Genomic DNA, 111946 nt, shown 5'->3' on the forward strand with positions numbered 1-111946 from the left:
CAGGCCTCGCGCACCAGCCGCTCGGCATTGGCGCGGTCGCCGCGCGCCAGCATCGCCTTGGCGAGCACGAAGCGGCCCTTGGCCGAAACAGGGGATTCGTTCTCGAACCACGACCAGCCAACGGAGTCGTCGCGCCTGTCGTCCCACATCGCGGCCTCGAGGCGCCGGCGCAGGAAAGTCTGCGACGGCCAGCTCGGATTGGCGGAGAGGAAGGCGCGGTAACGCTCGACGCTTGCGCCATTGTCTTCGCTGCGCAGGATGATCCATTCGGCGAGCTTTCGCGCGACCGGATCGGAAATCGAATCTGCGTAGCTGGTGGCATCGCCCGGCTTGCGCTTGCGCACGAGCTCGATGACGTTCTCCAGCGTGTCCTTGTCGGCCTGCGACGTCGACGAGGTCGCGGCGACCGCGGCCGGCGTCACCGGCTTGCGCGGCGCGGCGTGCTGGCGGGTCGCGGGCGCCAGCATGGGGGTTGCGACAGGTCTGCCGGCGGCGGAGGGCGAGGCTGTAGGTCTCACGGTCGCCGTCACCGCGGGCGCCGTCTGAGGCGCCGACGCGTTGGAGGCAGGTCGTGACTTTGGCGCGGAGGTCGCTGCTGCCGGTTTCGGCTTGTCCTTCGCGGCGTCCTTGCCGGCAGGCTTCTTCGCCGCATCCTTGGCCGTCGCCGGAGCTGCTCCCTTGCTTGCACCCTTGGTGGCGTCCTTGCTTGCGCCCTTGGAGGCGTCCTTGCTTGCGCCCTTGGAGGTGTCCTTGCCTGCGCCCTTGGAGGTCTCCTTGGCCGCCCCCTTCGCCGTGTCCTTCGCAGGCGGCTTGGCTGCTGGCCTTGCGATTCCCTTTGCCGCAGGCTTGGCGGGTTCCTTCGCACCGTCCTCGGTCGTCTCGCTGGATTTGGCCAGGGCGACACAACCGATCGACAGGCCGGCCATCAGGCACAGCGCCAGTCCGGCTGATCGCCATGCAGTACGGGATAAGAAGGTCACGGCGGTTCGTCGCCCCGAATCAGTCAATTGGCTCAAGACCTATCTGTACAAGATCTGGCTGTATTTGATTGAATATGCGGACAAAATACCAACAGCCGCTTACCGCCGCCGGGTTTGCACCACCACCGCGGCAAAATCGCGGCTTAAACGGTGCGTCACGCGGATGCAGGCCTTTTACGGGCGGGTGAGACCCGATAAGAAAGGGGCTTGCTCTAAATCACGCCGCGTACGGAGGAAGTCCATGGCAGCCAAGACGAAATTCCGGGGGTCGTTCACCGCCTTGGTCACGCCGTTCAAAAACGGCTCGCTGGACGAGGCGGCGTTTCGCTCCCTGGTCAACTGGCAGATTTCGGAAGGCACCAACGGCCTGGTTCCGGTCGGCACGACCGGCGAGAGCCCGACGCTCAGCCATGACGAGCACAAGAAGGTCGTCGAATGGTGCATCGAGGAGGCCAAGGGCCGGGTGCCCGTGATTGCCGGCGCGGGCTCCAATTCGACCAAGGAAGCGGTCGAGCTGGCCCAGCACGCCGAGAAGGCGGGCGCCAATGCCGTGCTGGTGGTGACGCCTTATTACAACAAGCCGACCCAGGAAGGCATGTACCAGCACTTCAAGGCGATCAACGATGCGATCGGCATTCCGATCATCATCTACAACATCCCACCGCGTTCGGTGATCGACATGTCGGTCGACACGATGAAGCGGCTTTGGGAGCTGAAGAACATCGCCGGCGTCAAGGACGCGACCGCCAGCATGGTGCGCGTGTCGCAGCAGCGCGCAGCGATGGGCGAGGACTTCAACCAGCTCTCGGGCGAGGATGCCACCATCATCGGCTACATGGCGCATGGCGGTCACGGCTGCATCTCGGTGACGTCGAACGTCGCACCGCGCCTGTGCGCCGAGTTCCACGCCGCTTGGGCGAAGGGCGACACCAAGGCGGCGCTTGCGATCCACGACAAGCTGATGCCGCTGCACAACAACCTGTTCATCGAGAGCAATCCGGCCCCCATCAAGTATGCGATGTCGCTGCTCGGCAAGTTTGACGAGACGCTGCGCCTGCCGATGGTCCCGGTATCCGAGTCGACCCGTGCCGCGGTGCGCAGCGCGATGGTGCACGCTGGCCTGATCAACTGATTTAGCCAACCTGGGGAGTCGTTCATGAGCGTCGACGAGAAGGGCAGGAAGATGCTCACGGAGTTCCGTGAGTTCGCCATGAAAGGCAACGTCGTCGATCTTGCCGTCGGCGTCATCATCGGCGCGGCCTTCGGCGCCATCGTCACTTCGCTGGTCGGTGACATCATCATGCCGATCATCGGCGCCGCGACCGGCGGCCTCGACTTTTCGAACTACTACGCCCCCTTGTCGAAGGCGGTGACCGCCACCAACTTAGCGGATGCGAAAAAGCAAGGTGCCGTGCTCGCTTACGGCAACTTCCTGACGCTGACGATCAACTTCATCATCATCGCCTTTGTGCTGTTCCTGGTCATTCGCGCCATGAATACGTTGAAGCGCAAGGAAGAGACCAAGTCCGCGGAGCCGCCGAAGCCGTCGGCGGAGGTCGTTCTGCTCACCGAGATCCGCGATCTCCTCAAGAAGTGACGCGCGCGCTTCATCCAATCTGTTAGCGTCGCTGCCGATCTCGCTCAGGTTTGACTTCCATGGCCGATAAGAACGAACGTCCAATCAAGGTCATGGCGGAGAATCGCAAGGCCCGCTTCAACTACGCCATCGAGGATACGATCGAGGCGGGCATTGCGCTGACCGGCACCGAGGTGAAGTCGATCCGCAACGGCAAGAGCACGATCGCGGAATCCTACGCCGACTCTAAGGACGGCGAGATCTGGCTGATCAACGCCACCATTCCGGAATATCTGCAGGGCAATCGCTTCAACCACGAGCCCAAACGGCCGCGAAAGCTGCTGCTGCACCGCAAGCAGATCAACAAGCTGATGGGTGCCGTGGACCGCGAGGGCATGACGCTGATCCCGCTCAAGCTCTATTTCAACGAGCGTGGACGGGCCAAGCTTCAGCTCGCGGTTGCCAAGGGCAAGAAGCTGCATGACAAGCGCGAGAGCGAGAAGAAGCGCGACTGGAGCCGTGAAAAGGGCCGGCTGATGCGGGCAAGGGGATAGGGCGGATGACTCAGAAGAACCTGCTCGAGGTGGATTGGAGCCAGATTCCAGCCCCCACTGACGATGGCGGTGCCGCGCATCTGAAGGGGCTGATGGTGCCCGCGATCAGTCTGCTCGCAACCGATGACACTTCCGTCAATCTGTCGGCGCTCCCGGGTCGCACCGTGGTGTTCGCTTATCCCCGCACCGGCGAGCCCGGCAAGATCTCGTTGGTCGACGACTGGGACATGATCCCGGGTGCGCGCGGTTGCACGCCGCAGACATGCGCGTTTCGCGACCTGTTCGCGGAGTTGAAGGCCACCGGTGCTTCCCACGTTTTCGGCCTCTCGACCCAGAGCAACGCCTACCAGACCGAGATGGCCTCGCGGCTGCATCTGCCGTTCCCGGTGCTCTCCGATGAGAAGCTGGCGTTCACGCGCGCGCTCAATCTGCCGACCATGGAGGTCGCGGGCCTGACGCTCATCAAGCGTCTCGCGCTGATCATCGATGACGCCAGGATCACCCACGTGTTCTACCCGGTGTTCCCGCCGGACCGGAACGCTGGCGACGTGCTGGACTGGCTGAAGGCCAACCCCGTCAAAGCCTAAGCCGCGATGAGATTTGGTTGAATCGTCATCGCGCTTTAGCTCTTTGTTTGAGCATGACCTTTTCGGAAAACCGCGTCACACTTTTCCGGATCATGCTCTAGTCGAGATCGGCCTTCACCTTCGCAAACACGCTACGAAACATATCCGGCGTCAGCACGCCGGTGTTCGTGTTGTAGCGGGAGCAGTGATAGCTGTCGTAGAGCTTGAACGGCCCGGCCTGGTGCACGGCGCCGTGGCCGAAGGGGGCTTGGGACGCCTTCAGCTTCAGGGGCTTGAGCACGCTGTCGTGCGCAATCCGCCCAAGGGCGATGATCGCGCGCAGCTTCGGCATCGTTTCGAGATTCGCGATGAGAAATTGGCGGCAGGTGTTGATCTCGGCCGGCAGCGGCTTGTTCTGCGGCGGAACGCAATGCACGGCATTGGCGATTCGGCAGTCGACCAGTTTCAGGCCGTCATCCGGACGCGCCTGGTAGCTACCCCTGGCGAAGCCGTATTCCAGCAGCGTGGCGTAGAGCAGGTCGCCGGCATAGTCGCCGGTGAACGGGCGCCCGGTGCGGTTGGCGCCCTGCATTCCCGGCGCGAGACCGACGATCAGGAGGCGGGCCTCGATGTCGCCGAAAGGCGGGACCGGTGCATTGTGCCACAATGGCTCGCGCGCGCGGTTCGCCTCACGAAAGGCGACCAGGCGCGGACAAAGCGGACAGTCACGGTCAGGGACGAGGGTGGGGGCCTGGCGGCTCGACCGGGCCGCCTCACTCCTCGAAGTCGTCATCGCCCCTCGGCGCCATCGTGGTTGCGCGCTGGAGGAATTGCGGGGCGTGATGGCGTCCCTCACCACGCTCGCCGCGGTCGCGCGGGGCGGGGCGCTCTGACGGGTCGCGGCCAAGCTTGGACTGCAACTCGACGAGGTCGGTGAAGACGTCGGCTTGGCGGCGCAGCTCGTCGGCGATCATCGGCGGCTGGCTGGCGATGGTGGAGATCACGGTGACCCGCACGCCGCGGCGCTGCACGGCCTCAACCAGCGAGCGGAAGTCGCCGTCGCCGGAGAACAGCACCATCTGGTCGATGTGCTCGGCGAGCTCCATGGCATCAACCGCGAGCTCGATGTCCATGTTGCCCTTGACCTTGCGGCGGCCGGAGGCGTCGATGAACTCCTTGGTCGCCTTGGTGACGACGGTGTAGCCGTTGTAATCAAGCCAGTCGATCAGCGGGCGGATCGAGGAATACTCCTGATCTTCTATGATCGCTGTGTAGTAGAACGCCCGCAGCAGCGTCCCGCGGCTCTGAAATTCCTTCAGAAGGCGCTTGTAGTCGATGTCGAAGCCGAGAGTTTTCGCCGTCGCGTAAAGATTGGCCCCGTCGATGAAGAGCGCGATCTTGTTGGTAGGGGAAGGTGACATTCAGTTTGCTCGCGTAGTGTGTTCGTGATTGATCGTTTTATTGTTGGCGCAGCGGCAGCATGCCGCGCAGTTCAAAATGCTGCCGAAACCCGTCGAAACCGCAAATCCGGAGAAGTCGGGGCAATCAAGGTATAGTTATGGCGGCCCTGCTTACCCCCGGCGCCGCCCTCAAGGCAGCCCGGGAAACCACCCATCCCAGCCCCAATGTGGGGGTAGCAGAGCCGTTTGGCGAGGCCAAATCACAAATTGGCCTTGCGAAAACGGCCCGGTCCCTATAACTAGCCCGGATCATCCACATATTTCGTCCCACCCACAACGGAGCGACAGTCTATGGCTCGCGTCACCGTAGAAGATTGTATCGACAAGGTCGACAACCGGTTTGACCTGGTCCTGCTGGCCGCCCACCGTGCCCGCATGATTTCGTCCGGTTCACAACTAACGGTTGACCGCGATAACGACAAGAACCCTGTTGTATCTTTGCGCGAAATTGCCGACACGACCATCTCGCCGGAGGACCTCCGCGAGGAGCTGGTGCACTCCCTCCAGAAGTTTGTCGAGGTCGACGAGCCCGAGCCGGACACGGTTCCGCTGATCGGCTCCGCCGGCGCCAGCGTCGATGCGGACGATACCGAAGTCGCCGTGGAGCGCATGACCGAAGAGGAGCTCCTGAAGGGTCTCGAAGGTCTCGCGCCGCCGGAAGAGCAGCCCGAAGAGGACGAGTAATCGTCTTAACTCGCGATCGTCGAATTCTTGTGATCTTATCAAAGGCCCGAACCCGCGTTCGGGCCTTTGCTTTTGTTGGCGTTTTCGTGGTTACCATAGCATTGCCGGTTGACGCCGCGCCTGTCAGTGAATTGATCGGCCGCGGCCGCGATCGGAGCTTAGGATGTATACAACGGGCCGCTTCCTGGTCCGTTTGAAGGCAGGACGGCATGGTGTATCGACGCCGCAGACACACGCAGATGCAGGCCGCAACCGAATCGGTTGCCGTAGCCCCGACTGCGCCGGTGGCACGGCCGGTGAAGCCGCGGGCGCGGATGATGCGCCAATATGACCTCGTCGAGCGCGTGCGGTCCTACAATCCGAATACCAACGAAGACCTGCTGAACCGCGCCTATGTCTACGCCATGAAGGCGCATGGGTCGCAGACCCGCGCCTCCGGTGATCCCTATTTCTCGCACCCGCTCGAAGTGGCGGCGATTCTCACCGATTTGAAGCTCGACGACGCCACCATCGTCGCCGCGCTGCTGCACGACACGATCGAGGACACGGAGGCGACGCGCGCCGAGATCGACCAGATCTTCGGCCCCGAGATCGGCGCGCTGGTCGAGGGCCTGACCAAGCTGAAGCGGCTCGAATTGGTCTCGCGCGAGGCCAAACAGGCCGAGAACCTGCGCAAATTGCTGCTGGCGATCGCCGACGATGTCCGCGTGCTCCTGGTCAAGCTCGCCGACCGCCTGCACAACATGCGCACGCTCGATTTCGTGCCGACGGAATCACGCCGGCGCATTGCCGAGGAGACGCTCGACATCTATGCGCCGCTGGCCGGGCGCATGGGCATGCAGGAGATGCGCGAGGAGCTGGAGGACCTCTCCTTCCGCACCCTCGACCCCGAAGCCTATACGGTCGTGATGCAACGGCTCGATGCGCTCGCCGAGCGCAACCGCAATCTGATCGGCGAGATCGAGGACCAACTCTCCAACAATCTGCGTCACCGCGGCCTGGGGGCGAGGGTCTATGGCCGCCGCAAGAAGCCGTTTTCGATCTGGACCAAGATGGAGCGCAAATCGGTCGGCTTTGAGCAGCTGTCCGACATCTTCGGCTTCCGCGTCGTCGTCAACGACATCGAGGCCTGCTATCGCGCGCTCGGCATCGTCCACACCACCTGGCCGGTCGTGCCGGGGCGGTTCAAGGACTACATCTCGACGCCGAAGCAGAACGATTATCGTTCGATTCACACGACGGTCATCGGCCCCGGCAACCAGCGCGTGGAGCTGCAGATCCGCACCGAGGCGATGGACCAGATCGCCGAGCGCGGCATCGCCGCGCATGTCTTCTACAAGGAAGGCGTGGGCTCGCCGACCGAATTCCTGAAACGTGAGTCCAACGCGTTCGCCTGGCTGCGCCACACAATCGGCATCCTCTCGGAGAGTGCCAATCCGGAAGAGTTCCTCGAGCACACCAAGCTCGAGCTGTTCCACGACCAGGTGTTCTGCTTCACCCCCAAGGGCAAGCTGATCGCGCTGCCGCGCCACGCCAATGTGATCGACTTTGCCTATGCCGTGCACACCGACGTCGGCAACAGCGCGGTCGGGTGCAAGATCAACGGCAAGTTCGCGCCGCTGTCCTCGGAGCTGCAGAACGGCGACGAGGTCGAGGTGCTGACCTCGGAAGCGCAATCAGCCCCACCCTCGGCCTGGGAGACGCTCGCCGTCACCGGCAAGGCGCGCGCCGCGATTCGCCGCGCCACGCGGACCGCTGTGCGCGATCAATATGTCGGCCTCGGCCGGCGTATCGTCGAGCGCCTGTTCGAGCGCGCCAAGATCGAATACGCCGACGACAAGCTCAAGGGCGCGCTGCCGCGGCTGGCGCGCACCTCGATCGAGGACGTCATGGCGGCTGTGGGGCGCGGCGAGATCAAGGCCTCCCATGTCGCGCGCGCGATGTATCCTGACTACAAGGAAGAGCGTGTCGCTCGCTACGGCGTCAAGAAGGGTGCGCTCGCGGCCAAGGTTAAGGAGAAGTCGCCCGAGCCGTCGCGTAGTCCGGTCGCGATCCCGATCGGCGGAAACAATTCCGCCCTGCCGGTGAAGTTCGCGCCGAACGGCGGTGCCGTGCCGGGCGACCGCATCGTGGGCATCGTCACGCCGGGCGAGGGGATCACGATCTATCCGATCCAGTCGCCGGCGCTGAAGGATTTCGAGGAAGAGCCGGAGCGCTGGCTCGACGTCCGCTGGGACATCGAGGACTCCGCGCCGCAGCGCTTCCCGGCGCGGATCAAGGTCGAGAATGTCAACGAGCCCGGCGCGCTGGCGCAGATCGCGACCGTGATCGCCGAGCACGACGGCAATATCGACAATATCAGCATGCATCGCCGCTCACCCGACTTCACGGAGACGACGATCGATCTCGAAGTCTACGATCTCAAGCATTTGAGTGCGATCCTGGCCCAGCTGCGCGCCAAGGCGGTCGTCGCCAAAGTCGAACGTGTTAATGGATAGGCGCCTGTCGTCGTCGCCTGTTGCTCCGATCTCGTGAGTCCTGAAATGCCTGCATCTCCGCTCCGCCTCGGCGTTAATATCGATCACGTCGCGACCGTCCGTAACGCCCGCGGCGGACGTCATCCCGATCCGGTCCGCGCCGCGCTGCTGGCGATCGAGGCCGGCGCCGACGGCATCACGGCGCATTTGCGCGAGGACCGCCGGCACATCCGCGACGAGGACATGGCGCGGCTGAAGGCCGAGATCTCCAAGCCGCTGAACTTCGAGATGGCGGCGACCGACGACATGATGCGGATCTCGCTCGCCACCAAGCCGCATGCGGTGTGCCTGGTGCCGGAGCGGCGCCAGGAGGTGACGACCGAAGGCGGGCTAGATGTGGTTGGCCAGCACAATGCGCTCGCGCCCTACATCGCTCGGCTGAACGATGCCGGCATCCGGGTTTCGCTGTTCATCGCCGCCGATCCCGCGCAGATCGCGATGGCGGCACGGTTGCGCGCGCCTGTGATCGAGATCCACACCGGGGCCTGGTGCGATGCCGTCACCGACGGCCACACCGACAAGGCCGAGGCCGAATGGCAGCGGATCGTGGCGGGCGTGAAACTGGCGAAGGACGCGGGCCTCGAGGTCCATGCTGGGCATGGGCTCGACTACGCGACGGCGGAGAAGATCGCGGCGCTGCCCGAGATCATGGAGCTCAATATCGGCTACTACATGATCGGCGAGGCGCTGTTCGTCGGTCTTGCCGAGACGGTGCGCAAGATGCGCGCGGCGATGGATCGCGGCCGGAGCCGGGCATGATCATCGGCATCGGCTCCGACTTGATTGACATCACCCGCGTGGCCAAGGTGATCGAGCGTCATGGCGAGCGTTTCCTCGATCGCATCTTCACCGCGGCCGAGCGCGCCAAGGCGGAGCGGCGGGCCAAGAACGAGAAGATGGTGATGGCCACCTACGCCAAGCGCTTTGCCGCCAAGGAGGCCTGCTCCAAGGCGCTCGGCACCGGCATCCGGCAGGGTGTCTGGTGGCGTGACATGGGGGTGGTCAATCTGCCCGGAGGGCGGCCGTCCATGCGGCTGACCGGCGGCGCGCTGGCCCGGCTTCAGGCCATGACGCCTGATGGTTTCGAGGCCCAGATCGATCTATCGATCACCGATGACTGGCCGTTGGCGCAGGCGTTCGTGATCATTTCCGCCGTGCCGCTGGCCAAGTCCTGAATGCCCAGCGGTCAATTTATAATTCGTGTTAAAGATCAATGATTTACGAGTTTTTGATGCGATCCTTGATTGCGTGGCCTGCGACAACCGTCTAAAAGTTCGCGGACGCAAATCAGGCTGGGCGAATTCGGCTTTACGCCGGAATTGGCCCTCACTATCAGAATCAGGACAATCTCCTTGGGCCGCGAACCGGTGGGCCGTTCGCGGGGGGAGGGCGTTCTGTGATCGCCGGCCGGAATTGAGAGAGCAATGAGCGTGACTTCAGGAACCAAAACTGAGAGCGGCGTCGGCGAAACGATCCGTGTCGTGATCCATGCTCTCCTGATCGCGCTGGTAATCCGCACCTTCCTGTTTCAGCCGTTCAACATCCCCTCCGGCTCAATGAAGGCAACGCTGCTGGTCGGCGACTATCTGTTCGTCTCGAAATATTCCTACGGCTACAGCCACTATTCGATCCCGTTCTCGCCGCCGCTGTTCTCGGGGCGGATCTGGGGCTCGGATCCGCACCGCGGCGACATCGTCGTGTTCCGCTTGCCGAAGGACGACACCACCGACTACATCAAGCGGGTGATCGGCCTGCCCGGCGACCACATCCAGATGAAGGACGGTCTGCTCTACATCAACGACACCCCGGTCGAGCGCCAGCGTATGAGCGAATTTGTCGGCGAGGATCCCTGCGGCTCCGAGGGCGGCGGCATCTCGCGGGTGAAGCGCTGGAAGGAAACGCTGCCGAACGGCGTCTCCTACGAGACGCTCGATTGCGCCGACAACGGCTATATGGACAACACCAATGTCTATACCGTGCCGCCCGGCCATTTCTTCATGATGGGTGACAACCGTGACAACTCCACCGACAGCCGCTTCCTCGGCCAGGTCGGCTATGTGCCGGCTGAAAATCTGATCGGCCGCGCCCAGATGATCTTCTTCTCCATCGGCGAAGGCGAGCATGCCTGGATGTTCTGGCGCTGGCCGTGGTCGGTGCGCTGGAATCGCTTCTTCAAAATCGTCCGATGAAAGACGAAGCCAAGGACATCGCGACCCAATCGATCGAGGCGCAAGCCGCTCCTGAGAGCGAAGCTGCAACCAAGGCGCTTGCGAGCAAGACTCTCGAGAGTAAGGCGTCCGAAAGCAAGACGCCTGCGAAGAAGAAGCGGACGCGGAGCAGCAAGACCAAGGATAAGGCCAAAGCGGCGGCCGATGCGAACGCGGCGCTCGAGGCCCGCATCGGCCACCATTTCTCGGACCCGAACCTGCTGATGCAGGCGATCACGCATGTCTCGGCGCTGAAGTCCGGGCGCAAGCGCGGTGACAGCTATCAGCGGCTGGAGTTCCTCGGCGACCACGTGCTTGGGCTCGTCGTCTCCGACATGCTCTATCATGCCTTCCCGAATGCCGATGAGGGCGAGTTGTCCAAGCGGCTTGCCGAGCTCGTGCGCAAGGAAAGCTGCGCCGACGTCGCCAAGTCGCTCGGTCTGCTCGACGACATCAAGCTCGGCTCGGTCGGCTCCAGCGCCGATGCCCGCCTGCGCAAGTCGATCCTCGGCGACATCTGCGAGGCCGTGATCGGCGCGATCTTCCTCGACGGCGGCCATGCGGCGGCGGACGAGTTCGTCAAGCGCAACTGGACCGAGCGCATGCACAAGCCGCGGCGTCCCTTGCGCGATCCCAAGACCGTGCTCCAGGAGTGGGCGCAAGGGAAGGGGCTGCCGACGCCTGTCTATCGCGAGGTCGAGCGCACCGGTCCGCATCACGATCCGCAGTTCCGCGTCGCCGTCGATCTGCCGGGGCTGGCGCCGGCCGAAGGGATCGGCGGCAGCAAGCGCGCGGCGGAAAAGGTGGCAGCTTCAGTCATGATCGAACGTGAAGGCGTTGGCGGCGGCAATGACGGTTGAAACAAGCGGCGAGGTGCCCCCTGCGACGCGCTGCGGTTTCGTCGCCCTGATCGGCGCGCCCAATGTCGGCAAGTCCACCCTGGTCAATGCGCTGGTCGGAGCCAAGGTCACGATCGTCTCGCGCAAGGTGCAGACCACGCGTGCGCTGATCCGCGGCATCGTGATCGAGAACAACGCGCAGATCATCCTGGTCGACACGCCCGGTATCTTCCTGCCCAAGCGAAGGCTCGACCGCGCCATGGTCTCGACCGCCTGGAGCGGAGCGCATGACGCCGACCTCGTCTGCGTGCTGCTCGATGCGAAGACCGGTATTGACGAGGAGGCCGAGGCGATCCTCGCCAAGGCTGCCAGCGTCAATCACGACAAGATTCTGGTCATCAACAAGATCGATCTGGTCCAGCGCGAGAAACTCTTGGCGCTGGCGCAGGCCGCCAACGAGCGCATGAAGTTCGTCAAGACCTTCATGATCGCGGCGATCTCGGGCGACGGTGTCGACGACATCCGCACTACGCTTGCCGAGATGGTGCCGCCGGGGCCATACCTCTATCCCGAAGACCAGATGTCGGACGCGCCGATGCGGCAATTGGCGGCCGAGATCACGCGCGAAAAGATCTATCAGAAGCTGCATCAGGAATTGCCCTACCAGTCGACGGTCGAGACCGACAAATGGGAGGAGCGCAAGGACAAGTCGGTGCGCATCGAGCAGACGATCTTCGTGGAGCGCGAAAGCCAGCGCAAGATCGTGCTAGGCAAGGGCGGCGCCACCATCAAGTCGATCGGTGCGGACTCGCGCAAGGAACTGATGCAGATCCTGGACGTGCCAGTGCATCTGTTCCTGTTCGTCAAGGTGCGCGAGAACTGGGGTGACGACCCCGATCGCTACCGCGAGATGGGCCTGGAATTCCCCAAAGAATAAGCAAGAACAGATCGGCTACCGATGAGCGTGCCTCGTAACGTCCAGCGCTTCGAAGCGCTGCTCTATGCCTCGCTGATGCTGGACGCCTTGTCGGTGGCGGTGCAGGACCGCACGCCCTCCATCGAGATGACCGAGCAGATGATCATGACGGCGACGCTGCTCGCTGGCGGGATGATCCTGCTATTGGTCTATTTCGTCTGGCTGGCTGCGCATTGGCGCAAGAACTGGCCGCGCTGGGTGCTGGCGGCGGCGCTGGTGCTGTCGGTGATCTCGCTCGGCCAGATCCTCGGCGAGCGCGGCCTCGAACTCGACAGCGCCATCGAGATCGTGTCCTGCGTGCTGACGGCGTTCGGGCTGTACTTCTCCTTCACCGGCGATGCCCGGGGCTGGTTCAACGCCTAGATCCATCGCGAAAATGCGTGGGCACGCTTCGCTTTGCCCACCCTACGACAGCTCGAAATGCGGTAAGCTTTCCTCCATGGAGTGGACCGACGAAGGCATCGTGCTGGGCGTGCGGCGGCATGGCGAGAGCAGCGCCATCGTCGAACTGTTGACGCGCCAGCACGGCCGGCATCTTGGCCTGGTGCGTGGCGGGGCCAGCTCGCGGCTGCGGCCGCTCTTGCAGCCCGGCAACAGCGTCAGCGCGGTGTGGCGGGCGCGGCTCGACGAGCATCTCGGCACCTATGCGATCGAGGGATTGAAGCTGCGCGCGGCCACGCTGCTGGGATCGTCCCACGGGGTCTACGGCGTCACCCATCTGGCCTCGATTGCGCGGCTGCTGCCCGAGCGCGATCCGCACGAGGACATCTTTGGGCTGCTCGAACATTCGCTCGACGATTTCGACGACATCGGCAGCGCGGCCGTGCATCTCATCCATTTCGAGCTGGCCATGCTCTCCGAGCTCGGCTTTGGGCTGGCACTCGAAAACTGCGCGGTGACCGGGGAGACCACGGATCTGATCTATGTTTCGCCGAAATCGGGCGGCGCGGTCTCGCGCGGCGCGGGCGAGCCGTGGCGCGACCGGCTGCTTCGGCTGCCGCCGTTCCTGCGCCATGGCGAAGCTGCGCACGACCTTACCGACGAGGATCTCCAGGACGGCTTTCGGCTGACCGGTCTGTTCCTGCTGCGCCATGTGCTGGAGCCGCGCGGGCAGGGTCATTCCGACGCGCGGGCCGGCTTCATTAACGCCCTGACCCGGCAGCAGGCCAAGGCGGCGCTTCCCGCGCCATAAATGGGTGCGCTCCCAGCGCCATGAACCGACCGCTTGTCTGCCTTGCCGCAGAACATGGTGTTGCTCCGGAACGAAACCGGGGTGTTTGAGTTGGCCCCGCAGGTTCCACAACGGGGACAAGCCAAATGTTGATCAGGGGATTCGCGCTGACCGCAGCGCTGCTCGCGATTGCGCCCGATGCCATGGCCGGCGAGCCGCAACCGGGAGTATTTCGGCGGGCCTCCTGCACCGTTGTCCGGTACTATGTGGCGAAATATTCCGCTGCGGCGGCAGAGACATGGGCGCGGTCCCATGGTGCAACCGATGCCGAGATCGAGACGGCTCGCCGCTGTGTCGCCAACATGCCGGCGACGCCTCCGGCCAAGGTCCAGCCGACCGTGACGGCAGGCTGGGCGGGGCAGTAGAAGCCCACAGGGAACCACTCCATCCTTGCCCGATTCGTTTCCACGGTTTAACCGGGCGGCATGGGAAAACGAATCGTTCCGCCGGAAGAACCGGCCGAAATTCATGAGGTCCGGCTGCAGGAAGCGTTGGAAGAGCGCTATCTTGCGTATGCGCTCTCCACCATCATGCATCGCGCGCTGCCCGACGCGCGCGACGGCCTGAAGCCTGTCCACCGGCGCATCCTTTACGGCATGCGCCTGCTCAGGTTGGACCCGGGCACACCGTTCAAAAAATCCGCCAAGATCGTCGGCGACGTGATGGGCTCGTTCCATCCGCATGGCGACCAGGCCATCTACGACGCCATGGTGCGTCTGGCGCAGGACTTCTCCTCGCGCTACCCGCTGGTCGACGGCCAGGGCAATTTCGGCAATATCGACGGCGATAATCCCGCCGCCTACCGCTACACCGAAGCGCGCATGACCGACGTCGCGCGGCTTCTGCTCGAGGGCATCGACGAGGACGGCGTCGAGTTCCGTCCCAACTATGATGGCCAGTCCAAGGAGCCGGTGGTGCTGCCCGGCGGCTTCCCGAACCTGCTCGCCAACGGCGCGCAGGGTATCGCGGTCGGCATGGCGACCTCGATCCCGCCGCACAATGCTGCCGAACTCTGCGACGCCGCGCTGCATCTGATCGAGAAGCCCGACGCGAAGTCCAAGGCGCTGATGAAATGGGTCAAGGGGCCCGATTTTCCGACCGGCGGCATCTGCGTCGATTCCAAGCAGGCCATCGCTGAAGCCTACACCACGGGTCGAGGCTCCTTCCGCGTTCGCGCCCGTTGGGAACAGGAGGAGGGCAATCGCGGCACCTGGGCCGTCGTCGTCACCGAAATCCCCTTCCTGGTGCAGAAGTCGCGCCTGATCGAGAAGGTCGCCGAACTGCTGGACCAGAAGAAGCTGCCGCTGGTCGGCGACATCAGGGACGAGTCGGCCGAAGACGTCCGCATCGTGATCGAGCCGAAATCGAAGAACGTCGATCCGGCGCTGATGATGGAATCGTTGTTCCGGCTGACAGAGCTTGAAAACAAGATTCCGCTGAACCTCAACGTGCTGATCAAGGGCCGCGTCCCTAAAGTGGTGGGGCTCGCGGAGTGCCTGCGCGAATGGCTCGACCATCTGCGCGATGTGCTGATCCGCCGCAGCAATTACCGCAAGGCGCAGATCGAGCACCGCCTGGAAGTCCTCGGCGGCTTCCTGATCGCCTATCTGAATATCGACAAGGTGATCAAGATCATCCGCACCGAGGATGAGCCGAAGCCCGCCTTGATGAAGGAGTTCAAGCTCACCGAGGTGCAGGCCGAAGCCATCCTCAACATGCGCCTGCGCTCCTTGCGCAAGCTCGAGGAAATGGAGATCCGCACCGAGGACAAGAACCTTCGCGCCGAGCTCAAGGGCATCAACGCGGTGCTCGCGTCCGAGCCCGAGCAGTGGAAGAAGGTCAGTGAGCAGGTCGGCAAGGTCCGCGACATGTTCGGGCCGAAGACGCCGCTCGGCAAGCGCCGCACCACTTTTGCCGACGCGCCCGAGCACGATCTCGCCGCGATGGAGGAAGCCCTCGTCGAGCGCGAGCCGGTGACGGTCGTCGTCTCCGACAAGGGCTGGATCCGCACCATGAAGGGTCATGTCGAGGATCTCTCGGGCCTGGCCTTCAAGCAGGACGACAAGCTCGGCTTCGCCTTCTTTGCCGAGACCACGTCGAAGCTCTTGCTGTTCGCCACCAACGGCAAGTTCTATTCGCTCGATGTTGCGAAGCTGCCGGGCGGCCGCGGTCACGGCGAGCCGATCCGCCTGTTCATCGACCTCGAGCAGGAGGCGGCGCCTGTTGCGCTGTTCGTCAACAAGGGCGGTCGCAAATTCCTGGTCGCGAGCCACGAAGGCCAGGGCTTTGTCGTCAACGAGGACGATTGCGTCGGCACCACCAAGAAGGGCAAGCAGGTCCTTAATGTCGATATGCCGAACGAGGCGCGCACGGTCACAGAGGTGATCGGCGACACCGTTGCGGTCATCGGCGAGAACCGCAAGATGCTGATCTTCCCGCTTGACCAGGTGCCGGAGATGGCACGCGGCCGTGGCGTGCGCTTGCAGAAGTACAAGGACGGCGGCCTCTCCGACGTCGCTGTCTTCGAGGCTAAGGCTGGCCTCACCTGGAGGGACTCCGCGGGTCGCGAATTCTCCGCGACCATGAAGGAGCTTGCGGAGTGGCAGGGCACCCGCGCCGACGCCGGCCGCCTGCCGCCCAAGGGCTTCCCCAAGTCGAACAAGTTCGGCAGGGTGATCGGGTAGGCGGGCTCTCATGTTCCTGACGTGCAGCAATGCTCCTGCAATGCTGCAGCGGTCTGCACGGTCTGATACCGTCCGCCTTGCAGGTCTTTGGGAATGTCGAGAAGTAGCGCGATGTACGATGTCATTGTTGTCGGCGGCGGCTCGGCCGGTGCCGCGGTTGCGGCACGGCTCTCCGAGGATCCGTCGCGGCGAGTCCTACTGCTCGAAGCAGGGCTGGACTGGCGCGCTGACGAGGCGCCCTGGGAAGTCAGGACGCCAAACCCGATCCCGATCATTCACAAGCGCGAGTATCAGGAGAAATGGCAGTGGCCCGATCTCTTGACGCGCCGCGTCGCCGGGCAGGAGCCGCGCTTCTACTGGCGCGGCAAGGGGCTCGGCGGCTCCTCGATGATGAATGGCCAGATCGCCATCCGCGGCGTTGCCGATGCCTTCGACGAATGGGCGGCCAATGGCTGCACCGGCTGGTCGGCCAGGGAGGTGATGCCGCTCTTCTCCGTGATCGAGGATGATTTTGAATTTGGCGACGCCGACGGACACGGTCGCGGCGGGCCGCTGCCGGTCTATCGTGCACCGCCCGAGAGATGGGGCCCGATCGATCGCGGCTTGCGCGATGCAGCGCTGGCAAGCGGCTATCCCTGGTGCGCCGATCTCAACGGCACTGACGGTGAGGGCGTCGCCTGCTATCCCATCAACAGCCGCGACAGCCGCCGCATCACCACCAATGAGGGCTATCTGGAGCCCGCGCGCGGCCGCACCAATCTGGAAATCCGCGGCCGGACGCTGGTCGATCGCGTGCTGATCAGCGAGGGAAGGGCGACCGGAGTCCGCGTTCACACCGAGGGGCAGGGCACCAGCGAGATCAGCGCACGCCAAATCGTGCTCTGCGCCGGCGCGATCCACAGCCCGGCGATCCTGCTGCGCTCGGGCATTGGTCCAGCGGACGAGCTGAAGGCGATGGGGATCGCGGTCGAGCGCGATCTGCCGGTCGGCCGCCACTTCTTCGATCACCCGCTGTTTCGCGCCACCATCCAGCTCCACGAAGATCTGCGGCCGACCGATCCGGACACTCGCCACACCAATTGCTGCGTGACCTATTCCTCTGGTCTCGCCCATGGCGGCAAGCGCGACATGATCCTGATCGCGTTCAATCATCGTGGCATCGGCATGCCCGGAGCGATCGGCGCCGGCCTGTTCAATGCGTATTCACGCGGCACCCTCAAGCTTGCCTCGACCGATCCTGATATCGATCCGGTCGTCGAGGAAAACATGCTCGCCGATCCGCGCGACATGCTGCGCATGATGGATGCGGTGAAGCGCCTTGCCGTGATCACCTCCCAGCCGGCACTATCGGGCATCGCCGACTGGATCAGGCTCGCCGACACGGATCTGACATTGCCGCAGGCTGCTCGCCTGCCGGATCACGAGCTTGATGCGCTGCTGCGCCGTGAAACCGGCGATATCCAGCACGCCGCCGGCAGTTGCCGCATGAGCAGCGTCAATGATGCCGACGGTGTCGTCAATCCTGATGGCACGGTAAAGGGCATCTCGGGCCTGCGCATCGCCGATGCCTCGATCATGCCGTCCGACTGCCGCGCCAACACGCACTTCACGACGGTGGTGATTGGGGAGGCAATCGCGCGGATGATGATGCGGTAGTTCGACTGCGGTTGCCTCCGCGTCATTGCGAGCAGGCGGCGAGGCCGTCGTTCTCCAGTTTCATATTCCGAGAACATTGACTTGGATCAAGGCTGCCTGTGGCCAAAGTGCATCAGCATTATGAGGCTTCGAGGAAGCCCCAATGCGCACGTTGGTTTTGACGATTCTGACATTGAGTGTCGCTTTTGCAGCAGGGCATGCTCGGGCCCAGACCTATGATCCGGCGTTTCCCGTTTGCTTGCGGGTCGTTTCTTGGGGAGGCGGCTCTTACTATAAATGCGCCTACCAAACGATGGGCCAATGCCGGGCAGCAGCTAACGGTCAGTCGTGCAGCCTCAACCCATATTATGCTGGCGCGAAGGCCGGGGTGAGACGGAATGATCCGCGATCAAGCGCTCGCGCGCCTGCTGAGATCAGGCCGCACGCGCTACCTGAGCCACGGCCCCGCGCCCGGACCGGACCGTGCAATCATGGCGTCGAGGCATATTACGGGGCTTGCCAAGGTTACGCGCCCGGCGAGAAAGAACGCTTTATCGAGAGTACAAGGCGTTTCATGTAACGCTACGGGTGACGGCCGGATCGCGTTCCGCTTTAGCGGCCGAACCGGACGCGACGAACACGCTTAGATCACCCCCGCCATCCGCAACGCCACGCCGGCGGCGCAACTGCCGGCGAGCACCGTCAGCATCCCCAGCTTGAAGCGGAAGATCGCGGTCGCGGCCGCGATCGACAGCACGAGCGCGGGAAGGTCGACGCTCTTCAGGACAGGCATATCGAAATCCAGCGGGAAGGCGTGCACCGGCACGGTCTCGCGGAATAGCGTGTGCAGCGCGAACCAGATCGAGAGGTTGAGGATCACGCCGACCACGGCGGCGGTGATCGCACTCAGCGCGCCTGCAAGGCCCGTATTGCCCCGCAGTCGCTCGATGTAGGGAGCACCGACGAAGATCCAGAGGAAGCAGGGCGTGAACGTGACCCAGGTGGCGAGCAGCCCGCCGAGTGTTGCCGCCAGCATCGGCGACATCGAGCCCGGATCGCGATACGCCGCCATGAAGCCCACGAACTGGAGCACCATGATGAGCGGGCCCGGTGTGGTCTCGGCCATGCCGAGGCCGTCGAGCATCTCGTGCGGCTTCAGCCAGTGATAATGCTCAACGGCCTGCTGGGCGACGTAGGCCAGCACGGCATAGGCGCCGCCGAAGGTGACCAGCGCCATCTTGGAGAAGAACAAGGCGATCTGGCTGAATACGCTTGCCTGGCCGAGCGCCAGGAGCAGTCCGATCACCGGGACAAGCCACAGGGACAGCCAGAGCGCAGCGGTGCGGATCGCACGCGCGGTGTCGGGACGCACATGTGCGGGCACGGCTTCGCCAAGCATGCTGTCGATGACCGCGCCGTTGCCGCCATGGCCGTGAGCAGACGGCGCGAACTCGGTGCGGCCGGCGCGGGCGCCGGCATAGCCGATGAGGCCGGCGGCGATGATGATGACCGGGAAGGGGACCGCGAAGAAGAAGATCGCGACGAAGGCGATCGCGGCCAGCGCGATCATGACGCGATTCTTCAGCGCGCGCTTGCCGACGCGGAACACGGCTTCGACGACGATGGCGAGCACGGCAGCCTTCAGGCCGAAGAACAGCGCCTCGACGAAGCTGACATTGCCGTAAGCCGCGTAGATATAGCTCAGGCCCATGATGGCGATGATGCCGGGCAGGATGAACAGCCCGCCCGCCATCAGCCCGCCCGCGGTGCGATGCATCAGCCAGCCGATATAGGTGGCGAGCTGTTGCGCCTCGGGTCCCGGCAGCAGCATGCAGTAGTTCAGCGCGTGCAGGAAGCGGCCTTCGGATATCCACTTCTTCTCCTCGACCAGGATGCGGTGCATCACCGCGATCTGGCCCGCAGGGCCGCCGAAGCTCAGGGACGCGACGCGGAGCCAGACGCGAAAGGCTTCGCCGAAGCTGATGCCGTGACCGGCATCAGCTCCTGCTTGAACATTGCGCGTATCCATTTACGCCTTCACCTTATTGGTCGGCCAGTTGTGGGTCTCGGCCGTGGCGTCGCGGCACCAGCGATAGAAGGCGTCGTAGAGCAGCATGCCGGCCTCGAGCTGCTCGAGGTCGTCATCGTACATGCGTGACAGCCCGAGCGAGGCCGCGAGCAGGCCTGGTGCTTCCGGCGCCAGGTCCGGCCGTGCCGTGTCGGCGCCGCGCACCAAAGTGGCGAGCCGCAGCAGCGCCGGCGTGGCAACGCCGAACTCCTCGATCATCACGTCGAAGGTGCAGAGCTCGCCACGGTGGCTCCAGAACACGTTCTCGATGTCGAAGGGCGCAGCTTTGAAGCGCTCGCCCACGGCGACCACCTCGGACGGCGCGACAAACAAGAACACCGCATTCGGATCGACGAAGCGGCGGATCAGCCAAGGGCAGGCGATGCGGTCGACCTTCGGCCGCGCACGCGTGACCCAGACGGTGCGCCCCTTGGCGTCGCGCGGCGGCAGCTTCCGCGTGTCGAGCAGCGGCAGATTTGCTGCTTTCCAGCCTTCGAAGCCGCCCTCGAGCGTTTCCGCCTCGGCGCCGAACTGGCGCAACCAGGCCGCCGTGCCTTGCGCGAGCTTTGCTCCGCGGAGGCAGGAGACGATGGCCCGGCGGCCGGCAAATTCGCCGCCCCATTCGGCAACCGTCTCGTGGCTGAGTCTCATCGAGCCGGGGATTAGCCGCCGGTCGGCGGCAAAATCGTCCTCGGTGCGGACGTCGATCAGGACAGGAGCATTGGCCGTGCCGATCAGGCGGGCCATTTTATCGGATGATATGGTCGTGAACGTAGGCATGGTGTTGCGTCCTCGCAAAAACCGAACGGGACGCGATACTTGGGCATGTCGCCTCGTGGGGAGATCGCTCAAATCCCCATGGCGCTGATTACAGCGAAACCGCGCCACGCTGTCAATCGCCTGATACCATGGCATTGTGCGCAAGAATGACACGTGGCTCGGGCCTAGAGTGCGTGGGAGCGGAATTCTGCGGCCGGATCGGGGTTGATCCTCGGTCGCGGCAAGAAGGCGCTGCCAGGAGGGACCAAGGATGACACACAAGTTCAAGCTCGCTCTCGCCATCGCGGCACTCGCGCTGTCCGCCCAGGCTGCGCTGGCGCAGAAACCGGGTGTCGAGAAACTTTACGTCATGAATTGCGGGGAGGGCGTCGCCGGCGACATCGGGCGCTGGTCGCCCGGGGTGAACGAAGGCAAGTCGATGGACTTCGTCGACACCTGCTATCTCATCAAGCACGCGAAGGACTGGTTCCTGTGGGACACCGGCATTCCCGACGCGGTCGCCGCGATGCCGAACGGGCTTGCGCCCGCCGATCCGAAGGCCGTCACTTGGCGGCGCCCGAAGACGCTCGCTTCCCAGCTCGAGCAGATCGGCGTCAAGCCCGCCGACATCAAGGCGATGGGCGTCTCGCACACACATCCCGATCATACCGGCAATGTCGAGATGTTCCCGCAGGCGACGCTCTACGTGCAGAAGGCCGAATATGATTGGCCTGGCGCCAACAACGAGCCACGCTTCAGGCCCTCGCATCCGGTCGAGCTGCTCTCCGGCGACAAGGACGTGTTCGGTGACGGCAGCATCACCATCCTCTCGACGCCCGGCCACACGCCGGGGCACCAGTCGCTGATGGTGAGACTGCCGAAGACCGGCGTGGTGGTGCTCTCAGGCGATGCTGTTCATTTCAAGGACAATTGGGACAACCGCCGCGTTCCCAGCATGAACGCCAACAAGGAGCTGACCACAGCCTCGATGCAGAAGATCGCCGACACGCTCGACAAGGAAAAGGCGCAGCTCTGGATCAACCACGACAAGGTCCAGCGCGACGGCCAAAAGATGTCGCCGGAGTTTTACGAGTAGGTTCCGCCGGCATCCCTGTTGCCATAAAGGTGGCAGCAGGGATGTGCTAGGCGCCTCCAAACGCCCCGGGACAGGAGGCCAAGCGTGGGAGAGTGGCTCGGGGTTGCTATCGCGCTTGTCTCGAGCAGCGTCGGCGGCACCGCTGCCGCGATCACACGCTATCTTGTGACCGGTGCCGATCCGGTCATGCTGGCAATCCTGCGCTGGGGGATTGGCTTCCTCTGCCTGCTGCCGTGTGCGCTTCTGCTCGGCGTGCGCTGGCCGCAGCGGTCGGATTGGCCGGCGGTGATGGCGCTCGGCATCTGCTTCTTCGGCCTGTTCTTCATCCTCTACAATATCGCGGTCTCCTACACGACTGCCGCGCGCGCCAGCCTCGCGCTGGCGACGCTGCCGCTTCACACCATGGTGGTCGGTGCGATCCTTGGCGTCGAGCGGCTGACGTTACGGAAGCTCATTGGCGTCGGCGTCGCGGTGCTGGGCGTTGCGGCGGCGCTGGCCGTGGGCCTCGCACAGAGCCCGCCCGGATCCTGGCGCGGCGAGCTGATCATGACCGGTGCCGTGTTCTGCATGGCGTTCTACAACGTGCTGTCGCGGCCGCTGATGCAGCGTTCCAGCGCGCTCGGCTTTCTCACGGTCGGGATGGGCGCGGGCGCTTTGGTGCTGGTGCTCGTGGGACTTGCGAAGGGCAGCTTTGCCGCGCTCGATCACTTCACGATGGCGCAGTGGATTGCCGGACTCTATCTCGGCGCCGGTGGCGGCGCGCTCGCCTTCATCCTCTGGGTCATGGCGCTAGCGCGCGCGACGCCAACGCGCGTTGCCAACACGATGACGGTCAATCCGATCGCGGCGACCTTGCTGGCGGCGCTGCTGATCGGCGAGCCGATCACGCCAAATCTCCTGATTGGCCTCGTTGCCGTGTTCGCCGGCATCTGGATCGCGACCAGCCAGCCGAAGCTGGCCTAGCTTTTCGGCGCCGTGACCGGTGGTGGGCTTGCCTCCGGCGTCTTCTTTGGCTTCAGGGAGCCAGCGTAGAACGAGACCAGCCACACCAACAGCACGGCGAGGAGATAGACGCCCCAGGCCTGTGGTGGCGTCATGGCCCAGCGTATGAGGCCTTTGAATGTGCGGGGCGGGGTTTTGTCGTCGGTCATGCCGCGCTTGTGCGCGAAAGCGGCGGCACGGTCAATCCGGTCGCTTCTCTGCACGGATCAGGAAGAGCGCAGCCAACGCCGACAGGCTGAGCGCGGACGAGACCATCAGCACCTTGGCGCCCATCACGTCGATCAGCAGGCCGAAGGCCAGCGGCGCGATGGCCTGTGCCATCCGCGCCGGCGCGCCGATGACGCCGAGGCGGTAGCCGAAATCCTTCGGGCCGAAGATCGCGAGCGGCAGCGTCCCGCGCGCGATGGTCAAAATGCCGTTGCCGGAGCCGTGCAGCAGCGCAAAGGCAGTCGCCGCCGGCGCGCCGAAGATGGCGACGACGGCAGCTCCGATCGGGTGGGTGACGCAGGCAAGCCGGGTCGACCACAGCGGATGGAAGCGGGAGAGGACGCTCGCTTCGAGAATGCGCGCGATCACCTGGGCCGGGCCGATCAGCGCACCGGCCGCGATCGCCTCGACATGGGTCGCGCCGGTCGCTTCAAGGATACGCGGGAAATGCACCGCCATCGCGCCGGTGACGGTCCAGACCGCGGCGAAGACGAAGGCGAGCAGGATCATGGTGCGATCCAGCGGCAGGTGCGGCTTCTCCGCTGTCGTCGCTGCCTGTTTGGCGCCCTTGATCGAAGGCAGCATGAAGAAATTGAGTGGCAGGCCGATCAGGATGTTGGCGGTGGCCCAGGCGAAGCACGTCTCGCGCCAGCCTATATGGGCGAGCCCCCAGGCGGTGAGCGGCCAGCCGACTGTCGAGGCGAATCCGGCCATCAAGGTGATGCCGGTGATCGAGCCGCGCGCCTCGGTGCCGTAGATGCGGCCGAGCGCAGCGAAGGCGGCGTCGTAAAGGCCCATCGCCATGCCGATGCCGAGCACGAACCAGGCAAACGTCATCACCGCGACGGACTGGGAGAGGCCAAGCAGCGCCAGGCCGGCGGCGATGGTCAGGTTCGAGGCGGATAGCACCTGTCGCCCGCCGACGAGATCGATCTGTCGCCCGATGCGTGGACCCAGCAAGGCTGAGATCACCAGCGAGGCCGAGAACGCGCCAAAAATCCAGTTAGTGGAGATGCCGAGGTCGTGCGCCATGGGATCGGCGAGCAGGGCCGGCAAATAATAGCTGGAGGCCCAGGCCAGGGTCTGCGTCGTGCCGAGCGCAAGGATGATCGGAAGCTGGCGCTGGCTCATGTCCCCGAATTTCTGGGCCTTGGTGTCATCATTTGCATTTGCAGCCTGAGGCGAGAGCGCGTCAACAGCGTTCGCGGCATATTCGACCTGCCGTCGGCGGGAGCCTTGGTTGCGGCCTTTCGTTCGTCACGAATGCAAGCCATAATAGCGTATGCAACTCACCTCCCGCCTTGCGTTGATGAACTGGCTGGCCGGCCAGGGGCTCACCGGTCTTCCCGAACCCGAACTCTTGCGCGGCTTCTGTGAGCGCTGCCGCGCCGAGGGGCTGGAACTCTCGCGCGGCCTCGTCGTCATCGACACATTGCATCCGATCTACGAGGGGCGTGCCTTCCGCTGGAGCGACACGCCGACCAACGAGAGCGATGTCATCGAATACGGCTCGACGGCCGAGGGCGATGCGGCCAAGAACTGGCGTCGCTCGGTATTCTATCATCTGCTCGAGCACGGCCACGACGAGATGGTGCTCGACCTCGCCGACGCGCCCTCGCTCGACTTCTCGCAGATCGGCGAGCTCGCCGAAAACGGTCACCGCCATTTCCTGGCCTTCGTGCACCGCTTCGGCGAGAGCGGAGCGCTCGGGCAGATGGACTGCCTCTACTCCTACTGGACGACGCGACGCGACGATGGCTTTACCGAAGCCGAGCTCGCCGCGCTGCGCGATCTCGTGCCGGTGCTGGGACTTGCGATCAAATCGGCGCAGCAGGTCGATATCGTGCGGACGCTGGGGCGGGTCTATCTCGGGCGCGATGCCTCGGAGCAGGTCCTGCGCGGGCGCATCTCGCGCGGCGTCACCGAGCGCATCAAGGCCGTGCTCTGGTATTCGGACCTGCGCGGCTCGACCGGGATCAGCGAGAGTATCGGGCCGGACGAGATCATCCCGTTCCTCAACGATTATGCCCAGGCCGTGATCGATGCGATCCACGAGGCCGGCGGCGATGTGCTGAAGCTGATCGGCGACGGCGTGCTTGCGATGTTCTGGGGCGAGGACATGGCCGATGCGCGGCGGGCCGCGCTGCGGGCCGAGCATCTGTTTCGCCAGAATGTCGTGGCACTGAATGCACGCCGGGCGGCGGAGGGCCGTCCGACCACGTCGGCCTATATCGGGCTGCATGTCGGCGAGGTTTTCTACGGCAATATCGGCAGTGAGGACCGGCTCGATTTCACCGTGGTGGGGCCGACCGTGAACGAGGTCAGCCGCATCGCCTCGATGAGCCGTTCGGTCGATCGCGAGTTGCTGGCATCAGCGGAATTCTACAAGGGTCTGGATGCTGCCGGCCGCCGCTATCTCGTCTCCACCGGCCGCTACGCGCTGCGCGGCATCGGCCGCGCGCAGGATCTCTACACGCTCGATCCTGAGGTTGACGCGAGTGAGCCGGTGACGGGCAGCTACGAGCGCTATCTGGCGAATTAGCAGCGCGCCGCCGCTTCGTCCCCCACCATCGCCGGCTGCCGGTCCAGCGCCACCGCCGGCGACAGCCAGATCACCAGCGCCTGTACGCCGAACACGGCGGCCGCAAGGTAGAGGCACGCTTCCGCGCTCCAGAGGCCACCGACGATGGCGCCCAGCGCCGAGCCGAGCGGGCGGGCACCGTAGCTCATGATGTTGATGGCGGAGACGCGCCCCAACAGGCGCGGCGGCGTCACCGACTGGCGCAAGGTGGTGGTCGAGATCACCCACAGGATCGGCCCAACGCCGAGCAGGAAGAAGCTCAAGGCCGCAAGCCACGGCGAGGGCACCAGCACCGTCATCGCCATCACCACAGCGGCAACGAAACCGGTGACCGGGCCGAGGCCGACCACGGTGCCGAAGGCGATGCGCTTCATGACGCGGGTGGCGAACAGCGCGCCGATCACCATTCCGACGCCGTACATCGTCAGCACCGTACCGACACCGGCGGCGGTCAGGCCGAGATGTCGCACGGCGTAGGGGACGAACACCGCAATCTGCAAGAACCAGCCGGTGTTGAAGATGAATTGGGTGATGAACACCGGCCGAAGCAGCGGATGGTGGAAGACGAAACCGGCGCCCTCGCGAATGTCCTGGAACGGATGGCGTCGCGGGGTCGGCGCCCGCGCGGGTTCGTAGAGGCCCGAGAGCAGCACCACAGCGATCGCCGAGAGTGCCGCGGCAAAGCCGAAGGCCGGGCTTGCGCCCCACCATCCCACCAGTGCGCCGCCAAGCGCGGGACCGCTGGCGAAGGCAACGGTGCGCGCAAGCTCGATGCGAGCGTTCGCAGCCGGCAGCAACTCCGCGCCCACCAGCGAGGGCACCAGCGCCGGCGCGGCGACACTGTAGACGACCGTGCCGCAGACGGCGGCAAAGCCGAGCAGCGCCAGCAGCGGCAGATTGAGCCCGCCGAGTGCGAGCAGGAGAACGATGGCCGCCAGCGCTGCCGCACGTAGCGCTTCCGCACCCGCCATCAGCGCGCGGCGGGAGATACGGTCCGCAAGCAGGCCGGCCGGAATGGCGAACAGGACGAACGGCAGTGTGAGCGCGGTCTGCAACACGCCGGTCTGGCCCTCGGCCACCCCCAGCGTCAGCACCGCGACGATCGGGGCCGCGGCCAACGCGATCTGTTCGGCGGATTGCGCCGCGAGGTTTGACCAGGCGAGGCGGTTGAAAGTGTCGGGGAGACGGGGCGGATTTGACATGGCTCATTTCCTGCAAAGTCTTGATGGCGCCAGTATCCGCTCCCGGCGCCGGTCAAACCCACCCGCTTCCCGACAGGATCGGGCAAAGCCGGGTGGCGGTGGGAACCAATGCGGCTAGATGCAGTTGCAAATTAGTTGCAATAAGCCTCGACTTCGGTATTCTGACCTCATGGATGCCCGATCGCCCGATCTGACCCAGGACCTGACCCACGATGCTGCCGGCTGGCGCACCGACGCGCCGGTCACCAAGAGCCTCGCCGAGGTGAATGCCACTGTCGCCATCCCCGCGGCGGGAGCGTGGTGGCGACGGCTGCTCGCCTTTGTCGGCCCGGGCTACATGGTCTCGGTCGGCTATATGGACCCCGGCAATTGGGCGACCGACCTCGCCGGCGGATCGAGGTTCGGCTACACGCTGCTCTCGGTCATCCTGCTCTCGAACCTGATGGCGATCCTGCTGCAGTCGCTGGCGGCGCGGCTCGGCATCGTCACCGACCGCGATCTGGCGCAGGCCTGCCGCGCCACCTATTCGCCCGCTGTGAATTTTTTGCTCTGGCTCGCTTGCGAAGCGGCCATCATCGCGTGCGATCTGGCTGAGGTGATCGGCACCGCGATCGCGCTAAAACTTCTGTTCGGCATTCCCTTGGTCGGCGGCGCGCTGATCGCCGCGCTTGATGCGTTCCTGCTGCTCGTCCTGATGAACCGCGGCTTCCGCTTCCTCGAAGCCTTCGTGATGGCGCTGCTGGCCGTGATCGCGGTCTGCTTCGCGGTCCAGATCGTGGCTGCGGCGCCGCCGGTCGCCGAGGTGCTGCGCGGCTTTACGCCGAAGAGCGAGATATTCACCAATTCCGAGATGCTCTACATCGCGATCGGCATCATCGGTGCGACCGTAATGCCGCACAATCTCTATCTGCATTCCTCGATCGTGCAGACGCGCGCCTATGCGCGCAACGAAGAGGGGCGCCGCGACGCGATCAAATGGGCGACCACGGATTCCACCATCGCGCTGATGCTGGCGCTGTTCATCAACGCTGCGATCCTCATCGTCGCGGCCGCGACCTTCCACACCAGCGGGCATTCCGACGTCGCCGAGATCGGCCAGGCATTTGAGCTGCTCTCGCCGCTGCTCGGCCTCGGCATCGCCTCGACATTGTTCGCGGTGGCGCTGCTGGCCTCGGGCCTCAATTCAACCGTCACCGCGACGCTCGCCGGCCAGATCGTGATGGAGGGCTTTCTCGATTTGCGCCTGCCGAGCTGGGCCCGCCGCCTCGTCACGCGCGGCATCGCCATTATTCCGGTGATCGTCGTCACCGCGATCTATGGCGAACGGGGGACTGCGGATTTGCTGGTGTTCAGCCAGGTCGTGCTGTCGATGCAGCTTCCGTTCGCGGTGATCCCGCTCGTCCGCTTCGTCTCCGACCGCCGCAAGATGGGGCAGTTCGCGATCGCACGCTATGTCGCTGCGACCGCGTGGATCGTCGCCGGCGTGATCGTGGTTTTGAACGTGAAGCTGCTGGTGGATACGCTGTTCGGGTGAGCGTGTTTAATCCTGCGGCTCGGACGCCCCATCGCCCTGCGCGTCGATGCGCAGCCAGCCTGAGGGGGCAAGGCGCTGCTGCGGCAGGAAGCGGGCCTTGTAGTCCATCTTCTTGGAGCCCTCGATCCAGTAGCCGAGATAGACGTAGGGCAGGCCTTGGCGGCGCGCGCGAGCGATGTGGTCGAGGATCATGAAGGTGCCCATCGAGCGGGAGACCTGGCCGGGCTCGAAGAACGAATAGACCATCGACAGGCCGTCGCTGAGCACGTCGGTGAGCGCCACCGCGATCAGCTCCTCGCCGCGACCGGTGAGGCCGCTGTCGGGGCCGCGCCTGCGGTACTCGATGATGCGGGTCTCGACATGGCTGTCCTCGACCATCATGGCGTAGTCAAGCACTGTCATGTCGGCCATGCCGCCATGGCGGTGGCGGGCGTCGAGATAGGCGCGGAACACCGAATATTGCTCAGAGGTCGGCACCGCGCTGCGCTGCTCGCCGATGATGTCGGCATTGCGCGCCATCACCTTGCGGAAATTGCGGGACGGGCGGAATTCGTTGGCGACGACCCGGACCGAGACGCAGGCCCGGCATTGGTCGCAGGCCGGCCGGTACGCGATCGACTGGCTGCGGCGGAACCCGCCATGGGTCAGGAGATCGTTGAGGTCACCGGCGCGTTCCCCCACGAGGTGCGTGAACACCTTGCGCTCATGCCGGCCCGGCAGATACGGGCAGGGGGACGGCGCCGTGAGGTAAAATTGTGGGGTGTCGCGCGAGTGCTGGGTCAAGGGACGTCGTGGGCCTCCGAAGTGGGTATCAGCATCGCGCTACGAAAGCTCCCGGTCAATCGGTCTGCTTGGCTGGTCAGATCAGTCAGTCTAGCGGATCCGGGTTAGTAGGTTCTTGACCTTCAGATTCTCACCAGGTCCTTGCGGTCTGGGACACGGGCGCGCGGACGGAATTGTTGATCACGACCGTTCCCAGCACGAAATCGTGCAGCAGGCGCCGGCGGCCGTTGAAGAGGCCGACAAGAACCACGAAAGGCGAGAGGAACGAGACCGAGACCCAGAACAGCACGGCATGGGTGGCGCCAAGGACAAAGTAGCCGGGCGCGCCGTACCAGGTGCGCAACTCCAGGTCCATGATCCGCATCCCGACTGTCGCCGAGGAGGGGCCACCGATGCAGGCGCCGTAATAGACGATCGCCCAGATCACGGAGGCCGGCCAGGCGAGCCAGAACAGCGCCCAGCCGATGCCGAGCGTCACCACGCCGAACACGGCGATGAAGATATAACCGAGGATGACGGGTACGGAGATCACGACCATGTCGATCAGGAACGCAAATGCCCGCCGCGTCGCGACGCCACGGAACAGTTCCGGATGCAGATAGGGATCGTAGGCGTGCGACTGCGCGCCGCCGTCATTGCGCCAGATGCCGCTGTCATTTGGCGAACCCGAGTAGGACATGAGCTTCCCTTCCGCTTTCGGACCTCTCACCCGGCAGCACATGGGAACCATCCGGCCACACGCCAAGGCTGTCAGCCGGTCGATCCAGCAAAATATTCCGGCGATTCGACGGCCGCCGATGCTTGCGCGGTCCTTGAATTGCATCATGCTGCAGGGGCGAGGGCACACTTCCGGCCCAGGACAGGACGATTTTCATGGGTGGTCAGGTCGAATTGCGCTGCCGCTGCGGCAGCGTCCGCGCCGCGATCTCGGGCGTGTCGCCACGGACGGTCAATCGTGTGGTCTGCTACTGCGATGACTGCCAGGCTTTTGCACATCAGCTCGGCCGCGCCGACCTTTTGAATGCGAACGGCGGCAGCGACATTGTCCAGGTCGCGCCGTCGACACTCGCCTTTGTGCAAGGACAGGACCGGATCGCGGGGGTGCGACTGAGCCCGAAAGGCCTCTACCGGTGGTATGCAAGCTGCTGCAACACGCCGGTCGGCAACACGGTCTCGCCGGCCATTCCCTTTGTGGGCATCATCGCGCAGGCGTTCGAGGGGGGCGCGCCGGCCGTTGACGATGTCGCCGGTCCGCCGGTTGGCGCCATTCTCGGCAAGTACGCGGTGGGCGAACCCCCGGCGGGCTCAACGGGACTCAATCTATCTCTCATCCTGCGCGCGATCGGCAAGGTGCTTGCGTGGAAGGTGGGTGGGAAGACATGGCCGCATCCGTTCTTCAAGCGGGAGCCGCGCGAGCCGATCTATCCGATCACCGTGCTGTCGCGCGAGCAACGCGACGCGCTACGTCCGCTGTGTGGGCCTCGGCCTGCGGCGCAAGCGACGGATTGATTGGTGGAAGGGCGCAGTGCCGCGCCTGGAAGCGCTCAGCGCTCGTTGGCTGGGATTGGTGGGCACGCTTGCGCTTAGCCACCCTACGGCGCCTCATCCTTGGCTGCGCAGCTTCTCTGCCGCCTTCGGCGCAAAATAGCTGAGCACGCCGTCGGCGCCGGCGCGCTTGAAGGCGAGCAGGCTCTCCATCATGGCGCGGTCGCCATCGAGCCAGCCGTTGTTCGCGGCGGCGGCGATCATCGCGTATTCGCCCGAGACCTGGTAGGCGAAGGTCGGCATCGCAAAGGTGTCCTTCACGCGGCGGACCACGTCGAGATAGGGCATGCCGGGCTTCACCATCACCATGTCCGCACCTTCCGCGATGTCGAGTTCGACCTCGCGCAGCGCCTCGTCGGTATTGGCGCTGTCCATCTGGTAGGTGCGCTTGTCGCCGGTCAACGTCTTGGCCGAGCCGATGGCGTCGCGGAAGGGGCCGTAGAAGGCGGAGGCGTACTTTGCCGCATAGGCCATGATCTGCACGTCGAGCAGGCCGGAGCGGTCGAGCCCTTCGCGGATCGCGGCGACGCGGCCGTCCATCATGTCGGACGGCGCGATGATGTCGCAGCCGGCTTCGGCCTGCACCAGCGCCTGACGCACCAGCACCGCGACGGTCTCGTCATTCAGGATCTTGCCGTCGGAGATCAGGCCATCATGGCCGTGGCTGGTGAAGGGGTCGAGCGCGACGTCGCAGAGGATTCCGATGTCAGGAAACTCCTTCTTGATCGCGCGCACCGTCTGGCAGACCAGATTGTTCGGATTGGTCGCTTCCGAGCCTTGCTCGTCGCGCAGGGACGGGTCGGTGTAGGGAAACAGCGCGATGCAGGGAATGGTGAGCTTCATCGCGCGCTCGGCTTCGCGCACGGCCTGATCGACGCTGAGGCGATCGACGCCGGGCATCGAGGCGATGGGCTCGCGCTTGTTGTTGCCGTCGATCAGGAACAGTGGCCAGATCAGATCGTCGGTCGTGAGCACATTCTCACGCACCATGCGCCGGGCCCATTCGGCCTTGCGGTTACGGCGCGGGCGGACGGTCAGATCGAGGGCATGGGGCACCGCGGCACCCGTCCCGCGCGCGACCTCGCGCAGTTCGATCGGACGTCCGTATTTGATCGCCATTACTCTTCCTCCGGCTGGAATTATTCTTATACCAGTTCGCATGGTTCCCGTCACCGCGGCTTGACCTCCCGCAAGGTGATGGCAGCCGATTGATTTTGCGGGGCGAAACAGCCAGAAGGGGGCCATGTCCGAACTCTCCACCCGCGATGCGGCCCGCGACAATGCCAGGGATGCCGTCAGGGACAGCGCCCGAGACAGCGCGATGTCGGTCGCTGCGATCTCGTCGGAGCGGCCTGAGTCCGACGACAATGTCTGGACGCGGCGGCTCGTGCTGTTCCTGCGGGTGATGGCGCTGCTGTCGATCCTCAAGGGACTCTATCACTGGGCGCAGGTGACCGGCTTCGTCGGCGGTGAGGACGAGGCGTTCGAGAACCAGTCGATGGCCTGGCAGGCTTCGACCATCTACTTCGCCGTGATCGAGCTCGTCGCCGCCGTCGGCCTCTGGCTCGCCACGCCCTGGGGCGCGGTGGTGTGGCTGACGACCGTGGTCTCGATGGCGGTGATCGAGTTGATGTTCCCTGGCATCTACGGCGGCAGCCTGATCGTCGTCGGCGTCGAGGCCTTCATGCTCGCCGCCTATCTCGCGCTCGCCTGGATGGCCGCGCGCGAACGGCCGCCGTAGGCGACGTCGTCACCGCCAAAATTACGCTCGTGCCCTGGACGCAGCGCAACACCATAAGCGCGTTCACGCGCGTCTTCGACGCGCTATGGTGGTGCGTTGCCGAGCTGGGGCCTATTACTCGACGATCTCGTTTGCGGCTTTCTGGGTCCCGGCTCTGCGCTCCGCTTCGCGGCGCTTGTCCGGGACACGAGAATGTTGCGCTTGGTTGACCGTTGGTTGCGTAAAATTCGCCGTAACTTTTCGCTAACCCAGCCCGATCCGCCACAGCTGTTACGCGTGCGTTTCGAAACAGGGCGGGGCTGTTCTGGAATGTGACAGAAGGCGCGGACGGAGAGTGAACAGGACCTTGCCACGGTCAACAGACGGTTGCGAAAAGTGCTTGTGGCACAGGCTTAATCAGCAATTCACTGTCTTAAATTCATGATCTCTTTATTCTCTTATTTAAGCCGATCTTCAAACGGCCCCCTTAAGTTGGACCTATCAGACGGAACACAAGTTGCGTCGAATAAGTGTCGATAAAAACGACAACAGGGGAAGTGTCATGATGAAAGCCGTCGCAACTGCGGCAGATACCGCAGAGCGCGTTTCGGGCCCGCAGGGTTCGGTGCAGTCGCTCTATCTGGAAGCTTTGACTCTGGTGGAGCGGCTGCATCGCCGGCTCCTCGACGTGATCAAGGACGAGTTCGATCGTCGTGGCCGCGCCGACATCAATTCCGTGCAGGCGCTTCTGCTCTATAACATCGGCGACAAGGAGCTGACCGCGGGCGAGCTGCGCACGCGCGGTTACTATCTCGGCTCCAACGTCTCCTACAATCTGAAGAAGCTCGTCGAGCTCGGCTTCCTCGATCATCAGCGCTCGCGCGTTGATCGCCGTTCGGTGCGCATCCGCCTGACGCCGCAGGGCCAGGAAGTTCGCCGCATCGTCGACTCGCTCTACCAGAAGCACGTCAAGACCGTTGAACAGGTCGGCGGCATCTCCGGCGAGGAGTTCTCGACCCTCAACAAGTCGCTGCACCGCCTCGAGCGGTTCTGGACCGACCAGATCCTGTATCGTCTCTGATATTCCAAGGGATCAAGGCCAAGCCGGCCCGCAACAAGACCGGCAAGCCTCCCAACGTGCCTGACTTCCCCAAGCGCGTCGGCCCGGCTTTGCCCGGACCGGCGCGTTTTGACGTCTTCTCGCAGTTGCGAAAAAATCGGCCAGCAGGGTGGAACCAGGTCCTCGCGTCGCAGTTGTCTCTCGGGATCGGAGGATACAATGCTGGTCGAGCGCGGGTTTCAGGCAATGAACGTCGAACTCGTGAGCGATGCCTACGCCATCGCCGCGAATTACCTCCGCCGCTCCGGTGCGATCCCCGACACGCTCGTCACCAACGAACGTCTGCTCGAGATCATCGTCAGGCTGCTCCAGCACGGCGAAATCAACAAGATCAGGCTCGCCAACAAGGCGATCGCTCGGTTCGAGGCGCAGGCCGAGGCCCGCGCGGTTGCCTGATCAAGACTCCCAGAACATCGATGAACCAGAGGGTGCCATGGAAGCTGCCATCGACCGCATCATGCAGACCTATGACCTGCTCGCCAACCGGACCGCGGCGGCGAGCGAGGAGGCGCGGATTAAGGTGACAAACTACCTGAATACCCTGATGGAAGCCGGCGAGAAGGACACCCACAGGTTGACGGTCTGCGGCCTGACCTATCTGCGCCAGCTCGACGGCAGCGTGGACCCGGTGAAGGCGGGGTATACCGGGCTGTAGACCAGGCGGCCTGAAGGGCGGCAAGCCCGGCCCAGTTCGCGCCCTGATGGGCACCGGCCGCTTTCGTTTGGGATTGGGCGGATCAACCGGCCAATCAGCCCCTTTGCGCCGGACAGTCCCGTAAGCTTGCGGGACTCGAAGTCCTGGCACTCCACCATATCTGGCATAATTCCCGAGCCCGACCCGCAAATGCTTGGCCGGGGGCGGGTGATGTGGTAGATCGCGCTCGCCGCTTCCGATCGCCACACCAAGACCCCCGCAGCCCGCAAAAAAGGCTGCGGCGGTGGAGATATTCGCACGATGACCCTTGCCAAGACCGCCAATGCGCCCGATTCGTTTTTCACCGCCTCGCTCGAGCAGGCCGACCCGGAAATCGCCGCCGCCATCAAGGGCGAGCTCGGCCGGCAGCGTCATGAAGTCGAGCTGATCGCCTCCGAGAACATCGTCAGCCGGGCCGTGCTGGAAGCGCAGGGCTCGGTGATGACCAACAAGTACGCAGAGGGTTATCCGGGCGCGCGCTATTACGGCGGTTGCGAGTGGGTCGACGTCGCCGAGAACCTCGCGATCGATCGCGCCAAGAAGCTGTTCGGTGCTGGCTTCGCCAACGTGCAGCCGAACTCCGGCAGCCAGATGAACCAGGCGGTGTTTTTGGCGCTGCTGCAGCCCGGCGACACCTTCATGGGTCTCGACCTCGCGGCCGGCGGCCATCTCACCCACGGCTCGCCCGTCAACATGAGCGGCAAGTGGTTCAAGGCCTCGCACTACACCGTGCGCCGCGAGGACCAGATCATCGACATGGACGCGGTCCAGAAGCAGGCCGAAGAGGTCAAGCCGAAATTGATCGTGGCCGGCGGCTCGGCCTATTCGCGCGCCTGGGACTTCAAGCGCTTCCGCGAGATCGCGGATTCGGTCGGCGCTTACCTGCTCGTGGACATGGCGCACTTCGCCGGTCTCGTCGCCGGCGGCGTGCATGCCTCGCCCGTGCCGCATGCTCACGTCACCACGACCACGACGCATAAGTCGCTGCGCGGTCCGCGTGGCGGCCTGATCCTCAGCAATGACGAGGTGCTTGCCAAGAAGCTCAACTCGGCGATCTTCCCGGGCCTGCAGGGCGGCCCCTTGATGCATGTGATCGCGGCGAAGGCGGTCGCCTTTGGCGAAGCGCTGCGTCCGGACTTCAAGGTCTATGCGAAGAACGTCGTCGAGAACGCCAAGGCGCTGGCCGAGGCGATGAAGAGCCACGGCTTCGACATTGTCTCCGGCGGCACCGATAACCATCTGATGCTTGTTGACCTCCGGCCGAAGGGTCTGAAGGGCAACGTCTCGGAGAAGGCGCTGGTTCGCGCCGCCATCACCTGCAACAAGAACGGCATTCCGTTCGACCCCGAAAAGCCGTTCGTCACTTCGGGCCTGCGTCTCGGCACGCCCGCGGCGACGACCCGCGGCTTCGGCGTCGCCGAATTCCAGCAGGTCGGCGGCATGATCGCCGAGGTCCTCAACGCGATCGCGCAGTCCGACGACGGCAAGGCGCCACTGGTCGAGGCCGCGATCAAGGAACGGGTCAAGGCGCTCACCGATCGGTTTCCGATCTATCAGTAAGGCTGGGTCCAACGGATGCGCTGCCCGAACTGCAACAGTCTCGATACGCAGGTAAAGGACTCGCGTCCGACCGAGGACTCTTCCGTCATCCGCAGGCGGCGCGTATGCATCGCCTGTAATTTCCGCTTCACCACGTTCGAGCGCGTGCAGCTGCGCGAGCTCACGGTGATCAAGCGCAACGGCCGTCGCGTGCCGTTCGACCGCGACAAGCTGATGCGTTCGGTATCGATCTCCTTGCGCAAGCGGCCTGTCGAGCCTGAAAGGGTGGAGAAGATGGTCTCCACCATCGTGCGCGAGCTCGAGACCGGGGGCGAAGCCGAGATCTCGTCCGAGGTGATCGGCGAGACCGTGATGGAGCATCTGCGCACGCTCGACGACGTCGCCTATGTGCGCTTCGCCTCCGTCTATCGCAATTTCCGCGAGGCCAAGGATTTCGCCGACGTGCTCGGCGAGCTCTCCGGTGAGGAGGAAGCGCGGCTCGCCGCGATCCGCAAATGATCTTCCGCATCCTGGAAGATCAGTTCGCCGCGAGGATCCGCGAGTCCAAGGACGCCGATCGCCGCTTCATGCAGCTGGCGCTGGCGCTCGGCCGGCGCGGGCAGGGCCGCGTTTGGCCCAATCCGGCCGTCGGTGCGGTCATCGTCAAGGACGGCGTCATCGTCGGCCGCGGCTGGACGCAGCCCGGTGGGCGGCCGCATGCGGAGCCAGAGGCACTCCGGCGTGCAGGCGAGGCGGCGCGCGGCGCCACGCTCTATGTCACGCTCGAACCTTGCTCGCATTTCGGCAAGTCGCCGCCGTGTGCCGATGCGGTGATCGCGGCGGGCATCACACGCGTGGTGGCGGCGATCGAGGATCCCAATCCTGAGGTGGCGGGGCAGGGCCACGCGCGCCTGCGCGCTGCCGGCATCGCCGTGGATGTCGGCCTGTGCGCGGCGGAGGCGGCGTTTGACCATGCTGGCCATTTCCGCCGCATCAGGGACAAGCGTCCGCATGTGATCCTGAAGCTCGCGGTCTCGCCTGACGGCAAAATCGGCGCTGAAGACGGCAAGCCGCTGGCGATCACGGGCGAAGCCGTCCGCGACCGCGTGCATCTGTTGCGCGCCTCGAGCGATGCCATCCTGGTCGGCATCGGCACGGTGCTGGCGGATGATCCGCAGCTCAACTGCCGCCTGCCGGGCATGGAAGCGCGTTCGCCGTTGCGCATTGTCCTCGACCAGAACTTGCGAATGCCGGCGTCCAGCCAGCTTGTTCGTTCTGCGCGCGAGACGCCGCTCTGGGTGATGGCTTCCGAGCTAGCGGAAGCCGCCGCGGCGACGCGCCTCGGCGCGGCCGGTGCGCAAATCATGCGCATGCCGCCGAATGGTGCAGTCGGGCTCGACCTTCCGGCCGTGCTCCATGGTCTCGCCGACAAGGGCATCACGCGGCTGATGGTCGAGGGCGGCAGCCGCGTTGCGGCCTCCTTCGTGTCGGCCGACCTCGTCGACGAAATCTGGCTGTTCCGCGGAGCGGAAGAGGTGGGTCCCGAAGGCGTCGATGCGCTCGATGCATTGCCCCTGTCGAAAATCACGCAGTCGCAGGCCTACAAGGTTCATGCTAGCGAGACATTCGGCCACGATACTCTCACCGTCTACGAGCGCGCCTAACATGTTCACCGGCATTGTCACAGATATCGGCGAAATCGTCAGCTTCAAGCCCGTGGCGCAGGGGCAATTGCACCGTTTGCGCATCGCTTGCGGCTACGACCAGACCACCATCGCCGATGGCGCCTCGATCGCCAGCAATGGCGTGTGCCTGACTGTGGTTGCTTCCGGCGTCGCGAACGGCAAAACCTGGTATGACGTCGATGCCGCCGCCGAGACGCTGGCGCTGACGACGGCCAAACGCTGGAAGCTCGGCACCAAGCTCAATCTCGAGCGTGCGCTCAAGATCGGTGACGAGCTCGGTGGCCACATCGTCGCCGGCCATGTCGACGGCATTGCGACCATCGTCAGCCGTGAGGACCTGCCCGACATGGCGCGGTTCGAGCTCTCCACGACGCGGGAGCTGGCTCGGTTCATCGCCACCAAGGGCTCGATCACGCTCGACGGCGTCTCGCTCACAGTCAATACAGTGAAGGACGTGACCTTTTCGGTGCTGATCATCCCGCATACGCTCGAAGTCACGACGATCGGCGGCTGGAAGGCGGGCACGGAAGTCAATATCGAGGTCGATCTGATGGCCCGCTACGCGGCGCGGCTGACGGAAATGAAGTGACCGGCGAAGGCGTCATTCCGGGTTCGGCTCTTCGAGCCGCCCCGGAATGACAGTTTCTAACTTGGCTTACACACCTGCGGCGACTACATAACGCGCCGACCCAGTAAAACGGATTTAGACGATGGCTGACGCGCGACGCGCACCCCTGAAGGACCAGACCGACATTTCCGGCGCGCGTGCGCTGGTGGTCGAGGCGCGGTTCTATGATGATCTCCAGGACGCGCTTCTGGATGGCGCGGTCACTGAACTGAAGGCAGCCGGCCTGACCCATGACGTCATCACGGTTCCGGGCGCGTTGGAGATCCCAGCCGCGGTTGCGATCGCCGTCGACGCAGCTGCGGCGAACGGCAAGCCTTATGATGCGGTGATCGCGCTCGGCTGCGTGATCCGCGGCGATACCATTCATTTCGAGATCGTCTCGCAGGAATCCTCGCGTGCGCTGATGGACCTTGCGGTTGCGCGAAAACTGCCCCTCGGCAACGGCATCCTCACCGTCAACAATGAGGAACAAGCCTGGGCGCGGGCGCGCGCCAGCGAGCTCAATAAGGGCGGCGATGCCGCGCGCGCGGCACTTGCGATGCTGCGCATCAAGCGCCGCCTGGCGCGGGCCTGAGCCATGGCTGACATCAGGAAACCGGCTGCGCCTGCGGAGAAGAAAGCGAACCGTCGCGGGGCGGCGCGGCTCGCAGCCGTGCAGGCGCTGTACCAGATGGACATCGCCGGTGCCGGCATCAACGACATCTTCGCCGAGTTCGAGAGCCATTGGCTCGGCAACGAGGTCGAGGGCGACACCTATCTGCCGGCGGAAGCCGCTTTCTTCCGCGACGTCGTCTCCGGCGTCGTGCGCGACCAGAAGACGCTCGATCCCCTCATCGACGAGGCGCTGTCGAAGGGCTGGCCCTTGAAGCGGATCGAGGCGATCCTGCGCGCGGTGTTGCGGGCTGGGGCCTATGAGCTGCAGCATCGCAAGGACGTGCCGGGCCGCGTCGTCGTGTCCGAATATGTCGATGTCGCCAATGCCTTCGTCGACCGCGAGGAGACCGGCATGGTCAACGCCGTGCTCGACCAGATCGGCCGCCAGTTTCGCGGTGACGAGTTCGGGCGGGGGTAGGACAGGCGTAGGGCGGTGAATTGATGCGATGCTGCTGCCCAATACTCCGGTGTCATGCCCCGCGAAGGCGGGGCATCCAGTACGCCGCGGCCTATCGATTTCACATGACCGTCTCTGGAATACTGGATCGCCCGGTCAAGCCGGGCGATGACAGTTGTGTGTGGGGCTGACATCGATGGCCACTCCGCACAGCCCTTCCGCCGAAGACTCCCTCATCGCGCGCTATTTCAAGCCGCTGGCGACCGATCCCGGTGCACTCGGGCTGGTCGACGACGCCGCGATCCTCTCCTCGTCCGGCGACGACATCGTCGTCACCACCGACGCCGTGGTCGAGGGCGTGCATTATCTTGCCACCGATCCCCCCGACACCGTCGCGCGCAAGGCGCTGCGGGTGAACCTCTCTGATCTCGCCGCCAAGGGCGCTTCACCTGCCGGCTTCGTGCTGACGCTGGCGCTGCGCAGCAAGGAGGATGCCTGGCTGAGACCGTTCGCCGATGCACTCGGCGAGGACGCCAAGACCTTTGCGTGTCCGCTGCTCGGCGGCGACACGGTGTCGACGCCGGGACCGCAAATGATCTCGATCACCGCCTTCGGCCGGGTACCGAAAGGGCGGATGGTTGGCCGCACCGGCGCAAGACCGGGCGACCTTGTCTTTGTGACGGGGACGATCGGCGATGCCGCGCTGGGCCTGGATGTGCTGACGGGTGGTGCGGCCGCGTCCGCGGTGACCGACCCGGCTGCTCGGGACTATCTGATCGGCCGCTATCGCGTTCCGCAGCCACGCAGCGCATTGGCGCACATCGTGCGAGAGCATGCGAGCGCGGCAATGGACGTGTCGGATGGCCTGGCAGGCGATCTCGCCAAGCTCTGCGCCGCCTCTGGCGTCAGCGCAATGATCGATGCGCACCAGGTCCCGGCGTCACCGGCCGCCGCCATCGCGGTCTCCGCCGTCGGGCTCGAGACACTGGTGTCGGGCGGCGACGATTATGAGATCCTGTGCGCGGTTCCGGAAGGACGCAGCGCAGGCTTCTCGCGAGACGCCGGGCAGGCCGGGGTTCAGGTCACGATGATCGGTACAATCATTTCCGGCCAGGGAGCGCCGCAATGGATCGACGCGCAGGGCTGCGAGGTCACGCTGCGGCGCTTGTCCTACAGCCATTTCTAGACCCGGATATATCAGTGGTTCGCCGGGAGGCGAGCGCAGGCTCTCCGCTTTTCGCGATATCAGGGTAATATCGGCAATCGCAACGGACGGGCTTGATTCGGATGACGGCAGCTTCAACTGCGGGCACACTGCAGATTGTTCCCGGCAGGGAATGCCGAAGCTGCTCGCTGTGCTGCAAGGTCTACGACATTGTCGAGCTCGGGAAGGCCGCCGGCAAATGGTGCGGGCAGTGCAAGCCCGGCCGTGGCTGCAAGATCCACGACAATCTGCCGACCCAATGCGCGGAGTTTAACTGCCTTTGGCGAACTGACGCGGCGATGCCGGCGCAGTGGAAGCCCGACCAGGCGAAGATGGTGGCCTCCATTCACCCGATCACCCGGAACATCCAGATCCAGGTCGACCCGGGCCTGCCGTCGGCTTGGAGCCGGCAGCCCTATCACGATCATCTGCGGCAGTGGGCCAAGCAGAACATGCCGAAAGGCATTTACGTCGTGGTCTTCGTCAATGACCAGGCGACCCTCGTGCTGCCGGACCAGGACGTGCCGCTGGGCCCTCTGACACCGGAACAGGCCATTGTGGTTCGCCTGGAGCCCGGTCCGAACGGGGGCGTCTATGAGGTCAAGGTCTCGACCACGCGGACCATGCCGGACGGTCAAACGGTCGAAGTCGGATCCACGTCCCGCTATCCCGTGAGGTCGGTGGCCTAAGACCAGCCTCTCACAATCCCCGCGAAAGCCTCTCGATGTATCAGCGCCAGGAGGTGGGCAGCTGATGGATATGTTCGGATGACGGCGGTCATTTCGGGGTCGGGCGAGGCACCGGTCGCTCAGGAGCGCGCGTGCGGAAGCTGCACGCTCTGCTGCAAGGTCTACAATGTGGTCGCTTTCGGCAAGCCCGCCGGCACGTGGTGCTCACATTGTGAGCCCACCTTGGGCTGCGCGATCCACGATGTCAGGCCAAGCGAATGCGCGGCGTTCGACTGCCTCTGGAAAACCACGCCGGCACCGCCCATGCATTGGAAGCCCGATCAGGCGAAGATGGTGCTGACGGTGCATCCAAAGACCAACAACATCCAGGTTGTGGTTGATCCCGACCTGCCATCGGCCTGGACGCGGCAGCCTTACCACAGCCAGTTGCGCGTGCTGGCGAAGAGCAACATGGCGAAAGGCCATCTTGTGATTGTGTTCGTTGGCGAGCAGGCGACGCTGATCCTGCCCGATCAGGATGTGCCGCTCGGCGTCCTCTCGCTCGACCAGGTGATCTCGGTGACGCTGGAGCCGGGCGTCGGTGGCGGCGTCTACGAGCTCAAAATCTTCAACCGACGCGCAACGGCTGACGGGCAGACGTTGGAATTGGCGTCTTCATCCCGGCATCCCGTGAGGGCGGCCGCTTAGGCCAAGCCCGCTGACGCCAAGCCCGCTTAAGCCAATCCTGCCAAGCGTGGCGGCCGGCTGCGGGAGCTGCCGGCCCGGCGCTCGGGATTAGGTCTAAATACTTGCCGAGATCGGCTTTTTCGCACCTCTACGGCGTTGCACCCTCAATTTGATTTTGGCAAGCTTGTGGCCGACTAAAGCCGCCTGCGGGCGGCTTTGTTCAAAATCAAGGCGCCGCACGCACGACGGACAACAAAAGGCGCCGGGGGTCGTACATCAAGGATCTGAGGCAAAAATCAAATGACAGCATTATGGTTGATAGTGCTCTGCGGAGTGCTTTCCGTCGTCTACGCGATTTGGGCGACGTCTTCGGTGTTGAGTGCAGATGCGGGGTCGCCGCGCATGCAGGAGATCGCGGGAGCGGTGCGTGAAGGCGCACAGGCCTATCTCCGGCGCCAGTACACCACGATCGGCATCGTCGGCATCGTCATCTTCGTGCTGCTCGTCTATTTCCTCGGCCTTTATGTCGCGATCGGTTTTGCCATCGGCGCCATCCTGTCGGGGGCGGCCGGCTTCATCGGCATGAACGTCTCGGTTCGCGCCAATGTGCGCACCGCCCAGGCCGCCACGACGTCGCTCGCCGGCGGCCTCGAGCTCGCCTTCAAGGCAGGCGCCATCACCGGCATGCTGGTGGCGGGTCTCGCGCTGCTCGGCGTGACCCTCTATTTTGGCTTCCTGGTTCACTCGCTGAAGCTTGCGCCCGATAGCCGCACGGTGGTCGACGCCATGGTGGCGCTCGGCTTCGGCGCATCGCTGATCTCGATCTTCGCCCGTCTCGGCGGCGGCATCTTCACCAAGGGTGCTGACGTCGGCGGCGACCTCGTCGGCAAGGTCGAGGCCGGCATCCCCGAGGATGATCCGCGCAACCCCGCCACCATCGCCGACAATGTCGGTGACAACGTCGGCGACTGCGCCGGCATGGCGGCCGACCTGTTCGAGACCTATGCGGTGACCGCCGTCGCCACCATGGTGCTCGCGGCGATCTTCTTCGCCAAGACGCCGATCCTCGCCAACATGATGACCCTGCCGCTCGCCATCGGCGGCATCTGCATCATCACGTCGATCATCGGCACGTTCTTCGTGAAGCTCGGGCCGAGCCAGTCGATCATGGGCGCGCTCTACAAGGGCCTGATCGCAACCGGCGTCCTCTCGCTGATCGGCATTGCCGTGGTGATCTACTACCTGATCGGCTTCGGCAAGCTCGAAGGCGTCGATTATACCGGCATGGCGCTGTTCGAGTGCGGCGTGGTCGGCCTGGTCGTCACCGCGTTGATCATCTGGATCACCGAATACTACACCGGCACCGACTATCGCCCGGTGAAGTCGATTGCGGCGGCGTCGGTGACCGGCCACGGCACCAACGTGATCCAGGGTCTGGCGATCTCGATGGAGGCGACGGCGCTGCCCGCGATTGTCATCATCGCCGGCATCCTCGTCACTTACAGCCTTGCCGGCCTGTTTGGCATCGCGATCGCGACCGCTACCATGCTGGCGCTGGCCGGCATGATCGTCGCGCTCGACGCGTTCGGTCCGGTGACCGACAACGCCGGCGGCATCGCCGAGATGGCGGGCCTGCCAAAAGAGGTGCGCAAGTCGACCGACGCGCTCGACGCGGTCGGCAACACCACCAAGGCGGTGACGAAGGGTTACGCGATCGGCTCCGCCGGTCTCGGCGCGCTGGTGCTGTTCGCGGCCTACAACCAGGACCTCAAGTTCTTCATCGCTGACTCCGCGAACCACCTCTACTTCAAGGGCGTCAATCCGGACTTCTCGCTGAACAATCCTTACGTGGTGGTGGGCCTGCTGTTCGGCGGCCTGCTGCCATATCTGTTCGGCGCGATGGGCATGACGGCCGTGGGCCGTGCGGCCAGCGCGATCGTGGAAGAGGTGCGTCGGCAGTTCCGGGAGAAGCCGGGCATCATGCAGGGCACCGACAAGCCTGATTACGGCAAGGCGGTCGACCTGCTGACCAAGGCGGCGATCAAGGAAATGATCATCCCGTCACTGCTTCCGGTGCTGTCGCCGATCTTCGTTTACTTCGTGATCTACGCGATCGCGGGCGGCGGCCCGGCCGGCAAGTCGGCGGCGTTCTCGGCGGTCGGCGCCATGCTGCTCGGCGTCATCGTCACCGGCCTGTTCGTCGCGATCTCGATGACCTCGGGCGGCGGCGCCTGGGACAACGCCAAGAAGTACATCGAAGATGGCCACTACGGCGGCAAGGGCAGTGATGCCCACAAGTCCGCGGTGACCGGCGACACCGTCGGCGATCCCTACAAGGACACGGCCGGCCCCGCGGTGAACCCGATGATCAAGATCACCAACATCGTGGCTTTGCTGCTCCTGGCGATCCTGGCGCACTGAGGCACGATATCGCGTCGAACCAGGACCCCCGTGGCGCAGGCTGCGGGGGTCCTTGCTTTTGGGACGGCCGGGCGCCGTGCTTTCAGCCTCGTTCTGGCCCGGAGCGCCCGTACCGGTTACCGGGAGCAGCAGGGCCGGGGTGGATCCCAGCACCGTATTTAAGGTTGCTTAACCGCCTGCATTCTAGAGTTTCGAGAGGTTTCTGACGGCATTACAGCAACGTTCCCGATTGCGCATGTGGGGCGGTCCCATGTCGTGGACGGCGCGATGCGCTCTCAACGTGCTCGGGCGCGCCTTGCCTGTCGACTGCAAGAGGAGGTCCCGTTGCGTGCGCTCCCAATGAACGAGATTGAGCGGGCACTGGCGGCGCACCCGGACGTGGCGGACGCCGTCATGAGCGTCGAGGAGAGCCACGATGGCCGCCAGTTCAAGGTCGCTTTCGCGGCCATTCATCCCGATCGTCTGAGCGCCGGCAAGGCGAAGCGCCTTCAGGCCGAGACGGATCGCAGAGTGACGCAATGGCGTCGGGCTTTCGACCAAGTGTATCGCCACAGCCCTGACAGTGTCGCGCCGTCATTCGTGGGCTGGACCAGCAACTTCACCAATAAGCCCATTCCCGAAGCCGAAATGATCGATTGGCTGGATTGCACGATCGAGCGCATTCGGGCTCTCGGTGCGAGACGGATATTGGAGGTCGGGTGCGGGGTTGGATTGCTCGTCGAAAGGCTCGCGCCCGGGTGTGAGGTCTATTGCGGGACCGATCTCTCGCCAGTGGCGGTTCACCGATTGCGCGCCTTTGCGCAGTCGAAGGCCGAGCTTCGGCATGTCGAATTTCTCGAGCGGGAGGCCACGGATCTCGGCGGCTTGTCGCCACAATCGTTCGACGCGGTGGTGATCAACTCGGTCGTGCAGTACTTCCCCGGCATCGAATATCTGCACACGGTGCTGGAAGAGGCCGTCAAGCTGGTGGCTCCCGACGGTCATATTTTCGTCGGCGACGTTCGCAACCTCGAGCTCTTGCCGGTCTTCCACCGTGAGGTTCAATCCACAAAAGCGTCGGCGGGCGCCACGCCTGCGTCGCTCGAGCGCAAGATCCTGCTGTCGATTGCCCAGGAGCGCGAGCTGGTTATCGACCCCCAGTATTTTAGAGCGATCTCCGAATCCATTCCGCAGATTTCGGCTGCCGAAATCCAGCTCAAGCGCGGATCGAGCTATGAGCTGACCCGGTATCGGTACGATGCGGTGCTGCGTGTCGATCCCGAGGCTGTTTCTGCGCGCGGCATGAGCCGGGGCCTCGCGCCGCAAACGGAACCCTGGATCAGCGAGGGGAGGCCGTTGGCGACCGACCCGATGGCTGCCGCGTTCCTCCAGCAACTCGGCATGGAGCTCAGCGAGGCGTTGCGGGGGCAATTCTCCGAGGAGCAATTGCCCGCGGCCGTGATTGCACTGAGCCAGCGCGATTTTGCCGACATGATGCCGGCGCCGTCGATCGTGCCTGATGATCCCGCCCACCAGGAGCAGGTCGAGGCCTAAGATGACGGCTCATAATCTGGCGCTGCATTTTGAACAGGTCGTCGCGTCCTCGCCGGACGCCGTCGCCCTGCTCTGCGAAGGCGAGAGCTTCACCTTTTCGGAGCTCAACAGTTCCGCAAACCGGCTGGCGCGATGGCTGACCTCGCAAGGCGTCGACAGGGGCGCGGTGGTCTGTCTCGAGTTGCCGAAGATGGCCGAAGCCTATGCTCTCGCCATGGCTTGCATCAAGATCGGAGCGCCGTATGCGTTCCTTGATCCGGCTGCCCCCGCGGAACGCGCCCGGCTGATGCTGGAGCGATGCCGCCCGGCGCTGATTGTCAGTGTGCGCGAGGGATTTGGCGCGCGGGCAGTGATTGGCGATGCCGACGCCCGCGCGGCCTTGCGTGATGCCGTGTCGCGCCTTGACGATTCGAACCTGCCGCAAACCGCTTTGATCACCGGGGTTGATCCGGCCTACGTGATGTTCACGTCGGGCTCGACGGGCGAGCCGAAGGGCGTGGTCATCCCGCATCAGGGCGTGCTTCACCTGATCGCGTGGGCGAAGCACGATCTTGGCATTGGATCCGGCGATCGGTTGACGAATGTCAATCCGATCTACTTCGATAATTCAGTCTTCGACATCTATGCCGGATTGCTGAACGGGGCCGCGATCGTTGCGCTCGACGCGCTGAAGGGGCGGCCTCCCGCCGAGCTGGTGTCGGAGATCACGAAGCATCAGTGCACGTTCTTCTTCGCCGTTCCGACACTCTTCATGTTCCTGGACTCCATGCACCTGTTGAGTCCCGATTGGCTGCCGAGCGTCAGCCGGTTCATGTTCGGCGGCGAGGGATTTCCGCTGGCGCGACTTCGCCGGTTCTATAACGCGTTCGCCGGCAAGGCGAAGTTGATCAATTGCTATGGCCCGACCGAAACAAGCTGCATCTGCAGCGGTTTCGAGATCGTCGAATCCACCTTCGACACCGTCGAGGGGTTGGCTCCCTTGGGGAAGCTCAATCCCAATTTCAGCTACCGGATTCTGGACGACGACATGAAACCCGTTCCCGCGGGCACGGCGGGCGAGCTGTGGCTGGGAGGTCCGGGCGTTGCGCTCGGCTATATCAACAATCCGCAAGAGACCGCTCGTCGCTTCCGTCAGGATCCATTGATTGAGGGCTACCGATCGATCCTTTATCGCAGCGGTGATCTGGTCGAGGCCGAAGCTGGCACTGGTGTGCTCCGCTTTCGTGGCCGTGCCGACAATCAGGTCAAGCTTCGGGGATACCGGGTCGAGCTCGAGGAGATCGATCACGCGCTGGTCGCATGCAAGGGGGTCACGCGTGCGCTGGCCGTCGTGCTTCACGATGCCGGAGGCGCAAGCCGGCTACTGGCCGCCTATGCGGGTGCGAAAATGACGGAGAGCGAGTTGCGCCAGCACTGCGCCGCGCATCTTCCCGCCTACATGGTGCCGAGCCGGTTCATCTGGCTCGAAGACATTCCCGTCAACGCCAATGGCAAGGCGGACAGGCGCTCGGTGGCATCGCTGCTCGGTGAAGCTGTCGCAAGGGCCTCGTAGATGCCAAAGCCCGCAGCGTCCACACGCGTTGTCCGATGAGCGTCGAGAGCCAGCCCTATGATGGTGCGGCGACGGGTTTGCTCGCGAAGCCGCCGTGGCGGCTGATCCCTCAAATCGATCGTGACCCGACGCTCGTGGCGGGTGTGCAGGAGGCTCGCGGCCGCGTGTTGCTTTTCTGCGCGGTCGGGCTGCTGGCGTTGCTGTTCTGGCAGATCAATATCGACTTCTCGGCCGCGGGTCTGGCGCTGGCCTGCGCCTACGTGGGGCGATATCGGCGCGTCCTGATCTTTCTGGCGACCTTGCTCCTGCTTTGCAGCAACGGCTTCCTGGTCGACCGCGCGTCTCTTGCCCGGATGGCAATCGACGAAGGCGTTGCGGACCGGATCGATCAGCCGCTGCTTGACGCGGCCATGGTGGCCGTGACGTTTGCGCTGTTCTCGGGATTGCTGGCCATGCAAAGGGCGGGAGCCATCACGCTCCGCCGCCCGACGCTCAGCCTGCTACTCGCATTCCTGGCGCTTGTTGGCGTCACGCAGGCCAGTTTCATGGCCGGCACACCGCGCGTTCTGCTGTGGTCGTTCCTGATGACGTTTCAGTCGTATCTGTGGTTCCTTGCCTACGGTCTGATGGATTCGGTCAAGGATCGATCTCCGGTGTGGCAGCACCTGAGCGTTTTTCATCCCTTCTGGGGAGCGACGCTGACGCCGTTCGGCAAGGGACTGTCCTATCTCCGCCGCTTCGAGGCCAAGACGTCGGAGGAGCTCGCGGTCACGCAGCTCAAGGGCGTCAAGCTTGCGGCCTGGGTCCTGATCCTGGCGATCGGCAAGATCTGTATCGGCGAATTTGTCCACGGTCAGTTGCGGCTTCCGATGTTCGACGACAATTTGCTGCAATATCTCGCAGGTCATCCCCAGCCGCGCCTGGTGGGGTGGGCGAGCGTTGTGGTCTTCTTTGTCGACGATCTGCTGAGCATGACCGTGTTCGGCGGCACCATCGTCGCGACGGCGCGTCTCGCCGGTTTTCGGCTGTTGCGCAACACCTATCGTCCCCTGGAGTCGGCGACGCTGGCCGAGTTCTGGAACCGTTATTACTTCTACTACAAGGAGCTGCTGGTCGATCACTTCTTCTACCCGACCTTTGTTCGCTATTTCCGCGGCCATCGCCGGCTTCGCATGTTCTTCGCCACCTTTGCCGCGGCCTGTGTCGGCAATTTGCTGTTCCATTTCATCCGCGACATTCACTTCGTCGGCGAAATGGGGCTTTGGCGGGCCGTGATCGGCGAGCAATCCCACGCATTCTACACGTTCATCCTGGCCGTCAGCGTGGGGCTCTCGCAGATGCGTCGCGTACCGCAGCCGGCGCCGAAAGGATGGCTGCGCGGCCGTTTGCTGCCTTGCCTGTGGGTCTCCAGCTTCTTCTGTCTCATTCACATCTTTGATGCGCCGTTGGACCGTGAGCACTCGCTCTGGCAACGCGCCGAATTCCTGTTCTATCTCCTGGGAGTAACGACATGACCACGACAGCGCGCCCTGAAGTCAGATCGCGGATGCGGCACTACATCACGCAGCGCCTCATCATGAAGGGCGACAGTTCGCCGCTGAGTGACGACGATCTTCTGTTCACCAGCGGGCGTCTCGATTCACTCGACGCGGTCGAGCTGATCATGAGCATCGAGACCGATTACGGGATCAATTTCTCCGACATCGGTTTCGACCTGACGCGCCTGGACTCGATTTCGGCGATTGCCGGTCTGGTGCAGCAGCCGTCGGCCGAACCTGTCTGAAACCAGCCCGGAAGCAGGTCGGGTGCGTGGCACAGCATTATCCGCCGCGCCGCATCCGACGACCTACTGCACGTCCATCTGCAATCCTTCCTTCTGGATGATGCCGGCGAACTTCTTGGTCTCGGCGTCCACGAAGTCCGCAAATTGCTGCGGTGTGCCGTAGTCGGCGCGCGCACCCATGGCGGTAATCTGCTTCCTGATGTCGTCGCGCTCCAGCATCGCCTTGACCTGGAGATTGAGCGCGTCGAGCACGGGCGCAGGGACGCCCTTTGGCAGAAACACCGAGAACCACGACGACACGTCGAAATTCGCAAGCTCTGGTGCGCACTCCCGCATGGTCGGCAGGTTCGGTGCGAGCTCGCTGCGCTCGGTGGTGGTGACGCAGAGGCCGTTGAGCGTGCCGTTCTGCACCTGCGGCAGGCTCGGATAGAGATTGTCGAACAGGACCTGGATGTCGCCGGCGAGCGCGGCCTGGAGTGCGGGGCCTGCGCCGCGGAACGGGATGTGTGTCATCTTCAGCCCGGTGAGCTGGAGGAACCAGGCGCCGGTGAGGTGAGGGCTCTGGCCGACGCCTGACGAGGCGTAGCTGAGCTTGTCCGGATTGGCCTTCAGATAGGCGATCAGCTCGGCGACCGACTTGATGCCGGTCTTCGGATGCGCCGACACGATGTTGGGGATCCGGATCATGTTGGAGACGGGCTGGAGCTGGTCCGGCTTGTAGGTGAGGTTCTTGAAGATGCTGTAGGCGATCGCATTCGGACCGGGGTTGCCGATCAGAATGGTGTGGCCGTCGGCCTTGGAACGAACGACCTCGGCCGTCCCGATCGTGCCGCCGCCGCCCGAGCGGTTTTCCACGACTGCGGTCTGGCCCCAGGCGGATTGGAGATGAGCGGCGAGCAATCGGCCCATCACGTCGGTCGAGCCGCCGGCCGCAGCCGGCACAATGATACGGACGTTCTCGGTCGGCTTCCAATCGGCAAGGCTCGGTCGCGGCAGGATTGCTGCGGCCGTCAGGCCCGCGGCGCCGGCGAGTACCCGACGGCGGGACAACAATCTCGTCCGAAGCTTCTTAGGCACCTATCCTCTCCCTGCTTTTTGTTTTGCAGAGAGCGTAGGGAACCGGGCGCACAACGGCAAGTCGCGTGCAAGCGCAAGCGCCGCGCGAAGAGCGTCACGACGCCGCAGGCAGACGGTGTCAGCTCACGATCTCAGTTGAAGCTGAGCAGCTTGAACAGCGGCGCGAGATAGCTCATCTCCTGACCCGACGTCGGCGTGGTGCGACTGATGGAGTCGAAGATCTTGCCGTCCTGGAGGCCGTAATTCGCAAGCCGGCGTACGCGCCGGTTCTTGTCGAAATAGATCGCGATCACGCGCTGATCGACCACCTTCTGGTTCATGAAGGCGACCACGCGCTCCGAGCGCTGCGAGATGTAATAGAACACCTCGCCGTCCAGCGTCGCGACGGTGGAGGGCGTGCCCATCACGATCAGCACCTGGTCCTGGCTCGCGCCGATCGGAATCTGCTCGAGCGCGCCGGGCGGCAGGATGTAGCCCTTCTGGAATTGTTCGCCGGTGCAGCCCGCGAGGGCGCCGCCGACCAGAGCCACGGCCACGAGCATGCGCCAGCGTGCATGAAGGCCGCGCCGCCGAGTTGCGCGCAGGCTGGTCTGGTTCGTTATCGTCATAGCGGAACTGATTCCGTCCCCTTGCGTCGCGCGAGGCGCTGAAGTACCGGGCGGAGGCTCTGAATGCAACTCGCGCGCGCCCGCTTGCGGAAACCACAATGCTTTGGCCGTTCAATCACTTCAGGAAACCCCGGCTAGCCCCGGCCGGCACCATTGAAGCCATCTATGGCATGATCGTGACGCAGGCGCGAGAACCCATATTTTACCGGGACTTGGGCGTGCCTGATACGGTTAACGGCCGTTTCGACCTGTTGTTGCTGCACCTCTGGCTGTTGCTGCGGCGGCTGCGGACTGTCGTCCAGGGCGGTGCGGAGCTGTCGCAGGCCCTGTTTGATCGCTTTTGCGAGGACATGGACGACAATCTGCGCGAGATGGGCGTGGGCGACCAGACCGTCCCGAAGCGGATGCGGGCGTTCGGCGAGGCTTTTTACGGCCGCGTCCAGGCTTACGACCAGGCGATCGCGGCGGGCACGGAGGCGCTGGCGCAAGCGATCTGCAAGAATATCTTGAATGGCTCAGGGCTGGATCAGGCGAGGCGGCTCGCCGCCTATGCGGAGGTGGCTGATGCCGATCTCGGCCAGGCCGGCGATTCCGCCCTGTTGCAAGGCTCTTTCAGGTTTCCCGCGCCGCTTCGGGAGGATGAGACGTCATGAACCGATCGATGACCGGGTCCGGACCGGATCCCTGGCGTTCACCCGTAACGGTGGCGCAAATTCCCGATACGGGGCTTCACCGTGAGCTCGAAGCCTCGGCGGCCGAGCGTCGGGCCATGGCCGATCTCGCCGGCCTGCGCGACATTCTGTCGGCCCATGCCGATTTCGACGTCGAGCCGAAGAGCGGCGGCCGGGTCCAGGTCACTGGCCGGGTCCGGGCTAGGGTCGGCCAGACCTGCGTGGTCACGCTCGATCCGATCGAGAGCGAAATCGACGAGGAGGTCGATCTGACTTTTGCGCCTGAGGCCGAGACGCGGCGGCTGGAGGACCTGATCGAGCAAGGGCAGGACGACGACGGGGAGCCGTCGGAGGTCGCCGATCCGCCCGAGGCCATCGTCAACGGGATCATCGACCTCGGCCGGATTGCGACCGACGCGCTGTTCCTGGCGATCGATCCTTATCCCCGCAAGCCGGGTGTCGTGTTCGAGACTGAAGTCACTGCTCTCGATCCCGAGGACCATCCGTTCGCGGCGCTCAAGGCGCTCCAGGACAACCAGCAGGGCAAGAAGAAAGGCAAATAGCTGGGCATTCCCCCGTAAGACCGCTGTCCCGCGTGGCGTGAGGTCCTTACTGGACCGGTTTGAAAGGCCGGCTCATCCGTTTGATTATTATGATATTTCTATAAATCTGAGCGCCGGCCAGCAGGTCGCCCTTAGTCCAAAAGGCTGGGGGCAAGAGGTTGTTTCGGGATAACAAAACGCTATTGTCGCGCCCCGGTCCGGGTGCGGCGTGGCGCTTGGCCGGTCGCCATGTCCATGGCGAACCCATTTTGCGGCCCGCTCGTTCAGGACCGCACCAGACCAGGTTTCCGGGACTTTTATGCCAAGCAAGGTTCGCATCGCGCTGGACGCCATGGGGGGCGACGACGGCGCTGCCGTGGTCATTCCAGGCGCAGCCATTTCCCTCGCGAGGCATCGGGACACTGAATTCCTGCTGGTTGGGGACCGCGCCAGGATCGAGCCCGAGCTCGATCGGCATCCCCAGCTCAAGGCCGTATCGAGGATTATCCATACCGACGTCGCCGTCAGCGGCTCGGACAAGCCGAGCCAGGCCCTGCGACGCGGCCGCAAGACCTCCTCGATGTGGCTCGCCATCGACGCGGTGAAGAAGGGGGAGGCCGATGTCGCGGTCTCCGCCGGCAACACCGGCGCGCTGATGGCGATGGCCCGGTTCCATCTGCGCACCCTGCCTGGCATCGATCGCCCGGCCATTTCAGCGATATGGCCGACCACGCGCGGCCAGTCAGTGGTGCTCGATCTCGGCGCCACGATCGGGGGCGATGCGCGCCATCTGGTGGCGCTCGCGGTGATGGGCGCAGCCATGGTGAGCGTGGTGTTCGACAAGAAGCGCCCCACGGTCGGCCTGCTCAACATCGGGACCGAGGAGATCAAGGGGCACGAGGAGATCCGCGAGGCCGCCGAGATGCTGCGCGCGATGAACCTGCCGGAACTCGAATATATCGGCTTTGTCGAAGGCGACGGCATCGGCAAGGGGATGGCCGATGTAATCGTGACCGAGGGCTACAGCGGCAACATCGCGCTCAAGGCCGCCGAGGGAACCGCGCGCCAGATGGCGGAATTACTTCGTCACGAGATCCAGCGGAGCTGGCTCTCCAAGATCGGCTATGTGTTTGCCCGCAATGCCTTCCAGGCCCTGCGCGACAAGATGGACCCGAACAAGTCGAACGGTGGGGTTCTGCTCGGGCTGAACGGGATTGTGGTCAAGAGCCACGGCGGAATCAACGCCGAAGGCTTTGCCTATGCGATCGATGTTGGCTATGAGATGGCTCACTACGATCTCCTGAATAAGATCAATCAGATGCTCAACCGCGAGGGTAGTGCACTCAATTCCGTGCAGACCGCGCAGGAGGCTGTTTCGTGACTCAAATTCGTTCGGTCGTGCTCGGCTGCGGCTCTTATCTGCCGGAGCAGGTGGTGACCAACGCCCAGTTGGCGGCGCGTATCGACACGTCCGACGAATGGATCGTCCAGCGCACCGGCATTCGCGAACGGCACATTGCGGCCGAGGGCGAATTCACCTCCCATCTGGCGATCAAGGCGGCGCAGGCCGCGCTTGCCGATGCCGGCGTGGATGCGCAATCGATCGAGCTGATCGTACTCGCGACCTCGACGCCCGATAACACCTTCCCTGCAACGGCGGTCGCCGTGCAGCACGGGCTCGGCATCAACCATGGTGCGGCGTTCGATCTGCAGGCCGTGTGCTCGGGCTTCGTGTTCGCGCTGGCCACCGCCGACAATTTCCTGCGCACCGGCGCCTTCAAGCGCGCGCTGGTGATCGGCGCCGAGACGTTCTCGCGCATCCTCGACTGGAACGATCGCGGCACCTGCGTGCTGTTCGGCGACGGCGCGGGCGCCGTTGTGCTGGAGGCACAGGAGCAGCCGGGCAAGGCTGCCACCGACCGCGGCGTGGTGACGACGCATCTGCGCTCTGACGGCCGGCACAAGGCAAAACTGTTCGTCGACGGCGGGCCGTCCTCGACCCAGACGGTCGGTCACCTCCGCATGGAGGGCCGCGAGGTCTTCAAGCATGCGGTCGGCATGATTACCGACGTGATCGTCGACGCCTTCCAGGCGACCGGGCTCAATGCCGACAGCATCGACTGGTTCGTGCCGCACCAGGCCAACAAGCGAATCATCGACGCCTCCGCGCACAAGCTCCATATCGCGCCGGAGAAGGTGGTGCTGACGGTGGACCGCCACGGCAACACCTCGGCGGCCTCTATCCCGCTGGCGCTGTCGGTGGCGCGCAAGGACGGCCGCATCAAGCGCGGCGACATGGTTCTGCTGGAGGCCATGGGCGGCGGCTTCACCTGGGGCTCGGCGCTGGTGCGCTGGTAAAGCCACATCAGATAAAATTTTGCCGGAATCTGCGCCGATATCGATGCGTCTGCATTGATGAACGGTGTTGACCGCCGTAACGTAAGTTCATAATTTCAGACAACAATTGTTCGCCGTGATGTGGGGCAGGGCGATGACCGATCAAAGTAAAACCGTAACGCGTGTGGATCTCTGCGAGGCCGTCTACCAGAAGGTGGGCCTGTCGCGGACGGAATCGTCTGCGTTCGTGGAACTCGTGCTGAAGGAAATCACCGATTGCCTTGAGAAGGGCGAGACGGTGAAGCTGTCCTCGTTCGGCTCCTTCATGGTCCGCAAGAAGGGCCAGCGCATCGGCCGCAATCCGAAGACCGGCACCGAGGTGCCGATCTCGCCGCGCCGGGTGATGGTGTTCAAGCCGTCGGCGATCCTGAAGCAGCGGATCAACGCCCAGCACCGCACCAATGGCGATGCCAGCAAGACTCAACCCGAGGCGTAACCGCCATTCGGAAAGGACGGGCATTTGGACAAGGCGCCGGATGCGTTCCGAACCATCAGCGAAGTAGCGCAGGAACTCGACATTCCGCAGCACGTGCTGCGGTTCTGGGAGACCCGCTTCTCCCAGATCAAGCCGATGAAGCGCAGCGGCGGACGCCGCTATTACCGCCCTGACGATGTCGACCTGCTCAAGGGCATCCGCCGCCTGCTCTACGGCGAGGGCTACACCATCCGCGGGGTGCAGCGGATCCTGAAGGAGCACGGCGTCAAATCGGTGCAGGGCTTGGCCGACGGTGCAGCCGCGGTCTCGTTCGGGGCGATCGAGGACGCCATCGGCGCGAGCCTGATGGAGCCCGACGACGAGCCGCCCATCAAGGGCATCACGGATGCCGACGATGACGACTACCAGGGCGACGAGGAGGAAGGCATCGACTTCCGCTTCACGGAGGTCGACGACGAGGAAATCCTCACCACTTTCCGCAAGGGCGGCACATCAGCCGCGCCGGCCGGCCCCAGCGCGCTGGACCGGGAACGGCTGGGACGGGTGCTCGCCGATCTGGTCGCCTGCCGGGAAATGCTGGATCAGGCGCTGAAGGACGGTTGACCGCGCTTTACCTCAGCTTTGCGGTCAGTTCCGGAGCTTTGAGCGAAGACACCAAAATGGTGTGGCTCTCCTTGCGCATCGCTCCGATCCTAGCTAATGGAACGACGTTCGGAGCGTGGCGCAGCCCGGTTAGCGCACTAGTCTGGGAGACTAGGGGTCGGAGGTTCAAATCCTCTCGCTCCGACCATTTTCTTCAGAGAATGGCCAAGTGCTTGCGCGATCGCGGGATCGGCAAGCGATCGGCTGTCCTTCAAGCAATCCGTTGTTGGTAGCTGGCGGTCAGCACCCGCCGCGCGGACAGGACTGGTCCGCAGGAGGCTTGCCACGAGCCCAGGTCGGGACGGCGAAGGCAAGTTGATACTGTCCCATCGTGTCCACGAGGGAGGCTTGCGCGCTTTGGAGGCGTTTGGTCAGCCCGCCGACGTTGAGGTCCAGCGTTGCGTCGATGGCCAAAAGCGACATCGAGACGCACGCAACGGTCCCTGCGATGGCGATCGCCTTCCATTCTGGTGACTGAATCATCTGACTTTGTCAGGTAATTACCTTCCGTGCAGGATTCAACCCCGGCATAGCTTGGCGCACGCTTTCTTGAATTGCGGCAGTTAGGTAACGAGGTGAGGCGTGTCGCTCTGGTCGCCCGCGAATCGATCGCGGCCTTGATTCGATGACGTCCAGCGACGACCTGGTTCAGGAACGAATGCTAGGCGGATGGCCGCAGATATCCCACCACCATCCGCGTCGTCTCATCCACCAGCGTCCGCACGATCTTGTCCGGCAGCGTCTCGGCCTGGTGCAGCACCGTGTTGTGCGCGACGGCTTCGATGGCGCTGACGCAGATGAAGGTGGCGATGTCGAGGTCGATCCTGCGCATCTCCTTGCGACGGCTGTCGAGATAGGCGCGCACGAGCGCGTGGACCTCGCGGTTGAAGGCTTCGACGTCGAGCTTGCCCGCGCGCGGGATCTGCTCGGCGAGCACGCGATGCAGTTTGGGGTTGATGCGGTGCGCGTCGATCGCGACGGTGACGAGGCGACGCACGGCTTTCTCGATCGGCATGTCGGCAACCTCGAGGAGCGTTGCACGGACGATCGCCATGATCTCCTCGTTGTGACGATCGATCACGGCCGCGACGAGCGCCTCCTTGCTTGGGAAATATTGATACAGCGAGCCGACGCTGACGCCGGCGGCCTCGGCGATCCGGTTGGTGCTCGTCTTCTCGAAACCGTCCTTGACCAGAATGCGAGCAGTCGCCTCGACCAGCGCGTCGACGGTGGCGCGGGATCGCTGCTGCGAGGCGCTTTTTCGGGGTTTTGTCGGCGCTTTGTGGGCCACGGCCTTGTGATCCGAATGCGAGTTGGAAAAGCGAGCGAATGCTCGCATTATAACGGCAAGTGGCGGCGGGTCAGCAAGCCTCTCTGTCGCCGCGTCGGACGAGCCAGATGGGGATGTGGCCATGAGCGTTGCCAGGATCGTATCGGCCTTGCAGTTTTGCCCTGAGGGTTGCGTGTTCAGTCCGCGCGCCCGGCGCGATCCCGCGCCGAGCCTGCAGAGCCGGCTGTTCAACTTGCTGCTGCGGCAGCTTCCCTACAAGCAGCAGCTCGCCTCCGCGGAAGCCGTGCAGGCACGTGTGCAGAAACTCGCGCTGGAGCCTGCATCATTCGAGCCGACGGGTTTGGGGCGCGGCGTCGAGGCGATGCTGACCAAGATGGGCGGCTGGCCGGTCTATTACACCGCGCCGTCGTCGGGCCATGAGGGCTGCAACTTCGTCATGTTCCTGCATGGTGGCGGCTACATCAACGAGATCGTGCCGGCGCATTGGCGCTTTGTCGGCCAGATGACACGCGAAGCGGGCGTCGTCTGCGTCGTGCCGATCTACCCGTTGGCGCCGCGCGCCACTGCGAAGGATGTCGTGCCTGCGACGGCCGAGCTGTTGCGGATGCTGCTGGAGGATGCGGGGCAGGCAAAGGTCACGGTGGTCGGCAATTCGGCCGGCGCGGGTCTTGCGCTTGCGGCGTGCCAATGGCTGCGCGATCGCGGTCACCGCCAGCCGAACCGGCTGGTGCTGATCTCGCCTGGAGCCGACGCGTCTGTCAGCCGCCCCGAGCAAGCGGAGATCGCCGTGCGCGATCCGATCCAGGACATTCCCGGCATCATCGAGGCCGGGCGGCTCTATGCCGGCGAGCTCGATGTCGGCCACCCCTTCGTCAGCCCGCTCAACGGCGCGTTCAGAGAGCTGGCGCCGATGACGATCTTTTCGGGCACACGCGATCTGCTCTACCCTGACAGCGTCGATCTCGCCGCGCGAGCACGATCAGCTGGTGTGCCGGTCGAGTTGCATCTGTGGCGGAACCAGCCTCACAATTACGCGCTGATGCCGACGCCGGAGGGCCGGCGGGCGCGTGCGATGATTTTGGGTGCGGTAGTTTAAGAGGGAGCGTGACTGGTGTCACGCTGCGCGCTGCCTCGCGCGAGACTTTGGTGCTGCGAGACCTTGGCGCCGGTCGTGCCGCGCGGAGGGACGGTGCGGCCCCCGGGGCGTCTCCTCGGTATCGGTAGTTTTGCGGGGCCTTAGGCGTGCCCCTTGATCTCGTAGTGACCCGGCACGCACTTGTAGCGCTCGAGGCGCCAATTGACGTGATAGATCGGATGCTCGTCCATCCATTTTGCGAGCGGGGCCTGTGCACCGACTGCACATGCCATCATCGACATGTCGGGCGTCATGTTGCTGTCGGTCACGATTTCCTCGACGCAGCTGCCCGAGGCAGCAGCGCCAAGCCGGCAGAGCACGGCAACGACGGTTATGAACATTCCAGTCACCTCATCGGTAGTTTCGACCACGAGGAGGATGCAAGCCGAGTGCCACAGCCTGTGTCGGAAACGACACGCCGGCCGGGCCTGCTCGCCCCAGTGCCCCATTTGACGATTCGGATTGTAAAAAAATTGCTCCTGAACCGAAGCCGGACAAATACGGGAACCGCAGGGGAATCGATCCGTAGGAATGCTGGATTTCAGGGGCAGCTTCGCGCCGCCAGCGCTTCTCAGGTCTCGCGCAGCCGATAGGCTTCTCGTGGACACCCGCCGAGAGAGCGGGCCGCCACGAGGGTTTTGGAAACGCGAGGGCAGACCATGAAGGCACGACCGACCGGCGTGATCCCGCCGATGACGACACCGTTTCGGAGAGACGGCGAGATCGACTACAAGCTCGTTGCGCCCCAGGTCGACTGGATGATCGGTGCTGGTGCACATGGGGTCGCGGCCGGTGGTTCGACCGGCGAGGGTCACACGCTCGACCACGAGGAATATCGCGACCTGATCGACGCGACGGTCGAGGCGGTGAACGGACGCATTCCGGTCATTGCCGGCATCATCGTCGATTCCACGCGCGATGCGATCCGCCGCGGCAAGCTGGTGCGCGACATGAATGTCGCGGCCCTGCAGGTGACGCCGGTGCATTATCTGTTCAAGCCGGATGACGAGGCGATGGTGGCGCATTTTCGCGCCATGGCTGAAGAAACCGGCATGCCCATCATCATCTACAATGTTGTGCCGTGGTCATACCTGTCGCCGGCGCTGCTGACGCGGATCATGACCGAAGTGCCGCTGGTGGTCGGCGTCAAGCAGAGCGCGGGCGATTTAAAACTGTTCGCGGACCTCATGATGATGGCGCCGGACAAGCTGATCTACAGCGCGGTCGATGCGCTGATGTATCCGTCCTACACGCTCGGCGCCCACGGCTCGATCGCCGCGATCCTGACCGCTGCGCCGCATGCTTCCGTGGCGCTGTGGAATGCCGTGAAGGCGGGCGACCATCCGCGCGCGCTCGAGCTGCACAAGAAGCTGCTGACACTGTGGAACGCGATCATTGCCGACAATCTGCCGGCCTGCACGCGTTACGCGCAGACGCTGCAGGGCCTGCCCAGAACCTATCCGCGTGCGCCAATGCCGGAGGCTTCACCCGCGCAGCAGGCGGCGACCCGCAAGGCGCTGGATGCGCTCGGCGCGCTGGACGGGCCGCAGATCGAGGCAGCCGAATAGTCCGCACGCCGAAATAACTGATGTCGAGACACAGCGCCGATCCGCTTTTACCTGCGGATGCGGCGCTGCTACATTTTGCGCGCGTCGCATGCGCGGCGCGCCAACGACGAAGAAACAGTCCGACAAGGGGAGGTGCCGAAAGTCCCATGAAGGAATTTGCTGGAAAGATCGCAGTCATCACCGGTGGCGGCACGGGCATGGGGCGGGAGCTCGCGCGGCAGCTCGTGGCCGAGGGCTGCAACGTCGCGATGTGCGACGTGTCGGAAGCCGCGATGGCCGAGACCAAGCGGCTGTGCGAGGTCGAGAAGCTTCCGCAGGGCCTGCGCGTGACCACCCATGTCGCCGACGTCTCGATCGAAGATCATCTCAAGCGTTTTCGCGACGAGCTCGCCGAGCAGCAGAAGACGGACAAGATCCATCTGCTGTTCAACAATGCCGGCATCGGCGGCGGCGGCAGCCTGTTCACCAACACGCGCGAGCAGTGGGAACGCACCTTCAACATCTGCTGGGGCGGCGTCTATCTCGGCGTCCGCACCTTCCTGCCGATGCTGGTTGCGGCGGACGAAGCCCACATCGTCAATACCGCCAGCGTCAACGGCTTCTGGGCCTCGATCGGCATGGGCCAGGCGCACACCGCCTACAGCTCGGCGAAATTTGCGGTGAAGGGATTCACCGAAGCGCTGATCAACGATCTCCGCCTGCACGCCCCGCATGTCAAATGCTCGGTGGTGATGCCCGGCCATATCGGCACCTCGATCGTCTCCAATTCGCGCAAGGTGCAGAGCGGCGACGGTTCGGAGCGTCTCAACGCCGACGAGGTCGCGCTGACCCGCAAACGCATGGTCGCGGCCGGTGTGCCAGATGCTGACAAAATGTCGGACGAGGACATCCAGGCGGTGTTCACCGAGCGCGCCCGCAGCTTCCTCGAGGATGCACCGACGACCGCTGCGCAGGCTGCCAAGATCATCCTGGATGGCGTCAAGGCAGAGCGGTGGCGCATACTTGTGGGGGATGACGCAAAGCGTCTCGACGAGCGTGTCCGCGCGACGCCCGAGCAGGCCTATGACCGCGCGTTCTACGAAAGCTTTACCCAGGAGGTCGGCTGGCGGCTTGGCTGACGCGCTTTGGCGGAGGCGGTCGATAACGGCGCGCGTAGGTAGGCATGATCATCGTCATCGCAAGGGGTAGGCAACACATTTTACTCGGGATTTGTGGCCGCCCCTTGCTTATCTTGATGACCTTATGACGCAACGGAATGTGACTCATGCAATGATATTCCCGCGTTCAAGCGATGGTGATCTTGTTCGGGTCCCATTCGGCCTGCCGCAGCTTGGTCGGTGAACTAAAATAGTTTAGTGAATCAGGGGTAATGCCACGATAGAGCGCCGCTCCGATGATACCCGCATGCCTCTCCGACGATTTCATCCTCTGCCCGGAGAGAGAGGATATCTCCGCTGAGTTCACCCGGTTGCTGACCGCGGCACAAGAGGGCGGCGCCACCATCGCCGAATGCCTGATGATCGCGCGGCAGCTCAAGCGCGGCGACGAACAGTCCTGGCATCGCGAGTGGAAGAAGCTGGCCCAGGCCAACAGGCACCGTGCCGAGGCGGCCTTCGCGGAAGGCCACATGGTCACCGCGCAGCGCAATTGGCTGCGCGCGATGAACTATTACGGCGCGGCTGCGATGCCGCTCGATCCCGCCGACGAGCGCCGCTGGGTCGCGGTGCTCGCGATGCAGGAATGCGCTCGCCGTTTCCTCACGGCGCGCGGGCCTGCCGGCGAAGTCGTGACAATCCCGTGGGTCGAAGGGCATTCGTTGCAGGGCTATTTCCTACCCGCGCCTGCGGCGAGCGGTCGCGCACCGACCGTGATCTGCATCGGCGAGCCCGGGCATCGCAAGGAAGAATTCCTGGTCAAGCTGGCGCCGCATGCACGCGAGCGCGGCTTCTCGATGCTGGCGCTCGATCTGCTGGGCGACGAGCGCGACGATTACATGGACGTGCTGCTGCAGCGTCGAGATATCGAGAGCTCGATTGCCAGCGTCATGGATTACCTGGAGCTGCGCAGCGATGTCGATTTCGATCGCGTTGCGATCGTGGCCGACGGGTGGGGCTCATCCTTCGTCGCGCGCGCCGTGTTGCAGGAGCCGCGGTTTGCTGCCGCCGTTTGCGATGGCGGTCTCTGGGATCTGCACGAGCGGTCGTTCTTTGCCAGCCGTTTCGCCATGAGAGACCTCAGCATCGTCCCGGTGCCGCATGCGCCGCTGATGGCTTCAAGCGCGGAATGCCCGGTGCTGATCACGCTGGGCGAGGACGGTTGGCTCGAGGCCGACCGGGCGCAACAGATCGTGCAGAAATCCCGGCTCGGCAGCTCGGACATCGTGCTGAAAGTGTTCACCGCAGCGGAGACCGGCGCGGCACAGGCGCATGCCGACAATCCGAGCCTTGCGAACGAATACATCTTCGACTGGCTCGAATCCCAGCTCGGCGCCACCGGCAAGCGTATCTGAGCGCGGCCTTCGAGCCGAGAATCGCCTCAGAAGTCCAGGGAGATTCTGACGCAGGCCTTCTCGAGCCGGCTCTTCAGCGTCGCGAGCTTGGCGGTGAATTCCGTCAGCTCGTTCTCGTCGAACTCCTGGAAGACGAATTCGCGAATCGTCTTGTACTGCTCGTTGAGGCTCGCGATGTGCTTCTGCGTTTTCTCGACCAGCGACAGCCGCACCACGCGGGCGTCGGTCGGTGAGGGGCGGCGGCGCAAGAGACCCTTCTTCTCCAGCAGCTTGGACTGGGTGGTGACGAAGGACGGGTCGACGTGAAGCAGCTTGGACACCACGTTGACGGGCACGCCATCGTCCTTGTCGAGATCGGAAATCGCCATCAGGATCAGCCATTGCGGTCCGCTGATGCCGAGCGTCCTGGCCCAGAACTGACGCAGCTCCTCCAGGTACATGTTGATCGAGGATATCTCCCAGGTGAATCGCCTGATGATATCGAGATTGCCGGCGGAGCGGAGGCGCGCCCCTTCTTTCCTCGTCGCTGACACAGCGTCACTCCCGCAAGCTGATTCATTCTCGCCAGTTTTCGCGGCGGGCATAGTCCACGCAAGTCTGCCCTGACGCAAGTGCAGAGCAGGGTAATTGTGTCACGGAAATTACAAATATGAGCGGGTCAGCATTTTCGCCCATCTCCGGTGTTGCGCCGCAGACACAGGGATAGTGAAACAACAAAGCTGATCTAATAAACTATTTTGATTAACGGAATGGTGCAGGCATATTGATCCGTGACGGTGGGGGGTTCTCGATCGTCCCGTTGCAGGTGGTTCGCTCACGTCCCTCGCGTCTCAAGCAGGTGCGTCCGAAAGCGCGAAGCGGCCGAGCGGATTTGATGAAGAGACGGGGATCTGGGGGGCCTTGCGGTCCGGTCTCCGTAAAATGAGCAACTTGGAGGTTTTAAATGAAAGTGGTGAAGAGCCTTTTGCTCGGCACTGCGGCGGGTTTGATCGCCGTCGGTGGAGCTCAGGCGGCTGATCTTCCGGTCAAGGCCAAGGCGGTCGAATACGTGAAGATCTGCTCGCTGTACGGTGCGGGTTTCTACTACATGCCGGGCACCGACACCTGCATCAAGTTCGGTGGTTACGTCCGCGCTGACGCGATTCTCGGCGGCGCCGGCGACTACGGCTTCAATAACAGCACGAGCTCTGCGAACGGTGGGTCGAACAACCGCCTGACCAACTACTACTACAGCCGCGCTCGTTTGGACCTCAACGTCGATACCCGCACTGCGACCGAATACGGCGTTGTGCGGACCTATGCCGACATGGTCTTCACCTATGATACGTCCAACGTCACCGGCAGCAACCCGTCGGCGATCTCGAGCAGCTCGGCTTCGCTCGGTCTCTACCACGCGTTCATCCAGTTCGCCGGCTTTACCTTCGGCCGCACGGTCTCGATCTTCGACGCCCCGTGGCAGAGCTATCCGGCTGGCGGTCCCGACAGCATTCCTGGCGGCTCCAACCACGTCAACGGCGTGAACCAGGTTGCCTATACGGCTGACTTCGGCCAGGGCATCACCGGTTCGCTCGCGTTGGAAGACGAAACGTCGGCGTCGAACGGCCAGTCGAATCTCTGGAACGTATCGTCCGGCACGGCCGCCCAGTTCGTGACCGGTGTCTATGGTGCCAACTCTTGGGGTGGAACACGTTCACCCGACATCATTGGTGCGGTCCGCGTTGATCAGGCTTGGGGTCTGGCCCAGCTGTCGGTTGTCGGCCATGACATCCATGCCGGCTATTACGGCGCGACGGAACCCAGCGGTCATCCCGGCGACAAGTGGGGCTGGGCTGTGCAGGGCTCGTTGTCGATCAAGAACATCCCGACCGGTGCGGGCGACTCCATCAACCTGCAGGCCGTCTATACCGACGGTGCGACACGCTACAACTTCCAGAGCCTGTTCCCGCAGAGCTTCTTCATGTTCGGCGGCAGCAGCTCGGCGTATCAGAGCATCGGCTTCGCCGGTCTTGCAGACGGCGTCTTCGGAACCGGTACCAGCATCGATACCGTCAAGACCTGGGGCGTCCGCGGTGGGTACACCCACAACTGGAGCCCGAACTGGGCGAGCGCCATTTACGGTGGCTATGCTTCGGCGAGCTATGGCTCGACCGGCAAGACCCTGATCTGCGCCAACTTCGCGACGATCGCCGTAGCCGGTGCAACCTGTAACCCGGACTTCAACTTCAGCGTTCTCGGCGTCAACACCGTGTGGACTCCGGTCAAGAACCTGGCGTTCACGGCTGACGTGAGCTGGTCGCGTCTGGATCAGAAGTACGCCGGCTCGATCACTGCTCCGGCGATCGCAACCGCTGCCAAGCCGGCTGCGGTGTATGAGCTGAAGGACCAGAACTCGGTCACGATGATGCTGCGCGCCCAGCGCAACTTCTGATCATCGATCGCGTCAGTTCGATCAGAGCCTCGGCGGGCAACCGCCGGGGCTTTTTTCTTGATCAATGCTGATTTTGTAAATCAGAAATCTCCTCCGCGGGCGACGAAGACGAGCTATGCGATTCGATCGCCCACCAATTTTATTTACTTACCTGAGTTGGTCAGCTATATAGGGTTCAGCCGATTTCGAAAGTCACGGCTCTTAGCTTCACGCTAAGCCTCCAGAAACCTCCGGTAGTGCCCTGCCGGAGGTTTTTCGTTGTGGGGAGAAGGCACACGCCTTATCAGCGCATGACGCGCGCGCGGGAGTTCGGCCGATAGGCGATGCGGCTGTGGCCGGTGCAATAGGGCTGGCCGTCGTTCGCGGAATTGCCGCAGAAGCAAAAGTCCTCCGCGCCGGGCGTCGAGATCGGCCAGCGGCAGCGAGTCTCGTCGAGCTCCATCAGTGAGCAGCGGTTGGTGTCGTCGATCGGCCCAGTCACGGGTGCCGCGTCCGCTTCGCCGTAGATCGTGGCGAGCATTTCAAATTGCAGCCGGGGCACCGCTTTTGGCGCGCGTGGGGCGGAAGCCCTGTCCTGCAGCCTGCGCTCGTCGACCGAGCGGCCACGTGTAAGATTGAGGCGCGACAGCTTGCCGATGACGGCGTTGCGGCTGACGCCGATGTCGGCGGCGATCTCGCGGCAGGACAGGCCGGCCTCGAAGTGTTGCTTCAGCAGTTCAATTCGTTCGTTGGTCCAGGTCGGAGAGAGTACAGGCATTTGTAACGGTCCCAGGTTGCGACATCTGGCCATCAGTCGCTCGAGCTCCGTCCGCTTCACGCTCGTCGCCCGCTCACGTCCTGCCATTGTCGCGAATCGACAAAAGTCCGTCCTTGATGGCGAGACGGATGCCTTCCTCGATCAATGTCCGTGCGACGCCGGGAACGCTGGTGCCGTGGGTGCCCTGTCTCACCAGCTTTTCCAGATAGGTGATGGTCGAGAGCGCCAAAGTTACGGGAATGCGGTCAGTCTCGGCTTTTTCGGTGGCCATGGCCCGAACGCTAGCCTCTTACTCAGGTACATAAAAGTAACGATTAAGACTCTATTTAGGTTCAGGGGTAGAAGTCAAATCCGGGCTTTATCGGTGGCACAGCGCGTTGGAATCGCTCGGAAAAGTTGACGCGCGCCGGCGCGCCGCGCGGATTGCGGGCGGCGCGTGGCGTCAGCGGGGCAGGAGGTTCGTCCGGACTCAGCCGTGCACGATGGCCTTTTCGATCATGCAATGGATGCCCTTGGAGCCGTTGACGGTCTGGGTCACTCGCAGATCGGCCGCGAGGCTGCACAGCGTATAGGCGTCTTCGCGGGAGAGGTTTCGCGTTTCGCCGAGCAGCGCGATCATGTCGCGCAGCGCTCGTATCGCGCATTGGTCGAGGTCGGGGTCCATCGCCATGGTCATGTAGTGCGTCGGCGTCTCCGCGCGCGGATAGGAGAACCGCAAATCCTTGCGCAGCGTCAGGCGGAAGAGGCCCGAGAGCGCGGTCTCGATTGCGGTGACGCAGACCTCGCCGTCGCCCTGCACGCCATGGCCGTCGCCGCAGGAGAACATCGCGCCGGGGACGAACGCTGGCAGATAGAGCGTCGCGCCGGCGCCGAGCTCCTTGTTGTCGAGGTTGCCGCCCATGGCGCGCGGGACGAGCGAGGAGATGCGGCCCCAGGCAGGGGGCGGCGACACGCCCATCACGCCGAAAAACGGCTTCAGGGGCAGGTCGAGGCCCCAAGGCATGCGGCCGACCATCCGCTCCCGGTCCAGCGGGATGTTGAGAAGTCGCGTCTCGTGGAAATCGTCGGGCAGGGTGCCGGCTAGCGGCTTGATCAGATTCCAGCCCCAATCCTGCCGAAGCTGGACGTCGAGGATATCGACCTGGAGGACGTCGCCGGGTTCGGCACCGTCCACGGCGATCGGCCCGGTGAGGATGTGACCTGGCACCATCCGATCGGATTTCGCATGCACCTCGGACATCTCGGGCGGAACGTGAAACCGGCTGCGGTCAGGGACCACTTCAGGCCCGCCGCTGATGGTGTCGACCGTGACTTCGTCTCCACTTGCGACGGTGAGGACAGGCTTGAGCCTGGCTTCGAAGAAGCCCCAATGGCAGGTTTCGGCGCTCGCATACAGGTGGTGATGGGTCATTCGCGGTGTCCAGTCGTTTTCATCCGAAAGCGCTCGAGAACTTGCAATGCCCGGGCTTGACCCGGCAATCGATCCTCTTCCAAGAAGATTTCTGAAGATAAGCGGGCGGGTCAAGCCCACGTGTCACAGCTACGATCATTTCAGCGAGGTTTCTCCTGTTCTTCGTTCTTTCCAAGACGCTTGGCGCCGCGGTGCTGCCGCTCAATCTTCTGGTCGAGCTCGGGATCATCTCGGTCGTGCTGATGGCAACGCGCTTTGCCGGGATCGGCCGGAAGCTGGCCGCGACCACGCTGGTCCTGCTCGCGCTCGCCGCATTTTCGCCGCTCGGCAATCTCTTGCTCTATCCGCTGGAATCGCGCTTTCCGCCGTGGGATCCGTCGCGCGGCGCGCCCGACGGCATCATCGTGCTGGGCGGCTCCGTCGATACCGATCTGTCGGCGGCGCACCACACGCCGGTGGTCTTGCATGCGGCCGATCGCCTGTTGGCGCCGGCCGAGCTTGCCCGCCGTTATCCGAATGCGCGTATCGTCTTCACAGGAGGCTCAGCCAACCTGATCTCGACCCACGCCAGAGAGGCCGACTATTCGGTCCCGATTCTGGAAAGCATCGGCATCCCAAAAGAGCGCCTCGTCGTGGAACGGGACTCGCGCAACACTTACGAGAACGCGGTCTTCACGAAGCGTCTGGTGGCACCGAAGCCGGGCGAGCGCTGGCTGCTCATCACCTCGGCCTACCACATGCCGCGTTCGATGGGCATTTTCCGCAAGGCTGGCTTTGACGTCGAAGCCTATCCGGTCGACTGGCGGATGGGCGGGCGCGACGAGCTGTTTTCCTTCACCAATATCAGCGCGGACGGTCTCGGCCGCACCGATGTGGCAGTGCGCGAGTGGATCGGCCTTCTGGCTTACCGCATCATGGGCAGGACCAGCGAGTTGCTTCCGGGACCTGGCAAGGACTAGAACAGATCGCAGAAACGCAAACGACCCGTCGGGAGGCTTTCGTGCAACAGCAGAGTGCAGACAGGATCGATCTTGCCGGCCTCGTGGCCGATCTCAACAATCTGCTGCGGTTGAAAACCACGGTGATCGGCATGAAGCTGTTCGCGCGCGCCGAAGACATGGAGGCGGTCCCGAAGATCCGGCGGCCGAATGCGGTCCACACCACAGACCAGATCGTCAGCATGGCCTCGCGGCTCGGCTGGACCGTGGGCATCACCGGTGACGATCTCGTCGGCAACCAATGCCGCGCCGTAATCGGCCTCGCACCCCAGGACGAGAAATGGCTTGCCGGCGAAAACTACGTCGGAGTGTGGCATGGCACGGCGGAGGATGCGCGCAAGCGCCAGGAGGCACTGGACGTCGTCCCGTTCGGGCAGTATCAGGCGCTCGCGGTCAGCCCGCTCGCAAGCGGCCGGCTCGATCCGCCCGACATCTGTCTCGTCTACGCGACGCCCGGCCAGATGATCATCCTGATCAACGGGCTGCAATATACCGGCTACAAGAAGTTCGAATGGGGCGTGGTCGGAGAGACCGCGTGCGCGGATTCCTGGGGGCGGGCGCTGAAATCAGGCGAGCCCAGCCTGTCCTTGCCATGCTATGCCGAACGGCGCTATGGCGGCGTGCCTGATGAGGAGATGCTGATGGCGCTGAAGCCGCATCATCTCGCCAGGGCAATCGAAGGCATGAAGGCGCTGGCCAAAAACGGCCTGCGCTATCCGATCCCGCCCTATGGAATTCAAAGCGACGTCCGCGCCGGCATGGGCGTGAGTTACGCGAAGAAGTAAAGGCGAAGAAATAAGGGACGACCATGAGCTCTGCGAAATTCGACATCGTCGTCTATGGCGCGACCGGTTTTACCGGTCAGCTCGTCGCCGAATATCTGGCGGCGCATTACAAGAACGACACGCAGCTCAAATGGGCGATGGCCGGACGCAGCCTCGACAAGCTGAAGTCAGTGCGCGGCGCGATCGGCGCGCCCGCAGACACGCCGCTGATCGTGGCGGATGCGTCCGATGCGGCCTCGCTGAAGGCAATGGCAGAGCAGACGAGATCTGTCATCACGACGGTCGGTCCGTATCAGCTCTATGGCGAGGAACTGCTGGCTGCCTGCGTTGCTGATGGTACGGACTATTTCGATCTTTGCGGCGAGCCGATCTGGATGCGGCAGATGATCGACAAATACGAGGCGGCTGCGAAAGCGAGCGGCGCGCGCATCGTGTTCTCCTGCGGCTTCGACTCCGTGCCTTTCGAGCTCGGTACGTTCTTCGTCCAGGAAGAGGCCAGGCGCGTGTTCGGCGCTGTGGCACCGCGCGTGAAGGGCCGCGTGCGCGATATGCGCGGCACGCTCTCGGGCGGCACCGCGGCGAGCGCGAAGGCCACCTTCGATGCGGTTGCCAAGGACATGAGCCTCGTCGCGATCCTGAACGATCCGTTCGCGTTGACGCCTGGCTTCACCGGACCGAAGCAGCCGAGGGGCAACAAACCGCTGATTGAGGAGGATCTCAATTCCTGGGCCGCGCCGTTCATGATGGCATTGATCAACACCCGCAACGTCCATCGCTCCAACATGCTGATGGGCTTTCCCTATGGCCAGGACTTCGTCTACGACGAGATGGTTTTGACCGGACCCGGCGAGAAGGGCGAGACCAACGCCAAGCGAGTGATGGCGGCGAATGCCGAGAAGACCGGCCCGAGCGCGCCGAAGCCGGGCGAGGGGCCATCGAAGGAGGAGCGCGAGAACGGGCTCTTCAATTTGCTTTATGTCGCGATCGCGCCCGACGGCCGCATGGTTCGTGCCGGTGTGACCGGCGATCGTGATCCCGGCTATGGCTCGACCTCGAAGATGATCTCCGAATGCGCGATCTGCATGCTGCGTGACGCGACTGATGTCGCGGCCGGTTTCTGGACGCCGGGTGCGGCGATGCAGCACAAGCTGATCAAGCGGCTGCGGGACAATGCCGGGCTGACGTTCGAGGTGGAAGCTTAAGCTCCGCGTTTCCGAAAGGGGCTGATCGATGTCCGCGACGTTCGACATCGTCGTCTACGGTGCGACCGGATACACCGGTCAGCTCGTGGCTGAATATCTCGCGGCGCATTACGTTGGCGAGGGTGCGCCGACCTGGGCGCTTGCCGGGCGCAGCAGAGACAAGCTTGCCTCCGTTCGCGATGTGATCGGCGCTCCCGCTGACACGCCGCTGATTGTAGCGGACGCCGCCAATCCGGCATCGTTGCGGGCCATGGTCGATCAGGCGAAGCTGGTCGTTACCACTGTCGGTCCCTATCAGCTTTATGGATCCGATCTGCTCGCCGCCTGCGTCGCCTCGGGCACCGATTACATGGATCTCTGCGGCGAGCCGATCTGGCTGAAGCAGATGATCGACAGGCACGAGGCGGCCGCCAAGGCGAGCGGCGCGCGCATCATGTTCTCCTGCGGCTTCGATTCCATGCCGTTCGAGCTCGGTGCGTTCATTGTCCAGGAGGAAGCAAGGCGCGTGCTCGGTGCACCGGCGCCGCGCGTCAAAGGGCGGGTCCGCGACCTCAGCTGGAAGTTTTCCGGCGGCACGTCCGCCAGCGCAAGGGTCACCTTCGAAGCGGTTGCGCAGGATCTCAGCCTGGTGTCGATCCTCAAGGACCCCTTCGCATTCACGCCCGGCTTCGAAGGGCCGAAGCAGCCGCGCGGCAACAAGCCTGTTTTCGAGGAGGATCTGCAATCCTGGTCCGCGCCGTTCGCAATGGCGATGCTGAACACGCGCAACGTTCACCGTTCCAACATGCTGATGGGATTCCCTTACGGCCGGGATTTCGTCTACGACGAGATGGTGCTGACGGGGGCGGGGGACGAGGGGCAGGCCAATGCCAAGCTCGTTATGGCCGCCAACAGCGAAAAGACCGGCCCTGAGGCGCTCAAGCCCGGCGAGGGACCATCGAAAGAAGAGCGCGACGCCGGTCATTATGACCTGCTCTATATCGCGATTGCGCCCGATGGCCGTCAGTTTCGTACTGCGGTGAAGGGCGATCTCGATCCCGGCTACGCGTCAACGGCCAGGATGATCTCGGAATGCGCGATCTGCCTGCTGCGCGATGCGCCTGATGTCCCACCCGGTCTCTGGACGCCGGGCGCGGCGATGCAGCACAAGCTGATCAGGCGCTTGCGGGAGCACGCGGGGATGAGGTTTGAGGTGGAGAGCTAGCCCGGGCAAAGCGAAGCGTGCTCACGACTTTTTGCACGACCGAGGAGAGATGGTGGGCGCGGCGCGTTGCGCCTCACCCTTCGGCAGCCGAGGTTGCCGCTACGCCGCCCTTGCGTCATACGCGTACATGAAATCCATGCTCTTCGATCCCAGCGGCAGCAGCCATTTCATCATCTGATTGCGGATGAAGGCGCCGGCGGCGCTGAACTCGCGTTTGCTGTTGCCGTTGCGACGCGCGATGGCGACAATCTTCTCGGCGCGGGGGCGTCGCTCGGCCTCGAAGGCCTGGAACGTCGCCGTCAACTCCTGACCCTCCTGCATCAGCCGAGCGAGCCGCATCGCATCTTCCAGCGCGAGCGACGCGCCCTGGCCGGCATGCGGGCTGGTTGCATGCGCGGCGTCGCCGATCAGGAGCGAGCGCTTGCGCGACCAGGTCGGCAAGGTCGCGACATCGAGCGTATCGGTGATCACGATGTTCTCGGCCGCCTCGATGATCGCGGGGATCGGATCGTGCCAGCCGTGATGGAAGCTCCGCAGATGCTGCTTCAGCGTCTGTGCGTCGAGTGCGCGAAACATCGCGGCATCCATGCCGTGCGCGGGCTGCGTGCTCCACCACATCGCGCCGTCCATTGGATCCGGGCTGCAATAGCCGTAGCCGAAGTAGCCGCTCTGTCCGAACGTGGTCTCGACACGTCTGCCGATCGCCCTTCCGTCGAGGACCGAATGAGGGACGAACCCGCCGAAGCCGATCAGGCCGGTGTTGAAGGGTTTGGGACCATCAGGCACAACCTGGCGCCGCGTGATCGAATGCACACCATCGGCGCCGATCAGAAAATCACCCTCCGCGGTGGTGCCGTCGGCGAAATAGGCGATCACAGGCTGGTCGCCGCGATCCTCGACCTTGATCAGCCGCTTGTCGAAATAGAGCGAGACGCAGGCGCACCAGGCCTTGTCGATCAGCATCTCGTTCAGCGTGGCGCGGCAGACATTGACCGCAGGTTGGCCGAAGCGCCGTGCCATGTCGCGGTTGATCGAGCCGAGCCTTCGGCCTTCTTGCGAATAGAAGTCGAAGGACTCCGCGATCGAGCCGCGGCTGGTCAGCTCGTCGGCAAGCCCGATCTCGTCCATGACCTGCATGCCGTTGGGGGCGATCTGGAGGCCGCCGCCGATGCCCTTCGAGTAGGGCCAGGCCTCGTAGATTGCGGACTCGATGCCGGCGCGACGCAGCAGAATCGCGGCGACGGGCCCAGCGATGCCCGCGCCGATGATGAGGGCCTTGCGGGGACGGTGAGGCATTGGCTTGCTCCCGACGTTTCCGTGGTGCTAGGAGAAATTAAGGTCACTAAATCTCTTAGTGACTAAGATATATATCGACTAAGATATGAGGTCGGCCTTGTCAAGGGCAAAGGCGCGCGCGGCGTTATTGGGGGAATTGGAAGAGGCGATGCGGCGGTCGTCCGCGCAGGGCGTGCTCTATGGGCAAGCCGTTGCGAACGTAGCCGGAATTGCCAATTCCGACCTCGAATGCATGGACATTCTCTATCTCGAGGGTCGCGTGACCGCGGGGAGGCTTGCCGAGGTGACGGGGCTCACGACGGGCGCCATCACCGGCGTGGTCGACCGACTGGAGAAGGCTGGCCTCGTGCGCCGCGAGAGGGACGAGCATGATCGGCGCAAGGTCTTCATTTCGGTGATACCGGAGACCGGGGCGAAGATTGGCGAACTCTACGTGCCGATGCAGCAGGCGATGGAGAAGGTGTTCAGCGCCTATAGCGACGAAGAGCTGCGCCTGCTGCTGCGGTTTGCCAATGAGGGCTACAAGGGTGTGCTCGCAGCGACCACGGCATTAAAGGGCCTGCTCGATACGCCGCCCGAAAAGAGGCCCCAGCTCAAGCTGAAGAAGCATCCTCGCCAGACGTGATCTTGTAGGCCTGCGCCGCGGCGATCATGCCCCACATCGCGCCCAGCATCATCCAGAAGTGGCGCCAGTGGTCGGTGTCGATCACAAAGCTTTCGCCGACGGTGCCGACGAAGGCGGAGAACACCGCGAGGTAGGCGCGCTGCCAGGGCACACGGACGAAGATGTGGCGGAAGCCCATGATGACGGTGGTGAAGACCAGCGCCGGATAGCAGACGCCGGAGAGCCAGCCGCCTGACATGAAGGCGTTCAGGTAGGAATTGTGGGTGTCTTCAGGGAAGAAGCGGTGGAATTGCAGGGGGCCGATGCCGAACGGCAGATCAAGCGCCATCTCCGCGCCCAGGATGTGCCGGCCGAATCGGCCAAAGCGGCCCTCGTCATAGCTCTGGTCGAAGCTCGCGCGCTGCTTGAACATCTCGGCGACGGAATCGAACGACAGCAGCACCGCGATCAGCGCCAGCCCCAGCACCACCGCGACGATCGCCATGACGATGATGCGCGAGCGCTGGGCATTGGTGCGGCTGGTCAGCACCATCAATGCCAGCATGAACGCCGAGGTCAGGATCAGCCCGCCCCAGGCCGCGCGGGAAAAGGCGAGCAGGATGGCCAGCGACATGATGCCGAAGGCGAAGGCGTTGCGAAAGGCCTTGGCGAGCTTGTCGGAAACCACGCTTTGGAGCGCAAACAGCGCCGGCAGGATCAGGAACGCGCCAAGCACGTTCGGGTCCTTGAAGGTGCCGCGGGCGCGCTCGTAGAGCGTCAACAGATCGTGGCCGCCGGGGACCAGGTTGAAATAGCCTGCAATCGCTGAGAGCGAGGCGATCATCGCGCCGACCACCAGGCCGCGGCGCAGCATGTCGAGCCGCGCCTCCGTGTCCTCGGAGGTGACCATGGCGAAGAACACCACGGTAACAGCCATGTACCAGGAGGTCGCTATCCAGCTTGCGACCTCTGACTGGTCGAGCAACGGGATCGCGCTGATGGTGTAACCGACATTGAGCAGCACCAGAGCCAGTACCAGCGGCATCAGCACGAGCCGCAGGCGCAGGCCGGTGGCGAAGAAGGCGACGGTGGCGAGCAGCGTCGCGATCTCGTAGGGGCTCGGCTCGATGAAGACGATTGCGCCCGATGCGCCGACCAGCCACACCAGCGCGCGCTGGAGGGCGAGCACGCCGGGCGCAGCCGGTGCGGCTACGTTCATTCCACCGGCTGTTGCCGCATACGCCATCACACGCTCACACGCCTAACTCTCTCGCCACAAACACCGCTGTCATCGCCCGGCTTGACCGGGCGATCCAGTACTCTGCGGCGCCTGTTGTGGAGATGGCTGGCGCCACGGCGTACTGGATGCCCCGGTCAAGCCGGGGCATGATGAAAGCTCAATACGCGTTCTCGTTCTTGGTCAGCAGCGAGATCGGCGTCTTCAGGAGAATGACAAGGTCGAACAGGACCGACCAGTTCTCGATGTAATAGAGGTCGAACTCGACGCGCTTCTGGATCTTCTCTTCATTGTCGATCTCGCCGCGCCAGCCGTTGATCTGGGCCCAGCCGGTGATGCCGGGCTTGACGCGGTGGCGGGCGAAATAGCCGTCGACGGCCTCGTCGAACAGTCGACTCTGGAGCTTGCCTTGCACCGCGTGCGGACGCGGGCCGACCAGGGAGAGATTGCCCGAAAACACCACGTTGAAGAGCTGCGGCAATTCGTCGAGGCTGGTCTTGCGGATGAAACGGCCGACGCGGGTGACACGCGAATCGTTCTTGGTCACGACCTTCGATGCCGTCGGATCGGCCTGGTGGTGATACATCGAGCGGAATTTGTAGACGTCGATACGCTCGTTGTTGAAGCCGAACCGCTTCTGGCGGAACATGACGGGGCCGGGGCTGTCGAGCTTCACGGCCAGCGCCACCAGCGCCATCACGGGAAGGGCCGCGAGCAATGCGAGGCTGCCGACGACGCGGTCGAACAGCCATTTCATCACCAGATCCCAATCGGTGATTGGCGCCTCGAACACGTCGAGCGTCGGCACTTCGCCAAGATAGGAATAGGAGCGGGGGCGGAAGCGCAGCTTGTTGGTGTGGGCGGAGAGGCGGATATCGACCGGCAGCACCCAGAGCTTCCTCAGCATCTCCAGGATGCGCGTCTCCGCCGAGATCGGCAGCGCGAACAGCACGAGATCGACACGGGTGCGCCGGGCGAATTCGACGATGTCGTCGACCTTGCCGAGCTTGCGCGCGCCGGCGCAGGTATCGAGCGCGCGGCTGTCGTTGCGGTCGTCGAACACGCCGAGCACGTGGATGTCGGAATCCTCCTGCGCCCTCAACGCCTCAACCAATTGCTCGCCGTTGCTGTCGGACCCGACGATGATGGTGCGGCGATCGAGCCGGCCCTGGCGCGCCCAGTTGCGCACCAGCGAACGGAGGATGAGGCGCTCGACGACCAGCGCGGCAAGGCCAAGGAAATAGAAGGCGGCAAGCCACAGCCGCGAGATCTCGCTGCCGAACTTGGCGAAGAAGGAGACGCCGATGAACAGCAGGAAGACGAACGACCAGGACGAGATCATCCGCGTCATCTGCCGGAGCTGGCCGCGGAACAATTGCACCTGATAGATGTCCGCGGCCTGGAAGCAGACCACGGCTGCGACTGCGACGGCGACGATCTCTATCGGATAGATCCAGCTAAAGCCGTTGTGCGGCATGACATAGCCGACATATACGGCGATGCCGACCACGTTGAGCAGCGCGAAGTCGATGGCGCGCACGATGCCGGCAATCACGATCGGCGAATAGGCGCGGGCGACTTTCTGGTTGACGACCTCGAGCGCAGCCGGCGTGAGGCGGCGGCGGCGTTCGACGAAATTCGTCTCGGCAGGCTTGGCCGCGGCGCTGGTCGCGGCATCGAGCATCGAGCGTGCGTTGAGCGGTTCCACGGGCGTCTACGTCCATTTCAAGGCCCCGCGGGCAGCGACTTTGCTCCCCGGGCATGCATCCCCAGGCACTCGATTATCGGACAAATCGGAAGATTCTCTAAAGCCGGCTTAAGGATGGTTAATGATTGGCAAATGCATCGCGGTAACCCGCGAGCACGCCATCAACCATCGCCTGCTGCGAGAAGTGCGCCGAGATGCGCTCGCGCAGGGCCGCTGCGCGCTGCGCAGTCGCCTGCGCATCGTCGAGCGCGGCCGCGATCGCCTCGGCCATGGCTTCGGCGTTGCTGGCCGCGAATAGGGCCGGGCTGTCGGCCCCGAAAATCTCAGGGATGCCGCCGACGCGCGCTGCGATCATGGGAATGCCGGCCGCGCCGGCCTCGATGACGACATAGGGCATGGAATCGCCGCGCGAGGGAACGACCAGCAGTCGTCCCTTGGAAAAGCCGTAACGCGCCTTGACGTGTCCGATAAAGCGGATCGCATCCTTTAGGCCGAGCCGCTCGACCTGTGCCTTCAGCGCCGCAGTCTCCTCACCGTCGCCGCCAAGCGTCAGCGTGACTTGCTTGCCGCTCTCGCGCAGTCGCGCCACCGCGTCGACCAGGAGGTCCGCGCCCTTGATGTGCCTGAACTCGCCGACATAGCAGAGGTCGGTGGCGTCATCGGCGATAACGACAGGTTCGAATTCTTCCGGCGTCACGCCGTTGAAGACGCAGTGCACCACGCCCTTGGGCGTGCCAACGATGCGCTGGTAGGTGTCGCGCGCAAAGGCGCTCTCGAACAGGAACAGGTCGGTCGCATCCATCAGCGAGCGTTCGAGGCGTGCGTAAAACTCCCCCTTCAGGGTGTTGAGCGGATAGTGCAGCGAGCCACCATGGGGCGTGTAGATGCGGATGGTGTCGTCGGCGCGGCGCCGCATGCGAACGAAAGCGCCGGCCTTGGCACCGTGGCCATGCATGACGTCGGGCTTGAGCGCTGCAATCAGGCGGCGCATGCGCAACCAAACCAGAAAATCCTCGGGCGAGGGTTCCCGGCGGATCGCCATCCGATGCACGCCGAGCTTCAAGCGCGGCGCAAGTTCGGCCAGCGCCTTGTCCGCACGCTCGCCACCGGTGAGGCTGTCGGCGAGAATCCCGACGTGATGGCCGCGGTCAACCTGGCCGTTGGCGAGGTCGAGGATGTGGCGGAAGATGCCTCCGACGGGTGCGCGTACGGCGTGCAGAATGCGAAGCGGCTGGTCAGGAGAGGGAGGCATGATCAAAACCAGCGCACGAAACTGGACAAAGTTCTCGAAATATCGATGCGATTAAGGACCCTCGTGGTTAACAAACGATGACGAGCGTGCCCACGTTGGCTGCCGGAGGTCGCGATTAACCCAGCGGCAACCTTAATGGAGTGTAATCGGCCTCATTGAGGTCCACGAGTGGCGTTGCCCTGCGGGAGTGTTCGATGCGTTTAGCGTTCTGGCGTGCCGGCAAGGACAAGGCCGTCATCGAGCGGGCCGTTTCGAAAGCCAAGCTCGAGACAAAGCCCAGAGCTGAAGCCAAGCCTGCGCCGATTGCAGCGAAGCAGGCGCCAGCCGAATCCGGCGACATCGATCTGCATGCGCTGGGCGGCGCGCTCGCCCGCAAGCGCAGCTGGATCATCGTGCCGACGGTATTGGCCCTCGTCGCGTCCGTCGCCATCGTCAATCTCATCACGCCGCGCTTCAAATCCGAATCGCGCATCCTGATCGACGGCCGCGAGAACGTCTTCCTGCGGCCGAGCAGCGATCGCAGCACCGAGGAGCGGCAGGCGCTCGACCCCGAGGCCGTCACCAGCCAGGTGCAGCTCGTGCTGTCGCGCGATCTCGCGCGCGAGATCATCAAGAAGAACAAGCTGGCCGAGCGGCCGGAGTTCGATCCGGTGCTGCAAGGCATTTCGCCCCTGAAATCGCTCGCGGCGCTGGTCGGCATCGTCCGCGACCCGTTCTCGATGACGCCGGAAGAGCGGGTGCTCGACGCGTACTATGATCGCCTTCAGGCCTATGCCGTCGACAAGTCGCGTGTGATCGTGGTCGAATTCCAGTCGCAGGATCCCGAGCTCGCCGCGCGCGTCGCCAATTCGATCGCCGACGGCTATCTGGTGCTCCAGCAGAATGCGCGCCAGGACCAGGCGCGCAATGCCAGCCAGTGGCTCTCGGGCGAGATCGACAATTTGCGCAAGAAGGTTTCCGAGGCCGAGGCGAAGGTCGAGGATTTCCGTTCGAAGTCGTCGCTGTTCATCGGCACCAACAACACCACGCTGTCAAACCAGCAGATGGGTGAGGTCAACACCCAGCTCAACAACGCACGCTCGCTGAAGGCGGACGCGGAATCCAAGGCGAGGCTGATCAAGGAAATGCTCCAGAGCGGCAAGCCGATCGAGGCATCCGAGGTCGTGAACTCCGAGCTGATGCGTCGCTTGTCGGAGCAGCGCGTGACGCTACGCGCGCAGCTCGCCGAACAGTCGTCCACGCTGCTCGGAAATCATCCGCGCATCAAGGAGCTGAAGGCACAGCTGAGCGATCTCGATGGTCAGATCCGCGACGAGGCTGCCAAGATCTCGCGTTCGCTCGAAAACGACGCCCGGATCGCCGGCGGCCGGGTCGACGGCCTGACCACGAGCCTCGAGCAGCTCAAGAAGCAGGCGACATCGACCAACGGCCAGGATGTCCAGCTCCGCGCGCTCGAGCGCGAGGCCAAGGCGCAGCGCGACCTGCTCGAGACCTATCTTGCCAAATATCGCGAGGCGAATACCCGCGAAACCATCGATACCGCGCCGACCGAGGGCCGCATCATTTCGCGCGCAATCGTCTCGAACACGCCGGCCTATCCGAAGAAGCTGCCGATCGTGTTGATCGCGACGCTGGCGACGCTGCTGTTGTCCTCCGGTCTCGTCGTCACCGGCGAGCTTCTGCGCCAGACCGCGCCGCGCGTCGTCGCGACGCTCGCCCCCGCGACGGCACGCCGCGAGCCTGTTGTCGATCCAGTGGAGACGGATCCGGCGCCGCTCCAGCCGGAGATGACCGACGATGCCGACGTCAGCGAATTGGCCGAGATCGGGCAGCTGGCCGAGAGGCTGAAGGCTGCTGGCGCGAGCGCCAAGAAGGTCACCGTGCTCGGCACCGCTTCAGGAGAGGCGATCACGCTGTCGGCGCTGACGCTCGCCCGGCATCTGGCGCGCGAGGCGCGTGTCGTCGTGGTCGATCTTGCCGCATCCTCGCCGACGATCGTCGCGGTGTCGGTCGATCCGACAGCGCCCGGACTTGCCGAGCTGATGCAGGGGCAGGCCTCGTTCGCGCAGATCATTACGCGCGACAAATTCTCGCGGCTGCATCTCGTTCTGGCCGGTCGTCCAGGCTTCGACCAAAGTCTGCTTCAGTCGCCGCGAGTGGCGCTCGCAATCGATGCCTTGCTGCGCGCTTACGATTACGTGTTGCTCGACGCCGGTGGCGCATCCGAGCTGCCCGCAGAACTCTTGACGACGAATGCCCGCGCTGTCGTGGTCCCCGACGCGTCGATGGAGGCTGATGCGCGTACGCTCATGTGCGAGCAGCTCAAGGGCGTCGGCTTCAGCGAGGTGACGATGTTGAGGCGGCCCGTGCAGCCATCGGATGCTGGTGAGACAGCGCGCGTGGTGGCGGCGTAGGTCCCGTTATCCTCTCGCGCCGCCCACGAGGCGAGAAGGGAAAGTCGCTACCCGAACGTCTGCCTCAGCCGTCGCGCCAGATCGAACAGCACCTGGTTCTGCTTCACCAGGCGCTTGCCGCGGTTGATGGAGGACATCGCCATGGCCGCGAGCCTGCCGCGCGGGGTCAGGGGCACGAAGCTGTCGAAGATGTCCTCGTCGTTCTTGCAGAACATGCGCTTGTAGTCGTCCGATCCGATGCCGAGGTCGAGGGAGCGGTAGCCGCGCTCGCCGTACCGGTCGATGATGTAGCGTATCAGGATCAGGCCCGGGCTGTAGCGGGCGTGATCCGACATCGTGTAGGTGTTGAACATCATCGAAAAGCGCTGGCCGTCGGCGACGCCGGCGAAGATCGCGATCACTTCCTCGTCGCATTCCAGCGCATGAATGTCGATGACGCGGCCTTCGCCGCGCGGCGCCAGGCAGGCACTGCGGATGAATTGCTCGACGCCAGGCTCGGCGAAGACATTAGGCAGCTTCTGCTCCGCCATCCGCGCCGGTTTGACGCGGAAGAACCAGTCGAGCAGGCGGGTGACGTCCGCGTCCGTTGTCGCAAGGTGATAGCGGTAGCCGGGAAGAGCCTGGAGCTTCTTCTCCTTGCTCTTGAGCCGGCGGCGGAAGGAATTGCTGATCCGCGATGCGGGCGGGCCGCCCGGCTCCATGATCAGCATGGGGCAGCCGTTGATCGCGCTCTGCTGCGGCAATAGCGCAAACGGATTCTGCTGATCGTGCCAGCCCTTCGGTTGCTGCGTCAGCGCGAGCACGTCGACCCGGTTGCACAGCGGTGCGATCAGTGCGTCGAGGTCGGTGGCGACGGCCTGTGCGGCGAACTCGGCGTTCCACAGTCCCATGTTGAAGGTCGTATGCTTGCCGCCCATGAAGCAGGCCGTGCGCACGCCATGGCCCCGGCGCAGCGCCAGCGGAAGCAGGGCGAGCGGAGTCCGCTCGGCATCGCGCGCGATCACGACGAAGGGGCGCGCGCCTTCGTGCTCGCCGACCGATCGTTGCCAGGTGCCCAGGAGATCGAACCGCTGATACGGCGTGAAGAGGTGACCGGGCTCCTCGAGCGCGCGCCAAACCCTCTCGGCTTCACCGAGATCGGCGATGATATCGACACGCGCAATACGGCTCGCTCTGGACCGCGCTGGCGATTCTGCCGTCCGGCTTTGCATCGCCGCAGCCATGGTCATTCACGAAACCTGTCGAGAAAGCGAAAAATACGTATTTCGGCCTGTGGCCGACCTTTGCAAATAAATGTCAACAAAGGGTAATGACAATGGGTCAGGGAGCAGGCTGCCGGCGAACGCGAAGGTGGGGTATTGGCATCCGACGACAGATGGCTGGAGCGGTTGCGGCTCGAACTGGCCTGGTTCTCGGGCCAGGCCCTGCTGCGCAGCCGTGGCGCGGGCGCCATCCTGCGCTTCGCGCACGTACGGCCGGGGCGGAGCGGCGCGTTCCAGCCGTTGCGCGAACACGAGATCACGCCGCAATTCCTCGATCGCGCCATTCGTGCGCTGAAGCGCTGGAACTATGACTTTCTCGGTATGGACGAGGTCTGCCGGCGCGCGGTGACGCTGCCGGAGAAACAGCGCTTCGTGGCACTCACTTTCGACGGCGCGCCGAAGGACTTCATCAGCTTTGCCTATCCGGTGCTGGCGCGCCACGCCGTACCGTTCACGCTCTATGTTCCTACCGCTTTTCCCGATGGCGTTGGCGAGGCGTGGTGGCTTGGGCTCGAGCGGGTGATCGCGCGCGAGAGCCGCGTCAGCCTGATGATGGGCGACAAGGAGCAGCGTTTCACCGTCACAGACAATGCCGAGAAGCAGGCGCTGTTCTCGCATCTCGAGGGCTGGCTGCGCTCGCTGCCGCCTGCGGATCTGTCAGCCGCGATCGCTGATCTCTGCACGCGCTACAGCATCGATCTTGTCGCACTCTCTCGCGAGGCGTCGATGGATTGGGAGGATTTGGCGAAGCTCGCTGCCGATCCGCTGGTCACGATCGGCAGTGCGACCGTGAACTATCCTAACCTCGCCAACATGAAGGATGCGGCGGCGATGCGCGAGATGACGATGGGCAAGGCTGTGGCGGAAGCCGCGTTTCGCCGTGAGATCCGGCACCTGGCATATCCGTTCGGCGATCGGTCCTCGTTCCGGCGCAGCCACGTCGTGATGGCGGAGGAGGCCGGTTTTGCCAGCGCGGTATCGACGATCCCGGGCATTGTGGATGCGGAAGGACGCACCAATCTGCGCGCGTTGCCGCGGATCCCCTGGGACGGGCGGGTGCGCTCGCTGCGAATGATGCGGGTGTTGGTGTCGGGCGTTGCGTTCGCGCCGGTGAAACCGACGGGCAGCGTTACGAGCTAGATTTCGCCCGGTCGGGCCGCTGCATCCAACTCACGATGGGCATGGCCGGAAGCACCCAGCCCATGCCGACCACCACGTAGTAGATCGCCTGACGCCAGCCGGACTCGGCGATCCACGGCATCTGCGCAGCCGCCATGCCGAGCAGAGCCCATACGGTGGCCAGCACCAGCAGCAGAATGGCGCCGAGGAACTTGCGGGTGCGGATCGTCATGGCGGGGACTTGCGGCTTTCGCGTAACTTGCGCTGCGGGAGCGGGGGACTATAAGGGGCACGCAGTCCGGTTCAAGTCTCTTAGTCACAAGGCTTGGTTTGTCCCTGAAATGACGACGATTTCCGCCCCGACCAACCCGCATCGCGCCGTGCGCTGGTGGCTGATCTCCGTGGCCGCCCTGATCGCGCTGATGGTGCTGGTTGGCGGTGCGACGCGGCTGACGGAATCCGGCCTGTCGATCGTCGAGTGGAAGCCGGTCGCCGGCAGTATTCCACCGCTGTCGGAGACACAGTGGACAGACGCCTTCGAGGCCTACAAGAAGATCCCGCAATATCGCGAACTCAACGCGGGCATGAGCCTGTCCGAGTTCAAGCAGATATTCTGGTGGGAGTGGAGCCACCGGCTGCTCGGCCGCTTCATCGGCGTCGCTTATCTGCTGCCGTTCCTGTTCTTCCTGTGGCGCGGCGGCCTGTCCGGTGAGCTGAAGCGGCGGCTGTGGCTGCTGTTCGCGCTCGGCGGCCTTCAGGGCGCAGTCGGTTGGTGGATGGTGGCCTCCGGATTGTCTGAGCGGGTGGAGGTTTCTCAATATCGGCTGGCGACGCATCTGGTGCTGGCGCTGCTGATCTTCGCCGGCATCGTCTGGACGGTGCGGCGGCTCGCCGACCGGGCGCAGCTCGCGGTTCCCATGCGGCTGCGGTTCACGAGCGCGGTGCTGGTGATCCTGACCTTCATCCAGATCTATTTCGGGGCGCTGGTCGCGGGTCTGCGCGCCGGACGCGCCTACAACACCTGGCCGGAGATCGACGGCGCATTCATTCCGTCGGCGGACCGGCTGTGGTTCGAGACGCCGTGGTGGCGCAACATGTTCGACAATGTGCTGACGGTGCAGTTCGAGCACCGCATGACGGCTTACCTGCTGTTCACGCTGGTGGCGCTGCATGCGTTCGACGCGGTACGCTCGCGCGCGGGCTCGGCGACGAGCGGTGCGCTCTGGCTGTTTGCGGCGGTCAGCTTGCAGGTGGTGCTCGGCATCCTCACGCTGCTCAACCAGGTGCCGATTGACCTGGCGCTCTCGCACCAGGCGGTCGCGATCGCCGTGCTGACCTTGGCGGTAATGCAGGCGGAGCGGCTGGCGTCGCGGCAGAGCGCGGACGTACAGCCGCGTGCAGTTCCGGTCGGTCAGGCCGGCTGATCACTATCAGCCAAGCTGATCAGCAATAGCCGTAGATGCCGCACGAATAGGGCAGGCGCCAGAAATAGTCGACCTGCTTCCCGCCGTAATACGAGCCCTGGTAGTCGTAGTCCCAGGGGCGGCCGTAATAACCCGGTAGTGTGTGCGAGCCCGGCAACAGCGGGGTGCCCGGCAGATTGCGGATGTAGCTGCCGACGCCATCGGCCGGCGAGATCAGCGCATCTGGATCAGTCTCGACATAGACCTTTGGCGGCGGCGGAGCTCGTCGCTTCGGATGGGCGGGCAAATCGGCGGCAAAGGTTGCTGAGGCCGTCAGCATTGCCGCAAGGGCAGCAGGCACCATCCAGCGCAGCATCGTCGGCTCCGAATCAAAGACGATCCAAGAACGATCTATGCGGCAGATATGGTTAATGACTGTTAACCGCGGCCCGTTTCCAAGCGCTTTCACGCGCTCCGCTGATCAGGCAGGAATCGTCCTGACCGGGGTGACGGCCGCGTCGAACTGAATGCTCACCCTGTTCTTCAGAACGTGCTGGATCACTTCCGTTTCCGACCTCTCGAAAAGTTCGTCCCGGTTCGCGGCTTGACCGAATTCTCGCGCGAAATCGATGTCGGCGAATTTTCCAAGGAAGAGGGCCGCAACATCAGACTCATTGTTCTTCGCGAACACGTGGCTTTGTCCCGACTTCTTCATGTACAGCCCGATCATGCGCAGCGCCTTGTAGACCAGCGTGCTGTCGTGAAAGAGGATGATCGCGTCGGTACGGCCATGTTCGTGGCCATCCTTGTGCAGCCGCAATCACCACGATCATGTCGGATCGTGGACGTTGAGCGACCGTAGCCACGGAAGCTGGCGCGGAGCCCTCGGCAAGGCGCAGCGCCAGATCCCGGTGCGGATGGACGGTAGTGCTCTACGCGCTCAGGGCCTGCTCCAGGTCTGCGATCAGGTCTTCCTTGTCCTCGATGCCGATCGACAGACGCACCACGTCGGGACCGGCGCCGGACTTCACCTTGGCCGCGTCGTCGAGCTGGCTGTGAGTGGTCGAGGCCGGGTGGATGACGAGCGAGCGGGTGTCGCCGACATTGGCGAGGTGCGAGAACAGCTGCAGTTTCGACACTAAATTGACGCCCGCGTCATAGCCGCCCTTCAGGCTGAAGGTGAACACGGCGCCTGCGCCCCTGGGCGCATATTTGCGCGCGAGCTGGTTATACTTGTCGCTGGCCAGGCCCGCATAGTTCACCGAGGCCACGGCAGGGTGGCCGGCGAGGAATTCGGCGACCGCCTTGGCGTTGTCGCAGTGCTTCTGCATGCGCAGCGGCAGCGTCTCGATGCCGGTCAGGATCATGAAGGCGTTGAAAGGCGACAGTGCCGGGCCGAGGTCGCGTAAGCCCAGCACGCGGCAGGCGATCGCGAAGGCGAAATTGCCGAACGTCTCCTGCAGGCGGATGCCGTGATATTCGGGCCGCGGCTCGGAGAGCATCGGATATTTGCCGCCCGTCGACCAATCGAAGGTGCCGGCATCGACGATGATGCCACCGAGCGAATTGCCGTGACCGCCCAGGAACTTTGTCAACGAGTGCACAACGATGTCGGCGCCGTGATCTATGGGGCGGATCAGATAGGGCGAGGCCAAGGTATTGTCGACGATCAGCGGCACGCCAGCCTTGCGCGCCACCGACGAGATCGCCTCGATGTCGGTGATGCTGCCAGCGGGATTGGCAATGGACTCGATGAAGATCGCCTTCGTGCGCGGCGTCACGGCGCGCTCGAAGCTCGCGATATCATCGGGGTCGGCCCACACCACGTTCCAGCCGAAGCTCTTGAATGCGTGCGTGAACTGGTTGATCGAGCCGCCATAAAGCTTTCGCGCGGCGATGAACTCGTCGCCCGGCTGGAGCAATTGCTGCAGCACCACGACCTGTGCGGCATGGCCCGAGGCGACCGCCAGCGCGGCGGTGCCGCCTTCGAGCGCGGCAACGCGCTCCTCCAGCACCGCGTTGGTCGGGTTGCCGATGCGGGTATAGATGTTGCCGAACGCCTGCAGGCCGAACAGCGAGGCGGCGTGGTCGGCGTCGTTAAAGACGAACGATGTTGTCTGATAAATGGGAGTCGCGCGCGCACCTGTGGTCGGATCGGGCTGTGCGCCGGCATGCACGGCGAGGGTGGAAAATCCCGGAAGGCGATCGCTCATTGAGGCGTCCTGTTCTTGGGGTCTGAAATCGCGCGGCATGCTGATGGGAGCCGTGCCCGGCGTCAAGCCGCGGCTTCACATCGCAACGATCGTGCTACCCATTGACGCGTTCGCGAAACGAATCCTTCGCAATTGCGTCAGCTTTGCTCGCTCTTGTTTTTGGCGGCGCGATCGGAGGCGGCGGTGTCGCCACCGCCGACACTCATCCGATTGAGGGATAGACGCATGCCCTGCGTCGGCGCCGGCGGACGCTTGGAGCTCAGCGTACGCGAATTGACGCCCATCCAGGAGATCTCCGACGACAGTCGGCCATATTCGATCTTGGGGCAGCGGTTCATCACGACCTTAATACCGGCCGCTTCCGCCTTTTCAGCTGCGGCATCGTCATGCGCGCCGAGCTGCATCCAGATCACCTTCGGCAGAGTAGCGAGCGTCAGCGCCTCCTCGACCACGGGCATGATGTGGCTGGAGTTGCGGAAGATGTCGATCATGTCGATAGGGCGGCCGATGTCGCGAAGCGAGGCGACGAATGGCTTTCCGAGCAGGTCTTTGCCGACATGTCCAGGGTTGACCGGGATCATGTCATAGCCGCGCTGCGCCAGATATTTGAACGCAAAGTAGCTCGGCCGCACGTTGATCGGCGAGGCGCCGACCATCGCAATGGACTTCACGCTGTTGAGGATGCTGCGGATATAATTGTCGGGATAGGCGTCGTGGTTCATTTTTTCTTTCCGTCATTCCGGGGCGCGCGATAGCGCGAACCCGGAATCTCGAGATTCCGGGTTCTGCTCTGCGAGCCGCCCCGGAATGACGATGCTAGAGTGTCACTCATCCCGCCATGTCGGCGTGCGCTTCTCGATGAAGGCGCCGATGCCTTCTTCAGCGTCGCGAGCCATCATGTTTTCGGTCATCACCTCTGCCGCATAGCGATAGGCATCCGCAAGGCTCATTTCGGCCTGGCGGTAGAACGCCTCCTTTCCGAGCTTGACGGTGTAGGCGGATTTCAGGGCGACCTGCTCGGCCAGCGCAATCGCAGCATTCCGCTCGGTGCCGGCGGCGACGACGCGATTGACCAGGCCGATCTCTCTCGCGCGCGCGGCCGGGACCGGCTCGCCCGTCAGCAGCATCTCCATCGCCTGCTTGCGCGGCACGTTGCGTGACAGCGCCACCATCGGCGTCGAGCAGAACAGGCCGATATCGACACCGGGCGTAGCGAAACTCGCCGCTTCCGATGCAATCGCAAGATCGCAGCTCGCGACGAGCTGACAGCCAGCCGCGGTTGCGATGCCCTGGACGGCAGCGACCACCGGCTTCGGCAGGTGCACGATCGCCTGCATCATCGCGCTGCAGGCATTCATGGCCTCGGCGAAGAAGGCGCGGCCACGGTCGGGATCAGTGCGGCGCGCAGTCAGCTCCTTCATGTCATGGCCGGCCGAGAAGGCGGGACCGTTGGCCGCCAGCACGACACCGCGGACGGCCTTGTCGTTGCTGATGTCATGTAGCTCGGCATGCAGGCTGGCGATCATCGCCGTCGACAGGCTGTTGCGTGCCGCCGGCCGGTTGAGGATCAGGACCGCGATCGGGCCGACCATTTCGCGCAGCAGAATTGACTGATGCGGGGAGGGAGCGCGGGCGGCCTTGGTGGACATTGCGGCGTTTCCGATTGGATTATTACAGTTAGATGATGCAGTAACCTAATGTAGCAGGCGACGTGAAGCGAGGGTGGGGAACGGCATGGCGGCAGCGAAAATGAGCGTGGCGGAGCTCGAGCAGTTTCTCCGCGACGAATTTCCCCAGGCCTTCAGCGGCGACGACATCACGATCGAGAGCGCGGACGGCCAGACCTGCCTTTTGCGCCAGCGTTACGGTGAGAAGATGCTGCGGCCGGGTGGAACCGTATCCGGCCCGACGCTGATGGCGCTCGCCGATTTCGCCATGTACGTGGTGCTGCTCTCCGCGATCGGACCGATCGGGCTCGCGGTGACCACCAATCTCAACATCAATTTCCTGCGCAAGGGCCAGCCCGGGCAGGATGTGCTGGCGGAGGCCCGGCTGCTCAAGCTCGGCAAGCGGCTGGCGGTCGGGGAGGTCAAGCTGTTGTCCGGGACCTCGCCCGATCCGATCGCCCATGTCACATCGACCTATTCCATTCCAAATGCTTGAGCTTTTTACAGGTAATATAGCACCATATTTATAAGTCGCTGATTTGACTTATATAATTTCCGCCACTGGGCATTGACCGTTGCGTGTCTCTTCTCTAGAAACCCGCGCAGTCCGGTGCGGTGTTCGCGCCGCTATTCCCCGTCCACGGAAAACTCTGACATGAAAACCTTTTCGGCAAAGCCGGCCGAGGTGACGAAGAAGTGGGTGCTGATCGACGCCAAGGGTCTGGTCGTCGGCCGTCTCGCCACCATCGTTGCCATGCGTCTGCGCGGCAAACACCTTCCGACCTACACCCCGCACGTTGATTGCGGCGACAACGTCATCATCATCAACGCCCAGCATGCGGTCCTCACCGGTCGCAAGCGCGAGCAGAAGACCTACTACAAGCACACCGGCTATGTCGGCCACGTCAAGGAGCGCACCGCGCGCCAGATCCTTGAAGGCAAGCATCCCGAGCGCGTGCTCGAGAAGGCCGTCGAGCGCATGATCCCGCGTGGTCCGCTTGGTCGCGTCCAGATGGGCAACCTCCGTGTCTACGGTGGTGCCGATCATCCGCACGAGGCCCAGACGCCCGAGAAGCTGGACATCGCCAAGTTGAACCGCAAGAACACGAGGGCCGCATAATCATGGCCGAATCCATTCAGTCGCTCGACCAGCTTTCGCAGCTCAAGACCGCAGTTGTGGCGCCCGATGCGCCCAAGCACGAGAAGAAGGTCGACAAGTTCAACCGCGCCTACGCCACCGGCAAGCGCAAGGACGCGGTTGCCCGCGTCTGGATCAAGCCGGGCGCCGGCAAGGTCACCGTCAATTCGCGCGAGGTCGAGGTCTATTTCGCTCGTCCCGTGCTGCGCATGATGATCGAGCAGCCGTTCTCGGTGGCCCAGCGTTCGGGCCAGTACGACGTGATCTGCACCGTCGCCGGCGGCGGTCTGTCCGGCCAGGCCGGCGCGGTCCGTCACGGCATCTCCAAGGCGCTCACCTATTTTGAGCCGGAGCTGCGCACCGTGCTCAAGAAGGGCGGCTTCCTCACCCGCGACTCCCGCGTGGTCGAGCGCAAGAAGTACGGCAAGGCCAAGGCCCGCCGGTCCTTCCAGTTCTCGAAGCGTTAATCGCTTCGGTCACATTCGCCGCGAAAGCGGCTTCAATGAGAAGCAAAAAGGCGCTGATTTCAGCGCCTTTTTTGTTGTTCGTTTGTACGCAAATTGAGCGCGTGTTTCCCGAAAACTTGGGCCCGCGTGAAAACCTGAATGGAACTCGCCGGACCTAGCGTCGCATCTGGAAGGGCGCGCAAGTCGGCTGGGCCGATCGCGTAACTGCTATGTTTAGAAGGGGGCCGACATGATGTCGCTCGATAGCATCACGCTCTATTTGGTCGCCACGATGGTCGCCGCATTGCTCGGCGCCATGATGGTGTTTTTCGGCAAGCAGGAGAACAGCCCCGCGCTGAAATGGTGGGGCACCGCCTATCTGCTCGGCGCGTCCTCTGTCGCGCTGTGGACCGCGACCGGCGACAAGCTCGGCCCGTATCTCTATCTCGCCTTGAACGCGGTCGGCTTCGTCGCCTGCGGCATGGTGTGGAACGCGGCGCGCGTCTTCCACGGCCGCAAGCCGAACTGGCCGGGTCTGGTATTCGGCGCACTCGCGTGGGTCGCGGCCGCGACGTTGCTCGATCCCACGGCCTCGATGCTGCGCATGATCATCGGCGCCGGCATCGTCTCGGTCTATGCGGCGCTGACCGCAAGCGAGCTCTGGGTCGAACGGCGCAAGAGCCTGCAACGGCGCTGGCCGGCTTTCGTCGTGCCCGTGATGCACGGCTGCGTGCTGATGCTGCCGATCCTGCTCGGCAGCTTCCTGCGCCCGCATGACGCCGGTTTCTCTACCAGCGTCTGGGTCACCGTGTTCGCGGTCGAGCTCATCCTCTATGCCGTCGGCACTGTGTTCGTGATCTTCATGCTGGTGTCCGAGCGCACCGTCACCGCGCATCGCACCGCTGCGTCGACGGATCCCTTGACCGGCATGCTCAACCGCCGCGGCTTCTCGGAAGCCTGCGCGCGCTTGATCGAGCGCGAGGCCAAGGGCGGCCGCCCTGTCACGGTGATGATCTTCGACATCGACCATTTCAAGTCGATCAACGACCGCTTCGGCCATCCCGCCGGCGACGAGATGCTGAAACTGTTCTCGACCATCGTCGTCAACAATCTGCGCATCTCGGACCTGTCGGGCCGCATCGGCGGCGAGGAGTTCGCCGCGCTGCTTCCGTGCGCGCTTGAAGAAGGCGTGCTGGTCGCCGAACGCGTGCGCGAGGCGTTCCAGACATCAGGCGTCGTGGTCGAGGAGGGGCCTGTCGACACCACCGTCAGCATCGGCGTGGCGGGCGGGCCTGCCGGCACCGAGCTCGAGGTGTTGCTGGCGTCCGCCGACACGGCGCTCTACCAGGCCAAGCGCGGTGGTCGTAACCGCGTCGAGGCGGCTGAGGAACTGCCGCTGTCGCTGGAGAACTGGCGCCGCCAGAGCGCCGCGCGGATCGGCGTTCCCAAGGGACCGTCCAAGACACAGCCGGCCACGGCCTGAGACGAACACGGCTCGCGGTAATTCTCTGTTTACCATTCGGTTCCACCATTGCGGTCATGGAATCGATCCGTCGACAGAACCCGCAAGCTGCCCTGATGTCGCTCGAAGCCGCCGCAAGTTCGGCACGCGGTGGTTTCGCGTGTCTGTTCTCGACAGCGGACGAATACGAGACGGCGCTGATTGCCGAGCGCCGCGCCCAGGGGCGCTATACCCAGGGCCGTAGTTATTGGCCGATCGCGTTGTTTCTAGGTTGCGCGCTTGTCGTCGCCGGCACCGCGCTGCTGTTCGGCTGACAGCGCCGCATTTTCGGTCGGGCAGGGCGCCGTTTCGGCGCCTTTTTCTTTGCGTCCGTCTGCGCTAGACACGGCCACCAGACAACGGGGTGGAAACCGATGATCACCGAGATCGCGCAAATCGACGTCAAGCCGGGTAGCGAGAAGGACTTTGAGGCCGCCGTCGCCAAGGCCAAAGCCGCCTTCGGCCGTTCCAAGGGCTTTCACGGTTTCGAATTGCACAAGTCGATCGAGAAGCCGCAGCGCTATCGACTGATGGTGAAATGGGCGACGCTGGAGAACCACACCGTCGATTTTCGTGGTTCCGAGAATTTCACCGAATGGCGCGGCCTCGTCGGCCAGTATTTTGCCTCGCCTCCGGAAGTCGAGCACACCGAGACCGTGCTGACGACTTGAGCCGGCTATATTTCGGGAGCATGATCTTTCGGAAAACCGCTACACACTTTTCCGGATCATGCTCTACGCCGCCTCGGCCGGGGGCGGCGCCTCGTACGTCTTGAAATGATCGATCATGACCTTGGCGATGGCGACAAGTGGCAGCGCCAGGGCCAGGCCCCAGATTCCGAAGACGACGCCGAGCAGGATCTGGAACGCGAACAGCGTGGCCGGCGGGATGTCCAGCGCCTGGCGCTGGAGCAGCGGCGTCAGCACGTAGCTCTCCATCGCATGCACGCCGAGGAACAGAATCAGCGCCGATAGTGCCGGAATCCAGCCCGAGGCGAGGCTCGCCAGCACCACGACAACGCCGGCGATGATGGCGCCGACGGTCGGGATGAAGGCGAGCAGGCCGGCCTGGATTCCCAGGATGAACGAGCCGGGGATGCCGATGATGGCAAGCCCGATCCAGGTCACGACGCCGACCGCAAGCATGACGATGATCTGCGCGATCAGCCAGCGCTCCAGCGTCTCGCCGATCCGGTCAATGATCAGCGTCGCGCGGAGGCGATGCTTGGCCGGTGCGAGGAACAGCAGCCCGTCGTGGTAGACGCCTGGTTGGGCTGCGAAGGCGAGCCCCAGGAAAAGCACGATAAAAATATTGCCGACGGCGCTGATCGCGCCGAACAGCAGCTTGAAGGTCTGGCTCACGATCGCCCCGCCGTTGGAGGCTAGTGCGCCTGCGCCCGGCAATGGGGCACGTGTGTTCGAGTTCGGCGGAGGGGCCGACGGCGTATCGGCCGAGGTCGAGGGGGCGGCGGAGCTTGCATTGCCGAGATCGAAGACGCTGGTGTCGATGCCGTGGTTCTCCAGGAACGACCTGACATGCGAGATCTGCGACTTGATGGTGTTGCTGAGCACCGAGGCCTGCTCGGCAATGGTCGCGCCGCCGAGATAGGCGACACCTGCAAACAATGCCGCAAGGACGAAACAAACAATCGCAAGCCGCACCGCATGCGGCAGGTGCACGCGGCGCCCGAGCGCATTGGTCAGCGCGTTGAGGCCGACGCCGAGCAGCATGCCGGTGAAGATCAGGAGCAGGGTGGTGGCAAAGTACCAGGTGAAGACGAGTGCCGCGGAGAACAGGACGACGGCGATGCCGCCGACGGCAACGGCCCAAGCCATGCCCCGCGTCAGATCGGAGCCGGTTTTTGACTGTTCATCTCTGGAGACGCTCACATCATGTCCTTTCGGGGCGGGCACGGGCACTCTTTCGTGAAATCAGACCGGCGATCAAGCCGGGGCCGGTGCGCCGGATCGAAGCGCCCGGGCGCCTTGCGACCAATGCCGCGGCTCTGACAGGGCGCCCAGGGCCCATTTGCGCAAAAATAGCATTGCCGTCCCGCGATCCGCTCTGTTGAATTTGTTCCATCCGAGGGGCATGTTTGAAGAATCTTCTTACGGGGAGGTCGGAACGGGAGATGAGAAAGCCGGTCGTCGGCGTGATCGGGAACGCCCATCGCGTCGAAAATCGATTTCAGGTTCAGATGGTCGGCGAGCGCAATTTGCGCGCCGTGGCCGAGGTTTCCGGCGGCCTGCCGGTGATGTTCGCGGGTGCGCCCGATATCACCGATATCGCCGCTCTGCTCGATACCGTCGACGGCATCGTGCTGACGGGGGCCCGCGCCAACGTGCATCCGACCCGCTTCAATGTCGACCCCTGCGAGAAGCACGAGCCTTATGATATCCATCGCGACGAGGTCGCGCTGGCGCTTTCGGTCGCCTGCGTCTCGCGCGGCATTCCGCTGTTCGGCATTTGCCGTGGCCTGCAGGAGATGAACGTCGCCTTCGGGGGCTCGCTGCATCCCGAGATCCGCGAGATCCCCGGCCGCATGAACCACCGCATGCCCCGGCTCGAGAATGGCGAGATCCATCCCGACCCGACCGTGGTGTTCGCCGACCGTCACGACGTCGATCTCACGCCGGGCGGCGCGTTCGCCAAGCTCCTCGGCTGTGAGAAGATCCGGGTCAATTCGCTGCACGGGCAAGGCATCCTCGACCCCGGCAAGCGCGTGCTGATCGAAGGCGTCGCCGAGGACGGCACCATCGAGGCGATCCGCATTGCGGAAGCGCCGACCTTCGCGCTCGGCGTGCAATGGCACGCCGAATACGATCCGCAGCGCAATCCGATCAACCGAAAGCTGTTCGAGGCTTTCGGGGAAGCGATGGTGGCGAAGCAGAGGGCTGCGGCGTAACTCGCAGGTGAGAGGCCGCACGGCCTGCTCTCGCGCGGCCGCCACGGCGAAATTTGCGACTTGTCCGCCGAAGCCTCGGCGAAGGCGGAAGCAATCCGGAGTTTCTCCGTGACGGAGTTCGGGATTACGTCGTTCGAATAACCGATCGGCAAGAATTGGCTCGCACTGATTTTCGCGATTCCGATTCGTTCTTTGGGAACGAAATGGAGTCAGATGCAGAACGAAAAATAGCCGCCGCGCCTTCGCGTTCTTGCGACAGATTTCGCCCGAGCTTTGGTTTCTTTTCGCGCCTCTTCGGAAAAGTAAGGCCGGCCCGCGTTGCGCACGCATCCGGAATGACGGCGAGCGTCGTCCGCGACACGAGCGCCGCCGTACGTCCCCGCCCATTGCATCGCACAATCGCAATCGCGAGCGACAGACCTCCGGATTGAGGTTTGCCTGACGGCCACCATATCTTCGCCAAGGGAGCCCTTGCCGTGCAGATCATGAAGGCGGCCCTCGTTGCGACAATCGGCATCGTCGCTTGTCTTGCCTGTCTCCGTCCCGGCTCAGCGGAGGATCAGCGCCGTCTTGCACTCACCGTCACGATCGACGGCGCCATCGGGCCGGCGTCGGCGAGCTATGTGAAGGAGGCGCTGGCCAAGGCAGGCGAGCGACGCGCCGAGATCGTCATTCTTCGCATGAATACCCCCGGCGGCCTGAACTCCAGCATGCGCGAGATCATCGCGGATGTGCTCGGCTCGACCGTTCCTGTCGCCGGCTATGTCGCACCGGCCGGCGCCCATGCGGCAAGCGCCGGGACCTATATTCTCTATGCGACTCATATCGCGGCGATGGCGCCGGGCACCAATATCGGTGCCGCGACGCCGGTGCAGATTGGCGGATCGCTTCCGGGCTTGCCGAGCGGCACGCCTGACAAGGACAGCAAGGACAAGAAGGACGAGCCGAAGGATGCGATGACGGCAAAGGTAACGAACGATGCCGTCGCCTTCATCCGCAGCCTCGCCGAACTGCGCGGCCGCAATGCTGATTGGGCGGAGAAGGCGGTCCGCGAAGCCGCGACGCTGTCCGCCAACGGCGCGTTGCAGGCGCACGCGATCGACCTCGTCGCGCGCGACGAGGTCGACCTGCTCAGGCAGATCGACGGTCGCGTGGTCGAGCTCGGCGGCGGCACGACGCAGCGGCTAGCAACGCAGGATGCCATCATCGAAGCCGTCGATCCCGGCCGGATCTCCCGATTCCTTGCGGTCATCACCGATCCCAACGTCGCGTTCATCCTCCTGATGGTCGGAATCTACGGCCTCGTCTTCGAGTTCATGTCGCCCGGGACGGTTGCTCCGGGCGTGGTCGGAACGATCTGCCTGCTGCTTGGCCTCTATGCCCTCAATATGCTGCCGATCAATTATGCCGGGCTCGGCCTGATGCTGGTCGGCATCGCGCTGCTTGCCATCGAGGCCTTCAATCCGACCGTCGTGATCGGCCTTGGAGGCGTCGTCGCCTTTGTGCTGGGCGCCATCATGCTGGTGCGGGTCGAATCGCCCAGCTACCGGCTGTCGTGGTCGGTCATCGCCATTGTCGCGGCGATCTTCGCCGGGTTTGTTCTGGTCGTGCTCGGCGCGCTCAGGCGTGCCCGCCGCGGTGCGCCACGGGTCGGCGCGCAAGCCATGCTTGGCCTGATCGCCGAGGTGCTCGACTGGAACGAGACCGAGGGGCACGTCTTCACGCATGGCGAACGCTGGCAAGCGCGCGGCGCCGATAGCTTCAAGCCCGGAGAGAGGGTCGAGGTCGCCAACATCGTCGACTTGACCCTGGTGGTTCGGCGGCCGAACGGCGAGGGAGGTCAAGTCTGATGTTCGAATATTCGCTTTATGCAGCGCTTGCGCTGATCGTCATCCTGTTTCTCACCCAGGCCGTTCGCATCCTCAGGGAATATGAGCGCGGCGTCATCTTCACGCTCGGCCGCTTCACCGGGGTGAAAGGGCCGGGCCTCGTCATCCTCATTCCGGTCGCGCAGCAGCTCGTCAAGGTCGACCTCAGGGTGATGGTGCAGGTCGTGCCGCCCCAGGACGTGATTTCGCGCGACAACGTCTCGGTCAAGGTCAACGCCGTCCTTTACTTCCGCATCGTTGATCCCGAGCGCGCCATAATCAAGGTCGGCGACTACATGGCCGCGACCAGTCAGCTTGCCCAGACCACGTTGCGCTCGGTGCTTGGCAAGCACGAGCTCGACGAGATGCTCGCCGAACGCGACAGGTTGAACGCCGACATCCAGGAAATCCTCGACAAGCAGACCGACGTCTGGGGCATCAAGGTGACCGGAATCGAGATCAAGGACATCGATATCAACGAGACCATGGTGCGCGCGATCGCCAAGCAGGCCGAAGCGGAACGGTTGCGGCGCGCCAAGGTAATCAATGCGATGGGCGAACAGCAGGCCGCCGAAAAGCTGGTCGAGGCCGGCCGCATTCTCGCGCAGGAGCCGCAGGCGATGCAGCTGCGCTACTTCGCGGCGCTGCACGACATCGCCGGCGAGCGGTCGTCGACCATCGTGTTTCCGCTGCCGACGGGATTGCTCGATTATTTTACGTCGCGGCGTGACACGACGTGAGTGTGGATCGACGGCACGATGGTGCGTAGCGAATCTCTCGGGTCGAATAAACCAATCAGCAAGGATTGGTTCGTGCCGATTTTCGCGATTCCGATTCGTTCTTTGAGAACGAAGTGGAGTCAGATGCAGAACGAAAGTTGAGTCGATCGCTCAAAACAAAAGGCGCCCGATGGGGCGCCTTTCGCGTGTCGTGATATCGAGCCGCTTAGCCCGAATAGTACATCTCGAACTCGACCGGATGCGGGGTCATCTCGAAGCGGGCGACTTCGGTCATCTTCAGCTCGATGTAAGCGTCGATGAAGTCGTCGTCGAACACGCCGCCGTTCTTGAGGAAGCCGCGGTCCTTGTCGAGGTTCTCCAGCGCCTCGCGCAGCGAACCGCAGACGGTCGGGATCTGCTTCAGCTCTTCCTTCGGCAGATCGTAGAGGTCCTTGTCCATCGCCGGACCCGGATCGATCTTGTTCTTGATGCCGTCGAGGCCAGCCATCAGCATCGCGGCGAAGCCGAGATAGGGATTGGCGAGCGGATCGGGGAAGCGCACCTCGACACGCTTGGCCTTCGGCGAAGCGGTGTAGGGGATGCGGCAGGAGGCCGAGCGGTTGCGCGCGGAGTAGGCGAGCAGCACGGGGGCCTCATAGCCCGGGACCAGACGCTTGTACGAGTTGGTCGACGGGTTGGTGAAGGCGTTGATCGCCTTGGCGTGCTTGATGATGCCGCCGATATAGTGGAGGCAGGTCTCCGACAGGTCGGCGTACTTGTTGCCGGCGAACACCGGCTTGCCGTCCTTCCAGATCGACTGGTGCACGTGCATGCCCGAGCCGTTGTCGCCATAGACCGGCTTTGGCATGAAGGTGGCAGTCTTGCCGTAGATGTGCGCGACCTGGTGGATGCAGTATTTGTAGATCTGCAAATGGTCGGCCATCAGCGTCAGCGTGTCGAACTTCATGCCGAGCTCGTGCTGGGCCGAAGCGACCTCGTGGTGATGCTTCTCGACCTTGACGCCCATCTTGGCCATGGCGCCGAGCATCTCCGAGCGCATGTCCTGCACCGAGTCCTGCGGGGGCACGGGGAAGTAGCCGCTCTTGGTGCGGACGCGGTGGCCGAGATTGCCGCCTTCATATTCGGTGTCGGAGTTGATCGGCAGCTCCGAGGAATCGAGACGGAAGCCAGTCTTGTAGGGATCGGACGAATAGCGCACGTCGTCGAACACGAAGAACTCGGCTTCGGGGCCGACGAACACGCTGTCGCCCACGCCCATCGACTTGACCATGGCCTCCGCCTTCTTGGCGATGCCGCGGGGGTCGCGGTTGTAGGGCTCGCCGGTGGTCGGCTCGAGCACGTCGCAAGTGATGACCATGGTGGTTTCGGCGAAGAACGGATCGATCGTCGCGGTCACCGGATCTGGCATCAGGCACATGTCTGACTCGTTGATCGCCTTCCAGCCGGCGATCGAGGAGCCGTCGAACATGGTTCCTTCGGCGAAAATGTCCTCGTCGATCATGCTGACGTCGAACGTCACGTGCTGCCACTTGCCGCGCGGATCGGTGAAGCGCAGGTCGACGTATTTGACGTCGTTGTCCTTGATCGATTTCAGGACGTCTTTGGCGGTCTTCATGCATACCCCTTTTGGCTCTGCGGGTCGGTTTCCAGATGAGCAGATTCGTTCTCGCTTTCGGCGAGTTTGGCGCAACCGCACAAACGAAATCAGGCCGCCGAAGCAGCCTTTTTTCTTTCAGAGTGTCGCAAAATTCGGGATAGCACCCGGCTCAGATAGCGTCCAGCCCGGATTCGCCGGTTCGGATGCGGATCGCCTCTTCGATATTGGAGACGAAAATCTTGCCGTCGCCGATGCGACCGGTCTGTGCGGCGCGGCGGATCGCATCAATCGCACGCTCGACCAGGTCGTCGCCGATCACGATCTCGATCTTCACCTTGGGCAGGAAGTCGACGATGTATTCTGCGCCGCGGTAGAGCTCGGCGTGGCCCTTCTGGCGACCAAAACCCTTCGCCTCGGTCACTGTGATGCCCTGGAGACCAACTTCCTGGAGCGCTTCCTTCACCTCGTCGAGCTTGAACGGCTTGATGATGGCTTCGATTTTCTTCACTGCGCGCCTCCCGGCATTTCGATCAAATAGCAACGTCTTCGTCAGGATGCGCTTGTGTCACGCACGATTTTGTCCTCGTCATGCCGGGACCTGACCAGCCTGGCAACAACGGCCGGCCACACCCAGAATATGCCAGTGAGCACGACGAACCGAAGCGGCTTCCTCGAAAGCAGGGTCTATGCCAAGTTGCAAATGCCCTGGATATTGGAGCGTTATCAGCCTTTTAACGAGCATCTCTGATAGGTGGAGCCGATTGGCTCAAAATACCGCAGACTACGAAATAGGCAAACGGTTCAATATCTGTGCAATCGAATGTTCCGCCGGGTGTATCGGCACGGAACGTGCCTGTTGAAAGGGCGTTTGGACCAGGGAAGTGGCATGGAAGTACTGACCAACGCTGAGATGCAGCGGGCTGACCAGCTCAGCATTGCGGCAGGCACGCCGGGCTTCAAGCTGATGCTGAGCGCCGGCCAGGTGGTTGCGGAGGCCGCCAATGCGCTGGTGGAGGAGGGGCCGATCCTGATCGTCGCCGGTCCCGGCAACAATGGCGGCGACGGTTTTGTCGCAGCTGCCGAGCTCGCTGCACAGGGCCGCGAGGTCTCGGTCATCCTGATGTGCGAGCGCGACCAGCTCCAGGGCGATGCAGCCTCGGCTGCGCGCGGCTGGAAGCATCCGGTGCTCCCGTTCAATCCGCAGGCGATCGGAAAGCCCGCGCTGATCATCGATGCACTGTTCGGCGCGGGCCTCAGCCGCTCCGTCGATGGCGAGGCGCGCGCGATGATCGAGGCGATCAACGCCAACGGTGCCCCGGTGCTTGCGGTCGACCTGCCGAGCGGTATCAACGGCACCAGCGCGGCGGTGATGGGCATGGCGGTGAATGCCACCGAGACCGTCACCTTCTTTCGCAAGAAGCCCGCACATCTCCTGTTGCCCGGCCGCATGCATTGCGGCCGCGTGCGCGTCGCCGATATCGGCATCGACGCACAGGTGCTCGACGAGATCGCGCCGACGATTTTTGAGAACGATCCGGACTTCTGGGGCGCCGCTTTCCCGGTGCCGCGTATCGACGGCCACAAATATGCCCGCGGCCATGTGCTGGCGGTATCGGGCGACGCTGCGGCGACCGGCGCTGCACGGCTTGCTGCCCGCGGGAGCTTGCGCGCCGGCGCGGGTCTCGTGACGCTGGCGACCCCGCGCGATGCGCTTGCGATCAACGCAAGCGCGCTGACATCAGTGATGGTTCGCCCCGTGGACACCGCGATCGAGTTCGGCGAGCTGCTTGGGGACATCAGGTACAACACCTGCATGATCGGGCCCGGCGCGGGCGTTGGTGAGCGCACCCGCGACATGGTCCACACCGCGCTCACCGCGCAACGCCATCTGGTGCTCGACGCCGATGCACTGACGAGCTTTGCCGCAAAACCCGAGCGGCTGTTTGAATCGATCAAGTCGTCGCAGGACACAGGCGTGGTGCTGACGCCGCACGAGGGCGAGTTTCCGCGGCTGTTCTCCGATCTCAGCAACAAGACTCCGGGTCGCTCGAAGCTCGAGCGCGTGCGTGCCGCGGCCGAACGCTGCGGCGCTGTCGTGCTATTGAAGGGCCCTGACACCACGATCGCCGCGCCCGACGGCCGCGCCACCATCGCCGCCAATGCGCCGCCCTGGCTCGCCACCGCCGGCGCCGGCGACGTGCTCTCGGGCATCATTGCAGGGCTCCTCGCGCAGGGCGTACCGGCGTTCGAGGCCGCCAGCATCGGCGTCTGGATGCACGGCGAGGCTGCTAGCGAAGCAGGGCCGGGGCTGATCGCCGAAGATCTCACCGAGACACTGCCTGCGGTGCATCGGCGCATCTATAGCGCACTCGGGATCGAGTATTGATGCTGAGACAGCTCGCGCTCACCGATATGGCTGCGGCGGCGCAAGTCCATCGGATCGCGTTTGATCATGCAATGCCGTGGCTCGTCGGGCTGCACACGCCGGATGAAGACCGCTGGTTTTATCGCGAGCTGGTTTTCCCGGCCTGCCGCGTGTGGGGACGTTTCGACGGCGATCAGCTCTGCGGCATTATCGCCTTTCGCGACGGTTGGATCGAACAGCTCTATGTCCATCCCGCCGCGCATGGCCGCGGCATCGGCACCGAACTTCTCAACAGCGCCAAGGCCGCGAACAAGCGGCTCGAGCTCTGGACCTTCCAGCGCAACGCACCGGCGCGGCGCTTCTACGAGGCGCGTGGGTTCACTCTGGCCGAGCAGACCGACGGGGCGCGGAACGAGGAGAGGGAGCCCGACGCTCGGTATGTCTGGTCGCGCTAGGGCCGATAGCTCACTCCACTCCGTACCAGCGCACCAGCCGCGGTGCGGCCCAGTCGGTCACGACGGATTCGATTAGCCATCGCCCTGGCGATGTCGCGGCAAAGGCGATGCGTTCGGTCTGGCCGGGCTCGATGGCGAGCGTGTCGAGCCAGTAGGGCTTCCAGCCGTCGTCGAGCTTGTCGAGCAGGCGGAAATGATGGCCATGCAAAGAGAAGACGGTGGCGACGGGGGCAGGGTTCTTCAAGGCCAGCACGACGGTGCGGCTGGCCTTGGTGCGGAAGGCGGGGTCAGAGGCCGTAGAGAAGTCTGCCGTCCGCGCCCATCCGGTGTCGGGCACACCAAGCGCGACATCCAGCCGCAGGGCCCCTTTGAGGTCGAGCTTTTCGGGCAGATCGTTCGACGGCAGCGGTCGCGGTGGCAGGAGAGGCGCACGCCGCTCGAACCAGCCGGTGACCATGAGGGCCCCAATCCGGCGCGCCTCCTTGCCATCGTGCAGCAGGAACTGGGCCGATCTGGCTGTATCCACAAAAGCGTCGGCGCGCGCACCTGGGGCCAGCACCAGAGCGCCGTTGCGCGCCGGGAACGGTTCGGCGGGCTGGCCGTCCAAGGCCATGACTTGGACTTCGTGGCCCTCCAATTTGATCGCCAGAACAGAACGTTGCGAGCCATTGATAAAGCGCAGCCGCAGCCGCTGGTTGCCCAAGGCTGAGAGTTCGAATGAAGTCTGCCCGTTGATCGTATAGAGCGGCGTGCTGTCTTTGGGATCCTGGCCCGGCGGGACCGCAGTGCCATCCGGCCGCAGGCGCCATTCCTCGATCAGCAGGACCTCGTCGCGATCGACGGAGACGGGCCCTGTCTCCTCGGCAATGATCGGAAGCGGCCGCGCGGGCTGCTTCAGTTGGTCTTCGAATAGCCGGAAGTCAGTCAGCAGGGTTCCCGCGCTTGATATTGAAATCGTTGATGTTTCCGTGGCTCCTGGGGCTGTGGGCGCGCGTCCCCGTTGGGGGTCGGCCACGGCTGCGCCGTTCAAACCGTACCAGGCTGGCGCAAGTGGCACAGGCAGGTCGTTTCGAAACACCACTTCGCAGAGGTCGCCGCGCCTGAGATGGACGCCCTTGGTGTGACTTGCGGCGGCAAGTTCCCAGATCGGCGTAGCGCGTTGGCCAGGCCTCAGGTCCAGGGATGCGGGCTTGGCCTGAAGGAGGACTTGGGCCGTCGGGAGCGGGGCTGCGGCGCCGGCCACGAACCCGGCCGCCGGGGCTCCGAGGGAGGCTCCCAGCCCGGCCAGAACCTGACGCCGATCAGGGGCAAAAATCCGCTGTCTCATGCTGCGATCCGGACCACGCGGCGCTGGATAAGTCCAGCCATCGTGCCTACTTGAAGGCTGCCTCCATCAGGCCATTTTTTTGCTGCGAACAGTCGGGCACATGCTATAAGCCCGGCCGCCCGCGGCATCGCGGCCGGTCTTGATGCAACTTCACGCGGGCGTGGCGGAACTGGTAGACGCGCTGGATTTAGGTTCCAGTGACGAAAGTTGTGGGGGTTCGAGTCCCTCCGCCCGCACCAAGCGCTTATCGCGTTTGCACGGATTACTGAGGGGCCTTGGCTCCCGTGCGGAAGTTATTCCGTCTGGGGCCGGGCTCGATGAACCACCGGCGTTGAGGCGTTTGCCTCGCGCTGGATCGATTAATGACAGCGTCCCGACGCGGGTAGCGTTGCCGGGACCGAACGAGAAGAAGATTGGACGCCATGCAGGTCACAGAAACCCTCTCGGAAGGTTTGAAGCACGAGTTCAAGATCAGCGTTCCCGCGTCTGATCTCGACGCCAAGGCCGGCGCCAAGCTCGTTGACCTCAAGGACAAGGTGCGCCTCAACGGCTTCCGTCCCGGCAAGGTGCCGGTCACTCACCTCAAGAAGGTCTATGGCCGCTCGGTGATGGCCGAGACCATCGACCAGACCATCCGCGACACCAACACCCAGCTGTTTTCCGAACGCGGTTTCAAGCTCGCGACCGAGCCTAAGATCACGATGCCGACCGAGCAGGCCGAGGTCGAAGAGCTGCTGAGCGGCAAGACCGATCTGACCTATACGGTTGCGATCGAAGTTGTGCCCGCCATTGCGCTTGCCGACTTCAAGTCCTTCCAGGTCGAGAAGCCCGTCGCCGACGTGTCCGATTCGGACGTCGACGAGGCGATCAAGCGCATCGCCGACACCAACCGCGGCTATGCCGCCAAGGCCGAGGGCGAGAAGGCCGCTTCCGGCGACCGCGTCACCATCAACTTCAAGGGCACCATCAACGGCGAAGCCTTCGAGGGCGGTACCGGTGAGGGCATTCAGGTCGCGATCGGTTCCAACACCTTCATTCCGGGCTTCGAGGAGCAGCTGATCGGCATCGGCGCGAACGAGACGCGCACGCTGAAAGTGTCGTTCCCCAAGAACTACATGAGCGAGAAGCTCGCGGGCCAGCCGGCCGAGTTCGAGACCACTGCGACGCTGATCGAAGCGCCGCAGGACATCACGATCGACGACGAGTTCGCCAAGACGCTCGGCCTGGAATCGCTCGACAAGCTCAAGGAAGCTGCGCGCGAGCGTCTGGCTGCCGAGTTCGCCGGTGCGACGCGCCAGCGCGTCAAGCGTGCGCTGCTCGACCGCCTCGACGAGGCGCATCGCTTCGAGGCGCCGCCCTCGCTCGTCGACGAGGAGTTCAATCTGATGTGGAACTCGGTCAAGGCCGAGATGGACTCCGCCGGTAAGACCTTTGCCGACGAGGATACCACCGAGGACAAGGCCAAGGAGGAGTACCGCAAGATCGCCGACCGCCGTGTGCGCCTCGGTCTCGTGCTCTCGGAGATCGGCGAGAAGAACAAGATCACCGTGACCGACGACGAGGTCGGCCGCGCCGTGATCGAGCGTGCGCGCCAGATGCCGGGCCGCGAGAAGGAAGTCTGGGACTTCTATCGCAACAATGCCCAGGCATTGGCCCAGCTTCGTGCACCGATCTATGAGGACAAGGTCGTCGACTTCATCCTCGAGCTTGCCAACGTGACCGAGAAGAAGGTCTCGCGCGAGGACCTGTACAAGGACGACGAGGAAAAGACTGCAGCCTGAAGGCTTTGACGCAGTCTTCTATTAAGGATGATCAGCGAACGGGCCCAGCTAGCCAGATGGCCGGCTGGGCCTTTTTGCGAGAATCAGCTTCAAGTGCCGCAAAGGGCCCGATGGATTAAGCCTTAATTCGCTCCGCACTTGTCTGGCGCGAATTGGGCTATATCTGTCGGTACCTACGCGTTCTACCTCTACCAACTTCCTGCATCACGGGACGTCCATCGGCCTTCCGGCACATCCAGTCCGACTGGCAGCCAAGACTGGCGATGTCCGCCTCTAAAACCCTAGGTGACTCATGCGCGATCCGGTTGAAACTTACATGAACCTCGTGCCCATGGTGGTCGAGCAAACCAACCGTGGCGAGCGCGCCTACGACATTTTCTCGCGCCTGTTGAAAGAGCGCATCATTTTCCTGACCGGTCCGGTCGAGGACGGCATGTCGACGCTGGTCGTCGCGCAGTTGTTGTTCCTCGAAGCGGAGAATCCGAAGAAGGAAATCTCGATGTACATCAACTCGCCGGGTGGCGTGGTGACGTCGGGTCTTGCGATCTACGACACCATGCAGTTCATCCGCCCGCCGGTCTCGACGCTGTGCACCGGCCAGGCTGCTTCGATGGGCTCGCTGCTGCTCGCCGCCGGCGCGAAGGACATGCGCTTCTCGCTGCCGAACGCGCGCATCATGGTGCATCAGCCCTCCGGCGGCTTCCAGGGCCAGGCCACCGACATCATGTTGCACGCGCAGGAAATCCTGAACCTGAAGAAGCGGCTCAACGAGATCTACGTGAAGCACACCGGCCAGACCTACAAGTCGATCGAAGACGCGCTGGAACGCGACAAGTTCCTGACCGCGAACGACGCCAAGGAGTTCGGTCTGGTCGACAGGGTCATCGACAAGCGCGCCGAAGAGGCCGCGCCTGCGAAGACCCCGTAGCACTACCGGGACTGCGACGGCGATCCCCGAAATGAGCGGAGATTGCCAGAACGACGTTCACGTCGGGAACGCGTTCGCGAGGGCGCAAAAAGCCCATTTTTGCGCCCTGCGGCAAGCAGAAAGTTCCGCTTTCGTGCTCGTTTTTCGTGGTAATCCAGCAACGTCGGGGTGATTTCGGTCACTTCACCCGTGCCAAGACCTGAAATCACGGTATTGTAACGGGTAGCCGACGACCCCCGATTAGCGAATTCTTGATAGTCGGGTGACAGCATGGTTGGCTACGATTGATCGGCTATGATCGCGGAGAATCGAGTGACCGTGATTCGCACGGGATGTAACGCGTAGGGTCTTTTTTGGTACGGAATTTGCTCTATTTGAGTCCCTTGCCCGCCAACGTTTCGGGATGGGACGATCGAGCGGACGGATCGAACCGCGGACGGAGACATGAATGAGTAAGGTCGGCACGAGCGACTCCAAGAACACGCTATATTGCTCGTTCTGCGGCAAGAGCCAGCACGAAGTCCGCAAACTGATCGCGGGTCCCACGGTCTTCATCTGCGACGAGTGCGTCGAGCTCTGCATGGACATCATCCGCGAGGAGAACAAGTCCTCGCTGGTCAAGTCGCGCGACGGCATTCCGACGCCGAAGGAAATCTGCAAGGTCCTGGACGATTACGTCATCGGTCAGAGCCATGCGAAGAAGGTCCTGTCGGTCGCGGTGCACAACCACTACAAGCGCCTCAACCATCAGACCAAGCACAACGACGTCGAGCTCGCGAAGTCGAACATCCTGTTGATCGGTCCGACCGGCTCGGGCAAGACGCTGCTCGCGCAGACGCTTGCCCGCATCCTGGACGTGCCGTTCACGATGGCGGATGCGACCACGCTGACCGAAGCCGGCTATGTCGGTGAGGACGTCGAGAACATCATCCTGAAGCTGCTCCAGGCCGCCGACTACAATGTCGAGCGCGCCCAGCGCGGCATCGTCTACATCGACGAAATCGACAAGATCAGCCGCAAGTCCGACAATCCCTCGATCACGCGCGACGTGTCGGGTGAGGGCGTGCAGCAGGCGCTGCTGAAGATCATGGAAGGCACGGTGGCTTCGGTCCCGCCGCAGGGCGGCCGCAAGCATCCCCAGCAGGAATTCCTGCAGGTGGATACCACCAACATCCTGTTCATCTGCGGCGGTGCATTCGCCGGCCTCGAGAAGATCATCTCGGCGCGCGGCCGGTCCACCTCGATTGGTTTCGCCGCCCAGGTGATGGCGCCGGAAGACCGCCGTACCGGCGAGATCTTCCGTCACGTCGAGCCTGAGGATCTCTTGAAGTACGGTCTCATCCCCGAATTCGTCGGTCGTCTGCCCGTCGTGGCGACGCTCGAGGATCTGGACGAGACCTCGCTGAAGAAGATCCTCACCGAGCCGAAGAACGCGCTGGTGAAGCAGTACCAGCGGCTGTTCGAGATGGAGAACATCGAGCTGACCTTCGCCGACGAGGCGCTTGGCGCGGTTGCCCGCAAGGCGATCGAGCGCAAGACCGGCGCGCGTGGTCTGCGTTCGATCCTCGAAGCGATCCTGCTCGAGACCATGTTCGACCTGCCGGGCCTGGAAGGTGTGGAAGAAGTCGTGATTTCCCGCGAAGTTGTGGAAGGCACGGCGCGTCCGCTCTACATCTACGCCGATCGGACCGATCGCGCGGTCGAGAACGCCAGCGCCTGATTTCCCGGCGCTGGATCGCTTCCCGTCGTCTTTCACAGTAGCGGCTGCGGACATGTATTCCGCAGCCGGAATTGCGTCGCTTACCCACGTGCGTAAGCGCCTGATGGCGCGTGTTTTTCAATGACTTGACACCCCCCCGGTCGATAGCCACCTAATGTCGGCGGCGAGCGAGAATTCTGTTCAAGATTCGCCTCTGTTTCGATCCGGCAAGCCCGGTCCAACCTACGAAGGGTAGACCGGTTTTGTGGATCACCTCGGCACCTTGTGGCGGTTGCGCACCGGATGCGGGCTGCGTGCGAGGGGGCAAAGCAAAAGGAAAAGGCCATGACTAATCCAAAACCCCGGCCAACCATCGTCCATGGCGAGACGCACGCTTATCCCGTGTTGCCGCTGCGCGATATCGTCGTCTTCCCGCACATGATCGTTCCGCTCTTCGTCGGTCGCGAGAAGTCGATCCGCGCGCTCGAAGAGGTGATGAAGAACGATGCGCTGATCATGCTCGCGACGCAGAAGAACGCGTCCGACGATGATCCGGCGCCCGATGCCATTTACGAGACCGGTACGCTTGCCAGCGTGCTGCAGCTCCTGAAGCTCCCCGATGGCACCGTGAAGGTGCTGGTCGAAGGGCTCGAGCGCGCACGCGTGTCAAAATACACCGATCGCGCCGACTATTATGAAGCCACCGCCGTTGCGCTCGCCGACACCGATGCGAAGTCGGTCGAGGCGGAAGCGTTGGCGCGCTCCGTCGTGTCCGACTTCGAGAGCTATGTGAAGCTCAACAAGAAGATCTCGGCCGAGGTCGTCGGCGTCGTGCAGGCGATCACCGATTTCGCCAAGCTCGCCGACACCGTTGCTTCGCATCTCGCGGTCAAGATCGCGGATCGGCAGGGCATCCTCGAGACGCTGTCCGTCACCACGCGCCTGGAGAAGGTGCTGGGCCTGATGGAGAGCGAGATCTCGGTGCTGCAGGTCGAGAAGCGCATCCGCTCGCGCGTCAAGCGCCAGATGGAGAAGACCCAGCGCGAGTATTATCTCAACGAGCAGATGAAGGCGATCCAGAAGGAGCTCGGCGACGACGACGGTCGCGACGAGCTCGCCGATCTCGAAGAGAAGATCGCCAAGACCAAGCTCTCCAAGGAAGCGCGCGACAAGGCGCAGCATGAATTGAAGAAGCTGCGCCAGATGTCGCCGATGTCCGCGGAAGCGACCGTCGTGCGCAACTATCTGGATTGGCTGCTGTCGATCCCGTGGAACAAGAAGTCCAAGGTGAAGAAGGACCTGGAGCAGGCGCAGGCCATCCTGGACTCCGATCACTATGGTCTTGAGAAGGTCAAGGAACGTATCGTCGAGTATCTCGCGGTGCAGTCGCGCGCCAACAAGCTGACGGGCCCGATCCTTTGCCTCGTCGGACCTCCCGGCGTCGGCAAGACCTCGCTCGGCAAGTCGATCGCGAAGGCGACCGGCCGCGAGTTCGTGCGCGTGTCACTCGGCGGCGTGCGCGACGAAGCCGAGATCCGCGGTCACCGCCGCACCTATATCGGCTCGATGCCCGGCAAGATCATCCAATCGATGCGGAAGGCGAAGTCGTCCAATCCGCTGTTCCTGCTGGACGAGATCGACAAGATGGGCGCCGATTTCCGCGGCGATCCGTCCTCGGCCTTGCTCGAGGTCCTTGATCCCGAGCAGAACGGGACGTTCGCCGACCACTATCTGGAGGTCGACTACGATCTGTCCAACGTCATGTTCATCACGACCGCGAATACGCTCAATATTCCCGGCCCGCTGATGGACCGCATGGAGATCATCCGGATCGCGGGTTACACCGAGAACGAGAAGGTCGAGATCGCGCGCAAGCACCTGATCCCGAACGCGGTGTCCAAGCATGGCCTGGACTCCAAGGAATTCTCGATCGACGACGACGCGCTGCTGCTGTTGATCCGCCGCTACACCCGCGAAGCGGGCGTGCGTAACCTGGAGCGTGAGCTCTCCACACTCGCCCGCAAGGCGGTGAAGGAGCTGATGATCTCCAAGAAGAAGTCGGTCAAGGTCACCGAGAAGACTCTGGAAGAGCTGCTCGGCGTGCCGAAGTACCGCTTCGGCGAGATCGAGAGCGAGCCGCAGGTCGGCATCGTCACCGGCCTTGCCTGGACCGATGTCGGCGGCGAGCTGCTGACCATCGAAGGCGTCATGATGCCCGGCAAGGGCAAGATGACGGTCACCGGCAATCTGCGTGACGTCATGAAGGAATCGATCTCGGCGGCGGCGTCCTACGTCCGCTCCCGCGCGATCACCTACGGCATCGAGCCGCCGCTGTTCGACCGGCGCGACATCCACGTGCACGTGCCCGAGGGCGCGACGCCGAAGGATGGTCCGTCGGCGGGCGTGGCCATGGCCACCGCGATCATCTCGGTCATGACCGGCATTCCGGTCCGCCACGATGTCGCGATGACCGGCGAGATCACGCTGCGCGGTCGCGTGCTGCCAATCGGCGGCCTGAAGGAGAAGCTGCTGGCTGCGGCCCGCGGCGGCATCAAGACGGTGCTCATCCCCGAGGACAACGCCAAGGATCTGACGGAGATTTCCGATGCGATCAAGGGTGGCATGGAGATCATCCCGGTTTCCCGTCTCGATGACGTCATCGCCAAGGCGCTGGTGAAGAAGCCCGTGCCGATCGTCTGGGAAGAGGACACCAAGGTGACGGTGAAGCCGGACGGGGATGAGGCCGCCGGCGGCCTGACCGCCCACTGAGATCGCAGATCGAAAAGATGATAAAACGGCGCCTCCGGGCGCCGTTTTTGCTTTGGGAGAAGGGACGATCGTGATGCAGGTCGATGGGCAATGCCATTGCGGCAAGATCACTTTTGAGGCCGAGATCGATCCTGAGGCGGTCTCGGTCTGTCATTGCCGTGACTGCCAGGCCCTCACGGGATCGCCGTTCCGGGTGACCGCCATCTGCACCGCTGATGACGTCAAGCTCACCGGCGGCTCGCCCAAGATCTATGGCAAGCGTGGCGATAACGGCCGAATGCGCTTCCAGCACTTCTGCGGCGAGTGCGGTTCCCCGCTGTTCACCAACGGTGAAGGTGACCAGGCCGACGACTGGGGCATCCGCTGGGGCTCGATCCGCCAGCGCGATAAATTGCGCCCCGTCAGGCAGATCTGGTGCCAGTCGGCGGCTGTGTGGATCGACGCGGTGCCGTTGCTGCCGGGCCGGCCAGCGGACTAAGGGGTTTGCCCAGCCGAAGCTCGTTGCCCAAAGCCCGCCTTCGCCTAACGGCTTCGGCGCGGCACCTTCACTCGCTTCGCGTCAATGAAGTTCCTGGCTGGCTTGCCTAGCCGTAGCCCGCGAAGCGGGCGAAGGCTGGTGGGCGGTCACGGATTCGAACCGCGGACCCTCTCGGTGTAAACGAGATGCTCTAACCAGCTGAGCTAACCGCCCCTCGGCGCCTCTTTAGCCCTCCGGCGGGTGTTGGAGCAAGGGGGGGCTGTGGTGAACAGACCGGCCAGCGCGGCCTTATTCGGCCGAGCGGTTTCCTCCGAAACCGTCCTTCCTCCGCGACTACGCGCTGATTTCCGCGATGAGGCTGGACGTTGCCGGGAACTCCGGCGACACTCCGGCCTTATTCGATATTGTTCCCAACCCTTATTGCGCCGTTCGATGCTGCGTATCGATGGTGATATTGCGCAGAACTATTGTCCGCCGGCGCCGCAGCCGCCGGAGGCGCGGTTGCGGCTGTTCAGGCTGCTCGCGACGCTGAAGCGCAATCCTCTGGAATGCTGGAGTGCGGAGTTCTTTCGCGAGCCCATCGCCAGGGTAGGACTGCCCTTTACCGACGCCTTTCTGGTGCACGATCCCGCTGCCATCAGGCACGTGCTGGTCGACAATGCCGATAACTACCGCAAGGACCCAATTCAGCGCCGCATTCTGGCGAGCGGTCTTGCGGATGGGCTGTTGAGCGTAGAGGACGCGCGCTGGGAAACGCAGCGGCGCATGCTCGCGCCGCTGTTTGCCCGACGCGCGGTGGCGGCGTTCACGGAAGCGATCCTCACAGCCGTCGACCGGTTGACGGCGCGTTGGCGCAGCCGGGGCCCCGGGGCGGCCTTCGACGTCGCGGCCGAGATGGCGCTGCTCACGCTTGACGTGCTCGCACTCACGATCTTCTCGGATGGCATCGCGGGCGATTACGACGAATTCCGCAGTGCGATGAATGCCTATTTTGCGGTGATCGGACGGATTGGCGCGCTTGACCTGCTCGGTGTGCCGCAATCAGTGCCGCGCCCCGGACGGGCCCGGCTGCGGCGGACCCTGGACTATTTCGAAGGCATCATCGACCGCATCATCGATACGCGTCGGCGCGTGCTTGCCGGCTTGCCGGCCGGGGAGGGGCCATCCGATCTCCTCACGCCGCTGCTGCGTGCACTCGATCCCTCGACCGGTCAATCGCTGTCGCTTGCCGAGGTGCGCTCCAACATTCTCACCTTCCTGTCGGCAGGTCACGAGACGACCGCGAACGCGCTGAGCTGGTCGATCTTCCTGCTGTCGCAGTCGCCCGACTGGCGCTACCGCGTGCGGGAGGAGGCGGCGCGCGAACTCGCTGGACCCGTGGAAGGCCTCACCGACCGGCTGGTTGTGACCAGGGCGGTGGTCGAGGAGGCGCTGCGGCTTTATCCGCCGATCGCCGCATTGAGCCGGATGACAAAGGACGCCGACATGCTGGGTGGCGTCGCGGTGAAGCCTCGTTCGCTGATCGTCATTGCGCCCTATGTGTTGCACCGGCATCTCCTGCTGTGGGAGCAACCCAATGCGTTCGATCCAGCGCGCTTCATGCCGGCGCGCCGCGGCACGATCGGACGGTTTGCATATCTGCCCTTCGGCATCGGCCCGCGCATCTGCATCGGCGCCTCGTTCGCGTTGCAGGAGGCGACGATCGCGCTTGCCGCACTCATGCAGCGCTTCGACATCATGCTCTCGCCGGATGCCAAAGTTTGGCCCTTGCAGAAAATTACGCTAAGGCCGGAGAGCGGCTTGCCGATGCGCGTAACCCCACGCGATTGCGGGGAGCGGCCGGTCTTACATGAATGAAGAATAGAGGGACTGATGGAATCGCCCACCGGACACGAGAAAAACGCCGACCAGATCGCCTATTGGAACGGGCCCAGCGGGCAGCGCTGGGCCGATCGGCATGCGGCACAGGAGACCATCCTCGGGCCGATCGCGGAGGTCCTGATCGACCGCGCCAGGCCCAGGCCGGGCGAGCGCGTTATCGACGTCGGCTGCGGCTCGGGTGCGACCACCTTTGCTTTCGCGAAGGCTGTTGCGCCCGATGGCTTCGCCCTCGGCCTCGATGTGTCCGAGCCGATGCTGTCGCAGGCGAGAGCGTTTGCGCCAAAGGGGCTGCCGGTCGATTTCGTGCTGGCGGATGCGACGGTGTATCCCTTTGAGTCGGCGAGCTTCGATCTGCTCGCCTCACGCTTCGGCGTGATGTTCTTTGCCGATCCGATTGCGTCCTTCACCAATCTTCGCCGCGCGCTGAAGGCGACGGGACGACTTGCGTTCGTCTGCTGGCGCGAGCCGAAGGAAAATCCGTGGATGATGGCGCCGCTGATGGCGGTCTACAAGCACGTGCCGAAGATGCCGCCGGTCGGGCCGGAGGAGCCGGGCCCGTTCGCGTTTGCTTCCGAGGAGCGCGTGATGCGCATTCTGAAGGGCGCGGGCTTCGTCGACGTGGCGATGGAGCCGCATAATCTGCCGATGGACATCGCCATCGGCGGCGGGCTCGACGCTGCCGTCGACGGCTCCTTGCAGATCGGCCCCGCCAGCCGTGCGCTGCAGGGCCATTCGCCGGAGACGGTCGCTGCGGCCAAGGCGTCGATCCGCGAGACGCTCGCGCCGTTCGTGAAGGGGCAGAACGTGGCGCTGCAGGGCGCGATCTGGATCGTGACGGCGAGGGCGGGGTAGACGACCGCCGCTCTCTCCACCGTCATTGCGAGGAGCTCGCGACAAAATTGCTTTGCAATTTTGCGCTGATGCGACGAAGCAATCCAGACTGCCTCCGCGGAGGGATTCTGGATTGCTTCGCTGCGCTCGCAATGACGGTATTGATGAAGCGGAGCCTCCCTCACACCACATCATCCGGCGCCAGCGCGCAGCCGTTGTCCGGATGGGTCTCGATCTGGAGCGTGGTATGGCCGATACGGAAGGTGGTCTTCAAGAGTTGCGCGGTCTCCATCAAGAACGCGTCGACGGTGCCTGCGGGCATCACGAGATGGCAGGTGAGCGCCGTCTCGGTCGTGGAGATCGGCCAGACGTGGAGATCGTGGATCGCCGAGACGCCGGGCCGCGCCAGC

General features: G+C 63.8%; 112 protein-coding genes and 3 tRNA genes (2 of these 115 only partly in view). 79 read left to right on the forward strand and 36 right to left on the reverse strand.

What is annotated here, in order from left to right; translation table 11 throughout:
- Positions 1-926 carry the beginning of a lytic transglycosylase domain-containing protein gene (locus L6639_RS12145; RefSeq protein ID WP_237862557.1) on the reverse strand. Its footprint begins 1513 nt before the window's first position, so 926 of the gene's 2439 nt are visible here — the first part of the coding sequence; its start codon is at positions 924-926; its stop codon lies beyond the left edge, outside the window.
- 295 nt (positions 927-1221) lie between these two features.
- On the opposite strand from L6639_RS12145, the gene dapA reads away from it, so the two are divergent.
- The 4 genes from dapA to L6639_RS12165 are packed head-to-tail and all read left to right on the forward strand — an operon-like array spanning position 1222 to position 3697.
- Positions 1222-2112: a 4-hydroxy-tetrahydrodipicolinate synthase gene (gene dapA / locus L6639_RS12150; protein WP_237861676.1), complete on the forward strand. Its 891-nt coding sequence runs from the start codon at positions 1222-1224 to the stop codon at positions 2110-2112.
- A gap of 51 nt (positions 2113-2163) precedes the next feature.
- A complete protein-coding gene (mscL, locus tag L6639_RS12155) occupies positions 2164-2577 on the forward strand; it encodes a large conductance mechanosensitive channel protein MscL (protein WP_237862558.1) in 414 nt (137 codons plus the stop codon).
- Positions 2578-2636: 59 nt separating this feature from the next.
- Complete coding sequence (smpB, locus tag L6639_RS12160) at positions 2637-3110, forward strand: SsrA-binding protein SmpB (protein ID WP_237861677.1); 474 nt, start codon at positions 2637-2639, stop codon at positions 3108-3110.
- Positions 3111-3115: 5 nt separating this feature from the next.
- Positions 3116-3697 carry a peroxiredoxin gene (locus L6639_RS12165; protein WP_237861679.1) on the forward strand — a complete coding sequence of 194 codons (582 nt, stop codon included), beginning with the start codon at positions 3116-3118 and terminating at the stop codon, positions 3695-3697.
- Between the two features lie 97 nt (positions 3698-3794).
- On the opposite strand, the gene L6639_RS12170 is transcribed toward L6639_RS12165, so the two are convergent.
- Positions 3795-4469, reverse strand: coding sequence for a uracil-DNA glycosylase (locus L6639_RS12170; protein WP_237861681.1), 675 nt, complete (start codon positions 4467-4469; stop codon positions 3795-3797).
- Positions 4450-5097 carry a LabA-like NYN domain-containing protein gene (locus L6639_RS12175; protein ID WP_008133019.1) on the reverse strand — a complete coding sequence of 216 codons (648 nt, stop codon included), beginning with the start codon at positions 5095-5097 and terminating at the stop codon, positions 4450-4452. The genes L6639_RS12170 and L6639_RS12175 overlap by 20 nt, the downstream gene beginning before the upstream one ends.
- A gap of 330 nt (positions 5098-5427) precedes the next feature.
- Here L6639_RS12175 and rpoZ point away from each other — a divergent pair, with 330 nt between their 5' ends.
- From rpoZ to L6639_RS43280, 13 genes are all read left to right on the forward strand, one after another.
- Positions 5428-5820, forward strand: a complete 393-nt coding sequence (rpoZ, locus tag L6639_RS12180; protein ID WP_008133017.1) for a DNA-directed RNA polymerase subunit omega — start codon at positions 5428-5430, stop codon at positions 5818-5820.
- A gap of 209 nt (positions 5821-6029) precedes the next feature.
- The gene (locus L6639_RS12185; protein WP_237861683.1) at positions 6030-8318 is read left to right on the forward strand and encodes a RelA/SpoT family protein; all 2289 of its coding nucleotides are present in this window, start codon (positions 6030-6032) and stop codon (positions 8316-8318) included.
- A gap of 45 nt (positions 8319-8363) precedes the next feature.
- Entirely contained in the window at positions 8364-9116 is a 753-nt protein-coding gene (locus tag L6639_RS12190; protein ID WP_237861684.1) for a pyridoxine 5'-phosphate synthase, read from the forward strand.
- Positions 9113-9532: a holo-ACP synthase gene (gene acpS / locus L6639_RS12195; RefSeq protein ID WP_237861686.1), complete on the forward strand. Its 420-nt coding sequence runs from the start codon at positions 9113-9115 to the stop codon at positions 9530-9532. The genes L6639_RS12190 and acpS overlap by 4 nt, the downstream gene beginning before the upstream one ends.
- Positions 9533-9781: 249 nt before the next feature.
- Complete coding sequence (gene lepB / locus L6639_RS12200; RefSeq protein WP_237861688.1) at positions 9782-10546, forward strand: signal peptidase I; 765 nt, start codon at positions 9782-9784, stop codon at positions 10544-10546.
- Positions 10543-11424: a ribonuclease III gene (gene rnc / locus L6639_RS12205; protein WP_237861690.1), complete on the forward strand. Its 882-nt coding sequence runs from the start codon at positions 10543-10545 to the stop codon at positions 11422-11424. The genes lepB and rnc overlap by 4 nt, the downstream gene beginning before the upstream one ends.
- Positions 11414-12340, forward strand: coding sequence for a GTPase Era (gene era, locus L6639_RS12210; protein WP_237861692.1), 927 nt, complete (start codon positions 11414-11416; stop codon positions 12338-12340). Before rnc ends, era begins: the two co-directional genes overlap by 11 nt.
- A gap of 21 nt (positions 12341-12361) precedes the next feature.
- The gene (locus L6639_RS12215; protein WP_237861694.1) at positions 12362-12742 is read left to right on the forward strand and encodes a hypothetical protein; all 381 of its coding nucleotides are present in this window, start codon (positions 12362-12364) and stop codon (positions 12740-12742) included.
- A 76-nt stretch (positions 12743-12818) separates the two neighbouring features.
- On the forward strand, positions 12819-13571 hold the full coding sequence (recO, locus tag L6639_RS12220; protein ID WP_237861696.1) for a DNA repair protein RecO: 753 nt from the start codon (positions 12819-12821) through the stop codon (positions 13569-13571).
- A gap of 125 nt (positions 13572-13696) precedes the next feature.
- Entirely contained in the window at positions 13697-13975 is a 279-nt protein-coding gene (locus L6639_RS12225) for a hypothetical protein (protein ID WP_237861698.1), read from the forward strand.
- A gap of 60 nt (positions 13976-14035) precedes the next feature.
- Entirely contained in the window at positions 14036-16294 is a 2259-nt protein-coding gene (parC, locus tag L6639_RS12230; RefSeq protein ID WP_237861700.1) for a DNA topoisomerase IV subunit A, read from the forward strand.
- Positions 16295-16405: 111 nt separating this feature from the next.
- Positions 16406-17950 carry a GMC family oxidoreductase gene (locus tag L6639_RS12235; RefSeq protein ID WP_237861702.1) on the forward strand — a complete coding sequence of 515 codons (1545 nt, stop codon included), beginning with the start codon at positions 16406-16408 and terminating at the stop codon, positions 17948-17950.
- Positions 17951-18092: 142 nt separating this feature from the next.
- Positions 18093-18509, forward strand: coding sequence for a DUF3551 domain-containing protein (locus tag L6639_RS43280; protein WP_338076534.1), 417 nt, complete (start codon positions 18093-18095; stop codon positions 18507-18509).
- A gap of 63 nt (positions 18510-18572) precedes the next feature.
- Here the strand turns inward: L6639_RS43280 and chrA are convergent, their stop codons facing one another.
- Positions 18573-19958, reverse strand: coding sequence for a chromate efflux transporter (gene chrA / locus L6639_RS12245; protein WP_237861704.1), 1386 nt, complete (start codon positions 19956-19958; stop codon positions 18573-18575).
- A complete protein-coding gene (locus L6639_RS12250; RefSeq protein WP_237861705.1) occupies positions 19959-20777 on the reverse strand; it encodes a chromate resistance protein ChrB domain-containing protein in 819 nt (272 codons plus the stop codon).
- Positions 20778-21027: 250 nt separating this feature from the next.
- On the opposite strand from L6639_RS12250, the gene L6639_RS12255 reads away from it, so the two are divergent.
- Together L6639_RS12255 and L6639_RS12260 are read left to right on the forward strand one after the other, a co-directional pair.
- Complete coding sequence (locus L6639_RS12255) at positions 21028-21852, forward strand: N-acyl homoserine lactonase family protein (RefSeq protein ID WP_237861707.1); 825 nt, start codon at positions 21028-21030, stop codon at positions 21850-21852.
- Positions 21853-21936: 84 nt separating this feature from the next.
- Positions 21937-22815: a DMT family transporter gene (locus tag L6639_RS12260; RefSeq protein WP_237861709.1), complete on the forward strand. Its 879-nt coding sequence runs from the start codon at positions 21937-21939 to the stop codon at positions 22813-22815.
- On the opposite strand, the gene L6639_RS12265 is transcribed toward L6639_RS12260, so the two are convergent.
- The gene (locus L6639_RS12265; protein WP_237861712.1) at positions 22812-23003 is read right to left on the reverse strand and encodes a hypothetical protein; all 192 of its coding nucleotides are present in this window, start codon (positions 23001-23003) and stop codon (positions 22812-22814) included. The two genes, L6639_RS12260 and L6639_RS12265, sit on opposite strands and share 4 nt — an antisense overlap.
- 31 nt (positions 23004-23034) lie before the next feature.
- Positions 23035-24192: an MFS transporter gene (locus tag L6639_RS12270; RefSeq protein WP_237861714.1), complete on the reverse strand. Its 1158-nt coding sequence runs from the start codon at positions 24190-24192 to the stop codon at positions 23035-23037.
- A gap of 151 nt (positions 24193-24343) precedes the next feature.
- Here L6639_RS12270 and L6639_RS12275 point away from each other — a divergent pair, with 151 nt between their 5' ends.
- Complete coding sequence (locus L6639_RS12275; protein ID WP_237861715.1) at positions 24344-25603, forward strand: adenylate/guanylate cyclase domain-containing protein; 1260 nt, start codon at positions 24344-24346, stop codon at positions 25601-25603.
- Here the strand turns inward: L6639_RS12275 and L6639_RS12280 are convergent.
- Positions 25600-26844, reverse strand: coding sequence for an MFS transporter (locus L6639_RS12280; protein WP_237861717.1), 1245 nt, complete (start codon positions 26842-26844; stop codon positions 25600-25602). The two genes, L6639_RS12275 and L6639_RS12280, sit on opposite strands and share 4 nt — an antisense overlap.
- Before the next feature lie 169 nt (positions 26845-27013).
- On the opposite strand from L6639_RS12280, the gene L6639_RS12285 reads away from it, so the two are divergent.
- Positions 27014-28378: an Nramp family divalent metal transporter gene (locus tag L6639_RS12285; RefSeq protein WP_237861719.1), complete on the forward strand. Its 1365-nt coding sequence runs from the start codon at positions 27014-27016 to the stop codon at positions 28376-28378.
- 6 nt (positions 28379-28384) lie between these two features.
- Here L6639_RS12285 and L6639_RS12290 read toward each other — a convergent pair whose 3' ends face one another.
- Entirely contained in the window at positions 28385-29161 is a 777-nt protein-coding gene (locus L6639_RS12290) for an arginyltransferase (RefSeq protein WP_237861720.1), read from the reverse strand.
- Between the two features lie 130 nt (positions 29162-29291).
- Complete coding sequence (locus L6639_RS12295) at positions 29292-29840, reverse strand: RDD family protein (RefSeq protein WP_237861722.1); 549 nt, start codon at positions 29838-29840, stop codon at positions 29292-29294.
- 194 nt (positions 29841-30034) lie between these two features.
- On the opposite strand from L6639_RS12295, the gene L6639_RS12300 reads away from it, so the two are divergent.
- The gene (locus tag L6639_RS12300) at positions 30035-30670 is read left to right on the forward strand and encodes a DUF6151 family protein (RefSeq protein ID WP_237861723.1); all 636 of its coding nucleotides are present in this window, start codon (positions 30035-30037) and stop codon (positions 30668-30670) included.
- Between the two features lie 93 nt (positions 30671-30763).
- Here L6639_RS12300 and hemB read toward each other — a convergent pair whose 3' ends face one another.
- The gene (hemB, locus tag L6639_RS12305; RefSeq protein ID WP_237861725.1) at positions 30764-31825 is read right to left on the reverse strand and encodes a porphobilinogen synthase; all 1062 of its coding nucleotides are present in this window, start codon (positions 31823-31825) and stop codon (positions 30764-30766) included.
- A 124-nt stretch (positions 31826-31949) separates the two neighbouring features.
- Between hemB and L6639_RS12310 the strand changes: the two genes are divergently transcribed.
- The 18 genes from L6639_RS12310 (at position 31950) to L6639_RS12395 (ending at position 48991) form a co-directional block, all read left to right on the forward strand.
- Positions 31950-32447 (forward strand): DUF6163 family protein, encoded by a 498-nt coding sequence (locus tag L6639_RS12310; RefSeq protein ID WP_237861727.1) that lies wholly within the window; start codon positions 31950-31952, stop codon positions 32445-32447.
- A 541-nt stretch (positions 32448-32988) separates the two neighbouring features.
- A complete protein-coding gene (gene ldtR, locus L6639_RS12315) occupies positions 32989-33507 on the forward strand; it encodes a transcriptional regulator LdtR (RefSeq protein WP_027529973.1) in 519 nt (172 codons plus the stop codon).
- Between the two features lie 198 nt (positions 33508-33705).
- Complete coding sequence (locus tag L6639_RS12320; protein WP_237861729.1) at positions 33706-33942, forward strand: hypothetical protein; 237 nt, start codon at positions 33706-33708, stop codon at positions 33940-33942.
- 37 nt (positions 33943-33979) lie between these two features.
- The gene (locus tag L6639_RS12325; RefSeq protein ID WP_220008799.1) at positions 33980-34201 is read left to right on the forward strand and encodes a hypothetical protein; all 222 of its coding nucleotides are present in this window, start codon (positions 33980-33982) and stop codon (positions 34199-34201) included.
- 300 nt (positions 34202-34501) lie between these two features.
- Positions 34502-35800 carry a serine hydroxymethyltransferase gene (gene glyA, locus L6639_RS12330; RefSeq protein ID WP_237861731.1) on the forward strand — a complete coding sequence of 433 codons (1299 nt, stop codon included), beginning with the start codon at positions 34502-34504 and terminating at the stop codon, positions 35798-35800.
- 15 nt (positions 35801-35815) lie between these two features.
- Complete coding sequence (gene nrdR / locus L6639_RS12335; protein WP_057756398.1) at positions 35816-36298, forward strand: transcriptional regulator NrdR; 483 nt, start codon at positions 35816-35818, stop codon at positions 36296-36298.
- Positions 36295-37443, forward strand: a complete 1149-nt coding sequence (gene ribD / locus L6639_RS12340; protein WP_237861733.1) for a bifunctional diaminohydroxyphosphoribosylaminopyrimidine deaminase/5-amino-6-(5-phosphoribosylamino)uracil reductase RibD — start codon at positions 36295-36297, stop codon at positions 37441-37443. The genes nrdR and ribD overlap by 4 nt, the downstream gene beginning before the upstream one ends.
- Before the next feature lies 1 nt (position 37444).
- Positions 37445-38053, forward strand: coding sequence for a riboflavin synthase (locus L6639_RS12345; RefSeq protein WP_237861735.1), 609 nt, complete (start codon positions 37445-37447; stop codon positions 38051-38053).
- Positions 38054-38174: 121 nt separating this feature from the next.
- Positions 38175-38666, forward strand: a complete 492-nt coding sequence (gene ribH / locus L6639_RS12350) for a 6,7-dimethyl-8-ribityllumazine synthase (protein WP_237861737.1) — start codon at positions 38175-38177, stop codon at positions 38664-38666.
- Positions 38667-38669: 3 nt separating this feature from the next.
- Entirely contained in the window at positions 38670-39164 is a 495-nt protein-coding gene (gene nusB / locus L6639_RS12355; protein WP_237861739.1) for a transcription antitermination factor NusB, read from the forward strand.
- Positions 39165-39339: 175 nt separating this feature from the next.
- Positions 39340-40329 (forward strand): thiamine-phosphate kinase, encoded by a 990-nt coding sequence (gene thiL, locus L6639_RS12360; RefSeq protein ID WP_237861741.1) that lies wholly within the window; start codon positions 39340-39342, stop codon positions 40327-40329.
- A 101-nt stretch (positions 40330-40430) separates the two neighbouring features.
- Entirely contained in the window at positions 40431-41036 is a 606-nt protein-coding gene (locus tag L6639_RS12365; RefSeq protein ID WP_237861743.1) for a hypothetical protein, read from the forward strand.
- A 78-nt stretch (positions 41037-41114) separates the two neighbouring features.
- Positions 41115-41723, forward strand: a complete 609-nt coding sequence (locus L6639_RS12370; RefSeq protein ID WP_237861745.1) for a hypothetical protein — start codon at positions 41115-41117, stop codon at positions 41721-41723.
- A gap of 279 nt (positions 41724-42002) precedes the next feature.
- On the forward strand, positions 42003-44123 hold the full coding sequence (locus L6639_RS12375; RefSeq protein ID WP_237861747.1) for a sodium-translocating pyrophosphatase: 2121 nt from the start codon (positions 42003-42005) through the stop codon (positions 44121-44123).
- Between the two features lie 255 nt (positions 44124-44378).
- Complete coding sequence (locus tag L6639_RS12380) at positions 44379-45656, forward strand: class I SAM-dependent methyltransferase (protein ID WP_237861749.1); 1278 nt, start codon at positions 44379-44381, stop codon at positions 45654-45656.
- A 1-nt stretch (position 45657) separates the two neighbouring features.
- Positions 45658-47208, forward strand: a complete 1551-nt coding sequence (locus L6639_RS12385) for an amino acid adenylation domain-containing protein (RefSeq protein WP_237861750.1) — start codon at positions 45658-45660, stop codon at positions 47206-47208.
- A gap of 35 nt (positions 47209-47243) precedes the next feature.
- Positions 47244-48722, forward strand: a complete 1479-nt coding sequence (locus L6639_RS12390; RefSeq protein ID WP_237861752.1) for a hypothetical protein — start codon at positions 47244-47246, stop codon at positions 48720-48722.
- The gene (locus L6639_RS12395) at positions 48719-48991 is read left to right on the forward strand and encodes an acyl carrier protein (RefSeq protein WP_237861755.1); all 273 of its coding nucleotides are present in this window, start codon (positions 48719-48721) and stop codon (positions 48989-48991) included. The genes L6639_RS12390 and L6639_RS12395 overlap by 4 nt, the downstream gene beginning before the upstream one ends.
- Positions 48992-49054: 63 nt before the next feature.
- On the opposite strand, the gene L6639_RS12400 is transcribed toward L6639_RS12395, so the two are convergent.
- Positions 49055-50068, reverse strand: a complete 1014-nt coding sequence (locus L6639_RS12400) for a Bug family tripartite tricarboxylate transporter substrate binding protein (RefSeq protein WP_237861757.1) — start codon at positions 50066-50068, stop codon at positions 49055-49057.
- A gap of 131 nt (positions 50069-50199) precedes the next feature.
- The gene (locus L6639_RS12405; RefSeq protein ID WP_237861759.1) at positions 50200-50676 is read right to left on the reverse strand and encodes an outer membrane protein assembly factor BamE; all 477 of its coding nucleotides are present in this window, start codon (positions 50674-50676) and stop codon (positions 50200-50202) included.
- A gap of 98 nt (positions 50677-50774) precedes the next feature.
- On the opposite strand from L6639_RS12405, the gene L6639_RS12410 reads away from it, so the two are divergent.
- The 7 genes from L6639_RS12410 (at position 50775) to L6639_RS12440 (ending at position 55512) form a co-directional block, all read left to right on the forward strand.
- Positions 50775-51329, forward strand: a complete 555-nt coding sequence (locus L6639_RS12410; protein ID WP_237861761.1) for a ubiquinol-cytochrome C chaperone family protein — start codon at positions 50775-50777, stop codon at positions 51327-51329.
- Positions 51326-51910, forward strand: a complete 585-nt coding sequence (locus L6639_RS12415) for a YceD family protein (RefSeq protein ID WP_237861763.1) — start codon at positions 51326-51328, stop codon at positions 51908-51910. The genes L6639_RS12410 and L6639_RS12415 overlap by 4 nt, the downstream gene beginning before the upstream one ends.
- A gap of 298 nt (positions 51911-52208) precedes the next feature.
- Positions 52209-53270: a phosphate acyltransferase PlsX gene (gene plsX, locus L6639_RS12420; RefSeq protein ID WP_237861765.1), complete on the forward strand. Its 1062-nt coding sequence runs from the start codon at positions 52209-52211 to the stop codon at positions 53268-53270.
- Positions 53267-54247: a beta-ketoacyl-ACP synthase III gene (locus tag L6639_RS12425; protein WP_237861767.1), complete on the forward strand. Its 981-nt coding sequence runs from the start codon at positions 53267-53269 to the stop codon at positions 54245-54247. Before plsX ends, L6639_RS12425 begins: the two co-directional genes overlap by 4 nt.
- 133 nt (positions 54248-54380) lie before the next feature.
- Complete coding sequence (locus L6639_RS12430) at positions 54381-54722, forward strand: integration host factor subunit alpha (RefSeq protein ID WP_237861769.1); 342 nt, start codon at positions 54381-54383, stop codon at positions 54720-54722.
- Between the two features lie 24 nt (positions 54723-54746).
- A complete protein-coding gene (locus L6639_RS12435) occupies positions 54747-55325 on the forward strand; it encodes a MerR family transcriptional regulator (protein ID WP_237861771.1) in 579 nt (192 codons plus the stop codon).
- Positions 55326-55434: 109 nt separating this feature from the next.
- Positions 55435-55512 (forward strand) — tRNA-Pro (locus tag L6639_RS12440).
- A 513-nt stretch (positions 55513-56025) separates the two neighbouring features.
- On the opposite strand, the gene L6639_RS12445 is transcribed toward L6639_RS12440, so the two are convergent.
- A complete protein-coding gene (locus L6639_RS12445; RefSeq protein ID WP_237861773.1) occupies positions 56026-56655 on the reverse strand; it encodes a TetR/AcrR family transcriptional regulator in 630 nt (209 codons plus the stop codon).
- A 121-nt stretch (positions 56656-56776) separates the two neighbouring features.
- Between L6639_RS12445 and L6639_RS12450 the strand changes: the two genes are divergently transcribed.
- Complete coding sequence (locus L6639_RS12450) at positions 56777-57751, forward strand: alpha/beta fold hydrolase (protein ID WP_237861775.1); 975 nt, start codon at positions 56777-56779, stop codon at positions 57749-57751.
- 140 nt (positions 57752-57891) lie between these two features.
- Here the strand turns inward: L6639_RS12450 and L6639_RS12455 are convergent, their stop codons facing one another.
- A complete protein-coding gene (locus tag L6639_RS12455) occupies positions 57892-58131 on the reverse strand; it encodes a hypothetical protein (RefSeq protein ID WP_237861777.1) in 240 nt (79 codons plus the stop codon).
- A 318-nt stretch (positions 58132-58449) separates the two neighbouring features.
- Between L6639_RS12455 and L6639_RS12460 the strand changes: the two genes are divergently transcribed.
- The 3 genes from L6639_RS12460 to L6639_RS12470 all read left to right on the forward strand — a co-directional run bounded on the left by L6639_RS12460 (position 58450) and on the right by L6639_RS12470 (position 61867).
- Entirely contained in the window at positions 58450-59358 is a 909-nt protein-coding gene (locus tag L6639_RS12460; RefSeq protein WP_237861779.1) for a dihydrodipicolinate synthase family protein, read from the forward strand.
- Positions 59359-59504: 146 nt separating this feature from the next.
- The gene (locus L6639_RS12465) at positions 59505-60476 is read left to right on the forward strand and encodes an SDR family NAD(P)-dependent oxidoreductase (RefSeq protein ID WP_237861781.1); all 972 of its coding nucleotides are present in this window, start codon (positions 59505-59507) and stop codon (positions 60474-60476) included.
- 275 nt (positions 60477-60751) lie between these two features.
- Positions 60752-61867, forward strand: a complete 1116-nt coding sequence (locus L6639_RS12470; protein ID WP_237861783.1) for an alpha/beta hydrolase family protein — start codon at positions 60752-60754, stop codon at positions 61865-61867.
- A 26-nt stretch (positions 61868-61893) separates the two neighbouring features.
- Here L6639_RS12470 and L6639_RS12475 read toward each other — a convergent pair whose 3' ends face one another.
- The gene (locus tag L6639_RS12475; protein ID WP_237861786.1) at positions 61894-62400 is read right to left on the reverse strand and encodes a MarR family winged helix-turn-helix transcriptional regulator; all 507 of its coding nucleotides are present in this window, start codon (positions 62398-62400) and stop codon (positions 61894-61896) included.
- 410 nt (positions 62401-62810) lie between these two features.
- On the opposite strand from L6639_RS12475, the gene L6639_RS12480 reads away from it, so the two are divergent.
- A complete protein-coding gene (locus L6639_RS12480) occupies positions 62811-64295 on the forward strand; it encodes a porin (protein WP_237861787.1) in 1485 nt (494 codons plus the stop codon).
- A 283-nt stretch (positions 64296-64578) separates the two neighbouring features.
- On the opposite strand, the gene L6639_RS12485 is transcribed toward L6639_RS12480, so the two are convergent.
- From L6639_RS12485 to L6639_RS12495, 3 genes are all read right to left on the reverse strand, one after another.
- Complete coding sequence (locus L6639_RS12485; RefSeq protein WP_237862559.1) at positions 64579-65052, reverse strand: GcrA family cell cycle regulator; 474 nt, start codon at positions 65050-65052, stop codon at positions 64579-64581.
- A 73-nt stretch (positions 65053-65125) separates the two neighbouring features.
- Positions 65126-65323 carry a hypothetical protein gene (locus tag L6639_RS12490; RefSeq protein WP_007603456.1) on the reverse strand — a complete coding sequence of 66 codons (198 nt, stop codon included), beginning with the start codon at positions 65321-65323 and terminating at the stop codon, positions 65126-65128.
- Positions 65324-65521: 198 nt separating this feature from the next.
- A complete protein-coding gene (locus tag L6639_RS12495) occupies positions 65522-66463 on the reverse strand; it encodes an acetamidase/formamidase family protein (RefSeq protein ID WP_237861790.1) in 942 nt (313 codons plus the stop codon).
- Positions 66464-66654: 191 nt separating this feature from the next.
- Between L6639_RS12495 and L6639_RS12500 the strand changes: the two genes are divergently transcribed.
- The 4 genes from L6639_RS12500 to L6639_RS12515 are packed head-to-tail and all read left to right on the forward strand — an operon-like array spanning position 66655 to position 70652.
- A complete protein-coding gene (locus L6639_RS12500; RefSeq protein ID WP_237861792.1) occupies positions 66655-67422 on the forward strand; it encodes a YdcF family protein in 768 nt (255 codons plus the stop codon).
- 41 nt (positions 67423-67463) lie between these two features.
- Positions 67464-68246, forward strand: a complete 783-nt coding sequence (locus L6639_RS12505) for a DUF169 domain-containing protein (protein WP_237861794.1) — start codon at positions 67464-67466, stop codon at positions 68244-68246.
- 23 nt (positions 68247-68269) lie between these two features.
- Complete coding sequence (locus tag L6639_RS12510) at positions 68270-69448, forward strand: saccharopine dehydrogenase family protein (RefSeq protein ID WP_237861796.1); 1179 nt, start codon at positions 68270-68272, stop codon at positions 69446-69448.
- A gap of 28 nt (positions 69449-69476) precedes the next feature.
- Positions 69477-70652 carry a saccharopine dehydrogenase family protein gene (locus L6639_RS12515; RefSeq protein ID WP_237861798.1) on the forward strand — a complete coding sequence of 392 codons (1176 nt, stop codon included), beginning with the start codon at positions 69477-69479 and terminating at the stop codon, positions 70650-70652.
- A gap of 99 nt (positions 70653-70751) precedes the next feature.
- Here L6639_RS12515 and L6639_RS12520 read toward each other — a convergent pair whose 3' ends face one another.
- Positions 70752-71948, reverse strand: coding sequence for an FAD-dependent monooxygenase (locus tag L6639_RS12520; protein WP_237861800.1), 1197 nt, complete (start codon positions 71946-71948; stop codon positions 70752-70754).
- Positions 71949-72096: 148 nt separating this feature from the next.
- Between L6639_RS12520 and L6639_RS12525 the strand changes: the two genes are divergently transcribed.
- Entirely contained in the window at positions 72097-72573 is a 477-nt protein-coding gene (locus L6639_RS12525; RefSeq protein ID WP_237861801.1) for a MarR family transcriptional regulator, read from the forward strand.
- Here the strand turns inward: L6639_RS12525 and L6639_RS12530 are convergent.
- The 3 genes from L6639_RS12530 to L6639_RS12540 all read right to left on the reverse strand — a co-directional run bounded on the left by L6639_RS12530 (position 72542) and on the right by L6639_RS12540 (position 76749).
- Positions 72542-73798 carry an O-antigen ligase family protein gene (locus tag L6639_RS12530; protein ID WP_237861803.1) on the reverse strand — a complete coding sequence of 419 codons (1257 nt, stop codon included), beginning with the start codon at positions 73796-73798 and terminating at the stop codon, positions 72542-72544. The genes L6639_RS12525 and L6639_RS12530 overlap by 32 nt on opposite strands.
- A gap of 151 nt (positions 73799-73949) precedes the next feature.
- Entirely contained in the window at positions 73950-75497 is a 1548-nt protein-coding gene (locus L6639_RS12535; protein WP_237861806.1) for an undecaprenyl-phosphate glucose phosphotransferase, read from the reverse strand.
- Positions 75498-75615: 118 nt separating this feature from the next.
- Positions 75616-76749, reverse strand: coding sequence for a glycosyltransferase family 4 protein (locus L6639_RS12540; RefSeq protein WP_237861808.1), 1134 nt, complete (start codon positions 76747-76749; stop codon positions 75616-75618).
- A 194-nt stretch (positions 76750-76943) separates the two neighbouring features.
- Between L6639_RS12540 and L6639_RS12545 the strand changes: the two genes are divergently transcribed.
- On the forward strand, positions 76944-79163 hold the full coding sequence (locus tag L6639_RS12545) for a GumC family protein (RefSeq protein ID WP_237861809.1): 2220 nt from the start codon (positions 76944-76946) through the stop codon (positions 79161-79163).
- Between the two features lie 47 nt (positions 79164-79210).
- On the opposite strand, the gene L6639_RS12550 is transcribed toward L6639_RS12545, so the two are convergent.
- Positions 79211-80392, reverse strand: a complete 1182-nt coding sequence (locus L6639_RS12550; protein ID WP_237861811.1) for a GNAT family N-acetyltransferase — start codon at positions 80390-80392, stop codon at positions 79211-79213.
- Between the two features lie 129 nt (positions 80393-80521).
- Here L6639_RS12550 and L6639_RS12555 point away from each other — a divergent pair, with 129 nt between their 5' ends.
- Positions 80522-81565, forward strand: a complete 1044-nt coding sequence (locus tag L6639_RS12555; RefSeq protein ID WP_237861812.1) for a polysaccharide deacetylase family protein — start codon at positions 80522-80524, stop codon at positions 81563-81565.
- Here the strand turns inward: L6639_RS12555 and L6639_RS12560 are convergent.
- Positions 81555-81776 carry a DUF2842 domain-containing protein gene (locus tag L6639_RS12560; protein WP_045003154.1) on the reverse strand — a complete coding sequence of 74 codons (222 nt, stop codon included), beginning with the start codon at positions 81774-81776 and terminating at the stop codon, positions 81555-81557. The genes L6639_RS12555 and L6639_RS12560 overlap by 11 nt on opposite strands.
- Before the next feature lie 109 nt (positions 81777-81885).
- Here L6639_RS12560 and L6639_RS12565 point away from each other — a divergent pair, with 109 nt between their 5' ends.
- Positions 81886-82968, forward strand: coding sequence for a COX15/CtaA family protein (locus L6639_RS12565; RefSeq protein WP_237861814.1), 1083 nt, complete (start codon positions 81886-81888; stop codon positions 82966-82968).
- 19 nt (positions 82969-82987) lie between these two features.
- Here the strand turns inward: L6639_RS12565 and L6639_RS12570 are convergent, their stop codons facing one another.
- The 5 genes from L6639_RS12570 to L6639_RS12590 all read right to left on the reverse strand — a co-directional run bounded on the left by L6639_RS12570 (position 82988) and on the right by L6639_RS12590 (position 86809).
- Complete coding sequence (locus tag L6639_RS12570; protein WP_237861816.1) at positions 82988-83323, reverse strand: hypothetical protein; 336 nt, start codon at positions 83321-83323, stop codon at positions 82988-82990.
- Between the two features lie 105 nt (positions 83324-83428).
- Positions 83429-83767 carry a hypothetical protein gene (locus tag L6639_RS12575; RefSeq protein WP_237861818.1) on the reverse strand — a complete coding sequence of 113 codons (339 nt, stop codon included), beginning with the start codon at positions 83765-83767 and terminating at the stop codon, positions 83429-83431.
- 112 nt (positions 83768-83879) lie between these two features.
- Positions 83880-85160 carry an O-acetylhomoserine aminocarboxypropyltransferase gene (locus tag L6639_RS12580; protein ID WP_237861819.1) on the reverse strand — a complete coding sequence of 427 codons (1281 nt, stop codon included), beginning with the start codon at positions 85158-85160 and terminating at the stop codon, positions 83880-83882.
- 137 nt (positions 85161-85297) lie between these two features.
- Positions 85298-85882, reverse strand: coding sequence for a CoA-binding protein (locus tag L6639_RS12585; protein WP_237861821.1), 585 nt, complete (start codon positions 85880-85882; stop codon positions 85298-85300).
- 102 nt (positions 85883-85984) lie between these two features.
- Positions 85985-86809 carry an enoyl-CoA hydratase gene (locus tag L6639_RS12590; protein WP_237861823.1) on the reverse strand — a complete coding sequence of 275 codons (825 nt, stop codon included), beginning with the start codon at positions 86807-86809 and terminating at the stop codon, positions 85985-85987.
- A gap of 85 nt (positions 86810-86894) precedes the next feature.
- On the opposite strand from L6639_RS12590, the gene L6639_RS12595 reads away from it, so the two are divergent.
- The 6 genes from L6639_RS12595 to L6639_RS12620 all read left to right on the forward strand — a co-directional run bounded on the left by L6639_RS12595 (position 86895) and on the right by L6639_RS12620 (position 90583).
- The gene (locus L6639_RS12595; RefSeq protein WP_237861825.1) at positions 86895-87323 is read left to right on the forward strand and encodes a PaaI family thioesterase; all 429 of its coding nucleotides are present in this window, start codon (positions 86895-86897) and stop codon (positions 87321-87323) included.
- 159 nt (positions 87324-87482) lie between these two features.
- Positions 87483-87947: a 50S ribosomal protein L13 gene (gene rplM / locus L6639_RS12600; RefSeq protein WP_015685724.1), complete on the forward strand. Its 465-nt coding sequence runs from the start codon at positions 87483-87485 to the stop codon at positions 87945-87947.
- A 2-nt stretch (positions 87948-87949) separates the two neighbouring features.
- On the forward strand, positions 87950-88432 hold the full coding sequence (gene rpsI / locus L6639_RS12605) for a 30S ribosomal protein S9 (protein WP_237861826.1): 483 nt from the start codon (positions 87950-87952) through the stop codon (positions 88430-88432).
- Between the two features lie 229 nt (positions 88433-88661).
- Positions 88662-89894 carry a GGDEF domain-containing protein gene (locus tag L6639_RS12610; protein WP_237861828.1) on the forward strand — a complete coding sequence of 411 codons (1233 nt, stop codon included), beginning with the start codon at positions 88662-88664 and terminating at the stop codon, positions 89892-89894.
- 56 nt (positions 89895-89950) lie between these two features.
- Positions 89951-90187, forward strand: a complete 237-nt coding sequence (locus L6639_RS12615) for a hypothetical protein (RefSeq protein ID WP_237861829.1) — start codon at positions 89951-89953, stop codon at positions 90185-90187.
- A 99-nt stretch (positions 90188-90286) separates the two neighbouring features.
- Entirely contained in the window at positions 90287-90583 is a 297-nt protein-coding gene (locus L6639_RS12620) for an antibiotic biosynthesis monooxygenase family protein (protein WP_035673823.1), read from the forward strand.
- Positions 90584-90646: 63 nt separating this feature from the next.
- Here L6639_RS12620 and L6639_RS12625 read toward each other — a convergent pair whose 3' ends face one another.
- Entirely contained in the window at positions 90647-91747 is a 1101-nt protein-coding gene (locus tag L6639_RS12625; protein ID WP_249798162.1) for an AI-2E family transporter, read from the reverse strand.
- A gap of 296 nt (positions 91748-92043) precedes the next feature.
- Here L6639_RS12625 and L6639_RS12630 point away from each other — a divergent pair, with 296 nt between their 5' ends.
- From L6639_RS12630 to L6639_RS12640, 3 genes are all read left to right on the forward strand, one after another.
- On the forward strand, positions 92044-92817 hold the full coding sequence (locus L6639_RS12630) for a gamma-glutamyl-gamma-aminobutyrate hydrolase family protein (protein ID WP_237861832.1): 774 nt from the start codon (positions 92044-92046) through the stop codon (positions 92815-92817).
- Positions 92818-93293: 476 nt separating this feature from the next.
- On the forward strand, positions 93294-94667 hold the full coding sequence (locus tag L6639_RS12635; protein ID WP_237862560.1) for an NfeD family protein: 1374 nt from the start codon (positions 93294-93296) through the stop codon (positions 94665-94667).
- Positions 94667-95425, forward strand: coding sequence for a slipin family protein (locus L6639_RS12640; protein WP_377818674.1), 759 nt, complete (start codon positions 94667-94669; stop codon positions 95423-95425). The genes L6639_RS12635 and L6639_RS12640 overlap by 1 nt, the downstream gene beginning before the upstream one ends.
- A gap of 205 nt (positions 95426-95630) precedes the next feature.
- Here L6639_RS12640 and glnA read toward each other — a convergent pair whose 3' ends face one another.
- The gene (gene glnA, locus L6639_RS12645) at positions 95631-97040 is read right to left on the reverse strand and encodes a type I glutamate--ammonia ligase (RefSeq protein WP_237861834.1); all 1410 of its coding nucleotides are present in this window, start codon (positions 97038-97040) and stop codon (positions 95631-95633) included.
- 151 nt (positions 97041-97191) lie between these two features.
- Positions 97192-97530 (reverse strand): P-II family nitrogen regulator, encoded by a 339-nt coding sequence (locus tag L6639_RS12650; protein ID WP_007603495.1) that lies wholly within the window; start codon positions 97528-97530, stop codon positions 97192-97194.
- 378 nt (positions 97531-97908) lie between these two features.
- On the opposite strand from L6639_RS12650, the gene L6639_RS12655 reads away from it, so the two are divergent.
- Together L6639_RS12655 and L6639_RS12660 are read left to right on the forward strand one after the other, a co-directional pair.
- Positions 97909-99408, forward strand: a complete 1500-nt coding sequence (locus L6639_RS12655) for an NAD(P)H-hydrate dehydratase (protein WP_237861836.1) — start codon at positions 97909-97911, stop codon at positions 99406-99408.
- Positions 99408-99842: a GNAT family N-acetyltransferase gene (locus L6639_RS12660; protein WP_237861838.1), complete on the forward strand. Its 435-nt coding sequence runs from the start codon at positions 99408-99410 to the stop codon at positions 99840-99842. Before L6639_RS12655 ends, L6639_RS12660 begins: the two co-directional genes overlap by 1 nt.
- A gap of 10 nt (positions 99843-99852) precedes the next feature.
- On the opposite strand, the gene L6639_RS12665 is transcribed toward L6639_RS12660, so the two are convergent.
- Positions 99853-101169, reverse strand: coding sequence for a multicopper oxidase domain-containing protein (locus L6639_RS12665; protein WP_237861840.1), 1317 nt, complete (start codon positions 101167-101169; stop codon positions 99853-99855).
- A 154-nt stretch (positions 101170-101323) separates the two neighbouring features.
- Between L6639_RS12665 and L6639_RS12670 the strand changes: the two genes are divergently transcribed.
- From L6639_RS12670 to L6639_RS12695, 6 genes are all read left to right on the forward strand, one after another.
- Positions 101324-101408, forward strand: a tRNA-Leu gene (locus tag L6639_RS12670).
- Positions 101409-101591: 183 nt separating this feature from the next.
- Positions 101592-102950, forward strand: coding sequence for a trigger factor (tig, locus tag L6639_RS12675; protein WP_237861842.1), 1359 nt, complete (start codon positions 101592-101594; stop codon positions 102948-102950).
- 292 nt (positions 102951-103242) lie between these two features.
- Positions 103243-103878: an ATP-dependent Clp protease proteolytic subunit gene (locus tag L6639_RS12680; RefSeq protein WP_237861844.1), complete on the forward strand. Its 636-nt coding sequence runs from the start codon at positions 103243-103245 to the stop codon at positions 103876-103878.
- A gap of 448 nt (positions 103879-104326) precedes the next feature.
- The gene (gene clpX / locus L6639_RS12685; RefSeq protein WP_018642420.1) at positions 104327-105598 is read left to right on the forward strand and encodes an ATP-dependent Clp protease ATP-binding subunit ClpX; all 1272 of its coding nucleotides are present in this window, start codon (positions 104327-104329) and stop codon (positions 105596-105598) included.
- A gap of 324 nt (positions 105599-105922) precedes the next feature.
- Positions 105923-108346, forward strand: a complete 2424-nt coding sequence (gene lon / locus L6639_RS12690) for an endopeptidase La (protein ID WP_237861846.1) — start codon at positions 105923-105925, stop codon at positions 108344-108346.
- 73 nt (positions 108347-108419) lie between these two features.
- Positions 108420-108824, forward strand: a complete 405-nt coding sequence (locus L6639_RS12695) for a GFA family protein (protein WP_237862562.1) — start codon at positions 108420-108422, stop codon at positions 108822-108824.
- 136 nt (positions 108825-108960) lie between these two features.
- Here L6639_RS12695 and L6639_RS12700 read toward each other — a convergent pair.
- Positions 108961-109037 (reverse strand) — tRNA-Val (locus tag L6639_RS12700).
- A 219-nt stretch (positions 109038-109256) separates the two neighbouring features.
- Here L6639_RS12700 and L6639_RS12705 point away from each other — a divergent pair.
- Positions 109257-110681, forward strand: coding sequence for a cytochrome P450 (locus L6639_RS12705; RefSeq protein WP_237861848.1), 1425 nt, complete (start codon positions 109257-109259; stop codon positions 110679-110681).
- Between the two features lie 15 nt (positions 110682-110696).
- Positions 110697-111557 carry a class I SAM-dependent methyltransferase gene (locus L6639_RS12710; protein ID WP_237861850.1) on the forward strand — a complete coding sequence of 287 codons (861 nt, stop codon included), beginning with the start codon at positions 110697-110699 and terminating at the stop codon, positions 111555-111557.
- A gap of 160 nt (positions 111558-111717) precedes the next feature.
- On the opposite strand, the gene L6639_RS12715 is transcribed toward L6639_RS12710, so the two are convergent.
- Positions 111718-111946: the 3' end of a cation diffusion facilitator family transporter gene (locus L6639_RS12715; RefSeq protein ID WP_237861852.1), read on the reverse strand. 749 nt of this gene lie beyond the right edge of the window; 229 of the gene's 978 nt are visible here — the last part of the coding sequence; the start codon falls outside the window, past its right edge; the stop codon is at positions 111718-111720.

It is taken from the genome of Bradyrhizobium zhengyangense (assembly GCF_022012555.1).
Lineage (GTDB): Bacteria > Pseudomonadota > Alphaproteobacteria > Rhizobiales > Xanthobacteraceae > Bradyrhizobium > Bradyrhizobium zhengyangense.

Excerpts from the sequence above, each read along its gene's own strand:
- dapA (WP_237861676.1), top strand. The coding sequence starts at position 1,222 with ATGGCAGCCAAGACGAAATTCCGGGGGTCGTTCACCGCCTTGGTCACG.
- mscL (WP_237862558.1), top strand. The coding sequence starts at position 2,164 with ATGCTCACGGAGTTCCGTGAGTTCGCCATGAAAGGCAACGTCGTCGAT.
- smpB (WP_237861677.1), top strand. The coding sequence starts at position 2,637 with ATGGCCGATAAGAACGAACGTCCAATCAAGGTCATGGCGGAGAATCGC.
- L6639_RS12165 (WP_237861679.1), top strand. The coding sequence starts at position 3,116 with ATGACTCAGAAGAACCTGCTCGAGGTGGATTGGAGCCAGATTCCAGCC.
- L6639_RS12170 (WP_237861681.1), bottom strand. The coding sequence starts at position 4,469 with ATGACGACTTCGAGGAGTGAGGCGGCCCGGTCGAGCCGCCAGGCCCCC.
- L6639_RS12175 (WP_008133019.1), bottom strand. The coding sequence starts at position 5,097 with ATGTCACCTTCCCCTACCAACAAGATCGCGCTCTTCATCGACGGGGCC.
- rpoZ (WP_008133017.1), top strand. The coding sequence starts at position 5,428 with ATGGCTCGCGTCACCGTAGAAGATTGTATCGACAAGGTCGACAACCGG.
- L6639_RS12185 (WP_237861683.1), top strand. The coding sequence starts at position 6,030 with ATGGTGTATCGACGCCGCAGACACACGCAGATGCAGGCCGCAACCGAA.
- L6639_RS12190 (WP_237861684.1), top strand. The coding sequence starts at position 8,364 with ATGCCTGCATCTCCGCTCCGCCTCGGCGTTAATATCGATCACGTCGCG.
- acpS (WP_237861686.1), top strand. The coding sequence starts at position 9,113 with ATGATCATCGGCATCGGCTCCGACTTGATTGACATCACCCGCGTGGCC.
- lepB (WP_237861688.1), top strand. The coding sequence starts at position 9,782 with ATGAGCGTGACTTCAGGAACCAAAACTGAGAGCGGCGTCGGCGAAACG.
- rnc (WP_237861690.1), top strand. The coding sequence starts at position 10,543 with ATGAAAGACGAAGCCAAGGACATCGCGACCCAATCGATCGAGGCGCAA.
- era (WP_237861692.1), top strand. The coding sequence starts at position 11,414 with ATGACGGTTGAAACAAGCGGCGAGGTGCCCCCTGCGACGCGCTGCGGT.
- L6639_RS12215 (WP_237861694.1), top strand. The coding sequence starts at position 12,362 with ATGAGCGTGCCTCGTAACGTCCAGCGCTTCGAAGCGCTGCTCTATGCC.
- recO (WP_237861696.1), top strand. The coding sequence starts at position 12,819 with ATGGAGTGGACCGACGAAGGCATCGTGCTGGGCGTGCGGCGGCATGGC.
- L6639_RS12225 (WP_237861698.1), top strand. The coding sequence starts at position 13,697 with ATGTTGATCAGGGGATTCGCGCTGACCGCAGCGCTGCTCGCGATTGCG.
- parC (WP_237861700.1), top strand. The coding sequence starts at position 14,036 with ATGGGAAAACGAATCGTTCCGCCGGAAGAACCGGCCGAAATTCATGAG.
- L6639_RS12235 (WP_237861702.1), top strand. The coding sequence starts at position 16,406 with ATGTACGATGTCATTGTTGTCGGCGGCGGCTCGGCCGGTGCCGCGGTT.
- L6639_RS43280 (WP_338076534.1), top strand. The coding sequence starts at position 18,093 with ATGCGCACGTTGGTTTTGACGATTCTGACATTGAGTGTCGCTTTTGCA.
- chrA (WP_237861704.1), bottom strand. The coding sequence starts at position 19,958 with ATGGATACGCGCAATGTTCAAGCAGGAGCTGATGCCGGTCACGGCATC.
- L6639_RS12250 (WP_237861705.1), bottom strand. The coding sequence starts at position 20,777 with ATGCCTACGTTCACGACCATATCATCCGATAAAATGGCCCGCCTGATC.
- L6639_RS12255 (WP_237861707.1), top strand. The coding sequence starts at position 21,028 with ATGACACACAAGTTCAAGCTCGCTCTCGCCATCGCGGCACTCGCGCTG.
- L6639_RS12265 (WP_237861712.1), bottom strand. The coding sequence starts at position 23,003 with ATGACCGACGACAAAACCCCGCCCCGCACATTCAAAGGCCTCATACGC.
- L6639_RS12270 (WP_237861714.1), bottom strand. The coding sequence starts at position 24,192 with ATGAGCCAGCGCCAGCTTCCGATCATCCTTGCGCTCGGCACGACGCAG.
- L6639_RS12275 (WP_237861715.1), top strand. The coding sequence starts at position 24,344 with ATGCAACTCACCTCCCGCCTTGCGTTGATGAACTGGCTGGCCGGCCAG.
- L6639_RS12280 (WP_237861717.1), bottom strand. The coding sequence starts at position 26,844 with ATGTCAAATCCGCCCCGTCTCCCCGACACTTTCAACCGCCTCGCCTGG.
- L6639_RS12285 (WP_237861719.1), top strand. The coding sequence starts at position 27,014 with ATGGATGCCCGATCGCCCGATCTGACCCAGGACCTGACCCACGATGCT.
- L6639_RS12295 (WP_237861722.1), bottom strand. The coding sequence starts at position 29,840 with ATGTCCTACTCGGGTTCGCCAAATGACAGCGGCATCTGGCGCAATGAC.
- L6639_RS12300 (WP_237861723.1), top strand. The coding sequence starts at position 30,035 with ATGGGTGGTCAGGTCGAATTGCGCTGCCGCTGCGGCAGCGTCCGCGCC.
- hemB (WP_237861725.1), bottom strand. The coding sequence starts at position 31,825 with ATGGCGATCAAATACGGACGTCCGATCGAACTGCGCGAGGTCGCGCGC.
- L6639_RS12310 (WP_237861727.1), top strand. The coding sequence starts at position 31,950 with ATGTCCGAACTCTCCACCCGCGATGCGGCCCGCGACAATGCCAGGGAT.
- ldtR (WP_027529973.1), top strand. The coding sequence starts at position 32,989 with ATGATGAAAGCCGTCGCAACTGCGGCAGATACCGCAGAGCGCGTTTCG.
- L6639_RS12320 (WP_237861729.1), top strand. The coding sequence starts at position 33,706 with ATGCTGGTCGAGCGCGGGTTTCAGGCAATGAACGTCGAACTCGTGAGC.
- L6639_RS12325 (WP_220008799.1), top strand. The coding sequence starts at position 33,980 with ATGGAAGCTGCCATCGACCGCATCATGCAGACCTATGACCTGCTCGCC.
- glyA (WP_237861731.1), top strand. The coding sequence starts at position 34,502 with ATGACCCTTGCCAAGACCGCCAATGCGCCCGATTCGTTTTTCACCGCC.
- nrdR (WP_057756398.1), top strand. The coding sequence starts at position 35,816 with ATGCGCTGCCCGAACTGCAACAGTCTCGATACGCAGGTAAAGGACTCG.
- ribD (WP_237861733.1), top strand. The coding sequence starts at position 36,295 with ATGATCTTCCGCATCCTGGAAGATCAGTTCGCCGCGAGGATCCGCGAG.
- L6639_RS12345 (WP_237861735.1), top strand. The coding sequence starts at position 37,445 with ATGTTCACCGGCATTGTCACAGATATCGGCGAAATCGTCAGCTTCAAG.
- ribH (WP_237861737.1), top strand. The coding sequence starts at position 38,175 with ATGGCTGACGCGCGACGCGCACCCCTGAAGGACCAGACCGACATTTCC.
- nusB (WP_237861739.1), top strand. The coding sequence starts at position 38,670 with ATGGCTGACATCAGGAAACCGGCTGCGCCTGCGGAGAAGAAAGCGAAC.
- thiL (WP_237861741.1), top strand. The coding sequence starts at position 39,340 with ATGGCCACTCCGCACAGCCCTTCCGCCGAAGACTCCCTCATCGCGCGC.
- L6639_RS12365 (WP_237861743.1), top strand. The coding sequence starts at position 40,431 with ATGACGGCAGCTTCAACTGCGGGCACACTGCAGATTGTTCCCGGCAGG.
- L6639_RS12370 (WP_237861745.1), top strand. The coding sequence starts at position 41,115 with ATGACGGCGGTCATTTCGGGGTCGGGCGAGGCACCGGTCGCTCAGGAG.
- L6639_RS12375 (WP_237861747.1), top strand. The coding sequence starts at position 42,003 with ATGACAGCATTATGGTTGATAGTGCTCTGCGGAGTGCTTTCCGTCGTC.
- L6639_RS12385 (WP_237861750.1), top strand. The coding sequence starts at position 45,658 with ATGACGGCTCATAATCTGGCGCTGCATTTTGAACAGGTCGTCGCGTCC.
- L6639_RS12390 (WP_237861752.1), top strand. The coding sequence starts at position 47,244 with ATGAGCGTCGAGAGCCAGCCCTATGATGGTGCGGCGACGGGTTTGCTC.
- L6639_RS12395 (WP_237861755.1), top strand. The coding sequence starts at position 48,719 with ATGACCACGACAGCGCGCCCTGAAGTCAGATCGCGGATGCGGCACTAC.
- L6639_RS12405 (WP_237861759.1), bottom strand. The coding sequence starts at position 50,676 with ATGACGATAACGAACCAGACCAGCCTGCGCGCAACTCGGCGGCGCGGC.
- L6639_RS12410 (WP_237861761.1), top strand. The coding sequence starts at position 50,775 with ATGCTTTGGCCGTTCAATCACTTCAGGAAACCCCGGCTAGCCCCGGCC.
- L6639_RS12415 (WP_237861763.1), top strand. The coding sequence starts at position 51,326 with ATGAACCGATCGATGACCGGGTCCGGACCGGATCCCTGGCGTTCACCC.
- plsX (WP_237861765.1), top strand. The coding sequence starts at position 52,209 with ATGCCAAGCAAGGTTCGCATCGCGCTGGACGCCATGGGGGGCGACGAC.
- L6639_RS12430 (WP_237861769.1), top strand. The coding sequence starts at position 54,381 with ATGACCGATCAAAGTAAAACCGTAACGCGTGTGGATCTCTGCGAGGCC.
- L6639_RS12450 (WP_237861775.1), top strand. The coding sequence starts at position 56,777 with ATGAGCGTTGCCAGGATCGTATCGGCCTTGCAGTTTTGCCCTGAGGGT.
- L6639_RS12455 (WP_237861777.1), bottom strand. The coding sequence starts at position 58,131 with ATGTTCATAACCGTCGTTGCCGTGCTCTGCCGGCTTGGCGCTGCTGCC.
- L6639_RS12460 (WP_237861779.1), top strand. The coding sequence starts at position 58,450 with ATGAAGGCACGACCGACCGGCGTGATCCCGCCGATGACGACACCGTTT.
- L6639_RS12465 (WP_237861781.1), top strand. The coding sequence starts at position 59,505 with ATGAAGGAATTTGCTGGAAAGATCGCAGTCATCACCGGTGGCGGCACG.
- L6639_RS12470 (WP_237861783.1), top strand. The coding sequence starts at position 60,752 with ATGATACCCGCATGCCTCTCCGACGATTTCATCCTCTGCCCGGAGAGA.
- L6639_RS12480 (WP_237861787.1), top strand. The coding sequence starts at position 62,811 with ATGAAAGTGGTGAAGAGCCTTTTGCTCGGCACTGCGGCGGGTTTGATC.
- L6639_RS12485 (WP_237862559.1), bottom strand. The coding sequence starts at position 65,052 with ATGCCTGTACTCTCTCCGACCTGGACCAACGAACGAATTGAACTGCTG.
- L6639_RS12490 (WP_007603456.1), bottom strand. The coding sequence starts at position 65,323 with ATGGCCACCGAAAAAGCCGAGACTGACCGCATTCCCGTAACTTTGGCG.
- L6639_RS12495 (WP_237861790.1), bottom strand. The coding sequence starts at position 66,463 with ATGACCCATCACCACCTGTATGCGAGCGCCGAAACCTGCCATTGGGGC.
- L6639_RS12510 (WP_237861796.1), top strand. The coding sequence starts at position 68,270 with ATGAGCTCTGCGAAATTCGACATCGTCGTCTATGGCGCGACCGGTTTT.
- L6639_RS12515 (WP_237861798.1), top strand. The coding sequence starts at position 69,477 with ATGTCCGCGACGTTCGACATCGTCGTCTACGGTGCGACCGGATACACC.
- L6639_RS12520 (WP_237861800.1), bottom strand. The coding sequence starts at position 71,948 with ATGCCTCACCGTCCCCGCAAGGCCCTCATCATCGGCGCGGGCATCGCT.
- L6639_RS12525 (WP_237861801.1), top strand. The coding sequence starts at position 72,097 with ATGCGGCGGTCGTCCGCGCAGGGCGTGCTCTATGGGCAAGCCGTTGCG.
- L6639_RS12530 (WP_237861803.1), bottom strand. The coding sequence starts at position 73,798 with ATGGCGTATGCGGCAACAGCCGGTGGAATGAACGTAGCCGCACCGGCT.
- L6639_RS12540 (WP_237861808.1), bottom strand. The coding sequence starts at position 76,749 with ATGCCTCCCTCTCCTGACCAGCCGCTTCGCATTCTGCACGCCGTACGC.
- L6639_RS12545 (WP_237861809.1), top strand. The coding sequence starts at position 76,944 with ATGCGTTTAGCGTTCTGGCGTGCCGGCAAGGACAAGGCCGTCATCGAG.
- L6639_RS12550 (WP_237861811.1), bottom strand. The coding sequence starts at position 80,392 with ATGACCATGGCTGCGGCGATGCAAAGCCGGACGGCAGAATCGCCAGCG.
- L6639_RS12560 (WP_045003154.1), bottom strand. The coding sequence starts at position 81,776 with ATGACGATCCGCACCCGCAAGTTCCTCGGCGCCATTCTGCTGCTGGTG.
- L6639_RS12565 (WP_237861814.1), top strand. The coding sequence starts at position 81,886 with ATGACGACGATTTCCGCCCCGACCAACCCGCATCGCGCCGTGCGCTGG.
- L6639_RS12570 (WP_237861816.1), bottom strand. The coding sequence starts at position 83,323 with ATGCTGCGCTGGATGGTGCCTGCTGCCCTTGCGGCAATGCTGACGGCC.
- L6639_RS12580 (WP_237861819.1), bottom strand. The coding sequence starts at position 85,160 with ATGAGCGATCGCCTTCCGGGATTTTCCACCCTCGCCGTGCATGCCGGC.
- L6639_RS12585 (WP_237861821.1), bottom strand. The coding sequence starts at position 85,882 with ATGAACCACGACGCCTATCCCGACAATTATATCCGCAGCATCCTCAAC.
- L6639_RS12590 (WP_237861823.1), bottom strand. The coding sequence starts at position 86,809 with ATGTCCACCAAGGCCGCCCGCGCTCCCTCCCCGCATCAGTCAATTCTG.
- L6639_RS12595 (WP_237861825.1), top strand. The coding sequence starts at position 86,895 with ATGGCGGCAGCGAAAATGAGCGTGGCGGAGCTCGAGCAGTTTCTCCGC.
- rplM (WP_015685724.1), top strand. The coding sequence starts at position 87,483 with ATGAAAACCTTTTCGGCAAAGCCGGCCGAGGTGACGAAGAAGTGGGTG.
- rpsI (WP_237861826.1), top strand. The coding sequence starts at position 87,950 with ATGGCCGAATCCATTCAGTCGCTCGACCAGCTTTCGCAGCTCAAGACC.
- L6639_RS12610 (WP_237861828.1), top strand. The coding sequence starts at position 88,662 with ATGATGTCGCTCGATAGCATCACGCTCTATTTGGTCGCCACGATGGTC.
- L6639_RS12615 (WP_237861829.1), top strand. The coding sequence starts at position 89,951 with ATGGAATCGATCCGTCGACAGAACCCGCAAGCTGCCCTGATGTCGCTC.
- L6639_RS12620 (WP_035673823.1), top strand. The coding sequence starts at position 90,287 with ATGATCACCGAGATCGCGCAAATCGACGTCAAGCCGGGTAGCGAGAAG.
- L6639_RS12625 (WP_249798162.1), bottom strand. The coding sequence starts at position 91,747 with ATGGCTTGGGCCGTTGCCGTCGGCGGCATCGCCGTCGTCCTGTTCTCC.
- L6639_RS12630 (WP_237861832.1), top strand. The coding sequence starts at position 92,044 with ATGAGAAAGCCGGTCGTCGGCGTGATCGGGAACGCCCATCGCGTCGAA.
- L6639_RS12640 (WP_377818674.1), top strand. The coding sequence starts at position 94,667 with ATGTTCGAATATTCGCTTTATGCAGCGCTTGCGCTGATCGTCATCCTG.
- glnA (WP_237861834.1), bottom strand. The coding sequence starts at position 97,040 with ATGAAGACCGCCAAAGACGTCCTGAAATCGATCAAGGACAACGACGTC.
- L6639_RS12655 (WP_237861836.1), top strand. The coding sequence starts at position 97,909 with ATGGAAGTACTGACCAACGCTGAGATGCAGCGGGCTGACCAGCTCAGC.
- L6639_RS12660 (WP_237861838.1), top strand. The coding sequence starts at position 99,408 with ATGCTGAGACAGCTCGCGCTCACCGATATGGCTGCGGCGGCGCAAGTC.
- L6639_RS12665 (WP_237861840.1), bottom strand. The coding sequence starts at position 101,169 with ATGAGACAGCGGATTTTTGCCCCTGATCGGCGTCAGGTTCTGGCCGGG.
- tig (WP_237861842.1), top strand. The coding sequence starts at position 101,592 with ATGCAGGTCACAGAAACCCTCTCGGAAGGTTTGAAGCACGAGTTCAAG.
- L6639_RS12680 (WP_237861844.1), top strand. The coding sequence starts at position 103,243 with ATGCGCGATCCGGTTGAAACTTACATGAACCTCGTGCCCATGGTGGTC.
- clpX (WP_018642420.1), top strand. The coding sequence starts at position 104,327 with ATGAGTAAGGTCGGCACGAGCGACTCCAAGAACACGCTATATTGCTCG.
- lon (WP_237861846.1), top strand. The coding sequence starts at position 105,923 with ATGACTAATCCAAAACCCCGGCCAACCATCGTCCATGGCGAGACGCAC.
- L6639_RS12695 (WP_237862562.1), top strand. The coding sequence starts at position 108,420 with ATGCAGGTCGATGGGCAATGCCATTGCGGCAAGATCACTTTTGAGGCC.
- L6639_RS12705 (WP_237861848.1), top strand. The coding sequence starts at position 109,257 with ATGCTGCGTATCGATGGTGATATTGCGCAGAACTATTGTCCGCCGGCG.
- L6639_RS12710 (WP_237861850.1), top strand. The coding sequence starts at position 110,697 with ATGGAATCGCCCACCGGACACGAGAAAAACGCCGACCAGATCGCCTAT.